Genomic DNA, 89,471 nt, shown 5'->3' with positions numbered 1-89,471 from the left:
GGCATTGGCGGCCTAGTTCCACTTTTGGCGACAGCTAGAAGTGGGGGGATTACCATCGGAACTGACACACCTTCGTCCTTCAGGCCCTGCTGGACCGAGAGCATCAGCTCTCGTCCTTTCCCAGCAGGGACGCCAGCTTTTTTCGGGCGCGTATCTCCAGCATGGCCTCGCCATAGGCCTCCTGCAGGTCCTTGAGCTGGCGCTCGTATTGCTCGCGCACGTCCTCTGGCTTAGCCAGCAGGGCGTTCTCCATGCCGCGCTTGCCGTCCTCAACCCAGCTTTCGATCTCCGCCGGGGTCAGGTCGAACTGCCGGCTGGCGGCAGCCACGGTGGTCTTGCCCTGGATGATCTCAAGGACCAGCGCCGACTTGCGCCGGGCGGTCCAGCGCTTGATCTCTTCCTCCATCATTTCGCTCATCGGCGTCTCCTTGGGGAAAATTAACACCTGAGCAGGAATTCAGTGGGTCATTACACTCTTGGGCAACTCGCAGGCCCGTATCGGTCGCTTCATAAGGTGAACCGAACAGCGGCACTTCGATCCACCAGGGCTCTTGCTCAGGATGGAAATACGCACGGTAGTCGTCCAGCAGCAGTGCCTGACCCAGCGTTGGAGCCACATAAGTCAGATCCTTCGTAGTTCCTTCCCACTGTGTGTAGGCCAACTCGCTGAACCAGGCAGGTGCCTGTCCCTCGAGCACCAGGAATGTCGCTATGCGGCGAAAAAGGCCCTCCTCGACCGTCGTGAACATCACCAGTTGATCAAACTGTCCCTGTACGTGCTCGAGGAACGAATACAACCCAGGGCGAGGGATCTGACTCACCGCGTTGGAGATCAAGGTCCCCTCCAGATCCAAGGCAAGAATGGTCGGTCTCATGGGCGTGTCCTCCGTATGACCCTCTCGCAATAACCGGGCCCGGTCGCCCAGGGTGAGACACGATGGCCCCGTTTTGCCAATAGGCTACCCACTTATCCCTCCCGGGGGTTCTTCTCTCCAACATGCCCCGACCCACCTCATCACTTTCCAAGTCCATTTTCCGACTATTCGCTTTATCGCCTCCGACGGCTTTCCCTTCCACGCTTCTGCCGCCTTCGGACTGGTCCCTTGGCAGTCACTTCCTCTGTGTCAGCATTCACCAGGTTCTTGCTATGCCAAGTACTCAACGCCATGTCGCCGGCAAAGAATCGAGAAACTGAGCGAATCATTGGCGAAAAGGAGATTAATGGGTCGTTCAATAGCGCCTGCCAATATCTGGCGACAGCGAGCGCAGAGAGTCCTGAGGCCAAGATGCTCGCCGTAAACCAACTTTCACTTACTCTGTCGAGCGACGGATCATCGTGGGCTACCAAGAACGCGGTGAGCACCAAGGCCGCCGATTGTAGAAGCATGATGAATATTGTAGGGGCGAACTTCGCGCGGCGACGTGCCGCCGCAACAAGAGACGCTACTGAGGCATATAGAACTAGAGACGCGCCAACAAACAATGTCAACACTCTATCAAGCCCGCTCGATGTCACGCACGCAATGAAAACGGCGAGGGCTACCAGTAGCGCAACAATGAGAGTCCATCGCGAAAAGACCACACGACTTCGGGCGCGCGTGTTCGACATGGCCGGCATCTGATCCACAATCGCGGCACTGACCCAAGCCATGGTCAAGCTGGACGCAGTTACCGTGGCCGGGATCCACATCATCCACTCGTGTGGTTTGGGCGCATACGGCTGCATTGCCAAGATTCCCCAAAGCGAGGCTGCAACGAACACTGCAGCCGGCACGCCGGCAAGCCAACCACTTTTCATGACTGACCTCGATCAACTTCCACCAACCAGGCACGGCCGGTATCAACGCAGAAGCCATTTCGTTCAGTCATAGCCTCCAGAGCCCTCCATCACTGCTGCGCGCATCTCCATCGAGGTCTGAATAGAAAGCCTGTATCCAAACCGCGGAAGTGTGTGGATCAATTTGTCCTTGAATGGCCCGTCCACGGTCTTGCGAAGGCTAGACATCTGTGAGCGCAATAAGTCATGGTCAGGTGTCTGATGACCCCACACCGCGCGTTCGAGATGCTCCCTGGGAACGGCTCCAGGGCTCTCGCGCATCAGGACTTCTAGAAGCTTCCAAGACGCAGGATAGAGGTGAAGGCGGTTTCCCGCGCGGAATGCCTCGAGAGTGGCCAAGTCCATAGTCAAGTCGCCAACGGAAAGGCGGCGCATCCCGACTCTGCCTAGAGAACGGGCCACTAGTGCTTCTAGGCGAACCTCAAGCTCCAGTGGATCGAACGGCTTTGTGACAAAGTCGTCAGTGCCTGTCCGAAAGGCCTCCACTTTGCTGGCGATATCTGCCATGGACGCAAGCATCAGCACTGGAACGGAAGAGTTGTGTTCACGTCGCAGTCTGCGTACCACATCCAACCCGCTCATCCGCGGAAGGTCCCAGTCGACAATTATCGCGTCATAGCTGTTTGACACAGCAAGATGTAAGCCTGTGATCCCATTCAGGGCAACGTCCACGGTGTGATGCTTGGCTTCCAATTCGTCAAGAAGCGTGCGAACGAGATATCGATCGCTGTCAATTAGCAGGATGTCCACGATCAGGGTGCCCGGAATCTGAGCAGCCGCAGCGCATTGATGACGACCAGAAGGGTAGTTCCTTCATGGACTGCAACCGCAGGGCCGATACCTAAGCCCAGAACCGTAGCAGGTACCAGCAAAGCGACCACGCCAAGGCTAACGTACAGATTCTGACGAATGACCTTCTTAGTGCGCCGGCTGAGGGCTACCGAGAAGGCCACCTGCCGCAGATCCTCCGACATGAGTGCAACGTCCGCAGTCTCCAAGGCGACGTCCGAGGACGCCCCGCCCATTGCGACACCTACGTTGGCGCTTGCCATGGCGGGTGCGTCATTGACACCATCGCCAACCATCGCGATCCTTTGGCTAGCCTTGATCTCACGTATCGCGGAAACCTTGTCGTCTGGCATGAGGTTGCCCCACGCTTCATCGACGCCGACGTCGCTGCCTACAGATTGCGCGACCAACTGGTGATCACCAGAGATCATGATCATCCTGGTCACGCCTAGTCCACGCAAACTGGCCAGCGCATCGCGTGCCTCGGACCGCGGTGTGTCCATCAAGCCGATGACGCCAAGATCCCTATCGCCCAGTCTCACCGCCATTGTCGTTCGGCCGCGACTGCGCAGCGCTTCGATACCTTCTTTGGTGGACGAGCCTAGAGCCGGAACCCCGTCAGCCCCAAACATTTCAGCCTTCCCGATCCAGGCAGGCTGGCCATCAACCTCCGCTCGTACTCCTCGTCCGGCGAGATTCTCAAATCCACTGGCTACCACTGCGACCTGGCCGGAAAGACGCGTCTTACCGTCTGCAACGATGGCGGCCGCCAATGGGTGGTCACTGAGCGCTTCCACGGCGACGCTGATCTCTAACAACTCCTTCTCGGTTACGCCCTCCGCCACGACAATGTCGGTCACGCGGGGCTTGCCCTCGGTCAGGGTCCCGGTCTTGTCAAAGGCAATTGCCGTGACCATGCCGAGCTCCTCCAGCGGGGCACCGCCCTTGATCAGGACTCCACTACGCGCGGCGCGGGCAATGCCGGCTAGAACAGCACTTGGGGTGGCAATGGCCAATGCGCACGGACTGGCTGCAACCAGCACGGCCATGGACCGGTAAAAGCTGTCACGGAACGGCTCGTCAATCACCACCCAGGAGAACAGCAGAATGCCAGAGAGGGTGAGAACACAGGGAACGAAGATGCGCTCAAACTTGTCCGTAAGACGTTGAGTGGGTGATTTTCGTGTCTCGGCCTCGCTGACCATCTTGACCACGCGTGCAAGCGCGGATTCCGTAGAGCGCCGGCTAACCTCCACCTCCAACGCTCCGGAGCCGTTGATGGTGCCTGCAAACACTCTAGACGCCATGTCAACTGCATCGGGACGACGCCTCGCTTCTTCGGCGTCAGGCACTGGATGTTTGTCCACCGGAATGCTCTCACCTGTCACCGGTGCCTGGTTGACGTTGCTGGATCCCTTGACCACGAAGCCATCGGCGGGCAACCGATCATTCGCTCTCACCAGAACGACGTCGCCGGGCTCCAGCGCCGAAACTGGCACCTCCACCGGCCCGCCTTGCTTAACCACCAGGGCAGTCTCGGGTGCCAGCTTGGCGAGGGCCTCGATGGCGCGCTTGGCCCGACCCATAGCGTAGTTTTCCAACGAATGACCCAGGCTGAAGAGGAACAACAGCAATGCGCCCTCAGCCCAGGCTCCGAGGGTGGCGGCCCCTGCTGCCGCAACCAGCATGAGCGTATCGATCTCGAAGCGCTTCTTTCGAATGTTTTCAATTGCTTCGCCCAGGGTGAACCATCCACCGAATACGTAGGCAAGCATGTAGAACGCCGTGGGCAACCATGCGATACCGAACGCACCCGACTTCTCAGTGATGAAGCCGGTCACGAGGAGCAGCCCGCAGACTATGGCGAACAGCAGCTCGGCATTGACTCCAAACAGGCCGCCATGGGAATGGGCATCCCCCTGATTCGGGGATGCGCCAGCTTCTGTTGCTTGGCTCATCTCTATTCTCCGATTTTGATCTGATCATTCAAGGCTCGGGCGCAACAAATTCTGCGCCCGAGCGCGGTGTCAGCTAATCAGTGATCTTCGTCCTTTCCTACTGCGGCGGTGCTTGGCTTGGCTATGCGGCCAGCAAAGGTGGGAAGCACCAGCAACGTGAGGATGGTCGCGGTGAGCAAGCCACCGATAACGACGGTAGCGAGCGGCTTCTGGACTTCTGCACCCGAACCGCTGGCGATCGCCATGGGGATGAAGCCGACAATGGCCACCAGCGCAGTGGTGAGCACGGCGCGGATACGACTCGCTGCGCCATTGAGGGACGCCACCAACGGCGCATCGCCTGCATCAAGCCGCTCCCGGATGGCTTGCATCAGCACCAGGCCGTTCAGCGTGGCGACGCCGGACACCGCAATGAACCCCACCGCTGCGGACACCGAGAACGGCATGCCCCTCAGCAGCAAAGCCAGGATGCCACCCACCAGCGCCAGCGGTACGCAGCTGAACACAAGAATGGCTTCTTTGGCGCTGCGCAGCGCCATGAACAGCAGAGCACCAATCAACAGGAACACGACAGGAACCACTGCCGCCAGTCGCTTCTCTGCCCGCTGCAGGTTCTCGAACTGCCCGCCCCAGGTGAGATATGAACCTGCAGGAAGCTTCACGTCCGCTACCGCCGTCTGCGCTTCGCCAACAAACCCACCCAGGTCACGCCCACGGACGTTGGCTTGCACCACGACTCGACGGCTGCCGTTGTTTCGACTGATCTGATTTGGTCCTTCGCTTATGGTGATCCGGGCGACGGACGAAAGCGGTATCACCGCACCGGAGGGTGTGGCAATGGGCAACGAGCTAAGCTGGTCCGGATCATTGCGTGCCGCGTCATCCAGACGTACCACCACGTCAAAGCGGCGATCACCCTCGAAGATCTTTCCCGCAGCAGTGCCGCCGATGCCAGTCGACAGAGCATCGCTAACGTCCGCTGCAGTCAACCCGTACTGCGCGGCTGCCAGATGGTCGATCTTGACGTTCAGGGTTGGCAGGCCGGAGATCTGCTCGACCCGTACGTCCGCCGAGCCTTGGACGCCACGCAGCTTGAGCGCCACCTGGTCTGCGACCTTCTGCAACTCACCGAAGTCATCACCGTAGATCATTACGGCAAGATCGGTACGCACACCGGAGATGAGCTCATTGAAGCGCAGTTCAATGGGTTGACTGAACTCGAAACTGTTGCCGAGCTGCTTCGAGGCCACGGACTCGAACCGCCCCACCAGCTCATCCTTGGAAAGCTTCGGATCCGGCCATGCGCTTCTGGGCTTCAGCACAATCACGCTGTCGGAAATGTTGGTGGGCATCGGGTCGATGGCCGCCTCCGCGGTACCAGTCCGGGAGAACACCGTCTCCACTTCCGGCTCCTTGGCAATGGCCTTCTCTAGTGCCAACTGCATGGCCAGGGACTGCTCCAACGAGGTGGAGGGAACCCGCAGCGCCTGCATGGCCAAGTTGCCCTCATCCAGCGTGGGCATGAACTCGCGCCCCAGCATCATGAACGAGGTCACACCTACCGCTAGTGTCAGTACCGCGCCTCCGAGCACCACGCGCGGCACGCCGACAGCACGCTCGATCACAGGCTCGATTCGGGTGCGCAGCACCTTGATTAGCTTGGTCTCGTGCTCGCCGTGATGGAGCTCTTCGCCGGGCTTCATCTTCGGCTCGCGCACCCACAGGGCGGTCAAGGCCGGCACTAGGGTAAAGGAGAAGATGAAGGCACCCAAGAGCGCCAGCATGAAGGTGGCCGCCATCGGCTGGAAGGTTTTTCCTTCGACGCCTTCGAGGGTCATGATCGGCAGGAAGACCAACAGAATGATCAACTGACCAAAAGCCGCCGGTCGCGCCATCTTCTTGGCCGATTCCGTGGCTATCTTCATCCGTTCCATGGCCGTCAGCGGCCTGCCCAGTTCGGCGCGGCGCTGCCCCAGCATCAGAAGCGTGGATTCAATGACAATCACTGCGCCATCCACGAGGATACCGAAGTCCAACGCACCCAGGCTCATCAGGTTGCCGCTGATCCCGAACCGGTTCATGCCGATCACGGCAAACAGGAACGACAGCGGAATGACGAGCGCCGTAATAGTCGCCGCGCGCAGGTTGCCCAGCAGCAGGAACAGCACCACCACGACCAGCAGCGCACCTTCGGTCAGGTTCTTGGCAACGGTCTTGATGGTCGAATTGACGAGCTGGCTACGGTCGAGCACTGGCACCGCAAAGATGTTGGGCGGAAGCGACTTGTTCACCTCGACCAATCGGTCCGCTGCGGACTGTGCCACCGTGCGGCTGTTGCCGCCGGCGATCATCAGCGCCGTGCCCAGCACTGCCTCATGTCCGTTGCGGCTTGCGGCACCCAGTCGCGGTGCGCGGCTGAGTTCGACGTCGGCAACGTCGGCGACGCGGATCACCACGCCGTCCTTGGTCGCCACGGGTGACTGCGCCAGGTCGCTGGTGGTCAACGCCAGGCCATCGGCGCGGACCACGAGGCCTTCGCCTGCACGCTGGACGAAGCCTGCACCAGCCTGCACGTTCGACCGCTCCAGTGCCTGGACGAGGTCGTTCAACCCCAATCCGTAAGCCGCCAGGCGTGCGCTGTCCGGATGGACCCCGTACTCCTTCACGTAGCCGCCCACGGTATCCACGCCGGCAAGGCCGGGGCTGGAACGCATCTGCGGGGCGATGATCCAGTCCTGCACGGTACGCAGGTAGGTGGCACGCTCTTCGGCGGTAGTGAGCCTGTTACCCTCCGGCGTGAGGTAGACCTCGCCCTCCTGCCAGCCTGCCTGCCCCTTGGGTGCCAGGTTCTTCGGATCGTAGTCGGTGAAGTCCACCGTCCACATGAGAACCTCACCCAAGCCGGTGGTCACCGGTGACAGGACCGGGGACACACCTTCGGGCAGGCTGTCCGCCGCTTCGCGCATGCGTTCGGCCACCTGCTGGCGCGCGAAGTAGATGTCGGTCTGGTCGGTGAAGATCGCCGTGACCTGCGAGAAACCGTTGCGCGACAGCGAGCGGGTGGTGTTCAGCCCCGGGATGCCGGCCAACGCGGTCTCAAGCGGGTACGTCACCTGCCGCTCGATCTGCTCAGGCGTGAGCGCCGGCGCGATCGAGTTGATCTGCACCTGTCTGTTGGTGATGTCCGGTACCGCGTCAATGGGCAGTTTGCTCAGCTGGAACAAACCCCAGCTGGCCACCATCGCGGCGAGGAACACCACCAACCAGCGGAAACGGACCGCTGATTCAATGATGATAGTGAACATATATGGATTCCTTAGTGGCCGTGCTCGGCTTCACCCTTGGCCAGTTCGGCCTTGAGCAGGAAGGCATTGGTACCGACGATGCGCTCGGTGCCATTGAGGCCGTTGACGATTTCGACGCTGCCGCCGGCACGACGCCCGACCATGACCTGGGTAGCCTTAAAGCCTTCTGGGGTTTCGACGAACACCACGCTGTTGCCGTCCACCGTCTGCACGGCGTCGGCCGGGACGCTCAGCGAATCTGCGTCTCCGTCAGCCACCACGAGCGCCGAAATCGGTGATCCGGCAGGCGGCAACGCCGCCGTCAGGGGCTTGGCGCGGATGACCGTGGTACCACCCTGCTGGCGAATGTCAGCGGCCACGCCAGTGACTTCTGCCTGGAATGCCCCGGTCGGTGCGGTCACTTCCAGCTTCATGCCGGCGGCGACCTGTGAGGCCAATGCGGGAGGTGCGGTAAACACCAGTTCGTTCATGTCCGGGTTCGAGACGTCTGCCACCACGCTGCCCGCCGACACCACTCCACCCGGCGTGACCTGCACGTTGCCGACCACCCCCGAAACCGGGCTGGTAATGCTCACCCGGCCGGAACTGTCGGGCGAGCCGTTGGCTGCGGCTTGGGCACGGGCCGCTGCAGCGGCTGCCTCCGCAGCAATCGAGCGCGCGCGAGACGTCTCCATCTCTTGGCGTGCAACGACACCTTGCTCAACCAGTGCCTTGTCGCGGCCGTACACCAGGCGGGCGACTTCGGCCTCCGCGCCCGCCGAGACGGCCGCCGCGCGGAAGGTGGCGGCGTCGCCGCTGACCACGACAGCAAGTGTCTGGTTGGCCTTGACCTGTGAGCCCGGCGCAACCAGCACTCGCTCCACGCGGCCGGTCACCGTCGCGGCCACCGATGCGCGCGCCCCGATCGAGGGCTCTACGCGTCCGGCAATGCGTGTGGACGCGCCGCCACCACGCCCCACGGCGATTACGCCCACTCCTGATGCCTTGATCTGGTCGGCCGTCAGTTGGACCACACCCTCCGGTGCCTCTTCTTCTGCGTGCGCGCCAGGGGCTTCCCCGGCATGGTCATCGGCGGGCTTGGCACCGTCCTCGCCTTCACCTTCACCCTCCGCATGACCGTGGCCGTCGTCCTTGGCCGACGCGTCCTTCTCTGTGGTGGGGGATTCACTAGAACCTTGGCAGGCGGTCAAGCCACCAGCAAGGACCAGGGCAGACAGCAGCAGCGCGCCGACGAGAATTGGATTACGAGGCTTGTTCATTTCTGCTCCAGAAAGGGGGCGCGTCCTTCAAGACGGGCAAGTTCAATTTCGGCGGCCACGCGCGCGAGCCTTGCGTCAACGGCGGAGGCCCGCGCGGCGATCAACGTCGAACGCGTGCTGCGCAGTTCCAATTGGGATATCCGGCCGGCTTCAAAGCCGATGCGAGCAAGGCGGTAGGCCTCTTCACCGGCCGTGACGCTTTCGTCAGCGGCACGCGTTCGGCTGTTGGATGCCTTCAATGACGCAATCGCGGAAAGCCGATTTGCTTCACTCTCGCGCTTCTGCTGTTCAAGACGAGCATCAGCGGCTCGCTGCTCGGCGTATGCCGCACGAATGCCGCCGCTGTTCCGGTCGAAGAGTGGGATTGAGAGACTCACGCCGATGTTGTACGCACGCTCGCCTGCCTGGCGGAAGTTTGTCTGCGCCACGGTTGCGCTCAGGTCGGGAAGCGCGCGCTTGCGCTCCACGTCCACGAGCCTGCCCGCCGTCGCCGCTTCTGCCTCTGCGATCCGGACCGCCAATGCCGCACGAGCGTCGCCGGTAGGCATGGGCGGGGCGCGATCCAGGAGGCTTTCACTTATTGCGTCAACCGACGCATCCAGCTGTGCTGCACCGGCCAACCGAGCAAGGGCCGCGTCCCGGAACGCCAAGGCTTCATCCAGAGCCGCTTTGGCGTTGGACACTTCACTCTGCGCCTGCACTGCCCGGAGCTGAGGCTCGCGACCTTGCTGGACCATGGCACTCGTGGCGGCGGCATCTTCCTGAATCAGCTGGAGTGCCTCGTTGGCTAAATCATAGCGTCGCAGTGCGCTTTCGGCCTGTGCGTAGGTCGTTGCGAGCAGTGCGGCCACTTCGCTCCGACTCAGCTCGCTACGCAGTCCCGCAGCCTGTGCTTCGCTTTGTGCCGCACGCACACGTGCACCGCGCTGGCCAAACAACTCCAGCGGCTGAGAAAGGGTGATGATCGAATCAGCGTTGCTGGTACCACGGTACGCGCCAGTGCCTTGGGCATTCTCAAGGTCGTAGGAAAGCGTGGGGTTCTTAAGCGCACGGGCCTGTTGAACACGCGCATCGGCGGCTTCGGACAATGCGACGCCTTGAATGGTGCCAGACAACTGATCAAGACGACCCAGCAGGTCGTCATAGGAGGGAGAAGATTGCGCGGCGGCAGGCCAAGCCGGCGCGAGCGCCAGCAGGACAGCCACGAACAACCCGGCCGCACGCAGCGGCCGACGTGTGGAGGTCGACATGTAGAGTTTTCCAGAGATGAAAAGAAACCAGATCCCGCAATGTGCGGGTCAAGCTCTGATCAGCCCTGGGGTGGGCGCGTCAGCCCGTCTAGAACAACCGCATCGCCATTAGCGCCGGCATGAGCGTTCCAAACCGCCGGCAGCGTCAACTGCGGCGGGGTCGCGGCTTCCAAAGGAAGGCTGGCATTGGCATGGTGGCAGTGGCCGTGGCTACATCCGGCCCCCGGGACCTCATGGTCCGACTTCCCATCCAAGTCCCCAGCATCATCCTGCGGGGCACTGGCCGCTGAATGCGGCTCAGCCGAGCACGCCAACGCGTCGGAAATAGGAACGACCACGAACGCCGCCATCAGCAGCATCAGTAGAACGAACCCAATTTTCCGGGAGATATGGCGCATCTTCAAAGGCTATCAACCACTTGAGAGGGGATACAATAACAATCGGCGGCGATACGCCATAAGCTCGGAGCTAGTCACTTCTGGGACAGCTTCCGTGTTCTAGCGCCGCGGGTTAAGCGGTTGTGGCGTGAGACCCATCACATGGCCGCTATGGCGATCCAGGTCACCCCCGCGTTGGTGAGCGTCATGAATACGGCAGCCGAACCCATGTCTTTGGCTCGCCCGGCCAGCTCATGGTACTCAGGCCCGTACCGCTCTATGACCGCCTCAACGGCTGAGTTAAGCAGTTCTGCTGCCAGAACGATCAACAGCGAGCCAATAAGCAGTACGAGCTCAACTGGCGAATCGGCAATCCAGAAGGCTGCCGGAGCTAGCAGCAGCGCCATGACCGCCTCTAGCCGAAATGAGGACTCATGCAGCCAAGCTGCCCTAATTCCAAGAAGAGACCACCGAAGGGCCTTCATAACGCCCAGAGGGCCGCGAGGTTTGTGGCCGTAAATGTCAGCCATGTTCATCTCCCATAACCTCAGCAATCTTTGACGTTCCGGAAGTCTTCGACTGGCCGGATGTGGGCGTCTCGGTCTGTGCACTCGGCTTCTCGCATCTCCCAAACAGGTTTAGACCTTCGTCCCGGACCTCTGTCTGAACCTCCATCAGGCCAAGCACCGAATGAAACAGGTTGTCGTGACTAATCGAGCTGCCGGCTTGCGCCCGTAGACAGGACGGGTCGATTCCGCGTTCGCGCTGAATGCCCTCGGACAACCACACCACCATTGGGACTTTGACCTGAGTTGCCGGGGCGATCGCATAAGGGAGTCCGTGAAGATATAGATTTCCTTCTCCCAGCGATTCGCCATGGTCTGATACGTAGATCATCGCGGTGTCGTGTGAAGTGTCCGCAGCCAGCATGTCAATAGCTTTAGCGAGGAAGTCATCAGTGGCGACAATTGCGTTGTCGTATGCGTTGACGATCTCCTGTCGAGTGCACTTGCCAAGATCAGCACTGCGGCAGTCGGGGGTGAACGTCCTGAACTCTTCGCCGTATCGCTTGAAGTAGGCCGGGCCATGGTTCCCAAGCTGGTGCAGGACTACCACGACATCACCGGGGTTGTCGTCGATGGCGTCATGAAGTCCACTCAACATCACTTCGTCACGGCACGCCTGGTTCGTGCACAACGGATCATCAGGCGGCTCCCTATACGATTCGAATGCAAGATCCGCACAGACGCCTTTGCAGCCGGACTGATTGTCGCGCCAGAGAGTCTTAACGCCCGCCCGCTCCAGCACATGCAGGAGCGACTCGGACCGCTTGATCTTGTCGCGGTCGTAACTGCGCCGCCCATACACGGAAAACATGCAAGGGACAGAGACCTCGGTATTAGACCCGCAGGCGGTCACATCCACGTAATTGACCACATCACGCCTGGCCAACATCGGCGTCGTCTGACGCGCATACCCACTCAGGCCCCAGTTTTGCGCGCGGACAGTCTCGCCTACAACGATCACAAGCAGATGAGGCTTGGAACCAATCGGATGAGGGTCCAATCGGGCATCCTCGGCCACTTTGGACAGCGGTCCGCGTGGTGCGCGCCGATCCTGTTGTATGACGCGGATGCTGGATACGATGTAGTTCTCAGGCGTAATCAAGTACCGCGCGGACTTATTGTTGCGCATCAGCGATGAGAGATCGTCGAACTGCGACATAACTGCGCCACCAGTGATGACCAAGGTAGCGACAACCAGTAGCACCCTCTTCACCAGCAAGCGAAGGACGCTGCTCTCCTTGCGAATTCGAATCCAGACAACTACGAGTAACGGCGGCGCGCTCTTTAAGAGCATCGCGCCTGCAAACCCCCAAGTCATTAGCTCGCCTGCTTCCGCAGTGTCCGTCCTGAAGATGTTACGCACCATGCTCGCATCAAAGAAGATGCCGTAGTTGTCCGAATAGTAGGCGGCGGCGGCGGATGCCGGAATCATCACCAGCAGGATAGGCTTGAGCGTCCAGCGCCACCCGAGCAAGGACAAGAGCAACACATGGAGTCCGGTGATGAACACCAGCGCGGTGCTCAGTACCAGCGCTTGCGCAACTCCTTCGTGGTTCGAGGCTCCAAGAATGAACCGAACGAACGCGTTGTTGAAGACCACCGTGAAGTAGAGAGAAGCGGCGATGATCAGCCATGCCTGACCGACTTCTGGGCGATTGCGCCACCATGAAGCGCTCTTCATTCGAGGCCTCCGGTTAGCTGCGCGGGAGGAACCCGAGGAACAAGAAGACCGGCCCCGAGCGCACTATGCGCACAAGCCATGAACGTGGACATGGATATACCCAGAATATCAAAGGTGCAGCAGCGGGTACCGCGTGCAGGCGGATCCGGAGCAAGAGTGCCTGGTCACCCAGCGACTCCAATGGTCGCAACGCACGATTCGAAGAGCAGCAGACGAGCTGCCAGTCATGCGGGGAGACGCGGCGGTTCATTCGCTCACTAAATGAGCAAAGGAATCGCTGTCAGCCCCTGGGGGGACGGATCAAACCGTCGAGCCTATCCGACGGAAGGTTTCCGGTGGTCACAAGCGCCATTGGCTCATCCGCCACCACAACATCTCTTAGCGTCAAGAGCAAGGGCGGCTGAAGCGCGCCACCATGATGACAGTGTCCGTGTGCCGAAAGCTGATCCTTCTTCTGATCAGACGGCTTCGGCACTTCCTGCGAGGAGCCCTCTTCCATCTGGTTGCTGCATGTTATGGCTTCGACCGTCGGCACCACAAGGCACACCGCAAGAAGCAGTGCAGCCAAGAACCGAATGATAGAAGCAAAACGTCGATGCATTAGCTAAATGATCAGCTGTAGGCGGGAGACGGACCCCGACGGCCGTCCGTGCGTGCGCATTGTCTACGATAAGAAATAAAAAAACACCACGGTCTTTGGCTCTTGTCGTTCAGCTATCCTTCCACCCTCACTTGTTTATGACATTTTTCGCACACCCGGTCTTGTCTGGCCGCCCTGAACGAATGGTTACGTACGCCCGAGTTCAACATTCTTACGACAACTTTCTTACTTTTATTTTTTTTGTCGGTCAGACCGAAACTATCCTCCAACGGGCAGAGGAGATCAGACTTCACGGCGGCTGCCGTTGATATCGCCCCTAATGGCTAGATCGGTGCAGCCCGTACACCGTGCAGGACATTGAGTACGGCCTTCGTGGCCACTCCCACTCAAGCGGGGTTTGCTACAGCCGTCGCTCAACCGTCTGCGCAGCGCGGAAGTGATGAAGTTGCAGGCAGTCCGAGACTCTCTAACTAGTCAGCTAGGTTGAACGCACCTCTTTCGTCTTTGGGCGTCCTAAAGGGCCAGGGCGACAGCACCTTCTGGCCTTGCGCTTCTTGTCGCTCCCTAGGCTGAGCGGCTTTGCGAAATTGCGCCGTGGTGTAATGACCCACCGGCTTCTGCTCAGGTCATGCGGTTAATGTAGCTGCGTAGGCGGCATCCGGGGTCATCATCTTCAGCGCCTGATGAGGGCGCTGTTGGTTGTAGAAGGCGATCCAGTCTGCAATCACCCGCAGGGCGTGGGTCTGGCTCTCGAAGCGATGCCGGTGCACGCATTGCTCTTTCAGGGTCCGGATCACGCGCTCGACCATTGCGTTCTGCTGCGGGCAGTGCGGGGTGATGAACTCCTGCTTCAGTCCGTAGCTGCGCACCAGCCGGGTGTAGTCGCGACTGGTGAACATCAGGCCGTTGTCCGAGCGAAGCAGGAATGGCTCCTGCACTCGTCCCAGCGTCCCGTAGCGCGTGATCAGGGCCTGCTCCAAGGCTGCCGATGCCGTGCTGGCCTTGCCGGTGCGTGACAGGGGAGTGTCAGAAATTTTGTGTTCGGGCATAACATGTTGAAAAGGAATGTGTATGCCAACCAAGAAGAAGACTCCACGCCAAGCGGCCCGTGACCTGCCAACCCTTCCCAAGGAGCTGATCGATCAGCTGGCGACCGGGATGATGAGTGCCGGGGAGATCGAGGACATTTCCGCGGCCCTGAAGAAGGCACTGATTGAGCGGGCGCTGGGGGCCGAGCTTGGCCACCACTTGGGCTATCCGCCGGGCGCGGAGCGCCCGGCGGAATCTGGAAACCAGCGCAACGGCAAGAGCAGCAAGACCGTGCTGACCGGCGACGGCCCGCTGCGGCTTGATGTCCCGCGCGACCGGGACGGCAGCTTCCAGCCCATCCTGATCCCCAAGCATGAGAGGCGTTTCACCGGTTTTGACGACAAGATCGTCGCCATGTACGCCCGGGGCATGAGCGTTCGCGACATCCGGGCATTTCTGGCCGAGCAGTACGGTACCGAGGTCTCTGCCGACTTCATCAGCTCGGTGACCGACGGGGTGCTGGAAGAGGTCAACCAATGGCAGCAGCGCCCACTGGAGCCGATGTATCCAGTGGTTTTCTTCGATGCGCTGCGGGTGAAGATTCGCGACGAGGGCCTGTTCCGCAACAAGGCGATCTACTTGGCTCTGGGCGTGTTGCCTGATGGCACCCGGGACATCCTGGGCATCTGGATCGAGAACACCGAAGGCGCCAAGTTCTGGATGAAGGTCTTCAACGACCTCAAAACGCGCGGCGTAGAGGACATCCTGATCGCGGTGACCGATGGCCTCAAAGGCATGCCCGAGGCGCTTGAGGCGGTGTATCCAGAAACCACCCTGCAGACCTGCATTGTGCATTTGATCCGCAACAGTCTGGATTTCGCCGGCTGGAAGGACCGCAAACTGCTGGCTGCAGCGCTCAAGCCCATCTACCAAGCGGCCAGCGCTGAGGCGGCAGAGCGTGAGCTCGCTGCGTTTGAAGCAAGCCCCTTGGGCCAGCGCCACGCGACGGTGGTCGCCGCCTGGCGGCGGGCGTGGGACCGGGTGATCCCGTTCTTCGTGTTCCCGCCGGCAATCCGCAAATTCATCTACACCACCAACGCCATCGAGAGCGTCAACGCCCAGCTGCGCAAGGTGATCAAGACGCGAGGACACTTCCCGACGGATGAAGCAGCGTTCAAGCTGATCTGGCTGGGATTACGTAACATCACCGCCAATTGGAGCCGTGCCGGGCAAGGATGGAAGGAGGCCATGAGCCAATTCGCCGTGCTTTATGGCGAAAGATTCATAAGATCACCGTATTGAAAAGCATGGGCTGCGCCAACGTAGTCCGCCACCGTCCGAACACAAAAAATCGGACACTCTCCGTGACAGGTGCCAGCCGAGCAACTGGCGCGTGCTGCAGTCGATCACCAGCGCCAGACTGAGCCAGCCGTCTTTGCCGCCCCATACGCGGCACAGGTCAGTCGCCCAGCGCTGGTCCGGCTTTTCAGCCCGCGATACATTGGCCTCAATGCGCGGACGTTGGCCAAGTGCGCGCTTGCGCACCTGCCAGCCTTTCAGCTGGAAGATCCGCTGCACGGTGTTCTTGTTCATGCCAAGCAACGCGGCGACGGTGCGATAGCCAAAACTCGGCTCCGCCTCGATCATCTCTTTGATCGGCTCGGCCAGCTCCGGCTTCACCTTGGCGGGCGAGCGCGTCGGCTTGTAGTACGTCGTGCGACGGGCCACGCCAAACCACTAGCACAGCTTGGCCATCGGAACGGCAACGCCCTCGACCTTCAAGCCCTGCCGGATCGAGAGCATCAGCTCTCGTCCTTTCCCAGCAGGGATGCCAGCTTTTTTCGAGCGCGGATCTCCAGCATGGCCTCGCCGTAGGCTTCCTGCAGGTCCTTCAGCTGTCGCTCGTACTGCTCGCGAACATCCTCGGGCTTGGCTCGCAGCGCGTTCTCCATGCCGCGCTTGCCATCCTCAACCCAGCTTTCGATCTCGGCCGGGGTCAGGTCGAACTGCCGGCTGGCCGCAGCTACCGTCGTCTTGCCCTGGATGATCTCAAGGACCAGCGCCGACTTGCGACGGGCCGTCCAACGCTTGATCTCTTCTTCCATCATTTCGCTCATCGATGTCTCCCTCGGGAAAAATAACACCTGAGCAGGAAATCAGTGGGTCATTACATGCCTACAGTAGTGAAGAACTGATCCGCTAGATGCTCCCTCGTGCTGCGATTGTGATAGCTCAATCCCGCGTTCGCGGCGGAGCAATGCAGTTCAAAAGCCAACGCTAAGCTGTCAGCTGCATGTGCCAACGCCTGTTCATAAGCCTGGGCCGCCGCTTCACGAACCGCTGCATTCTGAGCACTGATACATTCCGAAGCGGCGTCCGCAGCCTCTAGATTCAGGCGTGGGAGGTCCTTGGCGAGATCTGCTTCCAGAGCCTCATACTCTTCGATGAGAGACAGGGCTGAGCGCTCTGCAACGCGCAGCTTCTGCACGTCGCGCGTGAGCGTTCCATCGCTGTCGCGCAGTTTTTCCCGCCACCTATCGCGCGCCGCAGCCGCATCCGCTTGAGCTGCCAGCCGTGCGCGCTGCATCGTCTCCACCTTGGCCGTTAAACGCTGCTTGCTGGTTAGAGTCTCGGCCATTTTCGAGTGCAGACCACGAAGGTGCTCCACCTTCTCTAGATCCATCACGAACTTCCGGGGCTGCAGTTCATTGGATGCGGATACGCAGCTATCTGCGGCTTCGCCTTGATCATTGGTCATAGTTTTTTCTCATTAGAGAGGAGGGGATCGGTACGCCAGCAGAATGCAGGCGGCCCTGTGTAACGAATGGGCTAAAGCGCGCTGTCGTGGACTTTGCGCGAATCGAAAACAAAGAGACGTACTGCACCCAAGCCCGGGATGCGTACAACTTGCGATGCGCGACCGTCAGCGGCTGGCTTCAGCCACCCCACGTCCACCAGCGTGCGCGTGGCCTGGCGGCTGTCGTAGCCTTCGCACAGCTCGCGTTTGAATGCTTCCGGGAGCACCATGTACTCGGTGACCCCGACCTCATCAAAGCGTTTGAAGCCCGCGCGATCACGAACGGGTAGACCGCCCTGCGCAGCGCGGTAGGCCTCCAAGCGACTCTCTCCGTGCGCCTCAAAGAAGGCGCGGATGCGCGACAGCAGCGCATGGGTGTCCGCGCTACCAGCGCCGCCCCGCCGCCTCAGCCACGCCTGGAAACATGACGCGATGCTCGTGGTGGCTTCGCCCTTGGGCCACCCAGTCAGTTTGTGACGGCAGCTGCTGGCCAACTCTCCTGCGAAGGCGGCGATAGCAAAGCGCTCTGCCACGCGCCGCACCTCACCGGAGGCGTCGTCTGGAACATAGGTGGCCAAGAAACGGTCCGTCGACTCGCGCAACTGCGCCGTCAACGTGGGGCTGTCAGTACGGGTCAAGTAGTCCAGCCACAGCGGCCACGGCGAGCCGTAGGTGCGCCCTGCGGCGTCCTTGAGGATCGCCGACAGACCCGCGCCATCATTGGCGTCATGCAGGTGCTCGAAGATGCCATGGCCGGCATCGGCCTCCGCCGGAACGTCTGCCAACCGCACGGACTGGCCGGCACGCGCCTGCTTACCCGCCTCGGCCATGTGCTGCGCCAACCCGACTTCGCCAGCCGAGAGAATCATCACCCGCCAGCGCGCCGCCGCCCTGGCATCCCCGGCACGGTTCGCTCGGCTCTTGCCATTGCCGTTGGCCAGCAGATAAGCAGCATCGCCAGCCTGCTTGGGATCGATCTGCGCTAGCTCGTCAAGGATCAGCGTTGCGTCGTTGTGCAGGACGGCCACACCCTCTAGCCCATTGGCCGTGCTACGCCACTCGCGCGCGTACTCGGGCGGACCGACCACGCTGGCGGCAACCCGCAGTGCGGTCGTCTTGCCGCTGCTGCTGCCGCCGACGATATGGAAGCCGCCACCGGTTGCACCAGTGAAGCGCAGCAGTGGCCCGGCGAACATGGTGGCCACCGCGAGCACCAGACGGGAATTGCCTTGGCAACGGCTGGCCACCTCGCGCCGCCAGTCGGCCAGAGTGCCCACAGCGGCATAGTGGTGCTGCAGTCCACCGCTGTGTTGGTAGACCAGCAGTTCGTCGCCCTGGCCGTAGCTTTCAGCGCTGGGTAGGACGTAGCGCTCGTCATGCCAGCCGGGAACCGCGACGTTGCGCGCGCGGGCGTCAATTCGCTCTTGGATGATGTAGGCCAGCAGCCGTGGCAAGGTGCTGCGGTGCGCCGACATTTCGACGCCGCCTGCCGCCAGCTGTCGCACGAACTCGCGCGGGTCACCCACCAGCATTTCCGCCGGTGCGGCCCATTGGTGGCGGTGCCCGTCCGCATCGGTCCACGTCAGCAGCCGGCCCCACTCTTCACTCTGGCTGTTACGGGTCTTCGCTTCAACCTTCAGCGGCGAGCAGACGAACACCGGTTCGGCCTGATCGCCGTCCTCATTGACGCCCACGTAGAACACGCCAGCGTCGCTCAGCCGATAGTGCGCCTTGGGCAGCGAAGGAGTGTCAGCGTCGGTCCCGGCGCGCTTCTTGGTGGCCTTGCCAGCGCCCTTCCGCACGGCCTCTTGAATTGAACTTGCGACAGCTTTCTTGCCCACGGCCTTGGCGGCATCATTGAAGTCGACGGATTTGACATTGCTCATGCACGAGGCTCCATTGCCGCGCCGGCGCAGAGCGCCTTGGTGTTAAGAAAAGGGTTCATTCGGTGGCGTCGGCAGCGCGGGGCGGCATCGCCACGACACCGCCTACGGCTTGCGCTGCGCGCTGCGCGTTGGCCAGCCCGGGGTTGACGCCACGCGTCAGCGCGGTGGCCGCATCATCGTCCGCACACAGCACGATCAGTGCATGCGGAAACTTGTCCCGTAGCTCCCTTGCCACGGGTTCCAGGTTGCCAGCATCGAAAGCCACGGCCGTTGGATAGCCGGTAGCCTCAAACACACTGGCGGCGGTCGCGAAGCCTTCTGCTACGCACACCACGTCGCTAACCTCGCGGCCAATCGCGTAGTACAGCCCTTGCTTCCGCCCCCCCGCTAGGAATCGTTTGTTGCCTTCCGGGTCGATGGACTGCAGGCTCCACAGGCGCCCCTGGCCGTCGCGCATGGGCACGAACAACACATCGTTGAGCTGGCGCAGGCCGTGGGCAGCGATGGCCTTGGCAGCAAGATAGGGGTGCCCTGCGTCGGCACGGCTGGCGCGCTGCCAGCGGGTCACCGCCACTTGTCGGGCAGCGGCCTGACGCCGGGCACGCTCGGCCTGCTGGCGACGTTGGGCGCAGCGCATTGCCTCTCGTAGCCGGTCGAGTTCCTGAGCACTGAGCGCTGCGTCGTCGCCGCTGCGCCAGTGCTCATTAGCGCCCGTCTTCCAGTTGCCGTAGGCACCGACCATTGGGGGACCCGGATGCAGCACGTACCAGCCGCTGCGCTGCCCAGGACCGTCGCCCTGAGCGCGCACGCGGTGCAGCCGCCCATCAGCCACCGCCGCCTGAACCGGAACGCCTGCGTTGCGAAGCGCGGCGATAAAGCCGTCAACGCCGGCCATGATTCGCATCCAGTTCGCTGGCGTGCTGCGCGTTGGCCACGGCCGCGGCCAAGTCATCGAAAACGTACGCTGCACTTGCGGCAAGCGCGTCGTAGGTGATCGCCATGCGTTCGCCGTTCCCGTCACCTACGCTGGCCAGCAGCATTGCCGCGTCGCGGGCGCGTTCCAGTCGATTAAAGCCGTCCTCGCTGAGCAGGTAGCTCCCCTGCGGCAGGCTACCGCCACCCGCGTGTGCACCTTCGTGCCCACCAGCATCTTCAAGGTCTTGCAGCTGAAGAGCGATGCCACGCTCAAACGCGGCTTGGGAGGTCGCAGGCGCACACAGCGACAGCCTGACCTGGGCACGCTCGACGTTCTCCGCCAGCCGTTCGCATTCGCCTTGCAGGGGAATCAGCAGACGAGTGCGAAGCTGGTCCTCCAGTGCGTGGCCTGCCAGCGCAGCGTCCAGTGCGCGGCATGCATCGCTCAGCCGCTTTGCGGCCTTTGCGTGCGCGCGCTCAACGCGCTGTGCCAGCGCCACAAGGTGCGCGGTGGTGTCAGCGTCAAACCATGCGTCGGCCACCGTCGCGCTGACGCGTCCGTTCGGCACCCCTGGGATGCCAGTCACCCGTCCGTTACGCGCGTTCATGGTGCCACCTCCGCCGCAGCGATCATCGAGATCAGCTGACCTACCGAGAGGTCTTCGAGTGCGCCCGGCCGGCGCTCGAGTGAGTCGATGAGCTGGAACAGGTTCATCAGCGGCAAGGTATAGATGCGCTGGAACTGACGCGCGGCGCTGAACAGATCGTGGCGCACGGCGTCATCGTTCGCGACGAGGGAATCCAGATGCAAACGGATCATTGCGCAGCCTCCCGCAGGGTGACCGCAATGGCTTGCTCGACCTCCGCCAATGTCAGTGCATCGGGAGCCTTGCCGGTACCCTGCAGGCGCACGCCTAGCGCCAGCCAGAGGGAGTGATCCCATTCCAGGGTGTTGGCGATTTCGCCAAAGTGATGGGCAATGCGAACGGGGAAGCGCGACGGCGCATTCAGGGTGTCGAGAGACATAGCTGGATTCCTTGTGTGATTCGGAATCCGCCATCCCGACGCCAATCGGGGTGACGGACGGTACGCGGTTGGCGTGCCGGCACAAGGACCGGTGGGGTCGAGACCCCCCGCGCACCGCCCGCCGTAGAACTGGCAAGCAGTTGCCCGCGACGACACAGCAGGCAGAAAAAAAGCGCCATGCATCGGTCGATGGGCGCTGGTGCGCCTTGTGGTACGGGACGCCAATCCCGGTCGCCGATTTTGCGGCGACGGGGTAATGCTGCCCTGGCTGAGCCGGCGTTGTCAACTGCCGCGTCATCGCTTGGCCTTGCGCATGACAGCACTCTGTTTCTCCGCTTTCTGGCTGAGCGCCGACCGTTCCGCATACGTGCTGATCGGCAGATCAACGTCGCCGCGCGGACACGCGCTGCGAGTATGCGTCCGCACGATTTCGGTGTAGGCGGAAAACGTGTGGCCGCACAGTGCGTTTTGGCATTGCTGGACCGATTCACGCAGCAATTTGGTGTGCATCACGCTGGTCCGGGTGACCGACGGCGTATCGCAATGCGGGCAGCGTAGGAACGCCCTGGAACGAGTCATTGAGGCTCCTTAGCAGTCCGTGGTGTGCGCGGTGGCAACGTCAGCGACACCACGCGAAAGCGCGATGCGGCCACGCTCTACGGACCGTTGCTGGGAAAAATTCAGCGCAAGGTCCGGCTGCGCGACGGCGGTACGCAGATGCTCGGCGAGGAACGTGGCTTCTGCCGAGCTCAGGTTGAACTTCTGATTGGAGATGGTCAGGACGATGGTGTCTTTCACGGCTGCACTCGCGGGTGGGTGTTCGGGATTTGGTTGGCAATCCACGCGTTTACGTCCGACTCAAGCCAGACGGTCACGCGCGGGGAAAGGGGGATCGACTGAGGGAACCGGCCACGATCCATCAGCCAGTAAAGGTGCGAGCGAGAAATACCGGTGCGGCTGAGCACCTCCGGCCTGCGCATGAAGCGCTCCGTACGCGCGGAGGGGGCGGGATTCGGGGTCCTGGGCTGACCGGGTACGGCGGGCGTTGGGTGGGGAGAACCAAGCATTTGAGAGGTTGCGGGGCTGACGATTTGTCAACCGCCGCCCTGTGTTGTGGGCTTGGCTAGAAGGCTAGAGACTGTCGCCACTTAACTCACGCGACTAGGTTTGTAGGAAAATCCTTACAATCTTTTGTAAAATTACACATGACGCATGCCACTTGACATACCCACTCTTTGGGCGAGTTTTCCGACTGACGGGAGCTGAAAGCGAGCGCGGCAGCCAGGCCGACCGGTTGGTTGCGCAAGGCAAATTGGCGCGCCTGGCGTTCTGCGATTGCAGGGCAAGAGCAAGATGCGTGGCAGGCGAGCCATCGAATAGCGGCGGGATGGGCTTGGTCGCCAGCCCTCATGGGGACAGCTTGGCGATTTCCGAAGCCAGTCCGCTTTTCCGAGAGAGGCTGCGGAACAGCCATTACATCGGCACGCGGAATCGCTCCGCATGCGTCCGATGCGGACTTATCGCCTGCCGTTGTTACCAGCGTAACCAGCTGTAACCAGTAAGCGAGGCGTGCCGAGAATTAACGTAACCAATTGATTTTCGGCCCGTTGGTAGTCGTGTAACCGCCGTTACCACTGTAACCAGCAAAAACGATGAGTCAGAAATGAAAAAGGAGGAACAAGGCGGTCAGTAGGAAGTCCGTAGACCGTCCAAATAGTCCGCCCACGCCTGCATCATTTTTGCGCGCTCGACCAAGTGGGCCGTACGGTTGTACGCCCGTCCGTTTGGGTCACGGACTGCGTGTGCGAGCTGATGCTCGATGTAGTCCGGACGGAAGCCAAGTACCTCATCCAGCACGGTGCGTGCCATCGCGCGGAAGCCGTGACCAGTCATCGTGTCCGAGTCATAGCCTAGGCGGCGGAGAGCGCCGTTGACGGTATTCTCGCTCATGGGGCGTCCTTTGCCCCGCATGCTGGGAAAGACGTAGGCGAGGCGGCCCGTAAGCGGCTGTAGGTCGCGAAAGACCGCAACGGCCTGCGTCGAGAGCGGGACAATGTGCGGTTGTCCCGTCTTGCTTGCCGTGAAGCGCCACACTGCAGAAGCAAGGTCAATGTCTGCCCAGAGCGCGTGCCGTAGTTCACCAGGACGCACGAAAACGAGCGGTGCCAGGCGCAGCGCCGCAGCGACGACGGGCGTACCTTGATACCCGTGGATAGCGCGGAGCAAGCCGCCAACATGCGCAGGATCGGTGACGCTGGCGAAGTGTTCGACCTCGACGGGTACGAGTGCGCCGCGCAGGTCTTCCGCGGGATTACGGACTGCACGGCCTGTAGCAATGGCGTAGCGAAAGACCTGGCTTGCTAGCATTCGTGCGCGATGTGCGGTCTCGTTTGCGCCGCGCGCTTCTATCTTTCGGATCGCATCCAGCAAGTCGCGAGCAGTCACACCATCGACAGGTATCCGTCCGATGTATGGACCTAGATCCTTCGCAAGAATGCGGTTCTGTCGCTCAAGCGACGTAGCGGCCATCTTCTTCGCTCTCACGGCGATCAACTCGGCAGCCACAGCCTCGAAGGTGTTTGCGGAACGCTCGAGCGTTGCTGCCTTTTGCGCTTTGCGCTGCTCGCCGGGATCAACACCATCGGCGAGCAATCTGCGCGCCGCTGCATGACGTTCGCGTGCGCTAGCCAAGCTCACATCGGGATACGTTCCCAGGGATAGGGTATTGCGCTTGCCTGTCACGGGACGACGGTAGTCCCATCTCCACCATCGGCCACCATCAGGGCGAAGTAGCAAGTAAAGGCCACCGCCATCGCGGAGCTTCTGCACAGTTGCCGTGGGCTTTGTCTTGCGAATTGCGGTATCAGTGAGCGACATGATGGCGGTAACGGGTGTAGGCGGTAGGTGAGTTACCGTCAAAGATACCGCCTGCAGACTTGGGATTGATGTGGATCACATAGGACGATAGTGGACACAAAAAAGGCCGAAACCCTTGAAGTTAAAGGGATATTCGGCCTTCTTAGGACGCTGTAGGACGTTCAAATGGCGCGCCCGGAGGGATTCGAACCCCCGACCAATGGCTTCGGAAGCCACTACTCTATCCGGCTGAGCTACGGGCGCGTTGTAGAACCGCCACGCCGTCAGCACAGGGCCGGGGCGGGCATCGCAGCGCCAAGTGGCGGTGCGGGAGGGGCATTCTAGCGGTAAACGCGGCGCAGGTCTGCTCCCCCTTGAACGAACGGACCGTGCAAGCCCGCCTGCGGGTGGGCTGGCGTATCCTTGCCACCATGGCTTACGAACGATTTGATGCCCCCGCCGGCGCGCCGCCGTCGCGTTGGGGCCAGTACTGGAAACTGATGCGCGCCGATCGCCCGATCGGCACCCTGCTGCTGTTGTGGCCCACCTGGTGGGCGCTGTGGCTGGCCGCCGGTGGGATGCCCCCGCTGTGGACCCTGTTCGTGTTCACCGCCGGGGTCTGGCTGACGCGATCGGCCGGTTGTGTCATCAACGACTACGCCGACCGCTGGCTGGACCCGCACGTCAAGCGCACCAAGGACCGTCCGCTGGCCAGTGGGCGGGTCAGCGGGCGCGAGGCGCTGCTGCTGTTCGCCGGCCTGATGCTGGTGGCGTTCGCGCTGGTGCTGAGCATGAACGTGCTGACCATCGGCATGAGCTTCATCGGCGTGTTCCTGGCGGCCAGCTACCCCTACCTGAAGCGCTACACCCACCTGCCGCAGGTCTACCTGGGCCTGGCCTTCGGCTGGGGCATTCCGATGGCGTTCGCCGCCGTGCAGGGCGAGGTGCCGGTGATCGGCTGGCTGCTGTACGGGGCCAACATCCTGTGGTCCACCGCCTATGACACCTGGTACGCCATGGTCGACCGCGATGACGACCTGAAGATGGGGTCGCATTCCACCGCCATCCTGTTCGGCGATCTGGACCTGGTGATCCAGGGCATTCTGTATGCGCTGTTCCTCGGAACCCTGGCGCTGGTGGGCCTGCGCGGTGGGCTCGGCTGGGCGTACTGGGCCGGTCTGGCGGTCGCCGCGCTGCTCATCGTCTATCAGTTCCATCTGTGCTGGCACCGCGACCGCGACCGTTGCTTCAAGGCCTTCCTGCACAACAACTGGGTGGGCGCGGTGGTGTTTGCCGGCATTGCGGTCGCGCTGGTCCGGGCCTGACCGCGACCCGACCAATGGGTTACTGACAATTCGCGGACCCGCCCCGAGAATCCAGGTATCAAACCTGGGAGGGTAGGGCATGGCCAACACGGCATCGGCGGCGGTACAGGACGGCTGGATGGCGCGCGCGGCGCTGCGTTCGGCGGCGTGGGCGGAGAAGTGGTTCCCCGACGCCTACGTGTTCGCGGTGCTGGGTGTGGTCATCGTGGCGGTGGCGGCAATGGGTTTCGGGGCCACCCCGCAGGCCACCGCCAAAGCGTTCGGCGACGGCTTCTGGAGCCTGATTCCGTTCACCATGCAGATGGCCTTCGTGGTCATTGGCGGCTACGCGGTAGCGACCGCGCCGGTGGTGGCGCGCTTCATCGACCTGCTGGCACGGGTTCCCCGCAGCGGCCGTGGCGCGGTGGTGTATGTCGGCCTGGTCAGCATGCTGGCGTCACTGCTCAGCTGGGGCTTCTCGCTGGTGTTTGGTGGCCTGCTGGTGCGCGCGCTGGCCCGCCGCGAAGATCTGCGCATGGACTACCGGGCTGCCGGTGCCTCGGCGTACCTCGGTCTGGGTGCGGTCTGGGCGATGGGCCTGAGCTCCTCGGCCGCGCAGCTGCAGGCCAATCCGGCCAGCATGCCGCCGGGGCTGGTGGAGATCACCGGTGTGCTGCCCTTCACCGAAACCATCTTCCTGTGGCAGTCGATCGCCCTCACCGCCGCGCTGATCGTGGTGTCGCTGATCATTGCCTGGATGACCGCGCCGGGACCGGCCACCGCCCGCACCGCTGCTGACTTTGAGGGTGCCGCCCAGGCCGAACCCGAGCCGCTGCCTGCGCGTACCCGCGCCGGTGAATGGCTGGAGTACAGCCCGCTGCTGACCGTACTGCTGTCGTTGCTGGCCTTCGGGTGGTTGTTCAGTGAGTTCGCCAGCAAGCCGGTGGTGACCGCCATTGCCAACCTCAATACCTACAACTTCCTGTTCATTTCGCTGGGCCTGCTGCTGCACTGGCGACCGCGCAGCTTCCTCAATGCGGTGGCCAAGGCGGTGCCCAGCACCACTGGCGTATTGATCCAGTTCCCGCTGTATGGCGGCATCGCCATGATCCTGACCCACGCCGCCGGCAGCGGCGGCGAAACGCTGGCGCATCGGCTGTCCAGCGTGTTCGTGCACATCGCCACCACGGACACCTTCGCCCTGGTGATGGGCGTGTACTCGGCGGTGCTGGGCTTCTTCGTTCCGTCCGGTGGGGGCAAGTGGATCATCGAGGCCCCCTACGTGATGCAGGCGGCCAATGAGCTGCATGCGCATCTGGGCTGGGCGGTGCAGGTCTACAACGCCGCCGAGGCCCTGCCCAATCTGATCAACCCGTTCTGGATGCTGCCGCTGCTTGGCGTGCTGGGGCTGAAGGCGCGCGACATTGTCGGCTTCACCTTCATCCAGCTGCTGGTGCATATCCCGCTGGTGCTCGGACTGCTGTGGCTGCTGGGCATGACGCTGACCTATGTGCCGCCGGTCATGCCCTGACCCGGGCCGATCCAGTGCGGGGCGCGGCTGATCAGCGCGTCCAGAATGAGCTCGGCGCGCATCGCGCCGAACTCATGCTCCAGCACACCGCGTAGGCTGGCCCTGAGGTGCTGGCGGAACTGCAGCGGTTCGTCAGGAAGCAACCGGTACCCGGAGCGGACCGTCGCTTCGATCAACCGCGCCAGTGGGGCGTGGCCCTCCACGCCCATGCCGGTGCCCAGGATGCCCTCCAGCAGCAGGTGGCTCCGCGATCGCCGCAGCGGCCCGGAGTGACCCAGCAGCGCGGGCAGCCGTGCGCGGAACTGCTCCAGTGCGGTGATCTGGCCCGCCGCCCCGGGATGGTCACGCAGAATGCCCTGCAGTTCGCGCCGCGCAGGCTCCACGCGGCCCGGTTCTTCGCCGGGATGTTCAAGCTCGGCGCGTAGCTCCGCGTAACAGCGGCCGGCGGCTGCATAGGTCGCGGGGGCTTCGCACACCTGCCGCGCACCCTCACGCAGCCAATGCCGCACGCGCCGGTCGTCGTCGCTGTAGTCGTTGGACTCCAGCGCCGCATCCGCAGCGGCCTGATCCACCCGTGCGTAGAAGCGGAGCGTGTGGCGGGTGTGGGCGAATTCGGCGTCGTGGCGATCCTGCGGCAGGCAGTGTCCAGCCGGCGTGGCGTGCTGCAGCGCCAGTCCCCGATCGGTGAGGCGGCGGCGCAGCAGATGCCGGCGCCGGCGGTGCGCATCGCGGTCCTCACCCATCGGCGTGACTTCCCAGCGCGGCATCACGCGCTCGACGCACGCGCTGAACGCCTCGGTTGAGCTGTCGGGCAGCAATGCGCCGAGCCGGGCCAGCGGATCTGTCCGTACGGATGCCGGATGCAGCGCTGCTGTGCCTGGCGCGTGCAGGTTGGCGCTTGCCGGGTGGCCCAGCACCAGCAGCGCCGCGTGCTTGTCCGGATGCGGCTGGTTGATCAAGCCAAGCAGGCGCGCGTGTTCAACGGCGGAAAGCGCGCGTTCGACATACGCGATGCCGAGCCGGGCTTCCTGCAATGCGGGCAGTGAACCGCTGCATATCTCGAGCTGCACATCCGCCGGTGGCATGGCCGGCAAACGTTCGCGGCTGTGACCGCGTGCATCCAGATGTCTGACCCGGGTGTTCAGCCGCCCATCGTCGACCAATGCCTGTTGCAGCTGCTCGGCCTGCGCGACCGTGTCCACCAGCACGGTGCCCCGCAGGCCACGCTGCAGATCAAGAATGCGGCTATGGAAATGTCGGGCAATCGAGCCTGCGCCGGAATCCTGAAGCAGATCCACGTCCTCGCGTCGCCCCTGCAGTACCGGAACCACAACGCCATCTGCTATCGCCTGGTGTTCGCGATACTGATAAATGATCGTGCCCGGATGCGGACAGCTGGCATCGGCCTCGATCGGAGCCGGCGCAAAGGTCAGCCAGGTGGCGTCCGGCAGGCAGCGCCTCAGTTGTGTCAGTGACGCGCCGGGTTGGGTCCAGAACCCGGCGTCCAGCAGCAGCACAAGGCCACGGCCTGACGATCTCGCCGAATGTGCGCTGTCGGCCCAGCGCAGCAGTACCTGCAAGGAAACCTGCAGCGGTGAGGGCTGGTGCGCTTCGAGGAAGGCGCGCAGCTGCCGCGCGCCGGCGGGTGGGTCGGGTACGCGCTGGCCGCGTGCCCACGCGGGCATTGACCGTGACGGATGCTGCACCGGTATCAACAGACGAAAGGTGCCATCGCCCAGGTCGGCCAGCATCGTGGCTGCCAGCCATTCGCGTGCGCGCTGCAGTCCGCAGCCCGGCGCCAGGCAGACCTGGGCATCGCTGTTGCGCCCATAGCGGGCGACGCGCCGCAGGTGGCCCAGCGCTGCTTCCACCGCGAAGAACTGCGCCGCCCGCGCCAGCTTTGGCTGCACGTGTGGTGACGACTGGACATAGCGGTGGAGCAGGCGCAGCAGCCTCGCGTGGCTCAACACGCCGCAGATCACCTCAGCATGCGTCGCCAATGGAGCATCGGGCGGACCGTCGTACTGAAGGACGGGCAGGTTGCGCCGCTGCGCTACCGCGGCCGCGCTCCAGCCCTCTTCCCGCCAGCGGGTCCACGCGTGGACCGGAGTGCCCGCACCCGCGTAGGCGCCGCCGCGGCGGTCCAGAGTGACAAGCAGCTGCGCCTGGCGCGGCAACGGTTCGAGCGCGCTGGGCTGAAGGTTCTGCAGCAGATGGCGTGCGCCCTGCTGCATGCGCCCCCAGTGACGGTGTGAGTCGCGCTCCACGCAGGCGATCACTACCAGCGGAATGCCGTTGACGAAGCAGACCAGGTCGCGGATGCCATCCACGCGGGAATACCCACATCCGCGCAGATCGTCCGCCACGTCCCAATGGTTGCGGTTCGGATGTGCCCAGTCGATGAGGGGCAGGGTGTGGGTGACGCGGCTGCCATCGGGCAGCGACACATTGACGCTGATGCCCGTGTGCAGCATCTGCAGTGCGCGCGCGCTGGCCGCAGGCCACGGTGCGCCGGGATGCGTATCTGCCAGCTGGCGCAGGATCGCGTCAATTTTCTCATCGGCCAGCGGCAGCGGGCGGCCTGCGTGGACGTAACGGAAGCGCTGCAGAATGGCCCGCACGCGATCAGCAAGCAGCACGTTGTCCGGGTGGCCGGTGAGCGCCCGATACTCCTCAAAGGAAAGATGATTCCAGCCCAGGCGTTTCAGCCAGGCCAGGGCGGAACGACGAACAGCGTCTTCGTGGCGGGGGCCCTTCATGCAGATGTCCGGTAAGCGCTTCCCTGCGGATCATTCCGGATCATGCAGTTTCAATCGAGCCTGGTTGTCGCGTTTCCCCTGTTTGCGACATCAACGTTCGATGTCGCGTGCCATCGCCTCCACCTCACCATCCAGTTCACGCAGCAGTACCTCGGCTTCGAGGTGAAGGCGCACGCGGGTGTCGCGCAGGGTGCGCGGGTCGGCGCTGTCCACCTCCATGTCGGCGTGCATGTGACGGGCAACATTCAGCACGGCACCGGACGACAGGACCTCGGCCACCGGTACCACCTGCGCAATGCCGGACACGTTGCAACGCTGCTGACACAGCTGAATGACCTGTCGGGCGATGCTGTCGTCCATGCGCGCTCCCTTGCCTGCCGCCTGCAGCAGTGGCCGTGTATCGATGAACAGCACCGACGGGTCCTGGCGTGCCTTGCGCAGCACCAGCAGCGAGGTGGACATCGCAGTGCCCTTGAACAGGCGCTCGGGCAGGCTGATGACGAGGTCGACTTCGTTCGCCTCGAGCAGGGCGCGACGAATCTTCGCTTCCTCGCCGTCGCGGAACAGTACCCCGTTGGGAACCACCACGGCCATGCGACCGACCTGCGGGTCCAGCTGGGCGTGCATGTGCTGGATCAGCGCCATGTGCGCCCACTGCCGCGGCGCGATGCCGTGCTGGAAGCGACCAAGGATGTCGAGTGACCCCAACGCGCTGTCCCACCGCAAGGTCAGCGGTGGACGCGACAGCGCGACCTGCACATGGCTGCGCAACGGGGCGCTGCACAGGTGCGCGACATCGGTAAGCGGATCTGTTGCTTCCAGGCCGCTTCCACTCTGGCCGTGCAGCAGGAAGCGCACGCGCGCCATGGCCCAGCGCCGCCGATCTGCCTCCTGGCCGTGCAGCCTCAACCGGGCCGAGGATTGGACCTGCTGTGCCCAGCCCGCGCAGGCGAGCAGCAGGCAGCCATGGTGACAGGACGGGTCGTACACCCGTTCACCGTCGCGCGGATCCAGCAGTGCCACCATCACGCTGGCCAGCGCGTCCGGGACGTGCAGGCCGTCTTCGCGGCTGCGACGTCCCTGCGCCTGCCCCAGTATCTGATCGGTGGCCTCGGCAAGATCGGGGCGCTGGACGCCATTGCGAATGCGGAAGTCCAGTGCGGGAATCCGCAGCCGCTCGAGCACGCGGTACATGGCAGCATCTCCGGGAAGTCCGGAGGCAATATCCAGAACCTCCGCCACCTCGCCAAGCACCTGCCGGTTGCCCAGGCAGAATGTATTCAATACGTCGCGTACGCGCATCGCCAGGCCATCCAGCGGGGCACGACCCAGGCGCTCGAAATCCGTGGATGGCACGATTTCCAGCGCCCGCGCGCCCGCCGGTGGTGGCATGTCGGGTGCAGCGGGACCTCTGGTTGCGGGGGCACGACGATCCGCCTGCGCGTCGCTGGCCACCTTGAGCAGCACCAGCAGGAGCAGCAGGTGGGTGGCGGCCTCCTGGTCGGCCGGGTCCTGCATGCACCGGCGCGCCATCTTCAATGCGGCCAGCGTGGCACGGGCACTGCGAAGCGTGATCTCGCTCATGCAGCACGCCCCTGGATCATGCGCTCGGCCAGTGCCGTGATCTCCGCGTCGCGGGCCTGCATCAGTTCGTCGACCTTGCTGCGCGTCCGCTGCAGGGCATGGGTGACGGAGACGATGCGCTGCTGTGTTGCGCGGGGGGGGATGCGCAGCCGAAGGTGCTCGATGGCGGATTTGCGCACGCTGTGCTGGCGTGACCCGGCGGATTGCCGGCGCAGCTGCCGCTGCACCTCCACATGATTGAGCTGCCACGCCAGGAACTCGGGCAGCAGCAGCTCGGTCGCGATGACCTGGATGATGTAGAGATGCGGGCTGCAGACGGTCTGCGCGGGGGGATGCGCAAGCAACGTGGCGACAGGGCGGCTGCCGCGGTTGGCCAGCAGGATGTCATGGTGCTGCACGTAGTGTGGCGGGTTGCGTGACGGCAGCCGGGTGCGAAGCAGCGCCTCGGCAGACAGGGTCTCTGGCGAGGTCAGGTTCTTGAGTTGGATGACACGGACCGGGCCATCGGCAACGGCCGGGATGGCGCCACGGAAGGCGTGGCCCTGGCGCACGTGGGCGACATCGGCCAGAGGCAGGGTGCTGGTAAATGCGTTCATGCGGCGGAACATGCGTGCGGGGTGCCAGCGCGTCAATAGAGAAAAACGGCACCATTCGAATGGTGCTTCCGTCCGCGCAGGAAACATCGCAGGGACGGCATTCCGTGTCGTTCACTACGTGATCAGATCTGCGGATTGCGCCAGCGGCGGAGTCGCACCAGAGCCAGTTTTCGTGCGTTGCGCAGTCGCTGTCCGTTTGCGACGCGCGGCCATCCTGTTCATCCAGATGACTGCGTCATATGGCGAAGGTCGCATGTATGCATCACCTTTTGGCACAAGCAGCCTGACCAGGGGGGCATCGCCATGTGCAGCAAGCACTTACCGTCGTTCGTGGTGATCCGTTGACGAACTCGTTGGAAAACTGCCACACAACGTTAACCTCGCTCTGCACACAGTCACCCCGACCGCGGCATTCCGCACGCGGCATCCGGAGACCGACATGGGCCAGCAGCGTAATCAGAGTTCCCAGCAGAACCAGAAGGGTCAGCAGCAGGAAGGTCGCGACCAGCAGCAGCAACAGCAGCAGGAACAGCAGCAGCGCAACCAGAACCAGCAGCAGGGCTGGCAGGACGAAGAAGAGTGATTGCTGGCTGTAGATGCGGTACGTAAGGGCCCCGCTTCGGCGGGGCCTTTCACTGCACGCGCCGGTCAGCCCGATACCACCCGCCAGCCGTGGTCCCTGTCTTCAAGCTCGCCCAGAGATAACTCACCCACACACACCTCGATTCTCCGCGCATTAGGCAACACCTTCTGCTCCGGGAACCAGGCACGCGTGGCATCGACCACAATCAGCAGCCCCTCGTCGTCGCCCAATGCGGCGAAGTGTGGCGTGGGTGGGCTGAGCGGCTTCAGGCCCAGTACTGCCTCGGCGCGGGCATGCAGCGCAGGCACGTCGGCAACGGGCAGCCCGACTTCGCTGACACAGGTCAGCTCGCTGCCATGGAACTGGCCGGCGAGGTCCGAGGCCGGCAACCTTCGCCGGCCGATCAGCTCCAGGATCAACCCGTCCGGACCTTCGAAATAGATCGACTCCGACGCCCAGGCATCGCCAAAGGTGAAGTGCGCCTCGCCTTTGGCATTGGTCTGCAGCGGCGCGCGTGCCAGCAACCAGTCGGTCGCCGCGGCGAACCGGTTGGCCGGCACGTTGAAGGCCAGGTGCACACCGCCCACCGGCTCGCTGCCCGCTGCCCGCAACTGCACCCGGGTCCACCCGATCTGCACGCTGTCGCTGTCCACCGGCAGCTGCAGCACGTCGCTGAAGTACGCGCCGACCTGGGCTACATCGGAGACAGGCAATGCAAGTTGCAGAATACGCATGTCAATTCCCTGACGATTGAGAGGGTGTCTGGCGCGTGTCGGAGCGCCTCAACAGGCCAATGTGTCGATAAGTGTGACGGCAGTCACGCTTCGTGAGGTTGCCTGCGCACCGTCAGAGGCCCGTGAACGCCATCGTATTGGCGCGCCGTTATGCTACGCGCCCCGGCGCAGACATTGTATGCGCCCGACACGAATCAGGAGGATCCGTTGTCCCATCTACGTCCCATGACGCTGCTTGCCCTGTCGCTGAGTGTGTTGCTCGCCGGCTGCAAGCCCAACGCCGCCGAGCCGGCAGCTCCTACCGACACCGCGCCCGCTGCCGTCACCCCGGCGGCCTCGACCGGCACCGCTCCAGCTGATACGGCTGACTCGGCCCCCCCGGAACCGGTGGCGGCCGATGCCCAGGCCAGCTGTCCCTATCCTGACTTTGAGACCTTCCTGCCGCATTTCGGTGCGGAGATCGCACTGCAGGAAAAGGCGACCGCCGACCCGCTGATCAGCGAATACGTGGATGTCACCGCCGATCCCGAGCCTGCCCAGGTGGTGAAGCAGATTCCGTTGGCCGAGGTGACCTGGCCGGTCATGCCCAACCCTGCTTCGGCGGGCAGCAAGGCACGTGAGATCACCCACACGACACAGCCTGACGGCAGCATCAAGGTGCAGTTCCGTACACCCAATACCAGCGACCAGCAGTCGTACTACTTCGCACAGAAGCCCTGCTGGCAGTTGGTGCGCAAGGTGGACGAATCCATCTGAGGAGCCTGTGATGTCGAAGACCCTGCTTGTGCCCGTGCTGGTTGCGCTGCTGGCTGCATGCAGTGCACCGAGTGACGAGGCCGGAGCACCCACCGCGCCGGCCGCCGCCGCGCCTGCGGCACCCGTTTCATCCACCCCGCAAGAAGAGAAAGGCATGCATAAGGAATGCAACGGAGCCCGGTTGTCGCTGACCGTGTTGCCGGCCAACGACGAAACATCCCGAACCCGCATGGACTTCGAAAAGGACGGCCAGCGCCGCACCCTCGAAAACCCGCCGGAAATGAGCGACTACAGCGCGGTCGGCCTGGCCTGCGTGAAGGATGAGAAGGGCACTTCCTACTTCGTCGTGCAGTTTGGCGAAGTGGAGCAGGGCTGCGCGTTCTGCGAATGGTTCTATCTGTACGACACCAATGGAACCGCGCTGACCCACAGCAACCCGCCGCTGAAGGACGAAGGCGACGAGAAGTCCCCGAACAACGACGAGTACGCAGCCCTGCTGACCAAGCTCGGCATCACCCATCCCGAGGAGGTGGACTACATCGAAGAATGAGTTGTGCGGTAGGTACTGACGGTTGGTCAGTACGTGGTAGGTATCGACCGTTGGTCGATACAAGGAGCAACACCCCTTAAGGAAAGCCTCTTTCTCACAGAATGGATAGCACAGACATGCCAAACGAAATCTACACCGATATGATCCAGCCCAAGGGCGCGGAATATCGCAGCAGCCAGATCAAGCCGTGGAGCCATTACCGCGAGCCGATCAGCGATAACGACGGTCGCCTGCATGGTGAATCGCGCCGATGGGGCGATGCGACGCCCGAAGTACAGTCGCGCGTCATCGACTCGCTGATCGAATCCTCGCGCGAAGCCGGGCTGACCCCGCGCGAAACTGCCTATGTGCTGGCGATTGCCCGCGTTGAATCCGGTTTCAATCCCGATGCCGCCGCCGGTACCACTTCGGCCTCCGGCCTGGGGCAGTTCATCGACAAAACCGGCAAGCACTACGGTTTAAGCAACGCCAACCGCTTTGACGTCGACGCCCAGTCGGACGCACTCGTCGCCCACTTCGTCGACAACCGCAACCTGGCACGCAGCCGTGGCCAGGGCGAAGACTACATCTACAAGTACCATCACGATGGCCCGACCACCGATTACGGCGGCCTGGGGCTTTCCCAGCGCAAGGTCGCGCCGCATCTGGATGAGTACGAGCAGTTCGTAAACCAGCGCCTGGCCCAGACCCAGGGGCAGAACCACGCACCGCAGCAGGCTGCACAGGCCGGCGCGGCGATCGCCCCTGGCGCTGCCGCCGGTGCCGCCGCCGTGGCCAAGGCCGATCCCACCCGCTCTTACGAGCACACCATGAACGTGATGCTGCCGCCGCACAACGGGGTCAAGCCGCATATCACCGGCCACTTCGGTGAACACCGCGGCGAAAAGGCCCACGGTGGCAGCGACTTCAACTACGTGGGCGGGCAGAGCGGTCGCAACCTGCAGCACCCGACCGTGCATTCCCCGGTCGCCGGCGTGGTCACCTCGGTGGGTGGCAAGTACGGCACGGTGATGATCCAGGATGCCGACGGCAATTCGCACCAGATCCTGCACATGCAGGGGCTGACCGCCAAGGTGGGCCAGCACGTGCAGCCGGGTGACCCGATCGGCACCATGGGCGGCCGTGGGCCGGAGGGTCCGAACCAGTATGCCCAGCACGTGCATTACCAGATGAAGGATCCCAAGGGGAATCTGATCAATCCGGAGGCCTACTGGAACAAGGGCGTGGTGCAGGCAGCCGGCAAGCACGGCCACGCGCATGACCATGACCATGACGCCCCCGCCGGTACCCTGCGCAAGGGTGACCGCAGCGATGAGGTCACCGAACTGCAGAAGGAACTCAATCGCCTGGGTGTGCGCGATGCCGATGGCAAGCGCCTGGCCGAGGACGGCAAGTTCGGCGACAACACCCGCGAGGCGGTCATTGCCTTCCAGCGCCAGCATGGCCTGGGTGACGATGGCATCGTCGGCAAGCAGACCCACGCCGCACTGGAGAAGGCGCAGCATCAGGCACAGGCCAAGCCGGCCGGTCCGCTGCTCGGCGACAAGGGTCATCCGGACACGCCGCTGCACAACGCCATTCGTGGCCAGCTGCCCAGCCCCATCTCCAACGAAGCCGCCGCCCACATCACTGCCCAGGCCAAGCAGGCCGGCATTGATTCGCCGGAGAAGCTGCACAGCGTGACCGTGCAGGACGGCAAGGCCTTCGTGATGGGCACCACGCCGGGCTTCCGTGCGGCAGTGGACCTCGGCCAGCCGGCTCCGTCGGTGGAGCAGACCAGTGCGCAGCTGCTCAACAACAACAGCACCCAGCAGAACCAGGTGCAGGACGAACAGCAGAAGGTCGCGATGGGCCGCTGATGTTCCGGCTCCTACGGGGCCATGAGTGTGGTGTTGGGGGCCGGCCAGGGAAACCTGGCCGGCCCTTTTTGCGCTGCAGCGCAAGTTCCCCGCGCCCGCGCCGATACCGATAACGGGTTCGAATTCACGGAGGAGGCCGTCGATGCACCGGATCAAGCTCGGCTACAAGTCGGTCGAGCATGCGTATTACGCGCACTACCGCATTGTGTCCACTGCGGAGTACCACTATGGCCTGAAGGCGGACCCCCATCGTCATGGTCTGCATCACGCCATGCAGCACGCGTTGGATATTGCACGCCGGCAACCGGATGCGCCGCTGGGCCTGGCCCTGGTCGGTGCCGGGAGCCGTCACCCGCAGTTGCACGGGGTGCCATCGGCACGGTTGTCGCTGCTGTTCTGGGAAAGCCTGTTCGAGCAGGTTCGCGCGGAAGAGTTCGCCGACCAGCTGTCGCGCCTGGAATCATTCTTTGCCACCCCTGCACTGGAAGAGGCCGCCGCCTTCAAGCGCGAGTACGGCATTGGCGAGGTGTTGTGCAGGGTCGACCTGTCCGGGTGCACCACCCAGGCCCGGCTGGACTACGCCCTGCTGGGTACCATCGATGGCGGTTGGGACTACGCCAGGGCACGCCTGCAGATCGCGGATTACTGGGCCGGCAAGGTTTCCAGCACGCCGCTGATGGAAGTGTTGTGCCAGGGCGAGGTGGTGTTCGGTGAGCGCTGTGGCGCGACTCAGCGCTTACAATAGCGCCCGGCTTCAGTGCCGGAATCTGTTGCAATTGAAAGGGTTGAAGTGATGGACATGGGCCTGCGTACGCCGGCAATCGAACTAGTGGCCATCGATATGGATGGCACCCTGCTGAATCCGGCCCATCAGCTCACGCCACGGGTGAAGCAGGCCATCGCCCTCGCTCGAGCGCAGGGAGTCAAGGTGGTTCTGGCCAGTGGTCGCCCGGTTTCAGGTCTCGCCCCGTTTCTTGACGAGTTGGGCATCGACGGTGCCGAGGACTACTGTATCGCCTGCAACGGAGGGCTGGTGCAGCGGCTGGCGGATGGCCATCGCGTGGCCGAGTTCCCGCTGACCTTCGACGACTTCGTGTATGTGGAGCGGGTCGCGCGCGAACTCGGCGTGCACTTCCAGGCACTGGACGGCAAGCGCCTGTACACCACCAACCGTGACATCAGCCATTACACCGTGGTGGATTCGCACCTCTCTCATGTCCCGCTTTCGTATCGCAGCGTGGACGACATGGACCCGGCGATGTCCTTCATCAAACTGATGATGGTGGACGAACCGGCGGTGCTGGACGCGGCCATTGCACGCTTGCCGGCGGAACTGATCGAGCGCTTTGCCGTGCTCAAAAGCGCGGCGTTCTTCCTTGAAGTGTTCGACCATCGTGCAGGCAAGGGTCCTGGGCTGAAAATGCTGGCCGAACACCTTGGCTTGGACCGCAGCCAGGTAATGGCCATCGGCGACCAGGAGAACGACCTGACCATGCTGCAGTTCGCCGGCACCAGCGTGGCGATGGGCAATGCGGTGGACGTGGTCAAAGCCACTGCATTGCATGAGACCGCGACCAACGCCGAGGACGGTGTCGCGTTGGCGCTGGAGCGGTTCGTGCTGCGTGGCTGACGTCGCCAACGGCGGCGTTCCTGCGCAGTTTTCGTGTGTACGCAGGCGAATGTTGAACGATCCAAAAACGGCTCTTGTCTAATTGCATTGTGACGCGCATCACATTTAGTGTGGCCGCGTTGAGCGGGAGGCGGTAACCATCCGCGTGAGTTTGGGTTTCTGCTCCACACGCCGTCACACTTTCACTGCCAAGGCGTGAAAGGCCGTCGCACCCGTAATGCGACAATCCGTCACACGAAACGTCTACACGTGATTGCTCACATGCGTTGAGCGAACTGTCACGGCACATTGCTTGCAGCGTCAGTTCGCTAACATTTCCACCGCTCCCGCTGCCGCCCCCTTTTCCGCCGAGTCCGGAATGCCACAGACACATCGCATGACCGCTGCCGAACCCCCGCATGCACGTGTCGAAGCTGCCTCCACTGTTCCGGAAGTCACCGACGATGCACTCGAGTACGCGCTGCGTACCAACGCCGTCGTCCCGTTCTTCCAGCCCATCGTGGACGTGCAGTCCGGCAACCTGCGCGGCTTTGAAGTACTGGCCCGCTGGCGCGCCAGCGACGGCCGCCTGTTGCTGCCCGATGCCTTCATCCCTGTTGCGGTAAGCGCCGGGCTGATCGCCAGCCTCACCATCCACCTGGTGGAACAGGCCTGCCGCGCTGCCCGTGAATGGCCTGGCGACTTCTACCTGGCCTTCAACATGCCGCCCACCATGCTGCAGGAATCAGCCACGGTGGACCACATCATTGCCACGCTCAAAGCCACCGGATTCCCGCTGCGTCGGATACGGGTGGAGATGACCGAGGTCGAGGTGGTGGAGGACGAGCGCGCCGCCGAGCTGGGCATCGCCCATCTGCGCGAACTGGGCATCAAGACCATGCTGGACGACTTCGGCACCGGCTACTCCAGCCTGGTGCGTCTGCATCGTTTCCAGTTCGACAAGATCAAGATCGATGGCAGCTTCATTCGTGCCTTGGAGCAGGATGAGGCCAGCCGCAAGATCGTGTCGGCCATTGTCGGCCTGGGGAAGAGTCTGGGGGCCAAGGTGGTTGCCGAGAGCGTAGAGACCCGCTTCCAACTGGAGTTTCTGGCCAGTATCGGCTGCGACACTTATCAAGGCTGGTGGCTGGCCCCGGCGATGGACGCGGCCACCGCTGCCGGTTGGCTGGCCCGGTTTGAGCCACGCCAGGCGGCCCCATCCAGCACACACCTCACCCCTTACCAGCGCCAGTACCAGCTGGAGATCCTGTACGAGCGCTCGCCGGTGGGCCTGGCCTTCATCGACCCCGACCTGCGCTTTGCTGCTGCGAACGCCAAGTTCTGCAACATGATCCATGTGCCACGCTACGAGGTAATCGGGCAGAAAGTCACCGACGTGCTGCCGGTGGAGATCGGGGGCCGTGCGCTGGAGCTTATCCTGCGTGGCTTCTGCGACGACCAGGGCGATCTGAGCGAAGTGGTGATGCCGCACACCGCCGAAACGTTCCTGCTCAACCACGAGCGGGTCAGCGATGCCGGCGGCGTGGTGCTGGGTGTTTCGGTGGTCTGCATCGATGTCACCGATACCAAGCGCTACGAAGCGGCGCTGCGCGCGCGCGAACAGGAAGACGTGTACGCCGCACCAGGCACGCCGACCGTATTCTGGGTGGCGGAGGAGTCGGGTGAACTGAGCTACATGACGCCGCACCCACTGGAGCTGGCCGCCATGAGCGTGCGCGAGCGCATCGACAGCTGGTACGCGCGCATGGACCCGCCGGACCGCGAGCGGGTGCGCAGCGAATGGGTCGGACGAGACCCGGCGGCGACCACGTTCCAGACCCGCTTCCGCCTGGAATGGCCCGATGGCAGTCGACGCTGGGTATTGAGCCGGGGCGATCTGAAGGAAACCGGGCACGCGCGCAGGTGGTACGGGTTCTTTACCGATATCACCCGCGAGGTGGAGCTGGAGGAGCGGTTGGGAAGCGCGGTGGTGTGATCTGACCTTGGGTCAGCTGGTGCTTCTGCCCTTTGCCACACTGCGCCGAGCTGTAGCAGATGGCACAACGGACATCGTTCCACTTCGTGCGGCTAGGGAGCCAGACAGGTTCGCCTGTCGTTGCGGTCGCGTGTCGGCTGACTCATCCGTGGTGCGCGGACGCCCGCCAAGCCGACCATTCTGGCGTGCCGCGGTACGCTTTGCGTCACTCGTCGACTTTCCGCCGGCGCGACCCAACAAGGACGCCATCCACTTCTTGCTGCCAAGGGCACCTTGAAGCAGACCGGGCACGTAGACGTCTGCGTCGAGCTGTGGCCAATGAAGCCCCAAACCGCTGGGCGAGACCTCAATCTCACTCAACTGATTAGCACTTGCATTGGTCAGTCCCTGCACCCGGTCAACCGGGACAGATAGCTGGATACCGGTGACAAGCTCCAGTACAACCCGCCGAGTACTGCGTTGATAACGCACGGAGACGACTGCGCTGGTTTCCTGCAGTCGCTGCATCTCGCCGCGAGCGTGCGCACGCTGTCGATCAGTTTCGGTCATGGATCGCTCTCCAGCAAGTACAAAGGCGGGGGACAAGTGGTGCAATATTGCGGCGCAGCGTCCGAACTTCGGTAGCGTTAAACCCTACGTAGTCCCTGACCTCTGGAGGACCAGCGGGACAGCAGAGGTGGAGGATCGCCTCTCGTCCGGCCCCTTGCACGTGCACGTGTGCAGGAGCGTGGTCGTTTGGAAAAGTCATCACTCTCAGTCCATCCAAGCGGGCGACTGTTGGCATCAGGCTACTCCAAAATAACCCAAGTGGTTGGGATGACTTGAGAACTCATCGCGACGGCCCCCGATCCACTTGCCTGTACCCGATGGCCTCGGCCAAGTGCGTGGTTTCGATGCTGTCGCAACCAGCCAGATCCGCGACGGTGCGGGCCACCCGCAAGATGCGGTGCATGGAGCGGGCGGAAAGCTGCAGCTGCTCGACGGCAGCTTCCAGCAGATACTGATCGTCATCGGCCAATCGGCAGTACTTGTCGAGTTCAGTGGGAACCAGCAGGGCGTTGGGCTTGCCCGCACGCCGTAGCTGGATGTCGCGTGTTGCCACCACACGTGCGCGGACACTGCGGCTGTCTTCGCCCAGCGGTGCATCGCTGCGCAGCTCCGCTGGCTCCAGTCGCGGCACCTGTACGTGCAGGTCAATGCGGTCCAGCAGCGGACCCGAAATGCGGGCGCGATAGCGGCGGATGCTTTCCGGGGTACAGCAGCAGCGCCCGCTGCGGTCGCCGGCCCAGCCGCACGGGCAGGGGTTCATTGCGGCCACCAGCTGGAAGCGGGCAGGGAAGGCATCGGTGCGCGCAGCGCGGGCCACATTGACGTGGCCGGATTCCAGCGGCTCACGCAACACTTCCAGTGTGTGCCGGCTCCACTCCGGAAGTTCGTCCAGGAACAACACGCCGTTGTGCGCAAGCGATATCTCGCCCGGACGAGGATAAGAGCCGCCGCCGACGAGCGACACCGCGCTGGCGGTGTGATGCGGCGCGCGGAACGGGCGCTGCCGCCAGCGTGCGGTATCAATGCCATTGCCGCTGCATGAACTGATGACCGCGGTCTGCAATGCTTCGGCCTCGGTTGCGTCTGGCAGGATGCCCGGCAGCCGGGAGGCCAGCAGGGTCTTGCCGCAACCCGGGCTACCCAGCAGCAACATGTTGTAGCCTATTACAGGTCCCCATGCCTCAGCTCCAGATCATGCCCAAAGTCTATTCCTACACTCGGATGTCGACCCCTGAACAGCTAAAAGGGGACTCTAGGCGTCGCCAGGTCGACGCAGCGAACGCGTATGCCACTCGGAGGGGCTGGTTGCTAGAAGACCGCTTCGATGATCTTGGCGTCTCGGCGTTCCACGGGAAGAACCACAAGCTTGGCGCATTGAGCCACTTCCTCGCACTGGTGGACAGCGGCGCGATTGAGCGTGGAAGTGTGCTCATCGTTGAGTCTATAGACCGCCTGAGTCGCCAGGACATCAGTCGGGCGCTTCCGCTCCTGCTTGACCTCATTGATCGAGGCATCAGGGTCGTGACGCTCTCGCCAGAGCAGGAGTACTCTTCCCAGACCGTGGGCGATGCTACCAACTTGATTGGTGCTCTATTCATCATGGCGCGAGCGCATGAAGAGTCCAAGATGAAGTCCGTTCGCGGTCGTGAGGCGTGGATAAGTAAACGATCCGAGGCTAGACGCGCCGGCAAGATAGCAACGAGGCGGGTGCCTGGCTGGCTGGTAGTGAAGGACGGCAGGATTGAAGTAGACCCACACCGCGCTGAGATAGTTCGCGAGATCTTCGAGCTAGCGCGAAACGGCTGGGGGGCGTACTCCATATCGAGGCACCTTAACGAGCGTGGCGAGGTGCCTTGGGGTAAGAAGCCGAGCGCGGTATGGAGAGAGTCTTACATCAAGAAGTTGCTGCGTAGCCGTACTGTCCTTGGAGAGTACCAGCCCCACACAGTGCGCATTGAAGATGGACGACAGATTCGGACTGAAGACGGACAGGCAATCACCGAGTACTACCCAAAGGTGATCGATGCAGCATTGTTCCGCGAAGTCGCAGTAACGCTGGATGCCCGTCGAGTGACGGGTCGGGGGCGCAAGGGTCAGCGGTTTGGGAATCTGTTCACTGGACTGCTCCGCTGCCACTGCGGCGCTGGATACAGGTTCGTCTCGAAGGGACCGCCGCCGAAGGGTGGGGACTACCTTCATTGCTCAGTTGCATTGGCAAAGGGCAGCTGCTCGATGCAACCGCTGCGATACGGGCTAGTCGAGGAATTTCTGCTCGGACAGATTGAGAGCCTTGATGCTCGCAAAGTGATGAGTGGCTTGGTTGTTGACCAGCGTCTCAAGGAGGCGATGGACGAGAAGCGTACTCTCGAAGAACAGCTCGAGACGTCCCGCAATGCGATCGGCAAGCTAACCGACTTCATCATCCGAGAAGGCACCGGCGAGGGCAGTCGAGCCGTGAAGGTCAGGCTCGACGAGGAAGAGAGGACGCTGGCGTTAGCCACTAAGCGACTTACAGTGCTGGATCTCAGGGTTGCAGAAGTTCAGATGGCAAGCGAGAGCGAACGCAGAAGTGCGCTGAAACAACTGATATCCCGGTGGAGAAGAGACCCGCCAAATGCGGCGATCTTGCGTCGAGCGTTGGCTGAGCAGATCCGATCGCTGGTTGATCGGATGGTCATTTCACCAGGGATGCATGTACTGGAAGAACTACTGGACGGAGGACCGGACGGTTCTGAGGACGGCGAGGCTGTCGACAATTCCGAGGACTGGCGGGCGGTCTTTGGTGTTAAGAGCGAGGCTGAGCTCAGAAGGCTACTCAAGGATCGGAACTTTGAAGTTCACATCTTCTACCGCAGCGGGGCTGAGGAGCGGATCGACGGGATGCGCGGTCCAGTCTTCAGAGCTAAGGCGAGTCGCAAGATGAAGGAATTGAGACTAGTCAATCGCTGACATCTGCGAACGCGCAGCTCCGAATAAGACCTTTTATCCGATGTCGCGGACTGGGCATGATCGGACATCGTTCGGTCAGTTGAAATTAGTTTTCAAGTTCCCGGCAGCCCTCATCGGACACGGCGAAGCTATCAAGGGCGACTGATCGCCCTCGATAGCAAGGTCAAGGTCAGGCACCGCTCGAGCACTCGGCAATCGGGGGTGGCAGGAGATGCGTGTTGATCCAGTCGAAACCGTCCGCATAGCTCTGCTTACTGCGCCTCTTCGTTATATAGCTGGTCCAACCGTCATCGCTCAGTGGCTTGACCACGTTCTGCTTCGGACTTGCCCAGCTCAACTTGGTCCAATAATGCTCCACCTTGGAGGCAAAGTTTTCTGCCGTCATTCCTTCGGGAACTTCAATCTTCAGGTGGTAGTGGAGGCGGACAGCAGCTTGGGGGCTGACACCGCCCTCCCGTACGGCAATCACTTGCAAGGCACGACGCCTGCGCCCCCCAGAGAACTTGTTGAGCCGCTTGATGAGTTCCCGCACGGAGCCTTGGGCAGCCTCCAGAGTAAGGACAGCGGGGCGTCGAGCTGCGCGAAACGTGAGAGTGACCGCTACGCCTTTGAAGTCGTGTTCGCGGAAGTAGGTGAGAAGGGCGGCGTTCATCCGCTCTTCATTGGATGCTACGACGGAACCTACTGAACCGACTGAACTGACAGCCTGCCGATTGCGCCTCGGCTTGGTCCCGTCATGCGGAACAGGCAGCGCCTCATCGGGGATGATGCTACGGAGTGCCTGACGCTGCTCTGCGTCAAGGTTGCTGAACGAAAAGGGGGTGCCGCGAACGAACATGAAGATACCGGAGGCTGAAGGGAAATCCAGCATCTCGGATATCTAACCCAATGTTTTCCTGCCTTACTCGGTCCCCCAGTCCAAGGAGCTCAGGTCTCAGGGGTCTGCTTCTTGCAGCACCTGCCACGGCTTGCATCCGAGCCCAGCACAGACCTTGGAGAGGGTGTCGAGCTGCAGGTTCTTCTCGCCCCGCTCAATTGCACTGTAGTACGTGCGATGCATTCCGATATGGTCGGCAAATCCTTCCTGGCTAAAACCCGCTGCCTTGCGCCGCTCGCGGCACACCTGACCAAGATGCCTGATAAGAGGGGAATTCATCCCGCAACCCTAAGAGAGCGCTCCTTTTAGCTCTACAGAGTTAGAGGTAGACTACTTATAGGTATCCTTTAGGGGTGGGTCATGAAGTGGAGTGGACTGGTGTTGGTGTCAATGGTGCTGACGTTGGGCGCTTGTCATCGGGGGGCTGGCGAGCTGGACTACCCGGCGACCCAGCGAAAATTCGCTGAGCTGAATCACGAGTGCTTGGTTGCTTACAGGGCTGGAGTTAACGAGATCCAAAGGTCCACGGCGTTCAATGCCTGCAACAAGGCGCGGACTACGTTCGCCGCCAACGGTCCGATCAGGGGATGGCTCGGCAGAATTCAGAGCATCAGCACAAATCAAGGTGCCGATGTTGTGTCGCTTAGGATTGGGACGTCTGTGGATGGCTTCGACGTAGGCTACCGAACCGTAAACAACCGCCTCTCCGATGTAGGATCTGGGTCTCTTATCACGCCGAACAATCCGTTGTTCCCTGTACTAGCAGGAATGCAAGAAGGCGAAGTAGTCGAATTCGATGGCGACTTCTTGCAAGATCCCAGTGGTGAGCGAGGGATATGGGAGTCAAGCCTCACGGAAGCGGGTTCGATGGAAGAGCCGGGCTTCAATCTTCGGTTCACAGCGATTCGACGTCCTGACGCTAGCAAGACGGCAAGTACGGTCAGCGAAATCCATGGCGTGCAGGCGACCGACACACCGCCTACCACACCTTCCACCGAAGACGCGCAGAATTCGCCGATACAGGGTGATCGGGCGCAGTCAGTAGAGATTGCTGACGAAAGGCAGCCCTATGGAAGAACTCGGTCACAGCTACTCAGGTTGGGGTATCAGCCTGAAGCCGGAGCGAGTGAAAGCCTACCCCATAGCGTAAACGGTGATCCTGCGCTGTGCGGGAACGCTGGGTGTCAGATTCCTTGGACTAAAGGAGGTCAGTCCATTTGCGTCTCGGCTACCGTGAATGACGATCTCGAAGAATCAGGTTGGTCTTCACAAGCGACCCCGGGTCCTTGCACATGAGTGTATGGAGGTCGGTGTCGTCGCAGCCGAGTCTGGCGAGACTCTGTTAAAGCCTCAGGGCAGCCCCGCGATCCTAGGCGGGGCACCTTATAAAAACAAAACGGGGGTATGGAACTTATATGGTCGCATTCGTAGGCTACTACCGTGTATCGACTAGGGAGCAAGGTAAGAGCGGGTTGGGACTGGAAGCCCAATCCACTGCGGTCAGAGCTCACTTGTGTCCTTCCGATAGCCTGGAAGGAGAGTTCACGGAAATTGAATCGGGTTCAGTCGCGGTACGCCCTCAGCTCTCAGCTGCGTTAGATCTTTGCCGGAAACGAAAAGCGGTACTTCTTATCGCTCGTCTGGACCGCCTTGCCCGGAACGTGAGATTCATTTCTCAGCTGATGGAGTCAGGCGTTGACTTTATTGCAGTTGACATGCCGACTGCTAACAAGCTGACGCTCCATATCATTGCAGCGATCGCCGAACATGAAAGAGACCTGATATCACAGCGTACTAAAGCCGCCTTGGACGCCGCGAAACGGCGCGGCGTAAAGCTTGGAAATCCAAACATCGCAAAGGTTCATTGGCAGGGTACTCGACGAAGGATGGAGCGTGCTGACGCGTTCGCTAGAAAGACTCATCCCATGATCCGAGCCATCCAGTTATCAGGCGCTTCAACCTATGCCGCCGTGGCTGCTGCACTGAACTCTGCGGCTGTACCGACACAACGGCTGAAATCATGGACGTCAGCAGGAGTTCGCAACGTGGTGATGAGAGCGGAGAGATCCCTCAGCAACTCGCCATGAAAGCAGCTTGGCTCATGTCATCTATGCGGGCGAGTACCAAATACTTACCTACATTGGGATCCATCCAAAAGAGGCTTTCTAGAGGATGGCGTACTCTCTTCGCAACGTATGAAGCCTGCCATGCGGATATCGCATCCATGGCTTGAGTATTTCTATGTGCGGTTGCATTGCGAATGGTCTGTATGTGCGCAATTCTGGGAACATTGCCAAAGGCAGCTAGCAGCTGCGGAGCATTCACGGGTGCCAGCGCGGTGATGATCTGCATGAGCTTAGCCATATCGCCCCACGTTGGCTCCAGCCTCGTCAGGGTGAGAGTGGACACCGTACTAGGTGCCACTCCGTTCTGCTGCTTCTTTGCGATGTAGGCAATCACAGGTTCGGAAGGATGGACGCCCACGATACTACCGAGCGTCTTCGTGTCGCACCCTAGGCATGAGGCCATGACCACATGCCTGCAATATCGATTCCAACTCTGCCACAGAGTCGACAGAATGCCTTCAAGTTCGTGCAGCTTGGCCTCATCCCTGATTGGAAAAACTGCGGTGGAAAGCGTCGCAACCAGATGATCGCGAACCTCGTCAAGCCGCCTGTCTAAGCGGCTCTGCAGCCACTGTAGATCCATTCACTGTGCGCCCTGTAGAGCTTTCAAGATGAACTCCGCTCGCACTAAACGCTGTGGCGCGCGATTGGATCCCGCAACGCAAGCCTCAACGTAACGGCGATATGGACTATCGAGATCCTTGTTCTCATGTGCATATGCAAGGTCAGAGAGGCGATTCAGCGCGTCAGGCGTATTGGTGAAGGCACCGGTCGGGTTGATCTGGGTGCTGTTGGCAAGCCCGGGAATTCCCCACCTGTTGTGGATAAGCGCAACCACCAACGACAGAAATGCATATGACTTCGTCATGTACGTTGACTGGAGTGGCGAAAGGTCTGTCTGGATGAACTGGAGCGTTTCGTCGATTCGCGTTGCCCACTCCGCATGAAGGGGAAACTCAGAGTCATACGCCTTGTAGAGCTTCCGTAGCTTAGCTGCGCTAGTGCTTTGAATGCCATCCTCCATTGCAAGCGCGATCTCGACGATCAGCTCCGCATCTTCCATACGGACGATCCCTCTGGAGGATAGGATCTTCCATTCAGCTATGAGACGCCCCCACTTTTCGAGACGCTCAGTCACCCAATCCTTGAAGGTGCCGAAGAACTCACTATGGCGCTTTTCTGCCTCGTTAAGAGGTAGCGTATAGGCATTCATTCGTCGGAACATCTGAAGAATGTCCGCACGCTCAGCGTCTCGGATGACATCACACGAGATCGCGTAACTCATGAACTTGATTTGATCGTCAGGATCTAGGTCTGCATAACGCTTTCCTGCGAACTGTAGCGAGTTCTTCCCTAAGGCAAAGCGCCCCTGTGCGTAGTCAATGATAGTTGTCACGCGCTGCTGTCCGTCGACGATTTCTTTGAACGGACGCATCTGGGGCAAGCGCAGCTGTTCCAAGACGTAGATCTTGGGGAACGGGAAGCCGCACAGAATCGTGTCAATGAAGTAGCTACGGGCGGCACCTGGCCATAGCCGAGCCTGCCGCTGGTATTCGTTGTTCACGACCATGTCGCCGCGATTGAACTGGTCAATCAGCTCTGCTACCGAAACGCTTGATTCCTGAAGGCGCATTCTTCGTTCCTTTGACGATACTCGCGACCTCGCACGCCTGCCCGGACAGCAGACATGATCGCCTGCACAGTATAGGGGTAGGGGAGCGGGACTTAGTGCCTCGAGACAGTGAGTCGGGGAAGCTGATCGAAATTAGCTCGGCAGCCAGCGGGCTACTGCACCAAGAAATAAACGGCTATCATATGAACGGGTGATGGCTGCCGGCGGCGGCGACCTCCAAGGCACGACGAGCCAAAGGCTGCCCGCGCACGTCACTGAGATCCGGCACCTGTGCGGCGATGGCGGCTGCAGGAACGGCGCGCGGAAGATCATGCGCCTGCAGTGAGGCGCATACCTCCAGCAAGGTACGGCCCACGCGCACGTCCGCGTCCTGGGCCAGCCCGGCTTCCGCGCCGTTCGCAGCCGCGACAATCAGGCTGCGACCATCTTCGGCGGCCGCCAGTGCAGCCGGCAGTACCCCATCAACACCGCGCAGCTCTCCGGTCAGCGCCAGCTCGCCCAGAAACTCATAGCGATTCAGCAGCAGCGGGTCGATCTGACCACTGGCCCCGAGAATGCCCAGCGCAATGGCGAGGTCAAAGCGGCCGCCTTCCTTGGGCAGGTCGGCGGGAGCCAGGTTGATCAGGATGCGCTGGTTCGGGTATTCGAACTGCGCGCACAGCAACGCGGCCCGCACTCGATCGCAGGATTCGCGAACGGCAGCAGCGGGGAGACCCACCAGCGTGGTATGCGGCAGGCCGCCGCTCAACATCACTTCGATACGTACCGCCGGCGCATGAATGCCGATGCGGGCGCGGCTGTGCACCAGCGCTAGGCTCATGCGGGGCTCCGGATTGTGGCAGGAGCCCGAAAGTCTGGGATTACGGCACGCCCATGCCTATCAGCACGGGCAGACAATCCACGTCAGAGATTTCTGCTTTGCAGACGTATTACTGCTGGGTGGTATAAGCCTGCCACAGCGCCGACAGATCCTCACCGGTGTGCTCCTTCCACAGTGCCGGCGTATAGCTGCCGCTGCGCAGCGCCGAATCAAGCGTCTTCACCAGCCCCGGATGCGCGGCCTCGCCCCATTTCAGGAACGCGCCAGTGACCCGGTAGCCGCTGTCCACCTTGTGCTCCGGCTTGACCTGCGTAGGCAGTGCCCAGCCTCCGGCGGCGTTGTCGACACCGTACTGGTCGCGGGCATAGTCCGCGATGCCTTCCACCAGCCAAGAAGGTGCCCGCTCGCTGGCGTAGCCGGGATACCCCTGCACAATATGCATGCCTTCGTGGGTCACCAGGTCCGTGTCGTTGGGGTGTTTCACCAGCCAGCCCGGATTGATCGTGATGGTGGCCGACTTCTCCTTCTCGCCCACGTACGCGACGCCGTCGTAGGACGGGTCCATCACGATGCGCACGCTGGACGGTGCCGAGGGATGGAAGTCGTGTCGTTGGCGCGGGTAGGTGGCGAAGAACGTGGCGATGATCCGGTCACGCACATCTGCAGCGGTCGAGCCGCTCTGGTCCTGGTAGGTGAGTGTGACGCCGTCGCGGGTCTGTTGAATGTCGGCCGCGTATGCGCTGGAAAACGCGAGGCTTGCAGCAACCACGGGGACGATCAGGCAACGGCGCAGACGCATGGGCGGCACTCCAGGACGTGATGGACAACCGCGCTGATCCTGCAACAAGCCCGTGACCCGCCGCAAGTGCCATTTCGTTCGATCCAAGCGCTTGGAAATGGTTTCATTTCAAATTATTGACAACGGATTTAGATCGATCTAGAAAAGCCCCACCCCCACGCCTCATGGAACCCCGCACCCCGTCTCCTGCGCCGTACCGCGCCGGGAGACCTTGTACTGGAGATCTGCAAGATGAAGCGCACGTTGCTGTCGTTGCTGGTGTCGTCCGTACTGCTCCAACCGCTGCTCGCACAGGCACAGTCTTCCCCGCCCGATGAAGGAAGTGCGGCCCCGGCCACACGTCAGCTCGATACGGTGAACGTCACCGGTTCGCTGATTCCGCGCGCGCAGGTCGAAGGGCCTTCTCCGGTGACCACCATCACCGCCGAGGAGATCGAAGCGCAGGGCTTCACCACCGTGTTCGATGCGCTGCGCTCGCTGCCCACGTCCAACGGCTCCGTGCAGGACTCCCAGGGCACGGGCTTCTACACCCCGGGTGCGAAGACGGTCAGTCTGTTCGGGCTGGATCCAAGCTACACGCTGACCCTGCTCAACGGCCGTCCGCTCAACAGCTATCCGCTGGCCTACAACGGCAATACCAGCATCGTGGACATCGCCAACATCCCGCTGGGCATGGTCGAGCGCATCGACGTGCTCACGGGCGGGCAGTCGTCGGTGTACGGCTCGTCGGCCGTGGCGGGCGTCATCAACATCGTGCTGAAGGACAAGGTGGAGGGCACGCACTTCCGCTACCGCGCCGGCGGCTACAGCGATGGCGGTGGTTCCAGTCAGCGCTTCATCTTCAGCAGTGGCCATTCCTTCGGCAACCTGGATCTCAGCTACGGGCTGGAGTACACCAAGCAGAAGCCGATCTTCGCATCCGACCGCAGCTACATCGACAGCGTCAACGACAGCCCGACCGGCCCGCAGGACCCGTCGCGCACCTTCCTGCGCATGCAGATGTCCCCCAACGGCTACATCGACCCCGGCCAGGCTACCTGCGCGCCGCTCTCCTATCTGTTCGGTGGCAGCACCACCTACGCGCATCGCAACGCGGCGGGCACCGGCTACTACTGTGGCAGCCCTGACAATGTCGGCACGGCCACGCTCTACAACAAGAGCGAGGACGTAAACGCCACCACCTTCCTGCGCTATCACCTCAGCGAAACCACCGAGCTGTACTCGGACATCCTCTTCAGCTTCAGCCGACCGACGTACTCCGGTGGCAGCCCGTTCTGGAACAAGACCTTCTACAACCAGACCAGCGGCAACTACGAGCAGTGGCAGCGCATCTACGCGCCGGAGGAAGTGGGGATGGACGCGAAGGACCAGCGGGTCTACACGCGCTCGCTGAACATCACGGCCGGCGCACGCGGCGGGCTGGGCGACACCGGTTTCGACTACGACGTGTATGTGAACCGGTCCAGCACTGATGTCACCCGCAAATCAACCGACTTCCTGGCCACCGCCGGTATTGATGACTACTACCTGGGCCCGCAGCTGGGCAAGGTCAACGGCTACGACGCCTATGCCCCCAACCTGGATCTGTTGTACCAGCCCCTGACGCGGCAGCAATACGACCAGTTCAGCGGCACCAACCGCGCCGAGTCCTCGGCCTCCCGCACGGGCGTGACCGCACTGGTGACCAACACGTCTCTGTTCGGTCTGCCTGCCGGTGATGTCGGCTTTGCGATGATCCTGCAGGGCACGCGTGAGAAGTTCTTCAACCAGTCGGCCGATCCGAATGCAGGCGTGCTGTTCCGAGGGTCGACGGCCGGCACGTCGGCAGAAGGTCAGCGCGATCTGTACGCGGTGGGTGCCGAACTGCAGGTGCCGATCTTCGACACCTTCAGCGCCAATCTTTCCGGGCGCTATGACAAGTACTCGCTGCAGGGCGGCGGCGGCAACGGCAAGGCGACCTGGAAGCTGGGCCTGGAGTACCGCCCGGTGGAGTCGCTGCTGCTGCGCGGCAGCTATGCAACGGCGTTCCGGTCGCCCGACATGTTCTATCTGTACTCGCGTGAAAGCAGCGGATACACCACCAACGTGGACACGTTCCTGTGCCGTCAGGCTGGATACACCTCGGAGAACTACGATGAGTGCCCGCAGTCCTCGCTGCAGGTGCTGTCCTCCAGCACCGGCAACCGCGACCTGAAGGACATCACCGCCGAGACCTTCACCTATGGCTTCGTCTGGTCCGCGCTGGACAACGCCTTGAATCTGTCGGTCGACTACAACTCGGTGAAGATCGAGAACGAGGTGTCCATTCTCGGCACTGACAGCATCCTCGCCACCGAAGCCAATTGCCGGCTGGGACGTTCCGAGAACGGCGACGTTGCCTTTGACATCAACTCGCCCACCTGCCAGCAGATTCTTGGGCAGGTGCAGCGCCTGCCGGGCACCGATCCGCTCAATCCCAACGGCGTCGAAAAGGTGTTCTCGTATCCGATCAACCTGGCCAAGCAGCGCCAGACCGGCATCCAGGCATCGGGCGACTATCGCTGGGGCGCCGGGCGCGCGGGCGAGTTCGGGGTGAACGCCGGCTACTACCGTCCGTTGAAGCACGAACTACAGCAGCAGGAAGGCGACCCGGTGCTGGACATGCTGTGTTGCGCCAACTCCAATGAGTTGCACTACCGCGCCACGCTGGGCGCGAGCTGGAACATCGGTGCCTTCAGTACCAACGTGTTCGGTGTGCGCAACGCCCGCACCTGGAACTCCGCGGGCGAGGAACGCAACATCGGGCCGTGGACCACCTGGAACGCGACGGTCAACTACCGCATCAACAAGCTGGCCAGCGTGCTGTTGACGGCCAACAACCTGACCAACGAACGCCCGCCGCGGGATTACACCAACGGCAACTGGCCGTACTACGATCAAGGTGTGTACAACGCGTTCGGTCGTTCGATGTTTGTCGAGCTGTCGCTGGACTTCCAGTAGAGCAGGATCGGGGTGGCCGCTGCTCCGGCCACCCCGAACCCCGTCACTGCCTGACGAACTGACCGCGACGCCATGCCAGCCACACTGCCGCAAGGCCGACGGCAAGGCAGACCAACAGCCCTGGGAGCGACGCTTCAGGACCAAACGCACCGCCGGTGAGCCATTCCGGTACCGCGGCATTGGGTGTGCTCCGAGCGATGGCCGGCCCGAGTTCCGTGCCCGACACGGCCGTGCCAAACAGATAGCCTTGGGTGAAGTTCCAGGCCGCGTGTGCGCCAATGGAGATCCAGACGCGCCCGGTGAGGGCGTAAAACGCGCCCAACATCACGCCGGCCTCCAGCGCAATGCAGATGGCGGCAAACACCGTCGCGTTGGGGTTGCCAAGATGGCTGAGGCCGAACACGGCGGACGACACCGCGAACGCCACCCATGGGCCGAACGCCCGCCACAACAGGCGCAGCAGCACCGCCCGCATCATCAGCTCTTCCACCACGCCGGCCTGAAGCGCCCTGCGCAGCGGAGTCCACGCAGATGCCGGGCCAGTTGCCTGGATGTCGTAGAGGCCGGACACCGCCATGATGCCCATCACCGCAGCGAACATCGCCACGCCGATCAACAGGCCAATCCCCAACTGTGGGAGCATGGGACGTAACGCAATCTCTGACGCTTTACGCTTCTCGGCCAGTCGCACGGCCAGTGCATAGATGCCCAGCGACGCCATGGCGCCAAGCAGGCCGGCGACAAACTGCATCGGCTCATTGGTCTTTGGCCAAAAACTGCCAAGAAACTGTGTGATCGCACCTGCCGGGATGGCGACGAGGAAGAACAAGGGCACGGCCCAGGCACAGGCGCGCAACCAGCGCAGCTTGCCTGGCTTCAGCACGCCGTGCTCGCCAAGCGCGATCGGCTGCCGTGTATGACGGGTCGGAGCGGGCACTGCACTGGACTGCGTCACTGCGTTCATATGCGATCCCCTGTGGGTACTGCGGCTATGTTTTGGTGGTACCACTGGACGCGGCAGCTGCCGCGGCGATGCGGGACAAGAACGGCCGTTGATTCAATGCGGCAATGGCTTCGGCCAGAACGGTGGAAAGCGGGACTGACAACTCCGCATCGAGCTGCGCGGCCGCCGCATTGGTCGCGGCCCATTGGCGCTGCAGGGCAGGCACCATGCGCTTGGCCTTGGCGCTCAGCACCACGATGCGCTCGCGCGCATCGGTACCGGGCTTCAGCGCGACAAGGCGCTGCTTGGCCATCTGCGTGACCGTCTGGCTGGCCGCGGAATGGGTGATGCCGATCTCCTGTGCCAGCACCTTGATGGAGGCCGGGCCCAGCCGCAGGAGCACGCGCAGCACCGGGGTGTAGCGGGGCCGCCACTCCAGCCCCGAGGCCGCGTAGACGCCCTCAAGATCGCCATCCAGCTGCTCGAGCAGGTGCCGGACCAAGGTGCCAAGGGTAGGAGAGGGGGCGTCCATGGCCGAAATGTATAAGCGCTGTTACATATCCGCCATGTGCCGGAAGTAGGGGGTGTGTGTCGCAGGTGAGCCAGATGGGGCAATCGGCCGGTCCATCGTGGACGGGCAAAAGCGCACGCACGTCACACATCGAGACATTCATCCGCTTGTGACAGCCTTGGTATCCGAGTGCGTGCTCGACTACTGCCACAGGCGCTGCGAACTTCTACCGCGCCGATTGCGTCGCACCATTTGATCGCGCGCCAGTAAATCGCCACGATTGTGGCGCAATTGGCTATGTCCGTTGCTGTTCGATTCCTGCAGGGTAGGCCCCGGAGCGTAGAATCTCCAAAGACTTCACACCTGTTGTCCTGCGTCGGAACGTACGTCCTGCGTCGGGAGGGTGGCTAATACAACACCCCTGCAAGGGGGGAATATGCCCGCCGTTTTCTCTGTGAGTCTTTGCGGTTCTAACCTCCCGACCCCTCGCCATTCCGGCAGGGGTCGCACTCTGCAGGAGGTTTGCCATGCAAACACGAAGGTCGTACGTACCCGAAGACGAATTTGAAGCCGCACAGAACTGCCCGCGTCGGGAGGCACACCGATGAAAAAGCCAGCCTGGGTACGCACGCGGGTAGAAGACGAGCTGCGTTCTGACTTCAAAGGCGTGCTGAAGCGCACGCACTACGCGCCGGCCGAAGCCATTCGATTGTTCATGAGGCGCATGGTGGAGATCGGGCAGGACGCCGCGGCCGTTGACAGGGCGCAATCGCGTCGCGCAATCCTCAATGCATCAGACCACGTGGCGGACGCGCTGTGCATCGGTCAGTCCGCGCCACCTGGAGAAGACCATGGCTGCTCGAAGGACCACCCGGCACAAGCGCATTGCGCTTCGAGTGCGAAGGAATGCCCGTGACGTGTTCCTGATATGCATCAGCGGACAATAGTGTCCGACCGCGATGACGGGTGGCGCTTGACAGCCCACCCGCTTGGCACGACTCTCAGTTGATGACTATTGACCTCGAAAAGCTCAATTCACGCGAACTCACGTCCCTCATGAAGGCCGCCCAGAAGCGTAAAGCGCTTCTGGAGAAGCGTCCGTCGGTTACCACAGTGCGCCGGAAGGTGCTTGCGCTGCTCAAAGCTTCCGGTTACTCCATCGAAGAACTTGTGGGTGACGGCAAGGTTGCGGCGGCCCCCGCGCCTGCCAAAAGCGTCAAACGCGTCAAGCGCACGAAACTTGGAAAAGCGCCGGTGAAGTACCGTGATCCGGACAACAAGCGCAATACCTGGTCGGGTCGTGGCAGCACGCCGCGCTGGTTGCTGGAGAAAACCGCGCGCGGTCGCAGCGTGGCGGATTACCTGATTCCGGGGTTGGCCAAGCCGACGGCGCGTAAGGCCGCTCCGATTGGGAAGCGTACGGTGTTCAAGCAGGCTTGATGGCATTGCGTGGGGACGGGCCATGCCTGTCTGGCGGTGTCGGTTGATCGGACATGGCGTAGCCACGCAGGGCGTGGCTCTACGGGGTGTAAGGGCGGGACTGGAGGATCAGGATCTCGTCGCCGACTACGGCCCATTCGATGTCCTGGTCCACACCGCCGAGCGCCTGCTTGGTTGTGACGCCCAGTCTTGCCAGGCGCGCAATCAGCGCGTCGGTCAGCACCTGGCGTGAGCCGGTGATCGCCACTTCACGCACGCCACCGCCCGCCTGGGCAACCAACTGGGTGTCCTCAGCGGAGCGGCTCAGTACCTGCACCGCTTTGGACCAGTTCGAGTACATCACCTGCTCGGCCTGGCGTTTGCCTTCCACCACGCGGATGCCCAGGCCCCGCTTGGCCGAGATGTAAGTGATGTGCTTGCGACTGGCATCGAACGGGTCGCGGGTGATCATCACCCCCGAGCTGTCCGAGGGCGCGGCGCGCTGTACCAGCACGGCCATCGACACTGCATCCTGTGGCAGGCCTGCGGCGGCACGTGCTTCGTAGGCTTCGAAGTTGTAGACCGACGCCCACACCGTCTGCACCGCCTTCGCCACCGCCTCCGTGCGCGTCACATTCGGCACGGTGGTGTAGAGGCCGGCTCCGCTGAAGCCGGGCAGGTCCTCGGAATTGGACGAACTGCGTACGAACACGGCAGCGCCTTTCAGCTGGCTTTGCCACTGCCGGTCCAGGTCGCGCTGGAAGGCCGGGTCGGGCGCGGCATTGGCGATCTCCGCACGCAGGGCGGCAAGTGCCTCGCGGCGCACATTGGGATCGCTGTCGAAGCCGGTGCGGCGCTGCAGGGTTTGCAGGCGTTCGGCAATGCCGAGGCGTTCGGACATCGCCTGGTAATGCGTGAACGGGATGCAGAAGCCAACGGGCACGCTGGCAGCCGGTGGCAGCACCGCCTTGAGCGTACCGAGGTTGGCGGCCTTCACCCCGCATTGCCGGCTGTCACGGGCACGCAGCGATGCCAGCGGCGTGAGCGCGCTCACGCTGAGGTCGGGGCGAGGCAGATTGCGTACCGTCGGGCGGGGCGTGCTGCTGGCGGGCGTTCGGGCTGGGCGCTTGAGCGGGGTGACCCGATAGTCGTTGGCCGTGACCTGAAGCGACACCCAGCGTCCATCGTACTGACGCAGCGTCTGCAGGGCATCGCGCACGTACACGTTGGGAATGCCCCAGCCCTTGGCGAGTAGATTCACATGCGAGAGCAGGGTGGAGGGGCGCTGCGTTACCAGACCGGCGACAGGGGCGAGCGCGATGGGAACCTCGTCCAGCACTGGAATGTCGCGCGGTGAAAGTGCGTCCAGTTGCGCCTGCGTGCGCACGATGCGCAGCCGACCTTCCGCACTGCCGGTGTTCAAGGGCAGGAAGCGCTGTTCGCGCAGCAAGGCTTCCTGGGTGACGAACGCCAGCCCGGTGGATCGTGCCAGCGCATCATGCTGGGTGGAGTTGGTCTTGAAGCGCACCGGCTCGGCGAACGAAGCACGCACTGCCGCGTCGGTCTCGCGCAGCAGCGCGGCGGTGAGCTGGTCGCCTTCCCAGAACTCGTAGGTGTATCCCGGTAGATCCTGCTGCCATGCCAGCGTGCCGAACAGGAACCGTCGGTTCGGGTCCCGGTACTGCGCGTTGAGCGTGGCCTTGTCCAGGCTGCGCACCAGCCGCTGCTGGCGCACGAACTGCTCATGCAGGGCATGCCGCGGCGTGTTGACGTAGTAGATGCGGTTGCCGGCCTGACGGTCGATGACAAAGATCAGGTGCGGCAGTTCCAGCGCGGTGCCCGCGTTGTAGACGCGCGCGAGCTGAAGGAACTGCGCGCCGGTATGGATGCGCGGCAGGAAGTCCGGGCCTGTGTTGGGCGCGGTCGCGGTTGTGTCAGCGCCCGGGCGGACCTCGTAGGGGGACGGCTTGCGTGCGGTCTGGGCGACTGCACTGGTGGCGCAGGCGAGCAGCAGAAGCAGGGTTGCCCACCAGACCACGCTGGCAGACGAGGGCACGCGCGTACGGGATCGATCCATGATGCCGGTGCAGGGAAGAGTGCGCAGATCATAAGCGGCTGCGACGGCTGTCGGCCAGCCGCCAGCCGACCCGTGCCCGACTCAGCGGCAGCTGTTAAGGTCGCGGTTCATCAAGTCAAGGTTGGCAGCGGTGCCTTGGGTGACGGTACTGAACGTAACGCCGGGTGTACCGGGGGAGGGTCGCGTCAGCGACAGAAGCGCACCGCCCGGCTGGCTGACCACGCTGGTAACGTCGTGCGTCAACCTCTCAAGTCCCGCGTAAACGGAAAGCGGTTGCCGAGGGTAATGGCTTTCCAGCAGGGTCTTCAGCGCCGCGTCTTTGTCCGGACCGTACCAGGTTGCAAACATCAGTCCTACCGGCGCACCTGTGTCTTTAAGGGTCATCAGCGAGGCCATCGACATGGTGGTATCGCCGATCCTGCAGATGCCTTGCTGGCTCATCATGAGTGTCATGACCGTCGCTGGTTGGCACTTCTGCTCTTCCATCTGCTCGCGCACATCATGCGGCAGCGCATTGAAGGCGGACTGCACGGGACCGTTGGCCAGCTCCAGTGCCAGGGGACACTCCGGCAGTGCTGGGTTGGCCGGCGCTGCTGCCACTGCCCCGGTGCCCTGCTTCAACGAGGCCAGGAAAGGTGTGGCGGTGGTCTTGATCGCGTCGCACTGCGATCGCGGCCCTTCCACGATCAGCAGAATGTTGCTGTCCCCCGCCCGTACCGTACGCGCCAGAGCGCAAACCGCATCTGTTTCGGTCCGCAGCGTCTGTGTGGGATGCCCGTCCTGGCTGGAACGCTCGAGCTGCGCGCCCGGCGCATTCCCGGCCGTGGCGATTCTCTCGAAGTATTTGCTTGCCGTGGCTTCATCGCGGTAGTGCGCACGCACCGCGCTGAGGCGGATGGCACCCGCCGGGCAGCCGAGGCCGTCTGCCATGACCATGTCACCGCTCATGGGCGTCATCCGGAAGTCATTGAACAGGCAGGGCAGGCGTACCGAGAAGTCACCCAGAGTGGAGCTGGCCTCGGTCCAGCCGTCGCTGTCGAGCGTGCCGGCGCCGGCGCGGTGCATCTGCACGCTGGGGACCCCATCGGCGTGGGCGAGGCTGCACAGCAGCAGGCCGCACAGCAGCAGTGTGGCTCGAGCTTGCGGCCGGTGAGGTTGGACATGCGTCATCCGTGAAGACATTACGTTCGCTTCCTTGAGGGTGAAGAAATCAGAGGTACCCCACCGTTAGCGGCTCAATGCTGCGTGACTATAGGGCCGGGCACGGCTCGATGGCTGCGCCAGCTGCCGGATGCGCGGTCGGGCAGCTCCAGCAGCCAGGTCTGGTGGCAGGTGATGCAGGTGTAGGCCAGCACGATACCGGGCGGGAAGGGGCCGGCTGATTCGGGAACCTCAGTTTCGTGCAGGTGGCCAGCCTGTACTGCTGCTTCGACCGTTGAGACGCAGTGTTCGCGGCTGCCGGCCGTGTTGAGCTGGGTCTGGGGCCAGATGGAATGGCAAGGGCAGCGGGGCATGCTTCTGTGGGAGGCGTTGGGTGGGGGGATTCTATCCGGTGGTTCAGCCACGCAGGGCGCGGCGCTACGGGTGTACGTGCACGGGAAGATTTCCGATACTTCGGGTCTGCTGCGCGTTGCAGCCCCCACCAGGAGACTTTCATGAGCCTTGAGGCACAAGCGCTGGTTGAGCGCTACTACCAGGCGTTCAACGCCGGCGACCGCGAGGGCATGCTGGCCCTGCTGACCGATGACGTGGCCCATGACCTCAACCAGGGTGCACGCGAGGTTGGCCGCGAGGCCTTCCGCACCTTCCTGCAGCGCATGGACCGCAACTATGCCGAGCAGCTGAAGGACATCGTGGTGATGTCCAACGCCGACGGCGTGCACGTGGCGGCCAGCTATGTGGTGCATGGCCAGTACCAGGCCACCGACGACGGTCTGCCGGAGGCGACTGGCCAGCGGTATGTGCTGCCGGGCGGTGCGTTCTTCGACATACGCGATGGCCGCATTGCGCGGGTGAGCAACTACTACAACCTTGCTGACTGGATCGCACAGATCGCACCGGGTGCCTGAGATGAATCCGGCCATCCAGGTGCTGCGGGTCACCGGCGCGGACATGCTGCCGTGGCTGGAACACGTGGCACGCCTGCGAATCGCGGTGTTTCGCGACTTCCCGTACCTGTACGACGGCGACATGGCCTATGAGCGCGAGTATCTGCAGGCGCTGAGCCAGGCCGCGGGTGGGGTTCTGGTGCTGGCATTGGACGAGTCTGGCGCGCCTGTGGGCGCGTCCACCGGCATGCCGCTGGTGGAGTCGGAGACCGCCATTCGTGAGCCCTTCCAGCAGGCGGGTCTGGCCGAAGCGCCTATCTTCTACTGCGGTGAATCGGTGCTGTTGCCAGCTTATCGTGGACGCGGGCTTGGGCACCGCTTCTTCGACGAACGCGAAGAACATGCGCGCAGCTTGCCTGGCGTGCGCACAAACGCATTCGCATCGGTGGTGCGTGCGGCTGACGATCCGCGCTGCCCGGCGGATTACCACAGCAACCATGCCTTCTGGAAAGGTCGTGGCTATCGCGAGCATTCACAACTGCGTGCGACGCTGGCGTGGAAAGAGGTCGGCGCGACGGTGCAGAGCGATCACGCGCTGAGCTTCTGGCTGCGCGAACTGGACACATCCGAATGAAAGTGGCGGTTGCGAAGTATCCGATCCAGGCTCCGGCCTCGTGGGCGGCGTTCGCCGAGCGTCAGCGCGCTGTGCTGGGTGAGGCTGCTTCTGCGGGTGCGCAGCTGGCGGTGCTGCCGGAATATCTCTCGCTGGAGCTGGCCGCGGCGCTGGCTCCAGAGGTGTCCAAGAGCCTGCCGGCATCGCTGCGCGGTATTCAGGCGTTTCACGATGACTGGCTGGCGCTGTATGCCGATCTGTCGCGCAGCCTGAACATGATCATCCAGGCCGGCACCTTCCTGCTGCAGGTGGGCGAAGGACGTTATCGCAATCGTGCGTGGTGGTTCACGCCGGATGGGCAACGCGGCTATCAGGACAAAATGCAGCTGACCGGCTTTGAAAAGCAGCTCGGCGTGATCGAACCCGGTGATGCGCTGCAGGTGTTCGACCTGGGTGGCGTACGCACCGGCATCGCGGTCTGCTACGACAGCGAATTCCCGCTCAGCGTGCGCGCCCAGCGCGAAGCCGGCGCGCAGCTGCTGCTTGTCCCCAGCTGCACCGACACCGACGCCGGCTCCACCCGCGTGACTGTAGGTTGCATGGCCCGCGCGCTGGAGAACCGCATGTTCGTCGCCAAGGCGGTGACCGCTGGCGAGGCCGCTTGGAGCCCGGCACTGGACGTCAACACCGGTGAGGCGGTGCTGTATGCACCGATGGACCGTGGCTTCCCGGCCGATGGCGTACTGGCCAGCACCCACGGTGACCAGCTGTGGGCGATGGCGGATCTGGATTTCGAGGCGCTGACCCAACGGCTGGGCGATGCGCAGGTGACGGTGGATGGAGATTGGGGTCAGCAGCGACAACAGGTGACGCCGAATGATTGAAGTTTGCTGCGGACGCTAGTCTTCAATGATGAATGCCGTCAATGATCCATCAGAGAGCCAGTTCGACGTCGTCGAGACGAAACCCGCCCGCGAGCGCTGGCTGGAAGCCAAGGTGAAGCGGAGTCTGACGGATTCTCGCCCGGCGATTCCACACGACGAAGTGGAGCGCCGTATGGCCCGACGAGTCGAAGAGCTGAAGGCTGATCACAAAGTTGTCGCACTAAGCGGAATTTAACCTTGTGAACGATTGCGGACCTGGAACGGAAGGTGTTAGCTAGATCTTTCAAGGACGGAGGCGATCAATGCAACTGGATGGCAAAACCTCACTACGCAGTCGTGCGGCAGGATTTCTTCTGTCGGGTCTTGCGGCTTTTTCCTGCTTTGCCGCGGATGCTGGCACAAAGCGGCCTCCTATTTCCCTGGGTCCAAGCAACGCCTACAACGGCACCGTTTCAGGGGATCCCACCGCACCCGACGGTGCCGCGGTTGAGCTCCGTCGCGTAGCAGATGTCGACAAAGCTTTCGGCAACAGCGTTTCCCTGCTCGACATCAGTGGCAAGGGCGGCGGCGTGTATGTGGTCAGCGCGGAGATGTCGGTCAATGGCAACGGGCGAGCTGTGCTCTGGCTAATCGCGTACAAAGGAGGTGCGCGCCTGCTGGTCGCTAACACCGAGCGCCAGCCGGTGCAGGCGCACGAAGGTCTGACCGAGCGGCAACTGGCGGTGACGGTTCCAAAGAACGCCACACGACTGGTGTTCGGCATGGCGCTGAGCGGCGGTGGAGAGGCGCATGCCACGGCGCTGAAGATCCGTCATGACGCCGAACGCACGGCGGCGCGCGACACCGACGCGAAGGGGAACCTGGATGCGTTCATTGCCACCGTGCGCGCCCGTGCGCTGTACGCCGACCGGGTACCTTGGCAGACGTTCCAGGCCAGCATCGACGCTGCTGCGAATGCAGCGCAGTCGGCAGACAACTACCCGCTGTATCGGGAGATCCTGAGGTCACTGGGCGACCGGCACAGCACATTCCGTTTGCCGCACGAGAGCGACTTTGCGACCCAGCGCACGCGTGCTGCTGAGAAGCCCCGCGTGGAGCGGCTTGGCACCGGCGTGGGTTACGTGAAAGTGCCCAGCGTGAGCGGCGTCGAGAAGCACTCGTCCCGCGAGCTTTCCATCGGCATCCAGCGACAGCTGTGTGCCATCGGGCAAGACGTGAATGGCTGGGTGGTGGACCTGCGGGATAACAGCGGTGGCACTATGTGGCCCATGTTGGCCGGACTTTTTCCCCTCCTTGGCGAAGTATCGCCAGGTGCCTTCGTCGACAGGGAGGGGAAGGTTTTCCCCTGGAAGATCAGGGGCGCGCGCGAATGTGATCTTTCGCAGGCACCGGTTGCTGTGTTGATTGGTCCACGCACGGCCAGTTCTGGGGAGATGACTGCGATCGCGTTCATCGACCGGCCCAACACCCGCATCTTTGGCCAAGCCAGCGCGGGTCTGGCCACGGGCAACAGCCCAATCCCCTTGCCGGATGGCGCTCGAGTCGTGCTTACGACCACCCGTGTGCAGGACAGGTCCGGGCACGTCCTTGAACAGGTGAAGCCGGATGAGACGGCAGACGGTGAGGATGCACTGGAAGCAGCAACGCGCTGGCTGCCGCGGTAGCGACGTGCCATGCGCGTCTGGCCGCCCCTGACCGAGGCCAGGAAATGGGTGGGTCCAATTCCGCGAAGCCACGCAGGGCGTGGCTTTACGGTTGATCCCGCGCCGCGATCTCGATCCCGATCCGACGTGACGCGACTGGGTTACGGGGCCGGGCGCTCCGGCGCGTTCCCAGCAGACTCCAGCGCGGCCACGGTCTTCTCCAGTGCTTCCAGCTTCTCGCGGGTGCGCAGCAGCACCGCGCGCTGCACGTCGAATTCTTCGCGGGTGACCAGGTCCAGCTTGGCCAGGCCGGCCTGCAGGGCGCTCTTGAAGGTGGCCTGCAGTTCCTCACGCTGCTCGCGCAGCCCCGGCGGCACCATGTCGCTCAGGCGGCGGGCCAGGTCGTCGATCTGGTTGAGGTCAATCATGGGGGACTCCGCTTCGGTGGGGGCTGGCCAGGTTCACGCCTAGGATAATCCCCGTGGGGGTGGCCGGAATACGGGGGCAGCATCGCGTTCATCGGCCGACAGGCGGTATCCTCGCTGCCGCAAATACAGGAGCCAACGAATGAAGATGGTCATGGCGGTGGTCAAGCCGTTCAAGCTCGACGACGTGCGCGAGGCGCTGGCCGAGCGTGGGGTCACCGGAATCACGGTGACCGAGGTCAAGGGCTTCGGACGCCAGAAGGGGCACACCGAGCTGTACCGGGGCGCGGAGTACGTGGTCGACTTCCTGCCCAAGGTCAAAATCGAGGTGGCGGTCACCGACACCCAGGTCGACGAGGTGGTGGAAGCCATCGTCAAGGCGGCTGGCACCGGCAAGATCGGCGACGGCAAGGTGTTCGTGTACGACCTGGGCAGCGTGGTGCGCATCCGTACGGGTGAGCTGGATGCTGATGCGCTCTGAAAAAGCTTGCCGGGCATGGCCCGGCACTACGGTACGCTTTTGAACCACCGGTAGAAGCGCTTCCACGCCACCCGCACACCCGCCACCCAGCGCGGGTCGGCGACCAGCGCGGCCTGGCTCTCGGTCGGGCGCTCGCCGGTCAGGCGCTGGCGCATCTTCAGCAGGTTCTTCATGTCACTACGGCGCAGCTGGCGCGACACCGGGTGCACCGGCAGCCAGCGCGGGCTGCGCCAGGCCGACGTGAAGTCCACGAGCACCGGCACGCCGCCGTTCACCATGACATTGGTGCCATGCAGGTCGTTGTGGGTGATGCCGGCGGCGTGCAGGCGGCTCAGCGCGTACTGCAGCTGCTCGAACACCTCCGCGCCCACCGAGGTGGCCGCGCTCAGGGTCTGGCCAGGAATGAACTCCATGCCCAGGGCCAGGCCACCGATGGTGCCGAGCAGGGCTGGGGCGTGCTTCCAGCCGCTGAGGCGCTTGAGCATGCTGGCCTCACGGCGCACCAGCAGACGCGCCACCAGCGACAGCGGGGTGCCCTTGTAACGGGTGTAGTCCTTGACCACGGCCGGCTGGCCGTTCAGGCACGTGCGGTAGACGTCCGGTTCCAGCAGGCGTTCGCCACGCTTGAGCAACTGGGCAGGAGCGGTGTCATCGACACACGAGGTAGCAGGAGTATTCATGACGTTCTTTGGGCGACCCGGTGGTCGGCGCGAAGCGTCAGGCGTACCGGTGCTGCTGAATGGGGGTGATGTCAAACTTTCGTTAATTTTAGTACCCGGAAGTACAGCAATCCAGCCCTTGTCGGAGAAATGTCGGACCCAGCGGTGGAACAGTTTGTCGCGCACGCTACGGACAGGCGTTCCGGCGTTGGCAGAATACCTTTCAAAATCAAATGGTTGATATTGATATGAGACAGGCCGTGCGGTGAATGTCCGCTACCTGTACACGACTGGCTTGACCGGACACGAAGCCATGCGGACCATAACGATCTTGAATACGGCACGCGTGGCCCGCCGCTCCCCATGGCCCGCCAGCACCGCGTGCGCACTCCCCTTCACTGAAGCTTTCCGGCAGCCGCCGGTGGACGTTCGATGATCAAGATAATTGTGGTGGCCCTGTTCGTGGCGTGCGTGCTGTACGTGCACTACCGCGGCAAGGTCCGGGCGCGCTGGTCGCGCCAGCTGCTGGACCATTCCAGCTTCATGGCTCCCATCAACGTGGTGATGTACCTGTTCTCCAAGGTGCCGACCACGCCGTTCCTGGACCCGGGCAAGGAGTTCCCGCAGCTGGAGCCGCTGCGCGCGAACTGGAAGATGATCCGTGATGAGGCGCTGGCGCTGCGCGATGCGGACAAGATCGCCGCCTCCAGTACCTACAACGACGCGGGCTTCAACTCGTTCTTCCGCCGTGGCTGGAAGCGCTTCTACCTGCGCTGGTATGGCCCGTCGCATCCGTCGGCCAAGGCGCTGTGCCCGCAGACCACGGCGCTGCTGGAGTCGATTCCGGAGGTGCGTGCGGCGATGTTCGCGCAGCTGCCGCCGGGCAGTGAACTGCGTCCGCACCGCGACCCGTTCGCCGGCTCGCTGCGGCTGCACCTGGGCCTGGCCACGCCGAACGACGATGGCTGCTACATCGAAGTGGACGGCATCCGCAAAAGCTGGCGTGACGGTGAGTGGATGATGTTCGACGAAACCTACATCCACCACGCGCACAACGAGACCCAGGAAGACCGGGTGATCCTGTTCTGCGATATCGCGCGGCCGTTGCGTTTCGGGCTGCCGGGGCTGTTCAACCGCGCGGTGGCGGCCACGCTGCTGGCCGGCGGTGCCTCGCCGAACCTGCCGGGCGATCCCACCGGGGGCGTGAACAAGGCGTTTGGTGGGCTCTACAAGGTGCGGCTGAAGGCCAAGGCGCTGCGCGCGAAGAGCGCGTTTGCCTACCACGCGATCAAGTGGGGCCTGGTGCTGCTGGTGATTGCCGGGATCTGGGCGCTGTAACAGGCACCGCGAGGGCCGGCCAACGGCCGGCGCTACCGCAAAGCAAAGCCCGCGCTGTTTCCAGCGCGGGCTTTTTGTTGTCCACATCCGGAACGCGTCCCGGTAGCGCCGGCCGTTGGCCGGCCCTCACAACCCCCGGAATCAACCCTTCAACGCGGCCTGCACGAACGGAGGGGTCACCAGTACGCCGGTGTGCAGCGCGGCGGTGTAGTACAGGGTGTCGAAGCTCTTGGAGGCCGAATCGGCCTGACGGAAGTCGAAGCTGCTCTGGCCCTTGCGCGCCAGGGTCACGCTCCACCAGCCGGTCGGGTAGCACGGCTGCGGGAACGGCAGGGTCTTGAACGACTGGAAGCCGGCCTTGCCCATCTCGGTGCGCATTTCGTTGATCAGCGCCAGCTGCATCAGCGGAGATTCGGACTGCTGGACCAGAATGCCGTCGTCCTTCAGCGCCTTGAAGCAGCTTTCGTAGAAGGCCTTGTTGAACAAGCCTTCACCCGGGCCGACCGGGTCGGTGGAGTCCACGATCACAACGTCCACGCTGCCGGCCGGGCAGTTGGCCATGTAGGCCACGCCGTCATCGAACATCAGCTCGGCGCGCGGGTCGCTGTTGGAGTCGCACAGCTCCGGGAAGTGCTTCTCGGCCATGCGGGTGACCTGCTCGTCAATGTCGCACTGGGTCACACTTTCCACGCCCTTGTGCTTCAGCACTTCGCGCAGGGTGCCGCAGTCACCGCCGCCGATGATCACCACGCGCTTGGGCGCGGCGTGGGTGAACAGCACCGGGTGGCTGATCATCTCGTGGTAGAAGAAATTGTCCTTGCTGGTCAGCATGATGGCCCCGTCGATGGTCATCAGGTTGCCCCAGTCGGTGGTCTGGAAGATCTCGATCTTCTGGAACGGCGACTGCACCTCGTCCAGCTTGCCGGTGATGCGGTAGCCAATGGCCGAGCCGGTGCGCTCGAAATGCTCGATGTACCAGTTGCTGTTGTCAGTCATGGAGTAACGGTCCTGTTCGGAGGGTGTTGGAGCCGGGATGGCGGCACAAGGCGCGTCCGGACGGGGTCCGCCCCGTTCAGGTTCAAGCCTGGACACGGGCGCGGGCGCGCATGATAACGGAGCTGTCGGCATATAGGCGTTATCATGCACCCCCTTTTTTACCAACCAGGCCCACTGCAATGACCGATTGGTCCCTCGACCAAGCCCGTAAGACCTACTCGATTCCGCATTGGGCGGATGGCTACTTCGACGTGGATCCGGCGGGGCATATGGTGGTGAGACCGACGGGGCAGGACGGCCCGGTGGTGTCCTTGCCCACGATCGTGGATTCGGCCCGTGCGGCCGGGGCCAAGCTGCCGCTGCTGGTGCGCTTCCCGGACATCCTCGGCCAGCGCCTGGGCAAGCTGCAGGCCGCCTTCGGCCAGGCCCAGGCCGACTGGGACTACGCCGGCGGCTACACCGCCGTGTACCCGATCAAGGTCAACCAGCACCGCGGCGTGGCCGGCACCCTGGCCAGCCACCACGGCGAGGGCTTCGGCCTGGAAGCCGGCAGCAAGCCCGAGCTGATGGCCGTGCTGGCGCTGTCGCGCCCGGGCGGGCTGATCGTCTGCAACGGCTACAAGGACCGCGAGTACATCCGCCTGGCCCTGATCGGCCGCAAGCTGGGCCTGCAGACCTTCATCGTCATTGAAAAGCCCTCCGAGCTGAAGCTGGTGCTGGAGGAGTCCAAGGCGCTGGACGCGAAGCCGGGCCTGGGCGTGCGCATGCGCCTGGCGTCGCTGGGCGCAGGCAAATGGCAGAACAGCGGCGGTGACAAGGCCAAGTTCGGGCTGTCCCCGCGCCAGCTGCTGGACCTGTGGAAGTCGCTGCGCGACACCGAATACGCCGACTGCCTGAGCCTGCTGCATTTCCACATGGGCTCGCAGATCTCCAACGTGCGCGACATCGCCAACGGCATGCGCGAAGCCACCCGCTACTTCGTGGAACTGTCGCGCCTGGGCGCGAAGATCACCCACGTCGACGTTGGCGGTGGTCTGGGCGTGGACTACGAAGGCACCCGCTCGCGCAGCTTCTGCTCGATCAACTATGGCCTGAACGCGTACGCCAGCAACATCGTGCAGCCGCTGGCCAATGCCTGCGAAGAGCACGGCCTGACCCCGCCGCGCATCGTCACCGAGTGCGGCCGCGCCATGACCGCGCACCACGCGGTGCTGATCGCCAATGTCTCCGAAGTGGAGCAGGCGCAGGAAGGCCGTGTGCCGGATGCGCATGACGACGAGCCGGCGGCGATCCGCCACCTGCGCGAAATCCATGAGGAACTGGACCAGCGCCCTGCGGTGGAACTGTTCCAGGAGGCCCAGCATTTCCATGCCGAGGGCCTGGCCAGCTACGCGCTGGGCCAGATCGACCTGCCGCAGCGTGCGCGCATCGACGACCTGTTCTATGCCATCGCCCATGGCGTGCGCGCACGCCTGAGCTACGACGAAAAGAGCCACCGCCCGGCGCTGGATGAACTGAACGAACGCCTGGTCGACAAGTACTTCGTCAACTTCAGCGTGTTCGAGTCGATTCCCGATGCCTGGGCGATCGACCAGGTGTTCCCGATCGTGCCGATCGAGCGCCTGAACGAGGTGCCTGGCCGCCGCGGCATCATCGCCGACATGACCTGCGATTCCGACGGCATGGTCAAGACCTATGTGGAAAATGAAAGCCTGGACACCTCGCTGCCGCTGCACGCGATGAAGCCGGGCGAAAGCTACCGCATCGGCTTCTTCATGGTCGGTGCGTATCAGGAAATCCTGGGCGACATCCACAACCTGTTCGGTGATACCGACGCGGTGGAAGTGGTGGCCGATGCCGACGGCTATGCCATTACCCAGCAGCGTCGCGGCGACACCACCGACGTGATGCTCGATTACGTGGGCTACCGTCTGGACGATCTGCGTGCGGCCTACGCCGAGCGTGTGGCGGCGGCGAACCTGGAGCCGGCGCGCGCGCAGGAACTGTCCGAGGCGCTCGAAGCCGGATTGACCGGCTATACGTATTTGTCCGACGAACCGTTGGTGTGACCGCACGCGCGATCTTCCATCTGTTTCTCCACGCCGCAGTGCCTGCACTGCTGGCGTGGATGTTCTGGCGCAAGCGCTTTCTTTCGGCGTGGGCGTTGCTGCTGCTGGGCTGGATCATCGACCTGGACCACCTGCTGGCCGACCCGATCTACGCGCCGAACCGCTGCAGCATTGGTTTCCATCCGTTGCACACCACGCCGGCAATTGCGGTGTACGCGGGGCTGTGCGTGCCGAAGAAGACGCGCCTGTTCGGGATTGGATTGATGATCCACATCACGTTGGACGCGATTGATTGTTGGTGGATGCACGCCGGAAAATGATCCGCGCGCGCTTGTCGTAGAGCCGGGCTTGCCCGGCTGCGGGCAACCGACCAAAAGGCAGCCGGGCAAGCCCGGCTCTACGGCAACACCTCAACCTGCAGGCAACACCAGCGTCGCCACCAAGCCCGGCGCACCATTGCGCAACGTCAGCGTACCGCCATAGCTCTCGGCAATATCGGCCACGATCGCCAGCCCCAAGCCGCTGCCCGAAGCGCGCTCATCCAAGCGCACACCACGCCCCAGCACGCGCTCAAGATCCTCTTCGGGCAAACCCGCCCCATCGTCGCGCACCTCAAACCGCATCCTGTTGCCCTCGTGGCGCACCTTCACCTCGACGCTGTGCGCCGCCCACTTGCCCGCGTTGTCGAGCAGGTTGCCCAGCATCTCTTCCAGATCTTCCCGCGCACCGGCAAACAGCCCCTGCGCATTGGCGTCGCAGGAAAACCGCACGTCGCGGTCACCGTGCACGCGCTGCATCAGCCGGCACAGCGCGTCCAGCACCGGGCCCACCGGCGTGCGCTGCTGGTGGTCAGCGGCCACGCCCACGGCCAGATAGCGGTCGATGCTGGACTGCATGCGCGCGGTTTCGCCGCGCACGGTCTGGCGCCAGTCGCTGCCATCGCTCTCGGCTTCCGTGGCGAGCACGGTCAACGGGGTCTTCAATGCATGCGCCAGATCGGCCGCGCTGCGCCGTGCGCGCTGCACCATGCGTCCGTGATGGTCGAGCAGTGCATTGAGCTCGTCCGCCAGCGGGGCCACTTCCTTCACCAGCCCCTGCTGCGGAAAGCGCACGTTCTCGCCATTGCGGACCTGTGCAGCGATGCGGCGCAGCTCGGTAAGCGGGCGCAGGCCGTAGTGCACCTGGCTGACCAGCACGGCGAACCACAGCGCCACCAGCACGATCAACGCCAGCGCGGTGCGCTGGCGGAAGCTGCTGACCTGGTCGTCCAGGGCACTGCGGTCGGCGGCGACCAGCACCTGCAGCGGCGTACAGGCACGGGGCAGGGTCACCTGCTGGGCCACCACGCGCAGCGGCTGGTCGAGCGGCCCAAGGCTGTCGAAAGCGCGCGCTGGACCCGTCTGCAGCGCCTGCGGTACCGGCAACGAGCCGTCCCACAGCGATCGTGACTGTGCCAGCGCCTGCCCCTTCGGTGTCCGCACCTGCCAATACGCACCCGAGAACACCCGGCGGTAGTCCTCATTGACCAGCTCACGGCGGAACTGCACCTGGCCGTTGGCATCCACTTCAGCCAGCGACAGCACCGATACCAGGTCGTTGCCCAGGCGGGCGTCCAACGCGTTGCGTGCTGAACTTTCAAACAAGGCACCCAGCCACCAGGTGGCCAGCGCCGAGACCAGCAGCATGCCCAGCCCGCCGGCCAGCAGCAGACGGCTGCGCAGTGACCGCGTCTTCATGGCTGCGCCGACAGGCGGAAGCCCTGCCCGCGATGGGTGTGGATGAACTCGCTGCCGAGCTTGCGGCGGATGCGCCCGATCAGCACATCCAGCGTGTTCGAGTCGGGATCGAAGCCCGCCTCGTACACATGCTCGCCCAGTCGCGAGCGGCTGATCACAACGTCCGGGTGATGCATGAAGTAGCTCAGAATGCGGTATTCCTGCGGGCTCAACGCCAACGGCTCGCCGTCCAGTTCGAAACGCGCGGCGTTGACGTCCAGCTGCAGTGGACCACAGCTTAGACGCGGGCTGGCATGGCCGGCACTGCGGCGGATCAGCGCACGCAGACGCAGCAGCAGCTCTTCAGGCTGGAACGGTTTGGTCAGGAAATCATCCGCTCCGGCATCGAAGCCGGCCAGTTTGTCGTGCCAGCGGCTGCGGGCGGTCAGTACCAGCACCGGAAAGGTGCGGCCGGCCTGGCGCCAGCGTTCAATCACACTCAGACCGTCCAGGCCCGGCAGGCCAAGGTCGACCACTGCGGCAGCCACGTCCTCCACCTGCCCCTGGAACTCGGCGTCGCTGCCGTCGGTACTGTGCAGCACCACGTAGCCGGCTTCTTCCAGCAGCGTGCGCAGGCGATCGGACAGTACCGGGTCGTCCTCGGCAAGCAGCAGGCGCATCAGTCTTCTTCCATCTTCAGCAGGCGGCCGTTGCGCGCATCATAGTCCAGCTCCATCACCTTGCCGTTGGGGCCGAGAATCTCGATCTCATAGGTGTCATCGTCCAGCTCCACCTCCAGCAGCTTGCCGGGGTAGCGCTTGAGCGCATCGCGCACCACCGTCTCCAGCGGTACATAGCGGCCCTGTTGCACGGCCTGGCGCACGGCCTGCTGCTCGCGCGCGTCGCCGTCCAGCACCCGCATGGGGTCCTGGGTGGCACTGAGCAGCAGGGGCAGCAGAAGGGCGTAGGGCGACATGGAAGCGCATACGTGGGAGCAAGGCCTACGGTATACGCGTGGCGATTAAACAAACCCTAACAATGCTGCTCATGAGGCGCTTAAGGACGCTTGCCAGACTGGCGTTGCCGGAATGGTCCGGTTGCCACAAGGAACCCCCTCATGAAGACTCTGATGATTGCCGCCGCTCTGGCCGCCACCGTTACCGCCGCCCCGACCTTCGCCGCCGAACTGGGCGCTGCCGAGGTGCAGGCCAAGCTGCGCGCCGCCGGCTACACCCAGGTGCACGAGCTGGAACGTGATGACGGCATGTGGGAAGCCGAAGTCACCCGTGCCGACGGTAGCCGCGATGACGTGCTGATCGACCCGGCCAAGGGTGAGATCTTTGATTCAGCCAACGGCCGTGCGGTGCTGGATGCCGGCAGGATCCTCGATCTGGCCGCCAAGGCGGGCTACACCCGCATCACTGAAGTGGACCGTGACGGGGCCACCTGGTCGCTGGACGCCTACAACAAGAACAACCAGCGCGTGGACGTGCGCATGAGCGGCTACGACGGCCGCGTGCTGAGCAGCCGTCGCGACGGCTGGTGGGACTGAGCCGACTTACCAGCCCACAGGACCCGGGCCGCCCCAGTAGCCGCCCCCGCCATACCCGTAATCGCCGTAGCCATAGGGGCCATAGAAACCAGGCCCCTTGCCCTCGCTGACCCGGATGTTGAGATTCATGTTCCGGGTCTTGCCTTCGTCGTTGGTGTAATTCTTGTTGAGGTTCAGTTCGGCGGCGTTGAAGTGCGTATTGCCGAAGTTTTCCGAATAGCCAATGCCGGTGGTGAAGCTGCCGTTGACCCGCAGCTTGTCATCGGTGACCTCGGCAATGCCATTGCCGGCCGGCCCGCGCGCGACGCGGCGACCGCTCTTGTCGCCGTAGAAGGTGCCGGGCGGGTCGCCGCGCAGGGTGGGGTCATTCATGTACTGCAGCGGTTCCTGCGGCACCGCCAGGTTGAGGTCGGTGGCCGACTGCGGGCCGGTGGCACCGGCGGCGGACTGCGCCAGGGCAACCCCGGGGGCAAGCAGGCACAGCAGCAGCGAAAGCGGGCGGATCATGGGAGGCTCCGGGGCAGGCAGGGCGGCCGACAGGCTGACGCTAGCAGGCGCTGCTTGAATGATGCCTGTCATTCACAGGATTTGTCGTGTGCCGTTCGAAGCCGAACAGCGCCTGCAGCGGGTGCCGGCGGCGCTCGATCCGGGCGCGCAGCAGCCCGGCCCCGACCATTGAATAGGTAATGCCATTGCCGCCGTAGGCCATGGCGAACAGCACGCGCGGCCCCCATTGCGGGTGCGGACCGAAGAACGGCAGGCCGTCGGCGGTCTCGGCAAACGTGCCAGCCCAGGAAAAGGCGGGCTGCAGCGGCAGGTCCGGGAACAGCCGGTTGACCTGCTTGAGCAGCGTGCGCGCCTTGCCCTGCACACGTGCGTCGCGTCGGGCCGGCACGTCCACCGCGTCATCTTCGCCGCCCACCAGCAGGCGATGGTCGCCGGTACTGCGCAGATACAGATACGGCCGCGCCGACTCCCACACCATCGTGTTCGACAACGCGCCCAGCAGATCCGGGTCGACCGGATCGGTGATGAAGGCATAGCTGCTGCGGTTGCGGGCCACGCGCGGCTTCAACCATCGCTGGCCGGCATAGCCGGTGGCCAGCACCACATGCCTGGCGCGGATCTGCAGGCCTTCGGCCGTGATCGCGTTGACCCCACGTGCGGTGGTCTGCAGGGTATGCAGGGTGGTGCGGTCATGCACCGCGCAGCCGGCCTTGGCCAGCCGCATCAGCAGCCGGTAGGTGAGCTGGTAGGGGTCGACGCGTGCGGCCAGCGCGCTCAGGATCGCGCCCGGTGCCTCGATGCCGTACTGCGCCCGCACCTCGGCACGGTCCAGCCAGGTGACGTCGAACCCGTGTTTCCGGCGCAGTGTGCATTCGGCTTCCAGCACTGACCCATGGCGGCGCTTGCTGGCGTAGTACAGGCTGTGCATCGGATGGCAGTCCACGCCGCGGAAACCGGCGGCGACGTCGCGCAACGCGGGAATCGCCTCGGCGCAGGCGCGGTAGGCCAGCACCGCGGCGGACTCGCCGTACTGATCCGCCAGGTCGATCAGGTGGGTGTCAATCTCATACTGCAGCAGCGCAGTGCTGGCGGCGGTGCTGCCCCAGCCGATGTCGCGCTGCTCGATCAGCACCACGTCGTGGCCGTGCGCGCAGAGTTCATTGGCGATCAGCGCACCACTGATTCCGCCGCCGACCACCAGCACGTCGCAGTGCCGATCCTGCTGCAAGGGCGGAAAGGCGTGCATCAGCCCGTTGCGGATGGCCCAGTATGGATAGCCGCTTTTCAGGTCCATGCGCGGCTCAGGCCGTGGGATGGCCGGTGTGTGGAGTGAGGATCAGCGGGCCCAGTTCGAACTGTTGCTGCTGGGCCTGGGCCAGATAGTGATCGCGGGTGGTGGCGTCCAGATGCGGATCGCGCGCCAGCAGCCACAGGAAGCGGCGGTCGGGGCTGCCGACCAGCGCCACGCTGTAATCCGGCGCGACCTGGATCACCCAGTAGTCGCCCTTGCCGAACGGCAGCCAGCGCAAGCCGGCCGGCAGGAAGCTGACCTTCAGGCGCGCCGTGTCGTTGTCCACCGGGCAGGCCTCGCCTTCGGCCTGCTCGACATCGTCGCCCAGCCGGCAGCGATTGAGCACCGCCACGTTGCCGTTGTCCTTCAGGCTGTAGTGCGCCGACACATCGGTACAGTCCTCCGGCTCATGCTTCATCGGCAGCCGGGCAATCTCATACCAGGTGCCCAGATAGCGGGGCAGGTTCAGGTCAGGGACGGTCTTCAGGTCGGTGTAGGTGGTCATCGCAGGCGCTGTGGCGAGGTGGACGCCACCATGCCGGGGCCGATGCCATGGCGAAGTGAAGTCGGACCCACGTGGCACGCACACACCCGGTCTGAACCTGAAGCGGTTTATAGTCCGCGCACGCGCGGTGATCCGCGCAACCTGCAGGTGCCCCCGGTTTGTCTTCCCGTCTCCGTTTCAATCTGATCCGTTCGCTGGCCGCGTTGATGATGTGCGCGTGGCTGGGCATGGCCACCGGTGCCTGGGCGCAGGCCAGCGACGACGCAGCCGCCGACCCGGTTGCACAGCTGGCGCAGGCCGACAAGGACCTGAAGGCGATCCGCACCTCGCTGGAGGATGCCGAAACCCTGGACTCACTGAAGATGCTGTCCGACCGCGCGCTGGATGTGCAGCGCCGGGCCGATGCCGCGCAGACCGCGCTGCAGCCGCGCCTGGAACAGCTGGAGTTCCGTATTTCGCAGCTGGGTACGGCGGCCGAGGGCGAGGTGGAGGCGCGTGAGCTGACCCAGCAGCGCAAGGGCCTGAACCAGGAGCGGGCGGACGTCGCCGCGGCCATCGCGCGCGCCAAGCTGATGTCGGTGGATGCCAAACAGCTCAGCGCCGACATCGACAAGATGCGCGCCACCCAGCTTGGCGAAGAGCTGGCACGCAAGGTCAGCTCGCCGCTGTCGCCGTCGCTGTGGCAGAAATTCGCGACCGATGTGCCGACCGACCTGCAGCGGCTGGTGATTCTGTACCGGCAGGGCGAAAGCGCGCTGCGTGAGGGCGTGGCCAAGCATGGCTGGAGCTCGCCGCTGACCGGTGCGGTGCTGGCACTGCTGATGTTCTTCCCGTTGCGGCTGTGGCTGCGGGCGCTGGGGCGTCGGTTGGCTGCCTCCGAGCGCGCGCCGGAGGGGCGCCTGCGTCGTTCCGGGCTGGCGGTGTGGCTGATGGCCGTGGGCACCCTGCTGCCGGGCTTCGCCGCGGTGGTGCTGATCGGTTCACTGGACGCCATCGGCGCGATTCCATCGCGGCTGGAGACCACCGCATACAACTTCCAGCTGGCGACCTTCGTGGCCGCCTTCATGGCCGCCGTCAGCGCGGCGGTGCTGATGCCCAAGCGTCCTTCGTGGCGGCTGATGACGCTGGACGACGACCTGGCCTGGCGGCTGCGCAAGTACGCCTGGTGTGCGGCGGCGCTGACCTGGGTGAGCATCGTGCTGGTGGCGCTGAACAAGGCGGCGCGCACCGGCCAGGTCACCACCGTGGCGGTGGACGGATTGATGGCGCTGACCTACATGGCCCTGATCGTGGCCATCCTGGTCTCGCTGGCGCGCATGAACCGGAAACAGGCGGAGGAAGCCCAGGCCAAGCTGGACGCGCAGGGCGACCAGCCGGCCAAGCCCAAGGCCAGTAACCGCCGCAGCGGCTGGATCGTGCTGGCACGCGTGGCCGGCAATATGGTGGTGACCGCAGCGGTCATCGCCAGCCTGCTGGGCTACCTCAACTTCGCCATGTTCGTGGGCCGGCAGCTGATCTGGGGTGCCGTGGTGCTGATGGCCACGTCGGTGCTGCTCAAATTCGTCAACGACCTGGCGATCTGGCTGTTGTCGCCGGCCGGGCGTATTGGCCAGACCGTGGTGCTGACCACCGGGCTCAGCGCCGCACGGATGGAGCAGGGCGGCGTGCTGCTGTCGGCGTTGCTGCGCATCTGCGTCGTGCTGCTGGCGGTGTTGATGTTGACAGCCGGATTCGGCAACACCAATGCACTGCTGGGTGGCCTGGACACGCTGTCCAAGGGCATCACCTTCGGTGACACCACGCTGCGTCCGCGCGATGTATTCAATGCGGTGCTGGCGTTCGTGCTGGTCTGGGCGGTGATGCAGGCGTTCCAGCGCTGGTTGTCCGATACCTACCTGCCCAAGACCGAACTGGATGCCGGTGCACGCAACTCGATCAGCACCGTCACCCGCTACCTGGGCATCTTCGCGGCGGTGCTGTGGGGCCTGACCGCATTGGGCATCGGCTTCGAGAAGCTGGCGCTGGTGGTCAGTGCGCTGTCGGTGGGTATCGGTTTTGGCCTGCAGGCGATCACCCAGAACTTCGTCTCCGGCCTGATTCTGCTGGCCGAGCGTCCGGTGAAGATCGGTGACTGGGTCAAGCTGGGCGACCAGGAAGGCGATATCCGCCGCATCAACGTGCGCTCGACCGAGATCCAGGTCGGCGACCGCTCCACCCTGATCGTGCCCAACTCCGAGCTGATCACCAAAACGGTCCGCAACATGACCATGGGCAGCGTGCAGGGCCGCATCCAGATCCAGTTCAGCGTGCCGTTGAACACCGACGTGGTCACCCTGCGCCAGATCATGCTGGATACCTTTGCCGAGCATGTGGCGGTGCTGGACGACCCGGCCCCATCGGTGTTCATCGACGCGATCAACAACGGACAGATCGCCATCAACAGCTTCGCCTACACCTCCGGCCCACGTGCGGTGTATGGCGTGCGCAGTGACCTGTACTTCAGCCTGCTGCAGAAGTTCGCCGCTGCCGACATCGCACTGTCCTCGCCCACGGACATCCACCTGATCCGCGACCCCGACGACCCGTCCTGATCCGCGACTCCAACGACCTCGCCGATCCGTAGAGCCGGGCTTGCCCGGCTGCCTTTGCGTTACCCCTTCAGATCAGGCGGCGACAGCATCCCCAGCTGCTCCTCGGAATCCTCCTGCGACGCCTTCGAGCCATGCTTGATCGGCTTCAGCACCCCCTTGCCGGCCGAAGGCTTGAACCGCAAGCCTTCACCGACCTTGAACAGCACACCCGCCGCGCTGCCGGATTCCGGATGGGTTCGCAGCACCGGGCCGTAGGGCAACCGCGTTGCGGGATCAAACAGGTGCAGTGCACGCTGGGCTGTGTTGGCTGGCACGCCCACCACCAGTACATGTTCCACTTCGTGCACAGTGCGCAGGCTCAGCGTCAGCGGTGTACCTTCAGGCAGCGGCGCGCCGCGCAGTACGGCCATGCCGGCGCGCAGCGTCCACGACCAGCGACCCGGGTACAAGCGCGGGCGGTTCAGCCACGACCACATGAACTGCATGCCGCCGCCCAGGCCGCGCTGCACGATCCCTACCCCCAGGCGGGTCACCGAGATGGTCCCGGCCAGGGGGTTGAGGGTGCCCAGCGCGGTACTGCCCAGCGTTCCCGCCAGTTCGCCAACACGTGCGCGCGACAACATCGCACCGGGGCGGGCCAGCACCCGCGAAACGCCACTGGCCAACGGCCAGCCGACCAGCACGCCTTCCAGGTACAGCCCGAACGCGGCCAACGCGAACTCGTCGCGATCGGTCGAACCGATCCTTCGCAGATTGGCCACGAACGGCACGATGAACTCCACGGTCTTCAGCCACAACGGCTCATCTTTCAGATGTGCCTCAAACGAGGTGGGCGAGCGTGCTTCGTGCAGGAAGGCGACCGGGTCAAGCCAGAAAAAGTCCTCCTGCACCGGTGTCACCAGCGCATGGAACGGCGAGCGGGTCGTGCCCGGTGGAAGCGCCACTGTCGAAGCGGTCGAGATCAGCGGTTCGACAATCACCGACGCGTTGCGCCCCGGCACCGGGCTCTGGTAGTTCGCATAGGCCTCCCAGTCCACGTTGAGACAGGTGCCACGGCGTACCAGCACCGTGGTCCACTTGCCGTTGCGTAGACGGACCTTGCGACGTTCCAGCGTTCCGCCCAGTGGCAGTTCGCCTTCGATATCCAGCGGCAGGATCCGGCTCTGCAGCGGGAACAACTGGAAATGGCGCGGCTTCCCTTCCACGTCGACGCGGTAGACCACACCGAAGCGACCCAGATAGGGCTGCCGGTCCGCCGTCGTTTCCTGCTGTGCCTCCAGGTCGGGCACCGGCTGACGCAGGGTGAACACCGTGACATTGCCGCGTGCGATGGCGGCACGTTCTGCCTCCGGGCGCAGGTACAGCGCCTCTTCGATCAGCACCCCATAACCCTGGCGGGCGCGCGTGAAGTAGTCATCGAAGCACTGCTGGAAGCGCGCAGTGACGTTGCCCAGCCGCGCAAAGCCGCGTTGCATGGCCACATGGGTGTGGTTGTGCCGGAGCGCATGTTGCGCATGGCCTTGCGCACGGCTCAACGGTGTATCGGGCACATAGTGCCGGCACGGGTACCACTGCTTCGGGGCACGCAGCAGCTCGCCGGCGGCGTACAGCTCGAACAGGGGAAAGCTGTGGCCAAACCAGTCATGGTCGTTGCACAGCCGCAGTTCGGTCGCGTTCCACTCCAGACCGGCGAAGACGCCTGGGAAATGCGGAAACACCCGCCTCAGCTCCGCCTCCACCATGGGCATCCGGTAGGGTAGTGGGGCCAGCAGGTCGGTGACCGCGGCGTTGAGCCGGCGGATTCGTGCATCGAACGCTGCCATCGCCGTCACGATCTGCTGCGTGTGGTTGCGAACGGGCGGGGCGTCGTCGTCCAGCTGCCGGAACACCTGCCAATCCAGCGTAGGCAACGCACGGGCGTCGATGGCCATCTGCCGGACCTCGGGGGGAATGTCCGGATCGTTGGACAGCGCAGCCGACAAGGTGAGCAGCGTGGTGAAGTTCATCTGCGACCAGACGCCACGCTGGATGCTGTCGGCCAGGTGCACACCGCTGACGTAGTCGGTCGCGGCGATTGCGCTGCCGAACAGCAGATGTGGGGGCGTGTCGCTGCCCAGCAGCTCGGGAGCCTGTTCCTGCAGCACCAGCTGCACCGCCATGCGCTGTATCTCCGGAGTCATGCGATCCAGGCTGCCCAGATACGCAGCGAAGTCCCTGCGGATGTCGGCAAAGGTGCGTCCGCGATTGACGTGCTTGTGCAGGCGGTAGCCGAGGACGATACGTTGTTCCCGCACCGAAGGCGGTCCGAGGTCGGCAACCAGCGCGACGACGGTGAGGCTGCCCAGTACGGTCGATGAGGTCGTGCCACCGGCACTACCGCCGTACCAGCCCAGCGCGTCCAGCAGCGTCGCCTGCAGCGCACGAGCGGGGTCCGTACGGACCATCTCTGATAGTACGTAGTTGAGGCGGTCGGGCTCGCTCCAGGCGAAGTGCCCCTGTTCCACCAGCGGGGCACCCAGATACTCGAGCAGGGTCAGGTGACCCGAACCCTGGCGGGCCAGGAAACCTGTGGTGGTCTCGCGCACGACCTCCAGCTCATCGGCATCGAGCAGGTCACGCGCATGCACCAGGTGGGCCCGCATGCCCAGCCTGAATTCACCCAGGATGCGCTCGGCGCAACGCTGCAGGCCGGTTGGCGCGGCGGACTCATGCGCGGTGCAGCCGCCGTAAGTCGCCAGCAGCCGTAACGGCTCGAGCTGCCCCTGCAGATGCACGACGCCGCCCAGTCGCTGGGCATGGGCGCGCAGGGTGTCCAGCAGCGCCCCGGGCCCGTCCATCCCGGACCAGGCTTCGGTGGCGTTGATGCGTGCGCGTGCGCCGTCAGCGTACGACGCCCAGAACGTGCCGTTGACGTCGAAGCTGGCCTGAAGCGCGGCATCCACTCCAGGCAGTGATCGATTCACCTGCGCGTGCGTCACCAGCTGCACCAACACCTCCAGCGCTGCATAGGCATCAGCGGCCGCTGCGGTGCCCACACTGGGACGATAAGCTTCAACGCCGCGCGCGTCGATGCGTTTGAGCCATCCCAGCACCTGGTGCAGATCACCCAGTGCCTGCGCATGCAGCGGGTCCGACGTTACCTGTTTGTGGCGGTCGTGCAGCTGCTTCAGCAGGGACAACAGCTGCAGGCGTTGCACCGCGGGCGGCGGGTGGCACGCCGATGCTTCCCATGGCAACGCAACGCCCAGGTAATTCAGTGCCGCGCTGACCGGAGGCGCGTCCCGGCGGGTGATGCAGCCGAAGCGGGCAGCCAGGGTGCGTTGCTGCGACAGGCTGGCATTCAACCGCAGCAGGGTGCCGCCCTCACGTGCCACCACCAGAACGCGGTCGGCCGCGACACGCAGGTCGCGGAAACGCGCATTCGCCTGACGCATCGGCAGCCAAAGACCGGGGCTTTCGAACCACCGCTGCAGGCCCTGCTGCGCTTCGCTCCAGTCACCCAGCAGTGGGGTCTGCGCTGAGGCGGTCAGCGGCACGGTGTGCAGTGATGTCCCGTTACCGATGCGGGCCTGGTCAAACAGGTGCCATATGGCATCGGCTGCGGCCTGGTGATCCGGTGCCGGCGTCGGCGCGTCCGGCGCAGGCACGCGCTGAGCGCGCACTTCGCCGGGCCGCAGCAGTCGTTGCAGTTGCCGGTCGATGTCCGCCATGCAGGCGTCAAACGTGGCGTTGTCGTGGGCAACCCCCGGCCACGGCACACGGTAATAGGCAAGCATTTCTGACACGCTCAGGATGCCGTCGGCGCGCACCGGCGCATGCAGCAACGCCGACAGACCACGCAGCGCACTGGCCAGCGTTGCCATCGCGGGCGGCGGTGCTTCCGCATTGAACAGCGCGAGCCGCGCATCGCTGTCCCTGGCACGGGCCAACACGGCTCCATGTTGTGGAAACTCCAGGGTGTACGGCAACACGCCGCTGCGCTCGCACAGCTCCACGAATGCCGGCTGCTGGGACAGCCGCAGAAGCACGCGGCGGGCCAGCGCCAGGTTGCCGCCTATGATGGAGCGCGGATCGGGCCGCCAGTTGCGCCAGCGCGGTGCGATACCCCGTATGGGTTGTGCGCTGGCCCAGCGTAGATCGTCGCGCAGGTGCTGCAGCGTCGCCGTTTCCTGGGCAGCCATCACTGCCGGCTGTTCGGGCAGGCGCTGCTCCAGCTGTCCGATCATGGCGTCCAGCGTGGGGACAGGTACGTCAGTTGAGTTGAGAGTGACGCCCAGCTGGAACTGCAGCGCGCAGTGCAGCGGCACCCGCGCGTTGTCGTGGCATCCGCCCGCCCGGGCAACGGCGGACTGCAGTTGCTGCAGCAGTGTGCGGGTGCGAGGCGACCACGGTGCGTCCGTGTGCTGCATCGGGCGTGGGTGCAGCACCACGCGTGCCTGGCTGAGTACGCGACGGCCTGACAGCGTGTCATTGTCCATCTGCAGTGTGCAAGGCGGTGTACGTTCTGCGTACAGGACGTCCAGAAAATCATCCTCCTCGTAAAGATGGCCCAGGAACTCCCGCACGCCCTGTACCCGCTGCGCATGCAGTCCATGGGGGACCGGCTGCAGCGTGCCAGTGGTGAGGTCAGCGCTGGCGTCGACGGGCGTGGTATCCCGCAGGCCCCACAGCGCTTCGATCAACGCGACGCGGTCTTCGGCGACGCCGGGGTCTGTGCGCAGCACCCTCGCGCCTGCGGGAACCGCAGCAGACAACATGGCCAGTGCCGTGGCCGCCGGCATCGCAGCCGGAGCCGTGCGTGACCGCGCGAACGCGGCGGTACCCAGCGTTGCCGCGGCCAGCGGCAGCCATGTGGCCGCCGCGTCCCTCCTGCGCCCAGGGCAGGGGGCTGCCAGCAGCTGCCGCATGCCATGACCGACGGCATCCAGGCGCTGCAGCGCCTGTGGCACGGCGACCAGATCCCGGCCCAGCGCTGTAGCAGCTTCGGTGACCGGCGGCAGCCGCGACCACAGCACCCACGTGGTCGCCAGCAGCATCAGCCGCACCGGCGATTCCGAGGGTGCCAGCCGTGCATGCAGCGCCTCGTGCGCGCACACAAGTCCGCTGCCGAGGGTATGCAGTTCGGCCGGCAATGCAGTCAGTAACGGTTCCAGCCAGGCGCCTTCGTGCAGCGACGGCAGCGGCAGCTGGCAGAGCCACTCCAGCCACGGCAACCAAGCATTCTGTGCCAGCAGCGCCGCGGCGCTGCGCGCATGCTGCAGCAACGCCAGCGCCTGCACGCCATAACCACCGAGCAGCCGATTGGTGACGACATACAGTGCGGCACCAGCCGCGCGCGGGCCTTGTAGACGCACCACCGCGTTGAGCAGGGCAGCCACCACCCGGGCGCACTCGGCCTGCCACCTTGATGCGCCTGCTTCGTCGTTCTCGAGTGCGGCGAGCAGCTGCGCGCGCAGCCGGGCCTGTTGCGCATCCGGACGCTGTTCCAGCTGCGTAAGCAGCAGCGTGGCAACCTGGCCAGGGCGGGTTGGGATGTCGAGCATCTGCCGCAGTCGGCTCTCGATACGCTCCACTTCCGACGGCAGCAACGGACAGCGTCGCAGCACGCGGTCAAGCAGCGGATGCAATGCCTCGACGGGTGCGGGTGGAGCCGGTTGCGATTGGGGCAACGCGGCATTGAACAGTGTGATCGGCACCGCACGCGCATCACTGGATGGGCCGCGCGTCGCTGCAGGCGGCGTACGAAATTCCCCCGCCGTAACGGGGGACGACACGGGGGCAAACAGACGGACACTCCAGCAGCGACGCGAGACGCGAACGCAGAGACTCTACGAATCTCGCTTTGCCCTGGAGTGTGCGCGGCTTCCCATTTTCAATGGGCGAGAAGCGTCAGCGCCTGCTCACGAGCGTCCCGGGCGACGCGAGGGCACCAGCGCGAAGGTATCCACGGCGAGCTTCTCCGCGTGATTCAGCCAGGCACGGATCTCCAGATCGTCCACCTCATGGTCGAGGCCGAACGGCACCGTGATACGCCCCTCCGCATCCGGCTCCACCCACTGCTGGGCCACCACCACCTTGCGCTTGGACGACACCGCTTCGATCCAGAACCCGCGGTTCGGGGCCTGCTTGGCGACCAGCTGCAGGATGTACTGGCCGGCCCGGGTGCGACGGCCCTTCTCGGTGATCATGTGCGCCTGCCGGATGCTCGGCACCGGTCCGTTGAACGCATCCAGCGGGGCGTCCACCGCAAAGCCCTGGCGCAGCTGGTCATCGCGATACAGCTTGATGCCTTTGTCGCGGTGGACCAGCATGGCGCACCAGTCGCCATCGGCAGAGCCATCCTCGAAGGCGGTGCAGCGGTCCACGTAGGCCAGCGTATTGGCGGGATCGGCCTGCTCGAACTGCTTGGAGGTGTTTTCCAGGTACACCGACTTCAGGTCCCACTGCTTGTCATACTCCAGCAGTACCGGCGGCTGCACGTGTTGCAGGCCGACCACCACCTGGTTGTCGTCGTCGATGCGCAGCTGGCGGGTGGTGTCACCCAGCCACAGCGAGCGCGAGAACGCCAGGTAACGCGGGAAGTCCTTGCCGCCGTCACGCAGTGCGGCAACGCTGGCGCTGTCGGCACGCTGTGGGTCGAGCAGCGAACGGCCGAAGCCGATCGCCTTGATGTCCGGGTCAACCAGGCTCAGCAGGGTGGCACCGGAGTCCAGCGTGGACCCTGCGGTGGTGGCCAGCTGGCGCGGTGCGATGTCCTTGCCCAGGAACAGCAGCAGGTTCTCACGCTTCTGCTTGGCCAGGACGTGACTGAGATCGTTCGGCATGGCCAGGTGATCCGACGCGATGACGATCAGGGTGTCCTCGCCATACGGACTGGCCTGGATGCGGTCGACCAGCTTCGAAATCAGACCATCGGTGCACTTGAGCGCATTGAGCAGGCCGATGTTGCCATAGTCGCTCTGGTAGCGCGTTCGCTTGCAGGCCACCGGCAGATGCCCAGCCGGATGATGGGTATCCATGGTCAGCGTGGTCAGCATGAACGGCTGGCCGGCCTTGGACAGCTGCATGAAGCGGTCATACGCCTTGTCCAGCAGCACGTCATCGTGCACGCCCCAGGTCGAGAAGTGCGAGCGGGCGATCTTCTGCTGCTTGAACCAGGCCAGGTCATGCACTTCATCGAAGCCATGCGTGGCCAGGAACTGTCCCTTGCCGGCGAACAGCCCGTTGGCACCGCCCAGATAGTGATTGGTGTAGCCCTGCTGCTTGAGGTAGTCGCCCAGGCACACGGCTTCCGGCAGGAAGCTGCCCATGCGGTCCATGCTGTTCTCGTCACCTTGTGCCGTGGTCAGCGGCACGCCGCACATCGAGGACACCAGCCCGGCGATGGTCCAGCCACCGCCCTCGGCCTGGGCCAGGCCACGCACGTCCAGCGATTGCGCGGCCAGTCGGTTGAGGTTCGGCATCAGCCCCGGGAACGCGGCTTCGTCCAGATAGGTGCGCTCCAGGCTTTCGCCGTAGATCCAGACGATGTTGCGCGGCTTGCGCAACGGCTGCTGCGGCACCTGGTACTCCGGCGCAATGACGGTGTAGTCGACCGGACGGGTCTGCTGGTACAGACGATGGCCATCGCGGTAGAGCGGGCTGACTGCGATGGCGACCAGCCACGTCGCCGCAAAGCCGGCGAACACGGCACCGCCATGGCGCGATTCCTTCCACTTGCGGCGGCGCACCAGCAGCAGGGGCAGCAGCAGCGAGACCAGCGCCAGTGCGATGAAGCCGGCGATATAATCCTTGAAGTCGGCAACGCCTGCACCTTCCATGTCGGCACCCAGGTGATACAGGGTGGCCGAATTCAGGCCATCACCGGACAGCTTGTTGATCAGCCACCACGCACTCAATGCCAGCAGCAGCACCGACATCAGTGACACCTTCCACCACACCCAGCCACGCGAGGCCAGCAACAGTACGGTGAGCAGCAGCAGCGACAGCAACAGGATCCAGGTCATAGGCGGTGTTTCGCTTCCAAGCACGCCTGCATGACAGGCTGATGACCGGATCATGCCTGCGCGAACCTGACTGAAATGTTTGTTGAATCGACGTATTCAGCGCTTACTACGCTTCGCGCACAGAAGTGTAAAACCGGCGTGAACGCATGAATCCCCGTTCACCGATGACCACGTTCTTCCTTCGAACGCGCACGCCGATCAAAGATCAATGCGCTGAGAATGATGCCAAGTCCCAGCACCACACCGATCATCATCAACATCATCGCGATGGCCGGGTAGCCGAACAGATGCCAGCCGGTGTTGACCTTCATCATCAGTGCGGCCGCCAGAATCAGCGCGGCAGTGACGATACCGGCAGAGACGCGGTTGGCGATCTTCTGCAGGTTTTCCATCAGCCGCGATTCTTCCAGTCCGGTCACCTTCATCTGCAACCGGTTCTCGGCCAGCAGCGCCAGGATGTCGGACATCTTGCGTGGGCCGTCGCGCAGCAGCTGCTGTACTTCCATCGCCTCACTGGCGAGGTTGGCTGCCGACAGCGACTTGCGCAGGCGCGCGCGCATCACGTGCTGCAGCTGTTTCTCAACGATACGGCGGGTGTCCAGATCCGGTGCCAGCAGCCGGCATACGGTTTCCAGATTGAGCAGCGCCTTGCCGAGCAGGCTGAGCTCGGGCGGCGTGCGCAGGCCACTGGCGGTGGCAATGCGGACCAGGTCGAGCACCACGCGACCTTCGGAAAAACTGTTGTTGGCGGCATAGCGTGCGATCAGCTGGCCGGTCTCGCGCAGGTAGCGCTCTTCATCGAACGCTTCCAGCCGCGTGCTCATGCCGATGATCTCATCGGCCACTTCCTCGCCACGTCCATCCACGGCAGCGAACAACACCTTCAGCAGGCGCTCGCGCAGGCGCGGCGGCATGTGCGCGACCATGCCCAGGTCAAAGATCGCCAGTCGCCCCTGAGGGGTGACGCGCAGATTGCCGGGGTGCGGGTCGGCGTGGATCTCACCGTGCACGAAGATCTGGTCGAGGTAGCCGCGGATCAGCGCGGCGGCGAGCGGTGCCATCGGCTCCTCGGTGCGGCGGACATCCGGAATCATGTCCACGCGCACGCCCTGAGCCAGTTCCATGGTCAGCACGCGGTGGCTGCAGTAGTCCCAGATCGGCTGGGGTACCCACAGTCGCTTGAACGGGCGCAGATGCTGGCCGAAGCGCTGCAGGTTCTCTGCTTCGGCCTGGTAGTCCAGTTCCTGCATCAATGTCTTGGCGAATTCGTTGAGCCAGTCACGCAGGCGCACGCGGCGACCGACCTGGGTCAGGTGATCGGCGGCCAGCGCGAAGCTGCGCAGCACTTCCAGGTCCGAGCGCAGCTGTGCGGCCACTTCCGGCTTCTGCACCTTGACGGCAACTTCGCGCCCGTCGTGCAGCTGCGCACGATGCACCTGTGCGATGGACGCGCAGCCCAGCGGCGCGGGGTCGAAGCGGGCAAACAGCTTGGACACCGACGCGCCGAGTTCCTGTTCGATGATGGCGTAGATGCGTTCGACCGGAATGGGGGCGACTTTTTCCTGCATCCGCTCCAGAGCGGTAGCGAACTCCACCGGCACCATGTCCGGGCGGGTGGACAGCATCTGGCCGAGTTTGACGAAGGTGGGGCCGAGTGACTCCAGGTCGGTGACAAACTGTTCCGGGTTGCCTTCGGGCGGTAGTTCATGCACCGCGCGGGCATCCAGGTTCATGCCCGAGAACACCCCGGAATGCCGGTAGCGCATCAGCAGGCGCAGGATCTGGCTGCGCCGGTTCATGCCTTTGACCAGAGACGGCGACTCGGGTGGGGTGGGCAGGGTGCTCAAGCAGGGCTCCGCGACGGGGTAGCCTGCAGTGTCGCCGTCGGCAGGTGGTGGAGCGGTGAATCCGGGCATCTTCCACGAACGTGCCCGGATCAGTCAGAATCGACGCACCTGAATGAACCTTGGATTGCCATGGCCGGTGCCAGCCTGTTTGCCCTGCTCGACGATATTGCGACGCTGCTCGACGACGTCTCGATCCTGACCAAGGTCGCGGCCAAGAAGACCGCGGGCGTGCTCGGCGACGATCTGGCCTTGAATGCCCAGCAGGTTACCGGGGTCAGCGCCAATCGCGAATTGCCGGTGGTGTGGGCGGTGGCGAAGGGCTCGCTGGTCAACAAGGCGATCCTGGTGCCGGCGGCACTGGCGATCAGCGCACTGGAAGCGTGGCTGAAAACCAAGGGCTTCCCGATCCCGATCGTGGTGCCGCTGATGATGATCGGCGGTGCCTTCCTCTGCTATGAGGGCGTGGAGAAGCTGGCGCACCGCTTCCTGCATTCCAAGGAAGAGGACGCGCAGCACAAGGCCGAGCGGGCCAAGGCACTGGCTGACGAGAGCGTTGACATGGTGGCCTGGGAGAACGACAAGGTGAAGGGGGCGATCCGCACCGACTTCATTCTGTCGGCCGAGATCATCGTGCTGTCGCTGGGCGTGGTGTCGGGGCAGCCGTTCATCAACCAGGTGACCGCGCTGGTGGTGATCGCGCTGGGCATGACCGTGTTTGTCTATGGCCTGGTGGCGGGCATCGTCAAACTGGACGATGCCGGCCTGTACCTGTCGCGCAAGGGCGGCGCGGTGGCCGCGTTCGGTCGCGGGCTGGTGGCTTCGGCCCCTTGGCTGATGAAGTTCCTGTCGGTGGCCGGCACCCTCGCGATGTTCCTGGTCGGTGGCGGCATCCTGGTGCACAACGTGCCGGCGCTGCATCACTTCGTGCTGGGCCTGGCGGGCCAGACCAACGTGGGCTGGCTGGTGGAAGCGGCGGGTAACCTGATCGTCGGCGTCATTGCCGGTGCAGTGGTGCTGCTGGCGGTGACCGGCATCCAGAAAGCGCGCGGCAAATCGGTGGCGCACTAACCGGAACCGTAGAGCCACGCCCTGCGTGGCTTCGCGGTGCCAGATCGCCGACTGTAGAGCCACGCCATGCGTGGCTTCGCGGTGCGAGACACGTTCGCAGCCACGCAGGGCGTGGCTCTACGGGCGCTAGCCCGCTTGAACCCGGTTCTTGCCGACCCGCTTGGCAGCATAGAGGGCCGCGTCCGCGCGCTTGAGCACGACTTCCGCGCTGTCCCCCGCCTGCCACTGCGTCACCCCCGCACTGAAATGCACCGGCACCCGCTGCTCATCCAGATGCAGAGGTCGCTGCGCCAGTGAGCGCTGCAGCCGCAACAGGGTCGACATGCTGTCGGCTGCCGGTGTTTCCGGCATCACGATGACGAATTCATCACCGCCTATGCGGCTGACCACATCCGAATTGCGAAGCAGCAGCTGACACACCGTCACCAGGTGGCGCAGCACCGCGTCACCACCGGGATGGCCGTGTTCGCTGTTGGTCTGGTGGAAGTCATCCAGGTCCAGCAGTGCGATCGCCAGCGGATGCGAATGCCGGGCAGCTCGCGCGATTTCCTTCTCCAGCAATTCATCAAAGCCGCGGCGGTTGAGTGCGCCGGTGAGCGGGTCGGTGCGGATCTGTCCGGACATGTCGCTGAGTTCAAGCTCAAGCTCGGCAATGCGGGCCTCGGCCTGTTCCACTTCGCGGCGTGCATTGCCCAGGTGGTCGCGCGCCTGCAGCGCCTGTTCCTGCACCTTGCCGGTGTCGCGCAGCACGTCCTGCAGCAGCTGGTTGAGGTCGGCGATGCTGCGCGCTTCCTTCAACGCCATGGCGTAGCTGCTGATCCGGTCGTGATAGTCGCTGGTGTGGGTGGCCATGCCATCGAGCTGTTCGATGAACTCGCCCATCAAGCCGCGCATGGCGGCCTTGCTTTCGACGATGCCCTGTTTGAGCAGGCTCTGCTTGTAGATGACCTCGCGCAGATTGTTGCGCGCCTGTTCCACCGAGTCGCGGTCCAGCGGACCGCCGATCAGGGCGCGCACGGCGTGCAGCTGGCCCTGCAGCCAGCTGCTGTCGTCAAGCAGTTCGCTGATGTTCTCCAGCAGCAGGTCGAACAGGCTCAGCAGCAGCTCCTGCTGCTCCTGCCAGCCGTCGCTGCGCACGCCGATCTGGTGGGTCAGTTCGCGCAGCCGCACCTCCAGCGGCTGCAGCGGCTGACCGGGATGCCACAGGCGCAGGTCGGCGGCCAGCTGTACCGGTTCGTTCTTCAGTTCCGGCATGTTCTGCAGCAGGCTGGCCACGGTCACGCCCAGGGTGTGACGCAGCAGCTCGCGCAGGCGCAGGCTGTCCGGTGGCCCGTCCGGGCTGTCCTGCTCGATGGTGCGGATGTACTTGTCGATCAGCTGGCGCATGGCGCGGCCATAGCTGACCCAGTCGGCGCTGCGCAGCGCCGACTGCAGGCGCAGGCCCATGTCGCCGAGTTCACCCGGCAGGGTGGCCATGCCATTGGCGAAGGCGGCCAGCAGCGGCTCGGGCTGCTCGGCCCCGGCAAACAGACGCTGCAGGGCGGCACTGCCGCCCCCG

At 63.7% G+C, this 89,471-nt stretch carries 75 protein-coding genes, 1 tRNA gene and 3 pseudogenes; 27 read left to right on the top strand and 52 right to left on the bottom strand.

Annotation, left to right across the window (positions count from 1 at the left end):
• Nucleotides 1–103: 103 nt before the first annotated feature.
• The 10 genes from RT551_RS07405 to RT551_RS07360 all read right to left on the bottom strand — a co-directional run bounded on the left by RT551_RS07405 (nt 104) and on the right by RT551_RS07360 (nt 14,672).
• Nucleotides 104–418 carry a DUF1153 domain-containing protein gene (locus RT551_RS07405; RefSeq protein ID WP_312320410.1) on the bottom strand — a complete coding sequence of 105 codons (315 nt, stop codon included), beginning with the start codon at nt 416–418 and terminating at the stop codon, nt 104–106.
• Nucleotides 351–875 carry an NIF family HAD-type phosphatase gene (locus tag RT551_RS07400; RefSeq protein ID WP_312320411.1) on the bottom strand — a complete coding sequence of 175 codons (525 nt, stop codon included), beginning with the start codon at nt 873–875 and terminating at the stop codon, nt 351–353. Before RT551_RS07400 ends, RT551_RS07405 begins: the two co-directional genes overlap by 68 nt.
• Before the next feature lie 986 nt (nt 876–1,861).
• Nucleotides 1,862–2,587 carry a response regulator transcription factor gene (locus RT551_RS07395; RefSeq protein ID WP_313456974.1) on the bottom strand — a complete coding sequence of 242 codons (726 nt, stop codon included), beginning with the start codon at nt 2,585–2,587 and terminating at the stop codon, nt 1,862–1,864.
• A 2-nt stretch (nt 2,588–2,589) separates the two neighbouring features.
• Nucleotides 2,590–4,584 carry a heavy metal translocating P-type ATPase gene (locus RT551_RS07390; RefSeq protein ID WP_312320413.1) on the bottom strand — a complete coding sequence of 665 codons (1,995 nt, stop codon included), beginning with the start codon at nt 4,582–4,584 and terminating at the stop codon, nt 2,590–2,592.
• 77 nt (nt 4,585–4,661) lie between these two features.
• Entirely contained in the window at nt 4,662–7,889 is a 3,228-nt protein-coding gene (locus RT551_RS07385; protein ID WP_312320414.1) for a CusA/CzcA family heavy metal efflux RND transporter, read from the bottom strand.
• Between the two features lie 11 nt (nt 7,890–7,900).
• Nucleotides 7,901–9,148, bottom strand: coding sequence for an efflux RND transporter periplasmic adaptor subunit (locus RT551_RS07380; protein WP_312320415.1), 1,248 nt, complete (start codon nt 9,146–9,148; stop codon nt 7,901–7,903).
• Nucleotides 9,145–10,398 carry a TolC family protein gene (locus RT551_RS07375; RefSeq protein WP_312320416.1) on the bottom strand — a complete coding sequence of 418 codons (1,254 nt, stop codon included), beginning with the start codon at nt 10,396–10,398 and terminating at the stop codon, nt 9,145–9,147. The genes RT551_RS07380 and RT551_RS07375 overlap by 4 nt, the downstream gene beginning before the upstream one ends.
• A 535-nt stretch (nt 10,399–10,933) precedes the next feature.
• Complete coding sequence (locus RT551_RS07370; protein WP_312320417.1) at nt 10,934–11,305, bottom strand: diacylglycerol kinase; 372 nt, start codon at nt 11,303–11,305, stop codon at nt 10,934–10,936.
• Nucleotides 11,298–13,022: a phosphoethanolamine--lipid A transferase gene (locus RT551_RS07365; protein ID WP_312320418.1), complete on the bottom strand. Its 1,725-nt coding sequence runs from the start codon at nt 13,020–13,022 to the stop codon at nt 11,298–11,300. The genes RT551_RS07370 and RT551_RS07365 overlap by 8 nt, the downstream gene beginning before the upstream one ends.
• Before the next feature lie 1,227 nt (nt 13,023–14,249).
• Nucleotides 14,250–14,672 carry an integrase core domain-containing protein gene (locus RT551_RS07360; RefSeq protein WP_312320419.1) on the bottom strand — a complete coding sequence of 141 codons (423 nt, stop codon included), beginning with the start codon at nt 14,670–14,672 and terminating at the stop codon, nt 14,250–14,252.
• A gap of 22 nt (nt 14,673–14,694) precedes the next feature.
• Between RT551_RS07360 and RT551_RS07355 the strand changes: the two genes are divergently transcribed.
• A complete protein-coding gene (locus tag RT551_RS07355; RefSeq protein WP_312320420.1) occupies nt 14,695–15,954 on the top strand; it encodes an IS256 family transposase in 1,260 nt (419 codons plus the stop codon).
• Here RT551_RS07355 and RT551_RS07350 read toward each other — a convergent pair.
• From RT551_RS07350 to RT551_RS07290, 13 genes are all read right to left on the bottom strand, one after another.
• Nucleotides 15,943–16,380, bottom strand: coding sequence for a hypothetical protein (locus RT551_RS07350; RefSeq protein WP_312320421.1), 438 nt, complete (start codon nt 16,378–16,380; stop codon nt 15,943–15,945). The genes RT551_RS07355 and RT551_RS07350 overlap by 12 nt on opposite strands.
• A gap of 74 nt (nt 16,381–16,454) precedes the next feature.
• The gene (locus RT551_RS07345) at nt 16,455–16,769 is read right to left on the bottom strand and encodes a DUF1153 domain-containing protein (RefSeq protein WP_017158377.1); all 315 of its coding nucleotides are present in this window, start codon (nt 16,767–16,769) and stop codon (nt 16,455–16,457) included.
• A gap of 50 nt (nt 16,770–16,819) precedes the next feature.
• Nucleotides 16,820–17,410: a hypothetical protein gene (locus tag RT551_RS07340; protein ID WP_312320422.1), complete on the bottom strand. Its 591-nt coding sequence runs from the start codon at nt 17,408–17,410 to the stop codon at nt 16,820–16,822.
• A 71-nt stretch (nt 17,411–17,481) separates the two neighbouring features.
• Nucleotides 17,482–19,335, bottom strand: coding sequence for a DUF927 domain-containing protein (locus tag RT551_RS07335; protein ID WP_312320423.1), 1,854 nt, complete (start codon nt 19,333–19,335; stop codon nt 17,482–17,484).
• A 55-nt stretch (nt 19,336–19,390) separates the two neighbouring features.
• Nucleotides 19,391–20,230, bottom strand: coding sequence for a toprim domain-containing protein (locus RT551_RS07330; RefSeq protein ID WP_312320424.1), 840 nt, complete (start codon nt 20,228–20,230; stop codon nt 19,391–19,393).
• Nucleotides 20,217–20,858, bottom strand: a complete 642-nt coding sequence (locus tag RT551_RS07325) for a hypothetical protein (RefSeq protein WP_312320425.1) — start codon at nt 20,856–20,858, stop codon at nt 20,217–20,219. The genes RT551_RS07330 and RT551_RS07325 overlap by 14 nt, the downstream gene beginning before the upstream one ends.
• The gene (locus RT551_RS07320; RefSeq protein WP_312320426.1) at nt 20,855–21,070 is read right to left on the bottom strand and encodes a hypothetical protein; all 216 of its coding nucleotides are present in this window, start codon (nt 21,068–21,070) and stop codon (nt 20,855–20,857) included. The genes RT551_RS07325 and RT551_RS07320 overlap by 4 nt, the downstream gene beginning before the upstream one ends.
• The gene (locus RT551_RS07315; protein ID WP_312320427.1) at nt 21,067–21,276 is read right to left on the bottom strand and encodes a hypothetical protein; all 210 of its coding nucleotides are present in this window, start codon (nt 21,274–21,276) and stop codon (nt 21,067–21,069) included. Before RT551_RS07315 ends, RT551_RS07320 begins: the two co-directional genes overlap by 4 nt.
• A gap of 294 nt (nt 21,277–21,570) precedes the next feature.
• The gene (locus RT551_RS07310) at nt 21,571–21,855 is read right to left on the bottom strand and encodes an ogr/Delta-like zinc finger family protein (protein ID WP_312320428.1); all 285 of its coding nucleotides are present in this window, start codon (nt 21,853–21,855) and stop codon (nt 21,571–21,573) included.
• A gap of 9 nt (nt 21,856–21,864) precedes the next feature.
• The gene (locus RT551_RS07305; protein ID WP_312320429.1) at nt 21,865–22,074 is read right to left on the bottom strand and encodes a hypothetical protein; all 210 of its coding nucleotides are present in this window, start codon (nt 22,072–22,074) and stop codon (nt 21,865–21,867) included.
• Entirely contained in the window at nt 22,071–22,256 is a 186-nt protein-coding gene (locus tag RT551_RS07300; RefSeq protein WP_313456962.1) for an AlpA family phage regulatory protein, read from the bottom strand. Before RT551_RS07300 ends, RT551_RS07305 begins: the two co-directional genes overlap by 4 nt.
• Nucleotides 22,257–22,962: 706 nt before the next feature.
• Nucleotides 22,963–24,153: an integrase arm-type DNA-binding domain-containing protein gene (locus RT551_RS07295; RefSeq protein ID WP_312320431.1), complete on the bottom strand. Its 1,191-nt coding sequence runs from the start codon at nt 24,151–24,153 to the stop codon at nt 22,963–22,965.
• Nucleotides 24,154–24,319: 166 nt separating this feature from the next.
• Nucleotides 24,320–24,396, bottom strand: a tRNA-Arg gene (locus tag RT551_RS07290).
• A 125-nt stretch (nt 24,397–24,521) separates the two neighbouring features.
• Between RT551_RS07290 and ubiA the strand changes: the two genes are divergently transcribed.
• Nucleotides 24,522–25,457: a 4-hydroxybenzoate octaprenyltransferase gene (gene ubiA, locus RT551_RS07285; protein ID WP_313456960.1), complete on the top strand. Its 936-nt coding sequence runs from the start codon at nt 24,522–24,524 to the stop codon at nt 25,455–25,457.
• 79 nt (nt 25,458–25,536) lie between these two features.
• Nucleotides 25,537–26,967, top strand: a complete 1,431-nt coding sequence (locus RT551_RS07280; RefSeq protein WP_313456959.1) for a TIGR00366 family protein — start codon at nt 25,537–25,539, stop codon at nt 26,965–26,967.
• Here RT551_RS07280 and RT551_RS07275 read toward each other — a convergent pair.
• The 3 genes from RT551_RS07275 to RT551_RS07265 all read right to left on the bottom strand — a co-directional run bounded on the left by RT551_RS07275 (nt 26,943) and on the right by RT551_RS07265 (nt 31,906).
• Nucleotides 26,943–29,726 carry a type I restriction endonuclease gene (locus RT551_RS07275; protein ID WP_313456957.1) on the bottom strand — a complete coding sequence of 928 codons (2,784 nt, stop codon included), beginning with the start codon at nt 29,724–29,726 and terminating at the stop codon, nt 26,943–26,945. The two genes, RT551_RS07280 and RT551_RS07275, sit on opposite strands and share 25 nt — an antisense overlap.
• A 90-nt stretch (nt 29,727–29,816) precedes the next feature.
• A complete protein-coding gene (locus RT551_RS07270; RefSeq protein WP_313456955.1) occupies nt 29,817–31,310 on the bottom strand; it encodes an N-6 DNA methylase in 1,494 nt (497 codons plus the stop codon).
• The gene (locus tag RT551_RS07265) at nt 31,307–31,906 is read right to left on the bottom strand and encodes a restriction endonuclease subunit S (protein WP_313456954.1); all 600 of its coding nucleotides are present in this window, start codon (nt 31,904–31,906) and stop codon (nt 31,307–31,309) included. The genes RT551_RS07270 and RT551_RS07265 overlap by 4 nt, the downstream gene beginning before the upstream one ends.
• Nucleotides 31,907–32,345: 439 nt before the next feature.
• Between RT551_RS07265 and RT551_RS07260 the strand changes: the two genes are divergently transcribed.
• Entirely contained in the window at nt 32,346–32,489 is a 144-nt protein-coding gene (locus RT551_RS07260; protein WP_313456953.1) for a hypothetical protein, read from the top strand.
• A gap of 65 nt (nt 32,490–32,554) precedes the next feature.
• Here RT551_RS07260 and RT551_RS07255 read toward each other — a convergent pair whose 3' ends face one another.
• The gene (locus RT551_RS07255; RefSeq protein WP_313456952.1) at nt 32,555–33,223 is read right to left on the bottom strand and encodes a VOC family protein; all 669 of its coding nucleotides are present in this window, start codon (nt 33,221–33,223) and stop codon (nt 32,555–32,557) included.
• A 225-nt stretch (nt 33,224–33,448) separates the two neighbouring features.
• On the opposite strand from RT551_RS07255, the gene RT551_RS07250 reads away from it, so the two are divergent.
• The 6 genes from RT551_RS07250 to RT551_RS07225 all read left to right on the top strand — a co-directional run bounded on the left by RT551_RS07250 (nt 33,449) and on the right by RT551_RS07225 (nt 39,993).
• Nucleotides 33,449–33,979: a hypothetical protein gene (locus RT551_RS07250; RefSeq protein WP_313456950.1), complete on the top strand. Its 531-nt coding sequence runs from the start codon at nt 33,449–33,451 to the stop codon at nt 33,977–33,979.
• A gap of 10 nt (nt 33,980–33,989) precedes the next feature.
• Nucleotides 33,990–34,529 carry a hypothetical protein gene (locus RT551_RS07245; RefSeq protein WP_313456948.1) on the top strand — a complete coding sequence of 180 codons (540 nt, stop codon included), beginning with the start codon at nt 33,990–33,992 and terminating at the stop codon, nt 34,527–34,529.
• Nucleotides 34,530–34,645: 116 nt separating this feature from the next.
• Nucleotides 34,646–36,388 (top strand): peptidoglycan-binding protein, encoded by a 1,743-nt coding sequence (locus RT551_RS07240; RefSeq protein ID WP_313456946.1) that lies wholly within the window; start codon nt 34,646–34,648, stop codon nt 36,386–36,388.
• A 142-nt stretch (nt 36,389–36,530) separates the two neighbouring features.
• The gene (locus tag RT551_RS07235) at nt 36,531–37,133 is read left to right on the top strand and encodes a hypothetical protein (protein ID WP_313456944.1); all 603 of its coding nucleotides are present in this window, start codon (nt 36,531–36,533) and stop codon (nt 37,131–37,133) included.
• Nucleotides 37,134–37,181: 48 nt separating this feature from the next.
• Nucleotides 37,182–38,018, top strand: coding sequence for a sugar-phosphatase (gene yidA, locus RT551_RS07230; protein WP_313456942.1), 837 nt, complete (start codon nt 37,182–37,184; stop codon nt 38,016–38,018).
• Nucleotides 38,019–38,376: 358 nt separating this feature from the next.
• The gene (locus tag RT551_RS07225; protein ID WP_313456940.1) at nt 38,377–39,993 is read left to right on the top strand and encodes an EAL domain-containing protein; all 1,617 of its coding nucleotides are present in this window, start codon (nt 38,377–38,379) and stop codon (nt 39,991–39,993) included.
• Between the two features lie 12 nt (nt 39,994–40,005).
• Here the strand turns inward: RT551_RS07225 and RT551_RS07220 are convergent, their stop codons facing one another.
• Both RT551_RS07220 and RT551_RS07215 read right to left on the bottom strand, forming a co-directional pair.
• Nucleotides 40,006–40,542 (bottom strand): DUF2442 domain-containing protein, encoded by a 537-nt coding sequence (locus tag RT551_RS07220; protein ID WP_313456938.1) that lies wholly within the window; start codon nt 40,540–40,542, stop codon nt 40,006–40,008.
• A 280-nt stretch (nt 40,543–40,822) separates the two neighbouring features.
• Nucleotides 40,823–41,704, bottom strand: a pseudogene (locus RT551_RS07215) (YifB family Mg chelatase-like AAA ATPase); the annotation flags it as partial.
• Here RT551_RS07215 and RT551_RS07210 point away from each other — a divergent pair.
• Complete coding sequence (locus tag RT551_RS07210) at nt 41,605–43,491, top strand: recombinase family protein (RefSeq protein ID WP_313456935.1); 1,887 nt, start codon at nt 41,605–41,607, stop codon at nt 43,489–43,491. The pseudogene RT551_RS07215 and the gene RT551_RS07210 overlap by 100 nt on opposite strands.
• A gap of 169 nt (nt 43,492–43,660) precedes the next feature.
• On the opposite strand, the gene RT551_RS07205 is transcribed toward RT551_RS07210, so the two are convergent.
• A complete protein-coding gene (locus tag RT551_RS07205; protein ID WP_313456933.1) occupies nt 43,661–44,362 on the bottom strand; it encodes a hypothetical protein in 702 nt (233 codons plus the stop codon).
• Nucleotides 44,363–44,425: 63 nt separating this feature from the next.
• On the bottom strand, nt 44,426–44,647 hold the full coding sequence (locus RT551_RS07200; RefSeq protein ID WP_313456932.1) for a helix-turn-helix transcriptional regulator: 222 nt from the start codon (nt 44,645–44,647) through the stop codon (nt 44,426–44,428).
• Between the two features lie 1,136 nt (nt 44,648–45,783).
• On the opposite strand from RT551_RS07200, the gene RT551_RS07195 reads away from it, so the two are divergent.
• Nucleotides 45,784–46,455: a recombinase family protein gene (locus RT551_RS07195; RefSeq protein WP_313456929.1), complete on the top strand. Its 672-nt coding sequence runs from the start codon at nt 45,784–45,786 to the stop codon at nt 46,453–46,455.
• On the opposite strand, the gene RT551_RS07190 is transcribed toward RT551_RS07195, so the two are convergent.
• The 4 genes and pseudogenes from RT551_RS07190 to RT551_RS07175 all read right to left on the bottom strand — a co-directional run bounded on the left by RT551_RS07190 (nt 46,439) and on the right by RT551_RS07175 (nt 49,746).
• Complete coding sequence (locus RT551_RS07190) at nt 46,439–46,720, bottom strand: hypothetical protein (RefSeq protein ID WP_313456926.1); 282 nt, start codon at nt 46,718–46,720, stop codon at nt 46,439–46,441. The two genes, RT551_RS07195 and RT551_RS07190, sit on opposite strands and share 17 nt — an antisense overlap.
• A gap of 357 nt (nt 46,721–47,077) precedes the next feature.
• Entirely contained in the window at nt 47,078–48,127 is a 1,050-nt protein-coding gene (locus RT551_RS07185) for a DUF262 domain-containing protein (RefSeq protein ID WP_313456923.1), read from the bottom strand.
• Between the two features lie 190 nt (nt 48,128–48,317).
• Nucleotides 48,318–48,947 (bottom strand): annotated as a pseudogene (locus tag RT551_RS07180) (magnesium chelatase domain-containing protein); the annotation flags it as partial.
• A gap of 109 nt (nt 48,948–49,056) precedes the next feature.
• Nucleotides 49,057–49,746 carry a basic secretory protein-like protein gene (locus RT551_RS07175; RefSeq protein ID WP_313456920.1) on the bottom strand — a complete coding sequence of 230 codons (690 nt, stop codon included), beginning with the start codon at nt 49,744–49,746 and terminating at the stop codon, nt 49,057–49,059.
• Between the two features lie 231 nt (nt 49,747–49,977).
• Here RT551_RS07175 and RT551_RS07170 point away from each other — a divergent pair, with 231 nt between their 5' ends.
• A complete protein-coding gene (locus RT551_RS07170; protein ID WP_313456919.1) occupies nt 49,978–52,725 on the top strand; it encodes a TonB-dependent receptor in 2,748 nt (915 codons plus the stop codon).
• 43 nt (nt 52,726–52,768) lie between these two features.
• On the opposite strand, the gene RT551_RS07165 is transcribed toward RT551_RS07170, so the two are convergent.
• Together RT551_RS07165 and RT551_RS07160 are read right to left on the bottom strand one after the other, a co-directional pair.
• On the bottom strand, nt 52,769–53,689 hold the full coding sequence (locus RT551_RS07165; RefSeq protein WP_313456916.1) for a type II CAAX endopeptidase family protein: 921 nt from the start codon (nt 53,687–53,689) through the stop codon (nt 52,769–52,771).
• Between the two features lie 25 nt (nt 53,690–53,714).
• On the bottom strand, nt 53,715–54,200 hold the full coding sequence (locus RT551_RS07160) for a helix-turn-helix domain-containing protein (protein ID WP_313456915.1): 486 nt from the start codon (nt 54,198–54,200) through the stop codon (nt 53,715–53,717).
• A 583-nt stretch (nt 54,201–54,783) separates the two neighbouring features.
• On the opposite strand from RT551_RS07160, the gene RT551_RS07155 reads away from it, so the two are divergent.
• Both RT551_RS07155 and RT551_RS07150 read left to right on the top strand, forming a co-directional pair.
• On the top strand, nt 54,784–55,095 hold the full coding sequence (locus tag RT551_RS07155; RefSeq protein ID WP_313456912.1) for a hypothetical protein: 312 nt from the start codon (nt 54,784–54,786) through the stop codon (nt 55,093–55,095).
• 92 nt (nt 55,096–55,187) lie between these two features.
• Nucleotides 55,188–55,619: an H-NS histone family protein gene (locus tag RT551_RS07150; protein WP_313456909.1), complete on the top strand. Its 432-nt coding sequence runs from the start codon at nt 55,188–55,190 to the stop codon at nt 55,617–55,619.
• 79 nt (nt 55,620–55,698) lie between these two features.
• Here the strand turns inward: RT551_RS07150 and RT551_RS07145 are convergent, their stop codons facing one another.
• Together RT551_RS07145 and RT551_RS07140 are read right to left on the bottom strand one after the other, a co-directional pair.
• Nucleotides 55,699–57,675 (bottom strand): PEP/pyruvate-binding domain-containing protein, encoded by a 1,977-nt coding sequence (locus tag RT551_RS07145; protein WP_313456907.1) that lies wholly within the window; start codon nt 57,673–57,675, stop codon nt 55,699–55,701.
• An 81-nt stretch (nt 57,676–57,756) separates the two neighbouring features.
• Entirely contained in the window at nt 57,757–58,857 is a 1,101-nt protein-coding gene (locus RT551_RS07140; RefSeq protein WP_313456905.1) for a hypothetical protein, read from the bottom strand.
• A 473-nt stretch (nt 58,858–59,330) separates the two neighbouring features.
• On the opposite strand from RT551_RS07140, the gene RT551_RS07135 reads away from it, so the two are divergent.
• The 5 genes from RT551_RS07135 to RT551_RS07115 all read left to right on the top strand — a co-directional run bounded on the left by RT551_RS07135 (nt 59,331) and on the right by RT551_RS07115 (nt 62,884).
• Nucleotides 59,331–59,744 carry a ketosteroid isomerase-related protein gene (locus RT551_RS07135; protein WP_313456903.1) on the top strand — a complete coding sequence of 138 codons (414 nt, stop codon included), beginning with the start codon at nt 59,331–59,333 and terminating at the stop codon, nt 59,742–59,744.
• 1 nt (nt 59,745) lies between these two features.
• Nucleotides 59,746–60,357, top strand: a complete 612-nt coding sequence (locus tag RT551_RS07130; protein WP_313456901.1) for a GNAT family N-acetyltransferase — start codon at nt 59,746–59,748, stop codon at nt 60,355–60,357.
• Nucleotides 60,354–61,220 carry a carbon-nitrogen hydrolase family protein gene (locus RT551_RS07125; protein WP_313456898.1) on the top strand — a complete coding sequence of 289 codons (867 nt, stop codon included), beginning with the start codon at nt 60,354–60,356 and terminating at the stop codon, nt 61,218–61,220. The genes RT551_RS07130 and RT551_RS07125 overlap by 4 nt, the downstream gene beginning before the upstream one ends.
• 25 nt (nt 61,221–61,245) lie before the next feature.
• Complete coding sequence (locus RT551_RS07120; RefSeq protein WP_313456896.1) at nt 61,246–61,455, top strand: hypothetical protein; 210 nt, start codon at nt 61,246–61,248, stop codon at nt 61,453–61,455.
• 67 nt (nt 61,456–61,522) lie between these two features.
• Complete coding sequence (locus tag RT551_RS07115; protein ID WP_313456894.1) at nt 61,523–62,884, top strand: S41 family peptidase; 1,362 nt, start codon at nt 61,523–61,525, stop codon at nt 62,882–62,884.
• A 140-nt stretch (nt 62,885–63,024) separates the two neighbouring features.
• On the opposite strand, the gene RT551_RS07110 is transcribed toward RT551_RS07115, so the two are convergent.
• Entirely contained in the window at nt 63,025–63,291 is a 267-nt protein-coding gene (locus RT551_RS07110; RefSeq protein ID WP_313456891.1) for an accessory factor UbiK family protein, read from the bottom strand.
• Between the two features lie 139 nt (nt 63,292–63,430).
• On the opposite strand from RT551_RS07110, the gene RT551_RS07105 reads away from it, so the two are divergent.
• The gene (locus RT551_RS07105; RefSeq protein ID WP_125358417.1) at nt 63,431–63,769 is read left to right on the top strand and encodes a P-II family nitrogen regulator; all 339 of its coding nucleotides are present in this window, start codon (nt 63,431–63,433) and stop codon (nt 63,767–63,769) included.
• Nucleotides 63,770–63,795: 26 nt separating this feature from the next.
• Here RT551_RS07105 and RT551_RS07100 read toward each other — a convergent pair whose 3' ends face one another.
• Nucleotides 63,796–64,449, bottom strand: a complete 654-nt coding sequence (locus RT551_RS07100) for an RIO1 family regulatory kinase/ATPase (protein ID WP_313456889.1) — start codon at nt 64,447–64,449, stop codon at nt 63,796–63,798.
• Nucleotides 64,450–64,860: 411 nt separating this feature from the next.
• Between RT551_RS07100 and RT551_RS07095 the strand changes: the two genes are divergently transcribed.
• Nucleotides 64,861–65,766, top strand: coding sequence for an aspartyl/asparaginyl beta-hydroxylase domain-containing protein (locus RT551_RS07095; RefSeq protein WP_313456886.1), 906 nt, complete (start codon nt 64,861–64,863; stop codon nt 65,764–65,766).
• Between the two features lie 141 nt (nt 65,767–65,907).
• On the opposite strand, the gene speE is transcribed toward RT551_RS07095, so the two are convergent.
• Nucleotides 65,908–66,762 (bottom strand): polyamine aminopropyltransferase, encoded by an 855-nt coding sequence (gene speE, locus RT551_RS07090; protein WP_125358411.1) that lies wholly within the window; start codon nt 66,760–66,762, stop codon nt 65,908–65,910.
• 179 nt (nt 66,763–66,941) lie between these two features.
• Between speE and speA the strand changes: the two genes are divergently transcribed.
• Nucleotides 66,942–68,831, top strand: coding sequence for an arginine decarboxylase (gene speA, locus RT551_RS07085; RefSeq protein ID WP_313456883.1), 1,890 nt, complete (start codon nt 66,942–66,944; stop codon nt 68,829–68,831).
• The gene (locus RT551_RS07080) at nt 68,828–69,151 is read left to right on the top strand and encodes a DUF6122 family protein (protein ID WP_313456882.1); all 324 of its coding nucleotides are present in this window, start codon (nt 68,828–68,830) and stop codon (nt 69,149–69,151) included. The genes speA and RT551_RS07080 overlap by 4 nt, the downstream gene beginning before the upstream one ends.
• Nucleotides 69,152–69,241: 90 nt before the next feature.
• Here the strand turns inward: RT551_RS07080 and RT551_RS07075 are convergent, their stop codons facing one another.
• Genes RT551_RS07075 through RT551_RS07065 form a run of 3 tightly spaced genes read right to left on the bottom strand, consistent with a single transcriptional unit; the run spans nt 69,242 to nt 71,468 of the window.
• A complete protein-coding gene (locus tag RT551_RS07075; protein WP_313456880.1) occupies nt 69,242–70,567 on the bottom strand; it encodes a HAMP domain-containing sensor histidine kinase in 1,326 nt (441 codons plus the stop codon).
• Nucleotides 70,564–71,226 (bottom strand): response regulator transcription factor, encoded by a 663-nt coding sequence (locus RT551_RS07070; RefSeq protein WP_313456878.1) that lies wholly within the window; start codon nt 71,224–71,226, stop codon nt 70,564–70,566. Before RT551_RS07070 ends, RT551_RS07075 begins: the two co-directional genes overlap by 4 nt.
• Nucleotides 71,226–71,468 carry a PepSY domain-containing protein gene (locus RT551_RS07065; RefSeq protein ID WP_312023039.1) on the bottom strand — a complete coding sequence of 81 codons (243 nt, stop codon included), beginning with the start codon at nt 71,466–71,468 and terminating at the stop codon, nt 71,226–71,228. The genes RT551_RS07070 and RT551_RS07065 overlap by 1 nt, the downstream gene beginning before the upstream one ends.
• A 195-nt stretch (nt 71,469–71,663) precedes the next feature.
• On the opposite strand from RT551_RS07065, the gene RT551_RS07060 reads away from it, so the two are divergent.
• A complete protein-coding gene (locus RT551_RS07060; protein ID WP_313456875.1) occupies nt 71,664–72,098 on the top strand; it encodes a PepSY domain-containing protein in 435 nt (144 codons plus the stop codon).
• Nucleotides 72,099–72,104: 6 nt separating this feature from the next.
• On the opposite strand, the gene RT551_RS07055 is transcribed toward RT551_RS07060, so the two are convergent.
• Genes RT551_RS07055 through RT551_RS07045 form a run of 3 tightly spaced genes read right to left on the bottom strand, consistent with a single transcriptional unit; the run spans nt 72,105 to nt 74,401 of the window.
• Complete coding sequence (locus RT551_RS07055; protein ID WP_313456872.1) at nt 72,105–72,605, bottom strand: hypothetical protein; 501 nt, start codon at nt 72,603–72,605, stop codon at nt 72,105–72,107.
• 40 nt (nt 72,606–72,645) lie between these two features.
• Nucleotides 72,646–73,899 carry an FAD-dependent oxidoreductase gene (locus RT551_RS07050; RefSeq protein WP_313456869.1) on the bottom strand — a complete coding sequence of 418 codons (1,254 nt, stop codon included), beginning with the start codon at nt 73,897–73,899 and terminating at the stop codon, nt 72,646–72,648.
• A gap of 7 nt (nt 73,900–73,906) precedes the next feature.
• Nucleotides 73,907–74,401 (bottom strand): lipocalin family protein, encoded by a 495-nt coding sequence (locus RT551_RS07045; protein ID WP_313456866.1) that lies wholly within the window; start codon nt 74,399–74,401, stop codon nt 73,907–73,909.
• Between the two features lie 158 nt (nt 74,402–74,559).
• Here RT551_RS07045 and RT551_RS07040 point away from each other — a divergent pair, with 158 nt between their 5' ends.
• On the top strand, nt 74,560–76,992 hold the full coding sequence (locus tag RT551_RS07040; protein ID WP_313456864.1) for a DUF3772 domain-containing protein: 2,433 nt from the start codon (nt 74,560–74,562) through the stop codon (nt 76,990–76,992).
• Nucleotides 76,993–77,051: 59 nt separating this feature from the next.
• Here RT551_RS07040 and RT551_RS07035 read toward each other — a convergent pair whose 3' ends face one another.
• The 3 genes and pseudogenes from RT551_RS07035 to RT551_RS07025 form a co-directional block, all read right to left on the bottom strand.
• On the bottom strand, nt 77,052–82,688 hold the full coding sequence (locus RT551_RS07035; protein WP_313456862.1) for a hypothetical protein: 5,637 nt from the start codon (nt 82,686–82,688) through the stop codon (nt 77,052–77,054).
• A 204-nt stretch (nt 82,689–82,892) separates the two neighbouring features.
• Entirely contained in the window at nt 82,893–84,998 is a 2,106-nt protein-coding gene (locus RT551_RS07030; RefSeq protein ID WP_313456859.1) for a phosphoglycerol transferase I, read from the bottom strand.
• A 158-nt stretch (nt 84,999–85,156) separates the two neighbouring features.
• A pseudogene (locus RT551_RS07025) lies at nt 85,157–86,812 on the bottom strand (AarF/UbiB family protein); the annotation flags it as partial.
• A gap of 162 nt (nt 86,813–86,974) precedes the next feature.
• Here RT551_RS07025 and RT551_RS07020 point away from each other — a divergent pair.
• Nucleotides 86,975–87,913, top strand: coding sequence for a DUF808 domain-containing protein (locus RT551_RS07020; protein ID WP_313456857.1), 939 nt, complete (start codon nt 86,975–86,977; stop codon nt 87,911–87,913).
• A gap of 126 nt (nt 87,914–88,039) precedes the next feature.
• On the opposite strand, the gene RT551_RS07015 is transcribed toward RT551_RS07020, so the two are convergent.
• The coding region (locus tag RT551_RS07015) for a diguanylate cyclase (RefSeq protein ID WP_313456855.1) at nt 88,040–89,471 on the bottom strand (1,432 nt) is incomplete at its 5' end.

Origin of the sequence: Stenotrophomonas sp. (genome assembly GCF_032103445.1) — a bacterium.
Lineage (GTDB): Bacteria > Pseudomonadota > Gammaproteobacteria > Xanthomonadales > Xanthomonadaceae > Stenotrophomonas.
This window is presented reverse-complemented; position numbering and strand designations above follow the sequence as displayed.

Coding starts and splice junctions, on each gene's coding strand:
- RT551_RS07405 (WP_312320410.1), bottom strand. CDS start 418: ATGAGCGAAATGATGGAGGAAGAGATCAAGCGCTGGACCGCCCGGCGC.
- RT551_RS07135 (WP_313456903.1), top strand. CDS start 59,331: ATGAGCCTTGAGGCACAAGCGCTGGTTGAGCGCTACTACCAGGCGTTC.
- RT551_RS07050 (WP_313456869.1), bottom strand. CDS start 73,899: ATGGACCTGAAAAGCGGCTATCCATACTGGGCCATCCGCAACGGGCTG.
- RT551_RS07175 (WP_313456920.1), bottom strand. CDS start 49,746: ATGCGTCTGCGCCGTTGCCTGATCGTCCCCGTGGTTGCTGCAAGCCTC.
- RT551_RS07330 (WP_312320424.1), bottom strand. CDS start 20,230: ATGGCCGGCGTTGACGGCTTTATCGCCGCGCTTCGCAACGCAGGCGTT.
- RT551_RS07220 (WP_313456938.1), bottom strand. CDS start 40,542: ATGACCGAAACTGATCGACAGCGTGCGCACGCTCGCGGCGAGATGCAG.
- RT551_RS07360 (WP_312320419.1), bottom strand. CDS start 14,672: ATGCCCGAACACAAAATTTCTGACACTCCCCTGTCACGCACCGGCAAG.
- RT551_RS07280 (WP_313456959.1), top strand. CDS start 25,537: ATGGCCAACACGGCATCGGCGGCGGTACAGGACGGCTGGATGGCGCGC.
- RT551_RS07245 (WP_313456948.1), top strand. CDS start 33,990: ATGTCGAAGACCCTGCTTGTGCCCGTGCTGGTTGCGCTGCTGGCTGCA.
- RT551_RS07270 (WP_313456955.1), bottom strand. CDS start 31,310: ATGAGCGAGATCACGCTTCGCAGTGCCCGTGCCACGCTGGCCGCATTG.
- RT551_RS07210 (WP_313456935.1), top strand. CDS start 41,605: ATGCTTCGGCCTCGGTTGCGTCTGGCAGGATGCCCGGCAGCCGGGAGG.
- RT551_RS07055 (WP_313456872.1), bottom strand. CDS start 72,605: ATGATCCGCCCGCTTTCGCTGCTGCTGTGCCTGCTTGCCCCCGGGGTT.
- RT551_RS07160 (WP_313456915.1), bottom strand. CDS start 54,200: ATGGACGCCCCCTCTCCTACCCTTGGCACCTTGGTCCGGCACCTGCTC.
- RT551_RS07125 (WP_313456898.1), top strand. CDS start 60,354: ATGAAAGTGGCGGTTGCGAAGTATCCGATCCAGGCTCCGGCCTCGTGG.
- RT551_RS07235 (WP_313456944.1), top strand. CDS start 36,531: ATGCACCGGATCAAGCTCGGCTACAAGTCGGTCGAGCATGCGTATTAC.
- RT551_RS07335 (WP_312320423.1), bottom strand. CDS start 19,335: ATGAGCAATGTCAAATCCGTCGACTTCAATGATGCCGCCAAGGCCGTG.
- RT551_RS07165 (WP_313456916.1), bottom strand. CDS start 53,689: ATGAACGCAGTGACGCAGTCCAGTGCAGTGCCCGCTCCGACCCGTCAT.
- RT551_RS07400 (WP_312320411.1), bottom strand. CDS start 875: ATGAGACCGACCATTCTTGCCTTGGATCTGGAGGGGACCTTGATCTCC.
- RT551_RS07325 (WP_312320425.1), bottom strand. CDS start 20,858: ATGAACGCGCGTAACGGACGGGTGACTGGCATCCCAGGGGTGCCGAAC.
- RT551_RS07390 (WP_312320413.1), bottom strand. CDS start 4,584: ATGAGCCAAGCAACAGAAGCTGGCGCATCCCCGAATCAGGGGGATGCC.
- RT551_RS07095 (WP_313456886.1), top strand. CDS start 64,861: ATGATCAAGATAATTGTGGTGGCCCTGTTCGTGGCGTGCGTGCTGTAC.
- RT551_RS07370 (WP_312320417.1), bottom strand. CDS start 11,305: ATGGCTGACATTTACGGCCACAAACCTCGCGGCCCTCTGGGCGTTATG.
- RT551_RS07130 (WP_313456901.1), top strand. CDS start 59,746: ATGAATCCGGCCATCCAGGTGCTGCGGGTCACCGGCGCGGACATGCTG.
- RT551_RS07115 (WP_313456894.1), top strand. CDS start 61,523: ATGCAACTGGATGGCAAAACCTCACTACGCAGTCGTGCGGCAGGATTT.
- RT551_RS07150 (WP_313456909.1), top strand. CDS start 55,188: ATGACTATTGACCTCGAAAAGCTCAATTCACGCGAACTCACGTCCCTC.
- RT551_RS07170 (WP_313456919.1), top strand. CDS start 49,978: ATGAAGCGCACGTTGCTGTCGTTGCTGGTGTCGTCCGTACTGCTCCAA.
- RT551_RS07315 (WP_312320427.1), bottom strand. CDS start 21,276: ATGTCTCTCGACACCCTGAATGCGCCGTCGCGCTTCCCCGTTCGCATT.
- RT551_RS07365 (WP_312320418.1), bottom strand. CDS start 13,022: ATGAAGAGCGCTTCATGGTGGCGCAATCGCCCAGAAGTCGGTCAGGCA.
- RT551_RS07385 (WP_312320414.1), bottom strand. CDS start 7,889: ATGTTCACTATCATCATTGAATCAGCGGTCCGTTTCCGCTGGTTGGTG.
- RT551_RS07205 (WP_313456933.1), bottom strand. CDS start 44,362: ATGCTGGATTTCCCTTCAGCCTCCGGTATCTTCATGTTCGTTCGCGGC.
- RT551_RS07295 (WP_312320431.1), bottom strand. CDS start 24,153: ATGTCGCTCACTGATACCGCAATTCGCAAGACAAAGCCCACGGCAACT.
- RT551_RS07340 (WP_312320422.1), bottom strand. CDS start 17,410: ATGACCAATGATCAAGGCGAAGCCGCAGATAGCTGCGTATCCGCATCC.
- yidA (WP_313456942.1), top strand. CDS start 37,182: ATGGACATGGGCCTGCGTACGCCGGCAATCGAACTAGTGGCCATCGAT.
- RT551_RS07300 (WP_313456962.1), bottom strand. CDS start 22,256: ATGCGCAGGCCGGAGGTGCTCAGCCGCACCGGTATTTCTCGCTCGCAC.
- RT551_RS07255 (WP_313456952.1), bottom strand. CDS start 33,223: ATGCGTATTCTGCAACTTGCATTGCCTGTCTCCGATGTAGCCCAGGTC.
- RT551_RS07225 (WP_313456940.1), top strand. CDS start 38,377: ATGCCACAGACACATCGCATGACCGCTGCCGAACCCCCGCATGCACGT.
- RT551_RS07110 (WP_313456891.1), bottom strand. CDS start 63,291: ATGATTGACCTCAACCAGATCGACGACCTGGCCCGCCGCCTGAGCGAC.
- RT551_RS07185 (WP_313456923.1), bottom strand. CDS start 48,127: ATGCGCCTTCAGGAATCAAGCGTTTCGGTAGCAGAGCTGATTGACCAG.
- RT551_RS07120 (WP_313456896.1), top strand. CDS start 61,246: ATGATGAATGCCGTCAATGATCCATCAGAGAGCCAGTTCGACGTCGTC.
- RT551_RS07155 (WP_313456912.1), top strand. CDS start 54,784: ATGAAAAAGCCAGCCTGGGTACGCACGCGGGTAGAAGACGAGCTGCGT.
- RT551_RS07260 (WP_313456953.1), top strand. CDS start 32,346: ATGGGCCAGCAGCGTAATCAGAGTTCCCAGCAGAACCAGAAGGGTCAG.
- RT551_RS07240 (WP_313456946.1), top strand. CDS start 34,646: ATGCCAAACGAAATCTACACCGATATGATCCAGCCCAAGGGCGCGGAA.
- RT551_RS07060 (WP_313456875.1), top strand. CDS start 71,664: ATGAAGACTCTGATGATTGCCGCCGCTCTGGCCGCCACCGTTACCGCC.
- RT551_RS07320 (WP_312320426.1), bottom strand. CDS start 21,070: ATGATCCGTTTGCATCTGGATTCCCTCGTCGCGAACGATGACGCCGTG.
- RT551_RS07345 (WP_017158377.1), bottom strand. CDS start 16,769: ATGAGCGAAATGATGGAAGAAGAGATCAAGCGTTGGACGGCCCGTCGC.
- RT551_RS07070 (WP_313456878.1), bottom strand. CDS start 71,226: ATGCGCCTGCTGCTTGCCGAGGACGACCCGGTACTGTCCGATCGCCTG.
- RT551_RS07275 (WP_313456957.1), bottom strand. CDS start 29,726: ATGAAGGGCCCCCGCCACGAAGACGCTGTTCGTCGTTCCGCCCTGGCC.
- RT551_RS07200 (WP_313456932.1), bottom strand. CDS start 44,647: ATGAATTCCCCTCTTATCAGGCATCTTGGTCAGGTGTGCCGCGAGCGG.
- RT551_RS07100 (WP_313456889.1), bottom strand. CDS start 64,449: ATGAATACTCCTGCTACCTCGTGTGTCGATGACACCGCTCCTGCCCAG.
- RT551_RS07045 (WP_313456866.1), bottom strand. CDS start 74,401: ATGACCACCTACACCGACCTGAAGACCGTCCCTGACCTGAACCTGCCC.
- speE (WP_125358411.1), bottom strand. CDS start 66,762: ATGACTGACAACAGCAACTGGTACATCGAGCATTTCGAGCGCACCGGC.
- RT551_RS07145 (WP_313456907.1), bottom strand. CDS start 57,675: ATGGATCGATCCCGTACGCGCGTGCCCTCGTCTGCCAGCGTGGTCTGG.
- RT551_RS07140 (WP_313456905.1), bottom strand. CDS start 58,857: ATGTCTTCACGGATGACGCATGTCCAACCTCACCGGCCGCAAGCTCGA.
- RT551_RS07020 (WP_313456857.1), top strand. CDS start 86,975: ATGGCCGGTGCCAGCCTGTTTGCCCTGCTCGACGATATTGCGACGCTG.
- RT551_RS07380 (WP_312320415.1), bottom strand. CDS start 9,148: ATGAACAAGCCTCGTAATCCAATTCTCGTCGGCGCGCTGCTGCTGTCT.
- RT551_RS07190 (WP_313456926.1), bottom strand. CDS start 46,720: ATGCAGATCATCACCGCGCTGGCACCCGTGAATGCTCCGCAGCTGCTA.
- RT551_RS07065 (WP_312023039.1), bottom strand. CDS start 71,468: ATGCGGGTGCTGGACGGCGACGCGCGCGAGCAGCAGGCCGTGCGCCAG.
- RT551_RS07195 (WP_313456929.1), top strand. CDS start 45,784: ATGGTCGCATTCGTAGGCTACTACCGTGTATCGACTAGGGAGCAAGGT.
- RT551_RS07375 (WP_312320416.1), bottom strand. CDS start 10,398: ATGTCGACCTCCACACGTCGGCCGCTGCGTGCGGCCGGGTTGTTCGTG.
- speA (WP_313456883.1), top strand. CDS start 66,942: ATGACCGATTGGTCCCTCGACCAAGCCCGTAAGACCTACTCGATTCCG.
- RT551_RS07075 (WP_313456880.1), bottom strand. CDS start 70,567: ATGAAGACGCGGTCACTGCGCAGCCGTCTGCTGCTGGCCGGCGGGCTG.
- RT551_RS07355 (WP_312320420.1), top strand. CDS start 14,695: ATGCCAACCAAGAAGAAGACTCCACGCCAAGCGGCCCGTGACCTGCCA.
- RT551_RS07310 (WP_312320428.1), bottom strand. CDS start 21,855: ATGACTCGTTCCAGGGCGTTCCTACGCTGCCCGCATTGCGATACGCCG.
- RT551_RS07265 (WP_313456954.1), bottom strand. CDS start 31,906: ATGAACGCATTTACCAGCACCCTGCCTCTGGCCGATGTCGCCCACGTG.
- RT551_RS07105 (WP_125358417.1), top strand. CDS start 63,431: ATGAAGATGGTCATGGCGGTGGTCAAGCCGTTCAAGCTCGACGACGTG.
- RT551_RS07030 (WP_313456859.1), bottom strand. CDS start 84,998: ATGACCTGGATCCTGTTGCTGTCGCTGCTGCTGCTCACCGTACTGTTG.
- RT551_RS07250 (WP_313456950.1), top strand. CDS start 33,449: ATGACGCTGCTTGCCCTGTCGCTGAGTGTGTTGCTCGCCGGCTGCAAG.